Source organism: Psychrobacter sp. AH5, assembly GCF_040371085.1.
Lineage (GTDB): Bacteria > Pseudomonadota > Gammaproteobacteria > Pseudomonadales > Moraxellaceae > Psychrobacter.
This window is the reverse complement of record NZ_JAMBMT010000001.1, coordinates 1,153,430-1,268,772: the sequence shown is the minus strand read 5'-3', so window position 1 is coordinate 1,268,772 and position 115,343 is coordinate 1,153,430. Positions and strand designations below refer to the sequence as shown.

Here is a 115,343-nt window from a genome sequence, read left to right as displayed (position 1 = left end):
GGCCAACATAATGTAGGTTGAGCTGAGCGGCAAGACGCTCATAGGCAGCAGCAACTTCTATACTGCTGATTAGGCACTCTGAGTTACGCAGGGTTTGTTCAATCTCTTGGTTGCTGATTTGAGTCATAGTAGGTTGCGCCTTTGATAAAAGTGCCACATATTTTAGCAAGTTTTGATGAATTTGCCTAATTACAAAAGGCGATTAAATAAAGATTGTTCTAATAATAGTGACTAATCGGCTTTTTCTATTATAAAAGGACGGTAATAATTAGCCAAACGGTTCAATGAGTCGATAGGCAGATCTGGTAATAGCTTATTAAGTGCCATACTCATGCCTTTATCGATAGCCGCTTTGGCCACCGGCACTGACTTACGTTTGATAAGTCCTAGCTGTAGCGTTTCAGCATAACGAGTAATAAAATGCGTTAAGGTCTCCTCATTCATCGTCTCTAACGCTAATTTAAATTTACTCATATCGACGTCATCGGGAGTCACTGCCGCAAAACCTTCAACTATCTTTTGAGCGGCGTTCTCTGAGAGCTCAAAACCAACACGGCTTACCCCTTCATTATCAGTAAAAGTAGCTCTGTCTCGCAAAAAATGAAAGCTTGGTAGCACCTCTTCGTTATTCTCTTTCCCTAATAAAATATTGAGTAGCGTATCGGCAGAACGCTCAATAGTACCTACGATTTTACGCATGGAAGCTTGGCGCTCTGGATTGGGTATAATCTCAACCAAACCTACTAGTAGATTATCGATCAAGTCTCGAGCTGTCTTATGAGTAAGCGCGTCACGATAAGGATAATACTCAACATATTCGTCTGAAGCTACTGCTTCTGCAGCCTCCTTGATAAGCTTTTTCAATTCATCTGAGGGAACAAATCCAAAATAATATGCCATTTTTTTACCTTGATATTTTATTAATGAAGTATTTTGAACAGAGTATTTTAAATTAAATTTGTAGTCATACGAAATAAACTAATGACGTGACGTTCTTTTATGCGAATAAAGACTCAGTTGCTAGGTTGATAAGTTACTAGGTTAGTAAGTTATAGATCTGAAGATTGTAATTGACCAGCGCGATGATATAAGGCGATACTACAACACTTGTATGCTAAATAGTAGCGGTTACGCATAACCCTGCTAGCATTTTCATTTTTGAGAAGTATTATTTAATTTGAGAGCAGCCGTTTTAGGCTTAGGTAAGGAGAGAGGATATGCAAGGAGAAATGAAATGAACAGTGCTATTGTGTTAGCAATTGGTGTCGGCTTGATGCTATGTGGCTATGCTTTTTATTCAAAATTTATAGCTAGCAAAATCTTAGGATTAGATAATAGTCTACCGACGCCCGCGCATACCATGAAGGATGGCGTGGATTATGTACCTACCAATAAATACGTATTGTGGGGTCATCACTTTACATCAGTAGCTGGAGCCGCGCCTATTATCGGCCCTGCCATTGCGGTTATTTGGGGCTGGGTGCCTGCTGTTATTTGGGTGGTTTTTGGCACGATATTTATGGCAGGGGTGCATGACATGTCTGCTATTTGGGCTAGTATGCGTAACCGTGGTCAGTCTATCGGCTCAATCGCTGGGACAGTGATGGGCACACGGGTGCGTAGCTTGATGATGGTAGTGATTTTTTTACTACTGCTAATGGTTAACGCGGTATTCGGTGTCGCTATCGCCAATATGCTTATCAAAACACCATCTGCGGTATTGCCAGTCTGGGGCGCGTTAGTGGTCGCCTTTATTATCGGCCAATGTATCTACCGCTACAATATGAGCTTAGTTTGGGTATCTATCATTGGGGTGATTGCACTTTATGGGCTTATTTATCTAGGACCTATGTTCCCGGTAGTGTTGCCAGAGACTTTTTTAGGCTTGCCTGATAATGCGGTATGGATCCTTATCCTATTCGCTTATGCAGCAGTAGCATCGTTGTTACCGGTATGGATGTTATTACAGCCGCGTGATTACATTAACGGCTTACAGTTATTCGTTGGCCTGATATTGTTATACGCTGCTATTTTTATCTCAACCCCTAACATTGTCGCGCCCGCTATTAATACAGACTTACCGATGAGCGCGCCTTCTATTGTGCCACTACTATTTGTGACTATTGCTTGCGGGGCGATATCAGGATTCCATGGATTGGTGGCGACAGGGACCACCTCAAAGCAGATCGATAAAGAAGAAGATGCCCGTTTTGTAGGCTATTTTGGCGCATTAGGCGAGGGCATGCTCGCACTTGGCGCTATCTTGGCAGCGACTGCTGGTTTTGCGACATTAGGCGATTGGCAAGCGGTTTATCAAAACTTTGGTGATGGTTCTATCGGCGCCTTCATCGATGGCGGCGCTACCATCTTAAGTAATGGTGTTGGTATCGAGATGGTGTTATCACAAACGATGCTGACAGTTATGGCAGCGCTGTTCGCCGGTACCACTATGGATACGGGTGTGCGTTTGCAGCGTTATATCTTCCAAGAGTTTGGCGAGTTTTATAACTTGCCCACTCTAAATAAAGGCTGGGTGGCGACACTATTAGCGGTAGGAACCTGTCTAGTACTAGCGTTTGGTGCAGGCGGCATCGACGGTGCCGGTGGTATGATTATCTGGCCACTATTTGGTACCACTAACCAACTGATGGCCGCATTGACGTTGATGATTGTCACCGTCATTTTGCTACGTAATGGCAAAACCGTTTGGTACACTTTAGCGCCCTTATGTTTCTTATTAGTGATGACACTATTTGCCTTATTAATTCAGCTAAAAACCTTCTATGATGATGGTAACTGGCTATTGATTGTGATGGATTTAGTAATTTTGATTGCATCAGTGCTAGTGACTTTTGAGAGCTTTTCGGTACTACGCCGAGAGTGGGGCAAGCATAAAGGTAAAAACGTTTAGCAGAACATTGATATATAAAGAGAATAAAACGCTGGCAATTGCTGGCGTTTTTTATGCTTGAACAAAGCATAAATCAGCCCTTAATGATATGATCTAGTCATAGAGTATTAAACTTTTAAAGTCGGATTATGAATAATATGGAAAAAAATCAATCTTGGTGGCAGCGTTTTAGCGCCGGACTCAATGAGTTTTATCATGCGCCCTATCGACAAACCATGGCACGGGCGGCTCGTGATGAAGAAGATTTTTTTATGCTAATGATGTTTGCCGAGAGTTTGGGGATTGATAATCCAGCCAGCTTTTATACTTTGGAATTACAGCCACTATTTTTAGAAAACTTTCATGAATGGCATACGCGTATGGGCATGGATAAATGTCCCTTTGATCATGTTGGCTGCTGTTAATTATAGTCCGTTTGAAACAAATTATAGAGCCAAAAAACTAAGGTAGAATATGTCCTTGCACCCTTTAAATCATTTAATCTCTCAGCTAGCCAATCAACCCATTATCTTTGTCGGCGGTAAAGGCGGCGTAGGGAAGACCACTACGGCAGCCGCCCTTGCCAGCCAATATGCTAAGCAACAAAAAAAGACCTTGATAGTCTCAACCGATCCGGCTCATAGTTTAGGCGATGTATTAAATAGCAAGCTTAGTAATAAAAAGAGCGCTATAACCCCTTATCTTGATGCCATTGAGCTAGATCCTGATAGTATTATCGACGCGCACTTTGCGCAAGTTGAGCGTACCATCACAGCTTACGCCAACCCTGATATGATGCCCAAAATTCGTGAGCATTTTCGGTTATCGAAGTCAGCACCAGGCGCAGCGGAAGCGGCGATGTTAGAAGCTATGTGTCAGCATCTAGTGGCAGCCGCTAGTGAGGGTTATGAGCATATTATCTTTGACACTGCGCCAACTGGGCATACGTTAAGGTTGTTGGTGTTGCCTGAGATGATGGGCGCGTGGACGGATGGCTTACTCGCTCAGCAGCGACGCCAAGCCAAACTGCGTTCAGTGGCTACGCGCTTGGATAGTCATAGCAGTGATAAGATATCACTAAAAAACAACCCGTCCAAAAACGTCGCCAACCCTTTTGAGAAGCATAAACCAGATAAGTGGGAGCAAGCGGTCTTGGTACTAGAGAAGCGTAAAGCGTTATTTCGTCAGGCAGGAGCGCTGCTACATGACCCAGCTCAAACCGCTATCTTATTAGTGATGACGGCGGATGTATTACCTTTAGCTGAGACTAAGCGAGCCATTGAGCAATTAGAGGACAGTAAACTCAATCCTGCCGCAATCATCGTTAATCAACTGATTGATACCGATCAAAAAGATGCATTTTGGCAGCAGCGTGCTAATAGACAGCAGCAATTGATGCAGCAGATTGAGCAGAGCTTTAAAAAATATCCCATTTATCCGATTTATTTGCAGCAGACGGATGTTCGTGGTACTGAGGCATTGAGCGCGTTATTGACCTAAATATAGTTTTTAATTTAGCGCACCCTACGAATCATCTGATTTTTGAGTATGATATAAAATCACCTAATCATCCTAAAGCTGATTTGCCTGTAATTTATGAGCCAGCGACCACGCTGCATCCATCCGCAGGCTCTGCGCTTGTTCTGACTTACCGCTACTGAGGGACGACCACTGCGGCTTTCCGCGCGCTTTTTTGAGCTCGCTTGGTAGTTTATGGGCAGGCCAAAGCGTAATAGCCTGCTCCTCATTATTTGTCTCACTGCTTTTCTCAATGCCATCTTCAAGCGAAGGCTCGTCATTAGCACTGTTATTAACTTTATCACTTTGATACAACATCTGAGTGGCGTCAGTTGCTGCGTGACCACGATGGCGCAAGGCCTTTAATAAGTCAGTCGCGCGAGTGGCGAGCAAAGTCAAAGTAGCGGGATCTATATATAAGCGCTTAACGCCAGTTATTTTATCGGCAATACTACTAGTATTGGATAATAAGCCGCCACCGATAGCACCCAATGCTGCGCCCAAGCCTAAAGTCGTTCCTAGTGCTGCCGCATCGATACCTAGTCCTAATAATGCGCCCGCTGCCGCGCCAGAAGTGGTGCGAATGCCATAGCTTTTTAGCAGTTCAGGGTCAAAAGGATCTTGCTGATAAGCTTGCAGCTCAAGTGGCGTCGCTGCCACGGCATTATCATAAAACTTATAAAGATTTAGCAATTGCTGCTGCATGGCACGTTCAGTCTGTCTGACCGCTTCTTGCATATCATGCAATACCGGCATAGGATCGTCGTCTTCGTTGATCTCACGCACAAAGGCTGCCACATTTAACAAAAAATCAGCAATGATAAGGTGCGCATCATCGTACAGCTGCGCCCAATACTCCCTGCGGCGCTGCATCAGTTGCTCAAGCATCTCAGAGTGAGTCAGCATAGTCGCTAAGTTCTCCCAAAGCTGCATCTCATCTTCAAACTCAAAAGCGACCGAATCAAAGCGGGTAGAGATATGCAGATTGCGCCTTGCCAGCATCATCTGCCACGCGTCTATATTAGCGTCTTGACTGTCGGTGAAATTAAACACTGGCATCACCGGTATCGCCGCCCAAGACAAAATCGCCAGCTCATCTTTATACTTACCGAGCACCGGCTCACGCGCATCAACGACGTAGACCGCCATATCGCTCGCCAGCAGCTGACGAATTACCTTTGCTTCTTGACTATAGTCCTCCGCGCCGTGCGCACCAGTGGCAATATCAGCGGCCAAAAATTGCTGCAAGCGCTCGATACCATCACGGCGACTGGCGGTATTATCCTCAAGCCAATCCATTAGCCCCGAAGCATCCTCCAGTCCTGGGGTATCATATAGAGCGACTAGTACTTCTCCTGTCTGACTATCAGTCAGTTGCGCGCGCTCCACATGACGCGTAGTGGCCGCTTCATTTTTGACTTCTCCAAAATAAACATCACGTAGTAAAGTGCGCAAAACGGATGTCTTGCCCGTATTGGTATGACCGACAACGGCTAATTTTAATCGCTCGCCGCTAGCAAGCGTGGCTTTATGATTTGCTGCATAGTTGGCTTTGCTAATATCAGCTGTTTTTGAAGCGTCTGTTTGAGATACTTTTTCAATATTCACAGGTAAATTAGCTTCTGTATCGACAGTGCTGTCAGCTGTTGGATCGTCTACTAAGGCCTTGTCAGCGAATAACCCAACTGACTTATTGTTAGTTAAGTTGTTATCTAAATTATTATTGTTATTCATTCCACCAATCCTATTTGTCTTTCAGCTAAAGCCGTCTGCCACTGTTGGTAGCGCACATTTGCGGTTTGAGCGTCCGTATTAGCAGCATCATTATGCAGCAATTGTACAATCAATCCATGCTCGGCATGAGTAGCAATTTGGTCAAGCTTACGCAAAGTACCGCGATCAGGTAGCGCTTTATTGTGAATACCGAGCAACACTTGTACCGGATGCTTATCCAAATACTCGTGCAAACGCGCCATGTCCTCACGATCATCGACTATGCCAAAGTTCTCCACCTCTTCATCCGCTCTGATAGCCGATCCTGCCTGCCACCAGTGCTGCTGCTCGCTTGGGTACTCTAATAAGGCAACCAGCTTATTACCACTACTTACCGTTGCCTTTGGCGCTACAGGAGCAGGGGGTTGTTTAAAGTCGTCAGCATCAATCACTTGCCGTTGCCAAAAGTTGATGATTTTTTGATAATAAGGCAGCTTTAGATCCAAGCGCATTTTATTGTGACGAAACATCAGCGCGCAAAACCCCCAAGCCAGCGCACGCGGCACGATACCGTACATCAATAAACTACCTACTAACAAACTGGCCCATTGCCTAGCTACCGATAAAGGCAGTGCATCAATCACCAAACGGCTTTGGACAATAGCCTCATTATCTGGCACATCAAACCCCACCATACTAGGTAACCATCCCAAAAACTGCGTCAAGCTAATTAGCGCCTGATCCGAGAGTAAGGTTGACTCCCAGCTAAAGCTATACTGGCGCACCACTAATAAAAATATAATTGCCAGTAGCATACCGGTCAAAGTCGCTAGCCACAACTGATGGCTAAACTTGCCCAAATACCAGCGCATCCCGCTATGCTCTAATTGCTGCTCATAGAGCCGCACCGCTGCTTGAGTGATGTCATCTTTACCGCGTATCAGGTAGCTAGGACTGACAAAATTTGTAAACCAATTGCTAGAGTGCTCACCGCGTTTGACTAAGGTAAACCCTAGCCAACCGATTAGCATAACCGTATGAAAACCTAGCAAGCATACTAAGACATAAAAGAAATTAACCACATTAGCCTGTAGTAAGGTAAATAATCCCAAAAATCCAGAGAGACACCAAACCACGCTCATAATAGTCATGATGCCTCTGAGACGACCGTCTATCTTGCCAAGTACTCTTGCTAACGCACCATTACTATCGATACGCGCGGCACGGCGATGCAGCTTTTGAGTAGGGGTACCCTCTTCATGTTGTAATTTTTCAGTAACCAATAAAGGGTCAGTGGCAAAGACATGCTGCTCAGTTTCAAGCAGGCGCACCAGCTCGGTCAGTTGGTCTTGGGAAGATAACATGTAAATAATACCCTTATAAAAGCTTAAATCAGTCAAGCAGATAGTAAATGGTTTTTATAGTGAAAGGAATTAATCTTTTAATTTAAAAAGTTTGCTTTAATATTAGTAATATTTATTAATTAACTGATTGTTTTTATTGATAAAAAAATAATATATACAATAAAGCTGACCAAATGGTCAAAAAACACTGGCAGTTCTTTCAAATAGTCGTTATCCTAATTCAGCAATAATTTAAGATCAAAATAGATTAGGCTTAGGCATGGAGCATGACTACATATGGATATAACTACTAACCCAAAAATAGCAACCCGCCCAGAGGATGAGAATCTAGGTGTTGTTGCTAATATTGCTTACGGCTTTCAGCACGTACTGACTATGTATGGTGGCATTATCGCAGTGCCGCTAATTGTCGGTCAAGCGGCAGGCTTAGTACCGGCAGAGATTGGACTGCTGATTGCTGCCTCCTTGTTCATAGGGGGATTAGCCACACTGTTACAAACTATCGGCGTGCCCTTTTTTGGCTGCCAGCTACCACTAGTCCAAGGGGTATCCTTCGCTAGTGTCGCTACCATCGTCGCTATTGTTACTGCAGGAGGCGGACTACCTTCGGTGTTTGGTGCGGTCATTGCCGCCTCGATTATAGGGTTATTGATTACGCCTGTGTTTTCGATGATTATCAAGTTCTTCCCACCACTGGTGACAGGGGCGGTTATTACTACTATTGGTCTGACTTTGATGCCTGTCGCGGCGCGCTGGGCTATGGGCGGTAACAGTAACTTGCCAAGCTTTGGTAGTATGACCAATATCGGCTTAGCCGCTTTTACCTTAGCGTTAGTATTGTTACTAAGTAAGCTTGGTAATGCTGCTATCAGTCGCTTATCGATACTACTAGCGATGGTTATTGGAACGGTGGTGGCTTGGGCGCTTGGACTGGTAGATTTTTCCAATGTTATGACAGGGCCGATATTTGCTTTTCCAACGCCCATGCACTTTGGTGCTCCAACTTTTGAGCTTGCCGCTATCATCTCGATGTTCATCGTGGTGCTAGTCATCTTGGTTGAGACCTCAGCGGATATATTGGCAGTAGGCGATATCATTGATACCAAAATTGACTCAAGACGTTTAGGCGATGGCTTACGTGCCGATATGATATCGAGTGTTGTTGCGCCATTTTTTGGCTCATTTACTCAAAGTGCTTTTGCTCAAAACGTCGGTTTGGTAGCAGTAACCAATGTTAAGAGCCGATTTGTAGTGGCCTTTGCTGGTATTATCTTAGTAGTGTTAGGACTAATGCCGCTGATGGGCCGTGTTATCGCTACGGTTCCAACCGCCGTACTTGGTGGTGCTGGTATTGTATTATTTGGTACTGTTGCAGCCAGTGGGATACGTACTCTAGCGCAAGTCAACTACACCAATAATATGAATTTAATTATTGTAGCCACTTCCATCGGTTTTGGTATGTTGCCCATTGCCGCGCCTTCGTTCTATGATCAATTCCCCGACTGGTTTGCCACTATCTTCCATTCAGGTATTAGCTCTACAGCTATCATGGCTATTGCCCTAAACTTATTATTTAATCATCTAAAACTGGGTAATTCAGAAAATCAGTCTGTATTTGCCGCTGGTACTGAAGATCGCTCAGTACGCTCCGATGTCATTGTTGAGTTGACAGAAGGTGATTATTTTACTGAGGGTAAGCTGTACGATTGTGACCACAATGAGGTTCCAGTCGTGGTGGTAGAAAAATCGGCACATTAGCTATAAGTCTATTGTAGTAAAAGGCCTCCCTAAATAGGAGGCTTTTTTATGGCGTGTCCGCGGTAAACCGTATCAATTTATAGCGCTGTTTGCTATGGTTATAGTCAGAAGGTCTAAAGGAGGCAGTATGAATAATTTAAATAAAAAGACTTACCTTATCGTAGGCGGTACGGGCGGTATTGGCAAAGCCATGGTCGAGCAGCTAGTAGCCGCTACTGCTGATAATAATGATAAAGACCAAAGCATTCGCGTGTTTGCTACCTATTATAGTAGTGTGCCTGAAGTGGAGGCCGATAATTTGCATTGGCTAAAGATGGATATCTGTGATGAGGATAGTATTAAGCAAGGAGCGGACGCTATCAAACAGCACAGTAACCATCTTGATTGGGTGATTAACTGTGTAGGCCTGCTACATACTGCAGACACCCAACCTGAAAAAGCCCTACGCCAGATTGAGAGTGAGTTTTTTTTAAAAAACATGCAAGTCAATGCGCTAGCTAGCATGCTAATCGCTAAGCACATTAAGCCTTTGCTAAGCAAGGCGGAGAGAAATAACGACAGTCCAGCTATCTTTGCGACAATATCTGCGCGTGTAGGCAGTATCACGGATAATGAGCTTGGCGGTTGGTATAGCTACCGGATGAGTAAAGCGGCTCTCAATATGGGCATGAAAAATCTAAGTATTGAGTGGGCACGCTCCTTGAAAGATACTTGTGTCGTCGTCATGCAACCCGGTACCGTCAATACGCAGCTCTCAGCTCCCTTTCAAGCAAATGTTAAAGAGGGCCACTTGTTCTCGCCAGCCTACAGCGCTGAATCCTTGTTAGAAGTATTATCAAAAATGAGTAGTGAGCAAACCGGTAGCTTTGTCGATTGGGCAGGGGAGTCCATTCCTTGGTAATGAGTACACTAAGGTACAAAAATAAATTATAGAAATTAAAAGGGCTTGGCGTTATTCAATTAACGACAAGCCCTTTTACTTATTACACATTTAGCTCATAAAAACCAATTAGACATGATCTAATTTACCATAAACAAGTCCATAAATTCATTAACTGGCGTTTGCTCCAAGCGCTGCTGATCATCGCACAGCTCAATGATTTCTTGACAGCGACTTTCTATAAAGCGGGTACTCAAATTGGCGCGGAACTTAGCTTCTAGTATCGGAATACCCTCAGCGCGGCGACGTTTATGACCAATAGGATACTCAACGACTACTTTGCTTGTGCTAGTACCATCTTTGAAGAAAATCTGAATCGCATTGGCAATCGAGCGCTTACTAGGATCATGATAGTCCTTGGTATAGCTAGCATCTTCCTCGACGATCATCTTACGACGTAAGCCGTCAATCAAGATATGATGCTGAGCGTGGTAGTCATCCTCATAGTTCTCCGCCATCAAGTCGCCCGTTAGTAAAGGCACAGCGACCATATACTGTAGACAATGATCGCGATCAGCAGGATTGGCCAGCGTACCTTCTTTGGAGATAATACGAATAGCAGACTCATGAGTGGTCAGCACGATTTTCTCAATCTCATCAATCCTATCATCGATAAGTGGATGCAAGATAACAGCAGCTTCGCAAGCGGTCTGTGCATGGAATTCAGCGGGGAAGCTGAGCTTAAATAAGATGTTCTCCATCACGTAGCTGCCAAACTCACGCTGAAAGGTGAATTTGCGCTCGCTCTCAGGCTTGAGTGCCAAGTCTTTATTGGTATGGCTAAACAGCACATCATAAAAGCCCCACTGCGGCGCTGAGAGTGCGCCCGGGATACCCATTTCACCGCGGCGAGTAATATCTACTAGCCGTACTGCGCGGCTCGTGGCATCACCTGCTGCCCATGACTTTCGGCTGCCGGCGTTGGGGGCATGGCGATAGGTACGCAGCGCCTGCCCATCGACTAGCGCTTGCGATATCGCAGCCATAATACGTTCGCGTGGTAACTTATAGAGCTTAGCGACCACCGCAGTTGAGGCAAGTTTGACTAAAAATACATGGTCAAGGCCAACGCGATTAAAAGAGTTCTCTAAAGCCAACACCCCTTGAATCTCATGCGCCATAATCATCGCCTCAAGCACGTCGCGCATAACCAAGGGCTCACGATTACGGCTAATATTTTGCTGACTGATGTAATCGGCTACCGCGAGAATTGCGCCCAAATTATCAGAAGGATGCCCCCATTCAGCTGCCAGCCAAGTATCGTTATAATCCAGCCAGCGTACCATGCAACCGATATCAAAGGCAGCTTTGATAGGATCTAGTCGGTGGGTAGTGCCCGGAACTCGTGCGCCATTTGGGGTGAGCTGATCCTCGCAGTCTGGGCCTAAATGCTTGGTGCATTCTGGGAAACGCAGCGCTAGTAGACCACAGCCGAGTGTATCTATCAGACAATGACGCGCGGTATTCCAAGCGTCTTCGCTGTTGTTTGAGTCTTGATCTATCGAATAATGGAGCACATAATCGGCAATTTTTTGAATCTCATCGTCATACTCAGGACGCACATTGCTCTCGACCGTAGCATTTTGATTATCAGACATGGTTGTCTCCTCTTCCTTGAATTTGCTATCTATCTTAACTTATCAATCGATTTGGGGCTTAAACATAAGCTATAGTTAAAAGTAGCATAGGCGAGAGGCAACAACCAAACTGTATTGTGTTAAAAATTAAAACTTTGTTAGGAGCTTATAGATAACGCGAAAATCCTAAGTTGCCATTTTAGTTGACCTTTTAATATCTTTATTGGGCTTCTTTAAATCATTAGATACAGCAAACCTAAAATAAATAAGGCCACTAAGATAAACAACAGCGAGCTCAATACTTTGACAGTAGTGCTAGTATTATCATTACTGACTTTTTTGACTTTGGTTTTTTTGGCCACGCGTAGCACCATCTTCACATGCTCAATACCATCTATCTGATAAGCATCACCCTCAGGCACAAACCCCAACGATTGATAAAAACTGAGCAAATAGCTTTGTGCCGAGATAATAATAGGGCGCTTTTTGCCATATTTTTTGCGGCAATGTGCTATGGCTTGCATCATGATTTGTCTAGCGATACCTTGACCGCGATGCTCAGATAATACTAGCACCCGCCCAATAGCCGACATAGCAGTATTAAGCTGAGTATTATCAGAAACGCTTAGATTTGATCGAAGTCTATTGTACTCAGGTGGCACGATGCGGCAGTAGCCTACTAATGCTTCGTTTTGGTGCGCGACAAGGTGCAGGCAGTCAAAATCGAGCTCATCCATATCCTGATAGACGCAGTTTTGCTCGACCACAAACACTTGTGAGCGCGCTTTTAAGATGTGATAGATATCGACTGAGGTTAATTCGTCAAAGGTTTTTATAGAAAATTGGGTGGTCATAATTAAGCTGCTTATAGCAAAAAGTGGTTAAATAAGATAATAGGGATAGTAGCAAAATAAAAATTCGGCATATCAATAAAAGCGCATTATAACGATATAAGGACCTATCAACCATCGATAACTGAATGATGAATAAGTTATGTATCAACCGTATGATTAATCGTCTGGCTAATTTTATCTAAATTCAAACTATCCGACATGGCGCTAAAGATCTCATAATACTTACCGCCTTTGTCATACAGCTCTTCATGTGTACCTGTCTCAACCACTTGACCGTTTTCAATCACCACTAAATCATCAGCATCAATAATTTGGGCGATATTATGTGAGACCATAATCACCGTTCTATCTTGTTTAATCAGATCTAAGCTCTTTTTCACCTGTTGACTGGCGATAGCATCAAGACTCGCCGTTGGCTCATCTAAGAATACAATAGGCGGATCTTTTAGAAACATTCTTGCCAGCGCAATACGCTGCTGCTGACCGCCAGATAAGGATTTGGCCGTGCTCTCATAACCATCAGCGAGGCCTATAATTTGCTCATGAATCGAGGCTTTTTTTGCCGCCACAATAATCTCATCTAGCGTCGCATTCATATCGCCATAACGAATGTTTTCGCTGATGGTACCTGAGAAGATATGATTACTCTGCAAAACCAGACCGATATTTTGACGTAAGTCATGAGTATCACAGTCCGCCAAGTCATGTCCATCTAAGCAGATCATGCCCGCATCTGGCTCATAAAACTTAACTAATAAATTGATAATCGTACTCTTACCTGCACCGCTAAGACCCACAAGCGCGGTAATGCGATTTGGACGAATCTCAAAGCTAACGTCTTTTAGAGCTTGAGTGCCATTAGGATAACTGAAATCAACATTTTTAAGCTCGATATGACCCTTTAGGTTTTTACTACTAATGCCATCAATATTTTCAACTTGTTCGTCAGCTTCTAATATCTCAAAAAATCCTTCGGCATAGGTCAAGGCATTATTTATCTGATCATAAATACGGTGTAGCTGTCTAATAGGGGCGGCGACGTTTTGAAAGAGCAAAACATGAAATAAAATCATGCCAATAGTCATCTCACCTTGCAGGACAAAATAGGCAGTTAACAGAATAATAACGACGACGCCAATCTGCTCGATAAAGGTCTTAACCGCATCATAAATAAAGCCGATACTACGAATACGCAGCTGATTATCGGTCATCTCCTTTTGAATCTTGAGATGTTTTTTGGCTTCGATAGGTTCACGGACGAAGGATTTGACCACGCTAATGGAGTTAATTAGAGAGATGACTAGCCCGCTTTTGGCTTCACGAAAGCCGCGCATCTGTCGCCGAAAGCCTTGCAGACGTCTGGCTTGTTTTTGACTGATAAAAAAGTAAATTGGAATAATTATCAGCCCAACGAGACCAATCCAAAAATTGGTGGAGAACATAATAATCAAGGAAACAATGGCGCTGGCAAACAGCGGCAGCATATCGATAAAGAAGTTTTGCACTAGGCTAGTCAGGCTCATGACGCCATAATCGATACGGGTCTGCAATTTACCGCTATCATTCTCGCTACTGGTATAAAATGCCATACGGTAGGTGAGAATGCGCTCAATAATCTTTTGCGATAAATCCCGCGAGAGATTAATACGGATTTTCTCGCCATAAAAGCGCTGCCCAAAGCTAATAAATATCGACAGTATCTCTTTGGTTAGGAGTACGGCGCTAATGATGATTAGCATACGCACGCCTGCTTCCCAAGGCTCGGCAAGAGTAGCAATCTCAGTCAAAGTGTCGACAGCATAACGCAGTACAAAGGCATTGACCTGCGCAGTAAAAGAGCCTAGTACCGTCAATACCAAAGTAGCGACAATCAGTGTTTTATAAGGCGCAGCAAAGACCGCGAGCTTTTTTAGAATATTCCACAATAAAGCGCGCCGCTCAGTCTTTTTGACTGGCGGCTTTTTGTCGAATGGGGATTTACTGAGATTAGGAGTAGTTGTCATGGTTGTAGGGTAAAGTAATCAAAGATAAAAATCTATCTTCATAAGTTGGTGGTGTTTTAAAAAGTATGCTGGCGATAAAAGTCAATAAGAAATCTATGCTAAGTTCTCTGATTCTATAGGGCTTTCAAGGCTTCAAAAATTGTTCAAATTTTAATCAGCATACTTTTTGACACACCACCCATAAGTTTAATTATTGGACGTTTATTTCTTGGTGTCATCAAAATAATCGTAGGGTGCGCCCTGCGCACCTGAAAGTCGTGAAAATTAAGCGTTGCTTCATTAGACTTAGAAATAAAATCCCTTAAATAGAATTTTCTGTTATCAGCTTTTGTAGGGTGCTGTTCCACGCACCAATAATTAAGTTATGCTTGATAATCAGTGCGTGGAACGCACCCTACGCCTACTTCTAGGATCTTCATGATATCCTGGCATTAGACAGCTAGGTTTACGATAATTTTTGATAAAACTTAAAAAGCATCCGCAGACACAAACACTTCACCAACCATAATACGACGGGCTGAACGGCTCATGGAGACCTTTTTGGCTTGCCAGCGGCCATCGACTTGTTCGGTTTTGCCACCAACGAGCAGCGTACCCGACGGATGACCAAAGCGAACTTCTCCAAGACTACTACCACCAGCGGCTTCGTTCACTAGTGTGCCTTGAGTGGTTGCTGCGGCGGCAATCGCTACCGCTGCCGTACCCATCATCGCATGATGTAATTGTCCCATACTCATAGCGCGTACCACTAAGTCGATATCCTTAGCATCAACGGCTTTGCCACTAGATGAGGTGTAGCTCGCTGCTGGAGCAACCCAAGCGATTTTGGGAATGTGTTGACTGCTTTGCGCCTCGCTCTCATCTTTGAATAACCCCATAGCGACGCCACCACGGGCGCGAATCTTTTCAAGTTTAGCAAGTAGCTCACTATTACTATTGATATCGCCTTGGAGTTCAGTGCCCGTAAAACCTAAGTCCTCTGCCTTCATAAAGATAGTCGGGATACCTGCGCTAATAAAAGTGGCTTTGACGTTATCGGACTTAAGACCACAACCTGAGACATCAAAATCATCGACTAGATTATTGGTTGGGAACATATCGCTGGATGAGTCAACAGGGTCGATAAATTCAATTTTGACCTCAGCAGCAGGGAAGGTCACGCCGTCGAGTTCAAAGTCGCCCGTTTCTTGTACTTGCACCTTACCTTGTTCGTCTTGGTATACAGGCACATGCGCGATGATAGTTTTGCCGATGTTTTCTTGCCAAATACGCACTTCACAGATGCCAATATTAGCGCTATCCGCTACTTTGCTAGCTTCTACTAAGCCCATGTTTATCGCACAAGCGCCAACCGCAGCGGTCAAATTACCACAATTACCTGCCCAATCTATAATCGGTTTGGCGATATTCACTTGCCCAAATAGGTAGTTTACATCATGGTCTGCTTGCTTAGCTTCAGATAAAATAACCGTTTTGGAGGTACTAGAGCTACCATTACCTAAGCCGTCGATTTGCTTGCCATAAGGATCAGGGCTACCAATGACTCTTAATAAAAAATTATCACGCGCTTGACCTGCTGTTTGACAGCGCTCAGGTAAGTCGGATAATTTAAAGAAAGTGCCTTTTGAAGTACCGCCGCGCATGTAGGTGGCAGGAACTGGTATTTGTGGGGCGAAGGTTGGTTTTGGTTGGGTCATTGTTGGGCGTCCTTAATATAATTATGATTTGATTCTGTATTATTGATAATATAAATAGAAATAAAGTAGCTAAAGATAGAGATCATCATCGATAGAGATAAAAGGCTAAACGAAAACTCAGCTAAAATTAAGCAGATTATGCAAGACAATCCTGATTTGTCTTATGAGTTTGTGCGTCAGTTATTGATTGCTCATGCAGAGGTTGCTGTTGGTAAGGTTGAGCCTTTTGAGTTTAGATATATTTAAAAAGCTAATAATGATAACGACAAGAAATAATAGTCAGATAATTGTCATCAACCACATAGACTAAACGATTGGCATCATCAATACGCCTTGACCAAAACCCTGATAGATTTTCTTTTAAAGGTTCAGGCTTGCCAATACCTTCAAATGGATTTCGTTTGCACTCTATGATCAATTTATTGATACGTTTGAGCGTTTTTTTATCTTGCGTTTGCCAATACAGATAATCTTTCCAAGCAGCATCCGTCCATGCTAGTTGTTCACTCATATCTGTGTACTCACCATAGTATTAAGCGTCTTCAGCATCATTTTTACTGCCTAGATAAGTGTCAGCGTCGTCTATTAAATCATGCATTGCCACCTTTCCAGCTTTATACTGGGCAATTGACTTCACTAGATGAGTGGCATTAGCAGGGGACTTCAACAAATAGACCGTTTCCATAAGACTGTTATAGTAATCAAGTGACATGACGACAGCATCATCAGCATCACGGCGAGTCACAATAGTGGCATTGGCATCGTCATTGACGGTATCTAAAACCGACTTTAGATGCTTTCTTGCTTCTGAAAAACTAATCACTCTCATAGCTTACTCCTCTCACGACATACTCCAATACTTGTACAGTAAATAGTACATGTTACGCTATTTATGAAAGTATATCAATCAACATAAAAAACCGATGCCATATAAACTATACAACATCGGCTCTTTTATGACTTACAAGCTAAATATTAAAAGCTTAAGCCACTTCACCAGCTATGAACTCTTTGGCAAAACGCTGCAACATACCACCAGAGTTATACATCTTCACCTCATCAGCGGTATCTAAGCGGCAGATAACGGCGGCTTTATCGACACTGCCATCAGTACGATGAATGACTAACGTCATCTCGCCGCCCGCTGATACCTCACCTTCAAGATCAAATATTTCTGTACCATCGATATTTAGCGTGTTGCGATTAATGCCTTCTTTAAACTGTACAGGCAAAGCGCCCATACCCACTAAGTTTTGGCGGTGGATGCGCTCAAAGTCTTCAGCGACGACCACTTCCACGCCAGCTAGACGTACGCCTTTAGCTGCCCAGTCACGGCTTGAGCCTTGTCCATAGCCGTCTCCAGCGATAATGATAAGCGGCTGCTCACGATTCATGTAAGTCTCAATCGCCTCCCACATCCGCATGACTTGACCTTCAGGCTCCACACGAGCGAGTGAGCCCTGAATGACTTCGCCTTTCTCGTCACGTACCATCTCGTTCAATAACTTTGGATTGGCAAAAGTGGCACGCTGCGCGGTCAAATGATCACCGCGATGGGTAGCATAAGAGTTATAATCTTCCGCAGGCAGACCCATAGTATCGAGATACTCGCCGGCCGCTGAATCACCCATAATGGCGTTCGATGGTGACATATGATCGGTGGTGATATTATCGCCTAATACCGCTAGTGGACGCAAACCTTTTAGACGGTTCATAGCGGCCATTTTGCCTTCCCAGTACGGCGGACGACGGATATAAGTACTCAGCTCACGCCAGTCGTATTGTGGATCGATGACGGATGCTTCGTTACGACCTGCCTGCGCTTTGGCCTCATCGAACATTGGAATATAAACTTCGTTAAATTGCTGAGGTTTAACCGAGGCTTTAACGATAGCATCGACTTCTGCGTCATCGAACCAGATGTCTTTTAGATATACATCATTGCCATCTTGGTCTTTACCAAGTGAGTCTTTTTCGATATCGAAGCGGATATTACCGGCGATAGCGTAAGCGACAACCAGTGGCGGTGAAGCCAAGAACGCTTGCTTGGCATACGGATGAATACGGCCATCAAAGTTACGGTTGCCAGAGAGCACCGCAGTACTAAATAAATCACGATCGATGATTTCTTGCTGGATATCAGGGTCGAGCGCGCCACTCATACCGTTACAAGTGGTACAAGCAAAAGCGACCACATCAAAGCCAAGTTTTTGTAGCTCAGGTAATAATTCTGCTTCCTCTAAATACAGCTTAACGGTTTTTGAGCCGGGTGCTAGGGAAGACTTGACCCAAGGTTTGCGTACCAAGCCTTTTTCCACTGCATTACGAGCCACAATACCAGCAGCCACCATGTTACGTGGGTTTGAGGTATTGGTACAGCTGGTGATAGCAGCAATAATCACCGCACCATCTGGCATTAAACCATCTTTTGGTTCAGGCAATTTATTGCCTTCGCCATGTGCGATACCTTCAGCCACTAAATCAGTCGTTGAGACGCGAGCGTGCGGACGCGATGGCCCGGCGATATTACGCACCACTTTCGATAGATCAAAATGCAGTACGCGATCGTACTCAGCATCACTCATACCATCGGCCCAAAGGCCGGTTTGCTTAGCATAAGCTTCAACGGTTTTTATTTGCTGCTCGCTACGGCCCGTGAGACGCAGATAGTCAATCGTTTGCTCATCGATAGAGAACATCGCAGCAGTTGCACCATACTCTGGCGTCATATTGGAGATAGACGCGCGGTCGCCAACGGTCAGATTACGTGCGCCTTCGCCATAAAATTCTAGATAGGCTGATACCACGCCTTCATCACGTAAGAATTCGGTCATCGCAAGTACCAAATCGGTACCGGTAATGCCTTCTTGCAACTTGCCCGTCAGCTCAACGCCAACGATATTAGGCAGACGCATATAAGAGGGGTTGCCCAGCATCACGCTTTCGGCCTCAAGCCCGCCAACACCGATAGAGATGACGCCAAGCGCATCAACCATAGGTGTATGACTATCGGTTCCGACTAGCGTATCAGGGAAGGCTACTGCATCACCGTCTTGATCAGCAACCACTTGTACCACCGGTGACATTTTTTCTAGGTTGATCTGATGCATGATACCGTTGCCGGGCGGCACGACGTTGACGTTATCAAAGGCATACTGACACCAGTTGATAAAGTGAAAACGGTCTTCGTTACGGCGCTCTTCAATAGCGCGGTTTTTTTCAAAAGCGTTTTCTTCAAAGCCGGCGTGTTCAACCGCTAAAGAGTGATCGACAATGAGCTGTGTCGGTACAATAGGATTGACTTTGGACGGGTCGCCGCCTTCTGCCGCGATGGCATCACGTAGGCCTGCCAAATCAACAAACGCCGTTTGACCTAAGATATCATGACAGACGACGCGCGCCGGATACCAAGGAAAATCGACTTCTTGCTTACGGTAGATATGCTGGGATAAGGCTTCGGTCAAATCCTCTGGTGGACAACGGCGTACAAGATTTTCGCACAGTACCTTTGAGCTAAAAGGCAGCTTGGCATAAGCGCCCGGCTCAATCTCATTAACTGCTTGCTCGACATCGAAATAATACAGATCAGAATTGGGTAATGGCTTTTTATATTGCTCGTTCATGGTTTGCGGATTAACTTGCGTTAAAGGCTGCTTGCTATCGGTGCTCATGGCGGGCTTTCCTTTGTAGGTGAGTCGTAAGAGTTCAAAGAGGGGATAAAGGATAATTTACTTGGCAAAATTTATTAAGGCTAATAGGTTTTGCTAAATAAACAGGATTGTAATAAAGGGATGCAAAAAACATAGCTAGCTAGTAGGATGGGTTAGCGAAGTGTAACCCACCGCTGTGGTCAAGTAATCGATTGGTGGGTTACGTTTTACTAGCGCTTTTCAAAAAAGCTTTATAAAACTAACCCACCCTACAAGCTACGAAAAGCTCTTTTAGAAACGAATTAACGATCTGCAATAGCAGGTACATCTCTTGGCTCTTCACCGATATATTCCGCACTTGGGCGAATGATACGGTTGTTTGCGCGCTGCTCAAACACATGCGCCGCCCAACCCGTTAGACGCGAGCAGACAAAGATCGGGGTGAATAGCTTGGTTGGAATGCCCATGAAGTGATAGGCTGAAGCATGGAAAAAATCAGCATTACAGAATAGCTTCTTCTCGCGCCACATCACCTCTTCACAGCGTACTGATACTGGATAAAGCACGGTATCACCAACATCGTCGGCTAATTTTTCCGCCCATTCTTTGATGATGACGTTACGTGGATCAGATTCGCTATAGATGGCATGACCAAAGCCCATAATTTTGTCTTTACGCTCAAGCATCGCCATCATCTCTTTTTCGGCCTCATCAGGTGAGCTAAAGCCTTCGATCATATCCATCGCCGCCTCATTAGCGCCGCCATGCAAGTGACCGCGCAATGAGCCAATCGCACCGGTGATACAAGAGTGGATATCAGATAAGGTAGAGGCGCACACGCGTGCGGTAAAGGTTGAAGCGTTAAACTCATGCTCAGCATAGAGAATTAAGGATACGTTCATAACCTTAGTGTGTAGCTCGTTTGGCTTCTCACCTTTTAAGAGGTGCAAGAAGTGACCGCCGATAGTGTCATCATCGGTTTCGGTTTCGATGCGCACGTTATCGTGGCTGAATCGATACCAGTAATTGATAATTGATGGGAATACCGCGAGCATACGATCAGTTTTATCGTTTTCTTGCTCAAAGTCGGTTTCAGTCTCTAAGTTACCAAGCATAGAGCAGCCGGTACGCAGGACATCCATAGGGTGCGAATCTGCTGGGATACGCTCTAAGACATCTTTTAGCGGCTGCGGTAGGCCGCGCATAGTTTTGAGTTTGGCTTGATAAGCATCGAGCTCGCTTTGAGTCGGCAGATTGCCATAAAGGAGTAAGTAAGCCACTTCTTCAAAGACACAATGCTCAGCTAAGTCTTTGACATCATAACCGCGATAGGTCAGACCTGAGCCTGATTTACCAACGGTTGAGAGTGAGGTTTTGCCTGCGACTTGACCACGTAGTCCTGCGCCTGTTAATTGCTTGCCTGCTGCCATGATTAAATTCCTTTTGGTTTGTTGGTAGCTTGTGGTTAATAGCTTAGTTGCATAAGTCAGGTATTTAGGTATTAAAGGTAATACAATACATTTATACCTGACTCGTTTTTACTTAACGAGATTTTATCTAATTTAGTGCTTACTTATTATCAGCAAACAACTTATCTAGCGTTTGCTCAAACTCATGATAGTTTAAGAAGTCGTATAGCTCCATACGCGTTTGCATAGTATCAACGACGTTTTCTTGCGTGCCATCATCTAAAATATGCTGATAGACATTAAGAGCCGCTTTATTCATCGCCCGAAATGCAGATAGTGGATAGAGCACCATATCGACGCCAACGCTATGTAGCTGCTCGGTGGTATACAGATCAGTCTGACCAAACTCAGTCATGTTTGCTAGCACAGGAATATCTAATACGTCGGTAAACTTACGATACATCTCGATATCGGTTAAGGCTTCAGCAAAGATCATATCCGCGCCTGCCTCTTGAAAAGCAACGGCACGCTCAACGGCAGCATCAAGCCCTTCAACCGACAACGCATCCGTGCGCGCCATTACCACAAAATCAGCATCGGTTTTGGCGTCCATCGCCGCCTTTAAGCGATCAACCATCTCTGAGATGCTAACAATCTCTTTATTTGGGCGGTGACCACAGCGTTTTTGTGCTACTTGATCTTCGATATGGACTGCCGCAACGCCAGCTTTTTCCATTTTTTTGATGGTTTGCGAGATGTTGAACGCGCCGCCAAAACCAGTATCGATATCGACAAGCAGTGGCGTTTCAACAGCATCAGTAATACGGCGCGCGTCTTCTAGCACGTTATCAAGGCTCGTCATGCCTAAATCAGGCAAACCAAAAGAGGCATTGGCCACGCCAGCACCGGATAGATATAGAGCCTGATGACCCACTTGGGTTGCCATCATCGCCGTATAAGCGTTTATAGTACCGACGATTTGTAAAGGAAGGTTTTTAGCGTTCTGTTGTTGCATTGCACTGCGAAAGCGCGCGCCAGCTGATGTCATGTGAGAGTCCTTGCATAAAAGAGAGGTTTTACCGCTAGAGCAAGCTAAACGGTTAACTATTGAATTTATAATATGGACTAAGAGTACACTTAATCACTAAACTTTCAAAGCGACCTTAAAGCCATATAGATAATAATTTCTAATAAGTATGTATATTTTAATTAATACTATTTGCATAATGAATAATATTATCCATAAATTCATTGATTTAATCTTTCTATTATTCAAATCGGTTCATTTGCCTCAAATAATAGCCAAGCATTATTTACATTTAGTTACAATATATTTTGAATCATAGAATGAGTTAGTTGTTGTTGTGCCACAGGTAGCGGCTATTGATAATAATTTTTATATAAGAAAAAACCTCCATAGCTTAGCTATAGAGGTCTGCATCATTATCAAAAGAAAGGTTATAAAATCAAAAGAAAGACTATAAAAATAGCAGTGGTAACTTTAACCAAGCGCTTAACCTACGATACCAGCAAGATTGGCTAAAAATAATAAAGCAAAGCCGCCCAAAAATAATAGGCCAGCGATAGATAGAGCATTCATGCCAGCGGAGAGTTTTTGATGCTTGCTCACTAAAGAGTAATTTAACCAACCAAAGATGGGGGCGGAGACAAAAGCGGATATCATAGCGAATTTGAGCATAGCGCCGAGCTGTCCGGTAAAAAAGGTAATAATCACTAAGCCGCCACCGATAGCGTAAGTGGTCCAAAAGGCCACTTGTTTTTTGCTAATCTCAGCTTGGCCTTTGAGCAGTCGCCAGCATTCGGCATTGGCACGGCCATAACCATCAGCACAGGTAATCGTCGTGCCAAACATACACATAAAGGCGACGAAAGCGACCAATAGCCGCGACCAATCGCCGATAGTAGCGGTGTACATATTGATCAGCTGATTGATATAAGCGCCGCCAACCAGCTCAATCTCTTGGCCTGAGCCGTACTGTACAAAAACGCCAAGCGATAAGAAAAACAGCGCCAAAATAGCCGATACTGAATAACCCACATTAAAGTCTAATAAGCCTTGGCGATGAGTGGTGTTATCGGTTTTGCGCTTAGCTGATGTCCACATCGAGGTAATCGCAGCAAACTCAAGCGGCGCAGGCATCCAGCCCATTAGCGCAACGATGAACCCTAAAGTCGCAAGATTCCATGGGGAGGCGGCGACAAAATCAGCGGTCATCACCGTAGGTTTACCAGCCGCGATAAGCACTGCTGCCACAGTCGCTGCCGTCAGCGCAATCATAATCCACTTAGTGACGCCATCGAGCAATTTGTAATGACCCGCTACTAAGAAAAACCAAGAGACGGCGACAATAATCAACGACAAACTAATGGTTGAGAGGCCAATGGAGGCGGGGAGCATAAAGCCCAATATTACCGCAGCAATCAAAGAGACCGCGCCCGTACTAATCACTGCCGATAGGATAGAGAGAATGAAGTATACCCAAAGGTAGGCTTTTGAGCGCTTAGCGTAACCGGCAATCAAGCTCTCGCCAGTATCGTAAACATAGTCGGTGCCAAAGCGAAAAAACGGATACTTAAAGACGTTCGCAAGAATAATCATAATCGCTAGCTGCCAGCCATATATCGCGCCAGCTTGGGTTGATGAGATCAGATGCGAGCCGCCGATAGCTGCTGTCGCCATTAAGATACCGGGGCCAAAAATTCGCCAGCTAAAGCCTGGTTGCTGAGCGACACTCTCGTCAGCAGGAGTAGGGATGGATTGTGTGGTCATGCGTACCTCAGTTTGTATCAAGCGATAAGCTATCACTCATAAGTAATAGCCGATCAACGAGTCGAAAAATATAGGGATTGAAATATAAGAGCGTTAGAAGGTATCGCTGTAGATTGCTAGAATGCAGCGTTTTTTGGTGACTTTAGCATACCCCATAGCGATTGGAATAATAACTATTAGCTTACCTCAAACAAACTGTTGACGCCGGTAAGTGATACCGCGCTTCTCATAAATCTCATAAATAGCGCTTAATAAGTCAGGAACTTTGGGATGGATAAAGTCTTTTAGAGTATGTAGATAGATAGGAGAGGTGACGTTTTCGTGTATCAAGCGCTGATAGCTGATTTGCTTGGTACGCATAACCTGTAAGCTGGCAGGGACTAAAGTGATACCTTCACCGGCAGCCACAAGCCCAAGTGCTACTTGTAAGTCGCTCACTTTACTAGTTCTAAGCGGGGTAACACCATGTTGGGCAAATAAATAGAGCAAAGGTTCAGTCACTGAGTCGGCTATAGGCTCAACTCTCTGCTTTGTCTTTTTACTATTAGTGCTACTGATACTACTAGCAGTAATAGAGGCGGGCAGGTGGGTTTGATGATACAGAATCAGTCGACTACTAGCCAAATCAATCAAGCGCTGCTCTTTGACATTAGCCAAAGGATGCGCTTTGGGTAATGCCACTAGATAACGTTCGTGACGCAGTAATATTTGCTGTATCCAAGGGTCTTGATGGGCAAAGCGACCAAAGCCTACATCAATCTCGCCAGACTTTAGCGCCTCTATCTGCTGATAGGAGCTAATATCTTTTAGATTGACCTCTATATCAGGGTTTTGCCGTTTAAAAATAGCAATGACTTCAGGCAATAAACCATACAGTACTGATGGTACAAAGCCAATATTTAAGGCTTTGCTAGGTGCTGATAACCGCTGAGTCATATGGGTAATAGCATCAAGCTCTATTAATAAAGCGCTAATTTTGTCATAAAAAAACAAACCTGCCGCCGTTAATTGTAGAGGACGATGATAACGATCAACCAATACCACATTCATCTCAGTCTCTAGCTGCTTAAGCAATCGGCTAAGGCTAGGCTGCGAGATGCCCGTCATTTTTGCAGCAGCACTAAAGCTTTGTAGTTGAGCAATAGCAATAAAAGCTTTTAGCTGTTTTAAATCCATCAATACCTCTTTGCTATCTATTCATTTTTTTGACAAAAAGCCTTTCAAATTTACTGATTTTACCGCCTGTCTGTTAAAAGTCGCGCTTGTCTTAACGGTTGTTGCGTAACACTCAAAGACGTTTATTATATCGCCATTATGGTCATCCAGCCTAACATTAACTGATATTAGCAGGTCCAGTACAAATTTACGAAAAGCCAAAAAAATAATAATATCGTAGATAAAAATATAAAACAGCAGCTAGAAAACGAGCTAAAACTTAAAGTGAACAATCGTAGTTTGAGCGTTTACGAAAAATATGTACAAAAAATTAACTCTAATCTGCTAAACAATGAAGGCAGCTTTTCACCGACAACTAGCCAATATCCAATAGATTCTGAAGATAAGTCAAATGAGATGAGCGATACTCTCAACGTCGATACTCTTAGCTTAGAAAAAAAGCCCTCAAACCGCATCAAATTAGCCAGTATTTTTATCCTTTTATTGGTAGTATTTATAGGTTTGATGGTACTCAAAACCAATAGTACCCATACTCAGGCTAAGCCCTTTACTACTACTGATAAGCTGGCCTTTACAAACGAGGCGTCAAATAATTTTGTTGCTAATGCTGATAACCGTGCTAAGCAGTCATCAACTGCTATTACTAGCAGCAAAACACTAGATTCTGAATCTACAACGGCAGCTTTAGCGGTAACAGAAATAGTTACAGAAAAAACTTCTATAAACTTGAAGGTAGAGAATAATCGTGTTTTCGAGCCTCAGCGCCTAAAAGCTAATGCTAAGATCAGCTACAACGATTTTACTACAGAAGCAAAAAACACCTTATATCGCGATGACACTTATTAACTATAAGAGTAACCATGTTTTAAACCTAACCATCATCATAAACGTCATAAACTATTAGCTGAGAGTTGGTAGCACCTTAACTGAATACTTCTAATCTTTAATCCTCGTAAAAGGTAGAGCCAAGCCATCTAGATGATTTTAGCTATATAATTATTAGCGCTATGCTGTTGTTTGCCGTATTATTCACTTTATAGTGGTATGGCAACATAATAGTAATCGACTAATATTAGCAATGGCTTGGCTTATTATGCGTGACTCAGATAACAGTAGTAACGATGTTGGCAATACGGTCGCTAGCCCTAAAGCTCATCAAAATGAGTCAAAAATATATCACAATAAAACTAGCGCGGTACTAGCTAGCCAGGGTAGAGGCCTACAGATTCTTATTGCAAGTATTATTCTAGTTTTACTGTTGTTAGTGGCTATAATATTTGCGTTAAAAGCTACTGATAATCTAGCGACTAAAGATTTATCATCTGCTGATAATAAGTCTTTGGTAGATCCTGCAACTGATAAACAAAGCCTTTCAGCAAAAGAACCTATAGATTCTCACCTGAGCGATAATCAACAGTCAACCAGCGTAGAAGATGACTTCGATAGTAGCGCCAGTAGCATAAATGACAATGCTGCATTGAACGTTCCTGTAGCAAACCGCAAACAGCAAATTGATTCCGCAACTGAGCAGCCCGTAGTGAAGCCAACCTCTGAGCCAGAACCAATAGCTACAGAACAATCTACGTCGCAAAGTGATAAGCAAGCGGCGGTGAGTTATGAGGATTTTGCTAAAGAAGCGCAAATCACTATATATCGCGATAGCGATTATTAGTAGTTTGGAGCCGACATGTTGCTATAACTAAAGCCACATATCTACAGTAGTAAAATGAACAAGCATAATACGTAGCACCGTACTAAATAGAGTCTATTTAACTTATGGCTACCTAAAGTTGGGTTCGCGAGTTAAAATAGATAATTATCTAGTAAAAACAATGACCTATAGTCAATATAAAAATAAATGGTTCATGAACCTTAATATTCAACTTAGACTGAGTACGATAATCCTCATTTATTAATGTATGCAATTACTGTAAAGCTGACAATGCAGCAATGGCTAGAAAAGGCGGAGATGGTATCTGGTATCAGTAACTATTTCTGGATATTCAGGTAAAGAAGGCAAGGGAAATAAACCAGTTACGTATGATTGATAAGCCAAGTCAAACGCTTATTGTAGAGGGAAGATAACAATAGAAAATGAGCTCGCAGAAAAAGAGGTTGAACTGTTGAATCTAACTATCTATCTAGCAAATGGGAGATGTCTTTTAATACTGTTAGACTATGATAATTAAGGGAATTTAGATGTTAGAACAGCGTATAATCCAGACGCCTCCAAAGAGGATTGGGAGTATGTTAATGGAGAACTTCATAATTCCACAACGGTTATTAGCTATTTATAAGTAGTGAAACAATGCTTTTTAGAGTTCAATGCTACGGGCAACGTGTCTAAGAATATTTTAGATTGACTTAATCATTTAAGGTTATTGAACCGCCCCGAGTATATCAGTTAGTAATTATACTAGTGATGATTACAATGGTTATTTGAACAGGTAACGAGCCCATCTCAGATTCTGTGTAACTGCCATTTAGATTAAATGCCTGCTTATACGATCATCAAACATAATCATAAAGCGATTCAAAGCAGACGTCCAGTTACGAATGGGCATCGACCACTTTTTGGATACCTGCTGGGTGGCTAAGTACACCACTTTAAATGCTGACCCCTGCCGTCAATCCCGTAGACATAAACTTGGGAGATTTTAATTACGCAGCCTGACGATAATAATCAAACCACACCTGTCTTGGCGATTTATAGGCCAAACCCTTTTGAATCCTCGTTTGGTTGTAGTACAGCTCAATATAGCCAATGATATCGCTGATGGCTGCAAATCTTGTTTTATAGTCCTGGTGATATACTAGCTCATTCTTCAATATGCCCCAGAAGCTTTCTATGGGCGCGTTATCAAAGCAATTACCTTTAGCGCTCATTGAGCCTATAAACTGGTACTGTTTAATGATCTTATGATACGCATGGCTACAGTATTGACTACCTCTGTCTGAGTGTACAACTAGTCCTTTATTAGGTCGTTTGTGTTTGATGGCCATATTCAGTGCACGGCATACTAGATCAGCGGTCATGCGTTTGTTGATAGCGTAACCGACAAGCTCTTTAGTGTATAAGTCTTTAACGCCTGCTAAATACAGCCAGCCCTCATTTGTCCAGATGTAAGTAATATCACTAACCCAAGATTCATTGGGACGATTGGTATCAAACTTCTGATCGAGCACGTTGTCATAGACAAGTTTGTTGTGATCAGAGTCGGTTGTCACTTTAAAACGCTTGTGACGACGGCATTTGATGCTATGTTCTTCTTTGATGCTTCTGACCATGTATAGACTAATATTATGCCCTTGCTCGGTGAGCGTGGCATGCAGTCGATCAACACCATAGCGCTCACGAGCTTCACTATGAGCGGCTTTAACTAGTAGCTCGCACTGATTGCGGTGTATCTGCTGACAGCTGATTTCACGACTCAGCCAGTCGTAGTAGCTTGATGGTTTAACGCTGAGTACGCGGCACATTCTACTGATGCTAAAGACTTGCTGGTTGTCTTTGATAAAGGCGTACTTTACTAACTGTTTTTCGCAAAGTACGCCGTCGCCAACTCGAGCATAGCTCTCACCTTGCGTCGGGGCGAAGCAGTGCTTCGCTTTATCCCTCCTCATTTAGTATTTCGCGCTCCTCTTCGGCAACTTTAAGCTGCCGCTTGAGCTGCTTTATTTCCTGAATAGCTGCCATAAGCTCAGGATCATATTGTTCTGTGCCGATAAGTTTGCCTTGATTGGCTTTACTGTGCCAGTTTGATAAGGTCTGCATGGCGATGCCAAGCTGCTTTGCGGTCGCTGAAATATTGCCATTGTTGTCTGCTATCTTCTTAACAGCTTCGGCTTTAAATTCGTCACTGTAGGTTCTTACTTTCTTGGTCATGATAAACTCCGGTTAATACGCTTAGTTTACCAAGTTTATCTCTACGGTTTCTTCAGCATAGCTCAGTATCGCTATCTGGAATGTCACAGAAAAATATTAAATCAGCCACCCAAACAGGTGGCTTTTTTATATCTGATAAAACAGTTGGGTGTGAGGCCGCTTATAAAACTAGTGCTTTAGCAGTAGTAGGCTTCTTTGTCTTTTAGCGCGTCTTGCAAATAAGCAACCAATAATTTGAGCTTTTGATCGGGCTGTTTTGATTTGGGATACACCGCGTACATGCCCATGCGCTTACGGGTAAAGGGCTGCAAAATCTGCGTGAGGCGCTGCTCTTGTAACGCGTTATAGACCAAGGCTTGCGGCAAAAAGGCAATGCCCAAATCACTAAGCGCGGCGTGCTTGATGGCGCTTAAATGATTGCTATAAAAGCGCCCATATACAGGCAACAGCAGCTCCGCGCCGTCTTCAAATAACGGCCACAAGTCGCTGCTGGTATTGTCAAATTTATAAATCAGGCATTCGTGGTTTTGCAGTTGTTTTGGTGCCTTTGGCGTGCCGTACTGATTGAGGTAGTTTTGCGTGGCGCAAATCACCCATTGACTGTCTATCAGGCGTTTGACAATCAAGGAGGAGTCTTCAAGCTCCGCCGTTCGGATGGCCAAATCAAAGCCATCTTCGACCAAATCAATCAAACGGTTGGTGATGTATAGCTCTACGGTTATCTCAGGATATTTTTTACAAAATTCAGCGATAGCCGTGCTGAGTAGTAAGTCAGAAGAGACCACAGGGGCGGTGACGCGGATATAGCCTTTCATGTTTTCGCCATAGCCGATGACAGCATTTTCCGCTTCTTGAAAGGCAAGCTGAGCCAATTTGGCTTTTTGATACAGCGTTCGGCCGGCATCGGTCAAGCTGAGTTTTCGGGTGGTTCGGTAGAGCAATTGTGCATTTAAGTTGGCTTCTAGGCGCGCGATACGTTTGCTCACTACAGAATTGGTCAGCGCCAGTTTGTCAGCAACTTTGGAAAAAGAGCCTTCATCGACCACCAAAACAAACAAAACCATGTCATCAGCTTTGATCATACCGATTCTCTAATTAGGGTAATATATTTCGTATTATAGCAAAAAAGGAAAATAACCTTGTCTGATCATGCTGTTTATCTTTGCACTTGTAAAGCGTAAAGTTAGAGTGTGTGAATTCTACCCTAAGCACAATGAGGCTGTTAATCTGAGCGATTGAGTGGCTGTATGTAAGGACTGTGTTTAAGGGCGGCGTTTAAGAGTGGTGTTCAAGGATGCACAGACGATAACAGGGAGAGGGAATTTTGAATCAGACTGTCTATGGGCTACTTGCCCTATTGCCAATCATACTCAGTGGCGTATTTCTTATTGGTCTACAATGGTCGGCCAAAAAAACCATGCCGATCATTTTGGCGGTGACTGCCGCGCTCGCACTTTTTATTTGGGACATGACGTTTAACCGCGTGTCGTCCTCTATTCTTCAAGGGACCGTGATTACGATATCGGTATTGTGGATCGTATTTGGTGCCCTGTTCTTATTAAATACTCTAAAACACACGGGCGCTATTGCAGTGATTCGTGCAGGTTTTATCAACGTATCGCCTGACCGCCGAGTGCAAGCCATCATCATTGCATGGTGTTTTGGGACGTTTCTTGAAGGTGCGGCAGGCTTTGGCACACCGGCTGCAATTGCGGCACCGCTGCTGGTCGCGATAGGGTTCCCTGCATTGGGTGCGGTGCTTATGGGGATGATGATCCAAAGCACGCCCGTATCGTTCGGGGCGGTCGGTACGCCGATTGTCATTGGGGTGAATAAGGGTCTAGATACCGTGGCCATCAGTGCGCTGCTGGCGCAAGAAGGCATGCAATGGGAAGAATTTTTACAACTGATTACCACCCAAGTGGCGATCATTCACGGTGTGATTGGGACGTTTATGCCGCTGCTGATGGTGATGATGCTCACCCGCTTTTTTGGTAAAAATAAAAGCTGGAAAGAAGGCTTAGCCATTTGGCCCTTTGCCATCTTTGCAGGGTTAGCCTTCACTGTACCTTACGCTTTAACGGGTATTTTCTTGGGTCCTGAATTTCCATCGTTGGTTGGTGGACTGGTCAGTGTGGCGATTGTCATTCAGGCGGCTAAAAAAGGATTTTTGGTACCAAAGACCACGTGGGACTTTGAAGCCAAAAGCAGCTGGCCAAGCGATTGGATGGGTAAACTGGTGGTCAGCAAAGAAGATGTGGCCACCCCAGCAGGCAAGACCATGTCTACGCTGATGGCATGGTTTCCTTACTTGCTAGTGGCGCTGCTACTGGTGTGTTCGAGAATGTTTGCTGGCTTTAAGGACTTGCTCAGCAGCGCCACGCTAGATTTTAATACGATTTTGGGCGAGGCCGATATCAGTGCAGGTTTTAGTCCTTTATACTTGCCCGGCGGCCTGTTGTTAATCAGCGCCTTAATCGCAGCTTTTGTACAAACTAAAAATCCAACGCGTGCGCTGGGTGATGCTTTGAGCGAATCAAGCAAAACCGTCTTAAGCGCTGGGTTTGTGCTTATTTTTACCATCCCTATGGTTCGGATTTTTATCAACTCTGGGGTCAATCTATCCGATGTCGCGAGTATGCCAGTTGCCAGTGCTGAGTTGTTTACAGGTACTTTTGGCAACGCTTTTCCGTTAATTAGTTCTACCATTGGTGCACTAGGGGCCTTTATCGCGGGTTCTAATACCGTTTCTAACATGATGTTTAGTCAATTTCAGTATGAAGCGGCGGTGAGCCTACGTATTTCACCTTCTTTAATCATAGCGTCTCAAGCTGTTGGTGCCGCAGCGGGTAATATGATTGCCATACATAACGTGGTGGCTGCCTCTGCAACGGTGGGTTTACTTGGTATGGAGGGCGCGACGCTTCGGCGTACTATTTTACCTACTCTATATTATGTGTTGTTCTGTGGCATCATCGTCATGGCCGCCATTTATATTTTTAGTTACCAAGGTCCTCTAATATCATGAATGACACACCGTCACGAGATAAGGAGGATCGTATCTCTTCAGCAAACATTCCTTCTCAGGGGATACTCAGTCCTGATCAAGTCCTGGATAAGCTCACAGACGTACTGGGCACTCGCAATGTCCAGGCTGATCCAGAGAAAAACGAATACTATAGAATGGGATGGCGCTCTGGTGGCGGTAACGCTTTAGCGGTTTTGTTTCCGCAAACCTTGCTGGAAATTTGGCGTTGCCTAGAAGTGTGCGTTGAGGGTAACTGCATTATTATCATGCAAGCGGCAAAAACAGGCCTAACCGAGGGCTCAACGCCAAGCGGTAATGACTACGATAGACCTGTGGTGGTTATTAATACGCTGGCAATAGACCAATTGTATTTGATAAATGATAATGAGCAAGTAATCAGTTTGGCTGGGGCGACTCTACACCAACTACAAAGTCAGCTGAAAGCGGTGAATAGAGCGCCGCATTCGGTGATTGGTTCCTCGACTTTAGGGGCGTCTATTATTGGTGGGATTTCGAATAACTCGGGAGGGTCCTTGGTAAAAAGAGGCCCTGCTTACACTGAGTTGGCTTTGTTTGCGCAGATTAACACACAAGGTCAGTTGGTGTTGGTCAATCACTTAGATATAGGGCTAGGGGATACCCCGGAAGAAATACTGACGAGATTGCAAAATGGTGATTTTGATAAGAGGAAGCTACCTGACAGTGGCAAGATGGCATCAGACAAAGAATATATCGCCAGAGTAAAAGATATTGATGCAAGTACGCCAAGCCGCTTTAATGCTGATAAGCGCCGACTGTATGAAGCCAGTGGCTGTGCAGGCAAGTTGGCGGTATTTGCAGTACGCCTAGATACTTATCCAACCGCTACAAAAGAGAAAGCTTTCTATATAGGCAGTAATAGTGTCAGTGAGCTTGCCCAGTTAAGAAGGCAGATATTATCAACTTTCAAAAATACCCCCGAAGTTGGCGAATATATGCATCGCGATATATTTGATGTATCCGCTAAATACGGTAAAGACACTTTTTTAAGTATCAAGCATCTCGGCACAGATGCCTTACCAAGGTTATTCTCTATCAAAGGCGCTATTGACGCTAAATTTCATAAGTGGTCGTGGATGCCAAAGCATTTCACCGATAAAGTCATGCAGTTTATAGCTAACTTATTTCCAAAACATTTACCTGAGCGCATGCTAGCGTACCGTGATAAGTACGAGCATCATCTCATAATAAAAATGAGTGATGACGGGATAGTGGAAGCTCAAGAATTTTTGCAGTCGTTTTTTGCGGCATCAAAAACCGGTAGCTATTTTGATTGTAGTAAAGAAGAGTCAGAAAGTGCTTTTTTGAACCGTTTCGCAGCCGCCGGTGCAGCATTAAGATATGAGGTCATCCATGAAAAAGAAGTAGGCGAGATATTAGCGCTCGATATTGCTATACCACGTAATGAATTAGAGTGGCTTGAAACCCTACCTGAAGCAATTACACAGCATTTAGAAATGAAGTTATATTACGGACACTTCTTTTGTTATGTGTTTCATCAAGACTATATTTTGAAAAAGGGTAGTGATGCTCAATATGTGAAAACGATGATGCTAGAGCTGTTGAATCAACGCGGCGCAAAATATCCTGCTGAACATAATGTCGGACACTTATATGAAGCAGAACCTGATTTGCAGAACTTCTATAAAAGTTTAGACCCAACCAATACCTTTAATCCTGGCATTGGTAAAACATCAAAAAATAAACGTCACTGCTCATGCTGTTTGTGATAGCTAGATCACGAAGTAGATCGTTTAGCACTAAGCTATACACAATAATGCATTCAAAAATATTATATAGATATCTAACAGCATAAAAAGGGTAAGCATATGATTATTTCATCTCCAAACGATTACAGGGCTGCTGCCAAGCGCAGACTGCCACCATTTCTATTTCATTATATAGATGGCGGTGCTTATGAGGAATATACCTTAAAGCGTAATGTTGAAGATTTATCAAAAATTGCTCTTAGGCAACGTGTACTAAATGATATGTCACAGCTCAGTCTCGAGACGCAATTATTTAACGAAACCCTATCCATGCCTGTCGCATTGTCACCAGTCGGTCTCACAGGTATGTATGCACGTCGCGGCGAGGTACAAGCCGCTATGGCAGCCGATCAAAAAGGCATTCCGTTTACCATGTCGACGGTTTCGGTTTGTCCGATTGAAGAAGTGGCGCCTAAAATCATCCGTCCAATGTGGTTTCAGCTTTATGTATTAAAAGACCGAGGCTTTATGAAAAATGCCTTGGAGCGTGCGAAAGCGGCGGGGTGTTCGACCTTGGTTTTTACGGTGGATATGCCGGTACCAGGGGCACGCTACCGAGATATGCACTCTGGCATGAGCGGTAAAAATGCCGCTATGCGCCGTTACTTCCAGTCTATGACGCATCTGCAATGGGCATGGGATGTAGGGCTAAATGGCCGTCCGCACGATCTGGGCAATATCTCTACTTATTTAGGTAAGCCAACAGGATTGGAAGACTATATAGGCTGGCTAGGTAATAACTTTGACCCCTCTATTTCTTGGAAAGATTTAGATTGGATTCGCGAGTACTGGGATGGACCTATGGTCATCAAAGGTATTTTGGACTCAGAAGATGCCAAAGATGCGGTGCGTTTTGGAGCCGACGGCATAGTCGTATCCAATCATGGTGGACGACAACTAGACGGTGTTTTATCCAGTGCACGGGCGCTGCCTCCTATTGCCGATGCAGTTAAAGGGGAGATTAAAATTTTAGCCGACTCTGGTATACGTAATGGCTTAGATATTGTGCGTATGTTGGCTTTGGGCGCTGATATTTGCATGCTAGGGCGCGCCTTTATCTATGCTTTAGCAGCGAATGGCGGTGCAGGGGTAAGCAATTTGCTAGAACTGCTAGATAAAGAAATGCGCGTCGCGATGACCTTGACTGGCGCCAAAACGATTGCTGATATTAATTCTGACTGTTTAGTAAAACTGGATAATTAAACTTGAAGCCGTTAGTTTAGTCATCAATCGTAATAATGAAACTCATAATATTGTTGGCTGACTAGGGATAGACAGATATACCATTACAGGAATGGCTGACCCAGTATCACCAAAAAATAAATGATTAATACATAAAGCTGACAACGTCTTGGCTGATGAGAAGCGAGAGCTTCGAGATCCACATAAACAGGTTAAATGGCTTACACCATAGAAAACCTACATTTAAGACCGCACGACTATATTTGAATGAATTTGATCAGGAGATCAAGGATGACTATTGATAACGACGTACTACGTGAACGCATCAGCTTATTAGGCTCATTTCTAGGAGAGGCGATTTCTCGGCAAACGGGCGAACAAACACTCAACACGATTGAAACCCTACGCCAAGGTTTTATCCAGCAACGCCGGGCGCCTAACGCAGCGAACCAGCAACAACTCATCGACTTTATTGCCTCGTTAGACAACCAAACCTTAAAAAATGTCATCCGCAGCTTTTCTATCTATTTCTTCTTAGCCAATCTCAGTGAAGAAAATTACTTACGAGAACAACGTCAAGCCTTGCGTATGCAATCGGAACATAGCTGGGAAGGCTCGTTTCGGCGTACGCTGCTTGAATGTCGTGAGCGCAATATTGAACCCGCCCAAATGCAAGAGCTGATTGAGCAACTAAAATTTATCCCAGTATTCACCGCCCATCCGACTGAAGCGCGTCGCCGTACGACGATGAATCTATTGCAGAGTTTATTCAAGCATAGCGATGCTTTGAATAATCTTCCTGAAAACAGTTTCGCCTATGAGCAAGCGAAAGAACAAACGGCGCAAACCATTGATTTATTATGGTCATCTGATGAAGTACGGACGCGTAAACCTTTAGTCTATGACGAGATCAATAATGGCCTGCATTATTTCAATGCCAGTTTATTCAGCGCCATTCCCAAAGTTTACCGTAATATTAAAGACGCCATTGTTGATATCTATCCTGAGCTAACAGACTATCCCTTACCGGCGTTCATGAGCTTTGGTTCTTGGATCGGTGGTGACAGAGATGGCAATCCCTTTGTCACTCATGACACCACAGAAATGGCCGTATTGATGCATGCCAATACCGTCTTGCGTCACTATCAAGTGTTGATCAAAAAATTGCGTCGTGAACTGATTCACAGCGATACAATTGTCGCTATCGAACCTGACGTGTATACAAAAATTGAAAGTTATCGTGAGCTCGACAGACGAGTCTTTGATTACAATACTGACGATTACAACAATGAGCCGTACCGAAGACTGTTATCGATTATTCTTGCCAAAATAAAATCGACTAATAGCCATATTCAAAGCAAAGGTAGTGATAGCGAGGCTGAAAAAGATGCTTACACCAATCCGCAAGAATTGTTAGAAGATTTACGCATCATTCGGAAAAGTGTCAATACTCACGATACGGCACATGGCGAAGGCTTATTACTTGATATGATTCGTTTGGTCAAAACCTGTGGTTTTCATTTGGCAGCGCTCGATATTCGTCAAGAGTCCTCTTATCATAGCGAGGTGATAGCTGATATTTTTGCCAATGCCTCTAATCTGCCAGATTATCAAATGCTCACTGAAACTGAGCGCCAAGAATGGCTAACGCGCTTACTTGAAAAGCCCGGTACACCGCTCATTTATACCGATAACTTGAGTGATAAAACACGCGAACAATTGGCTTTGATGAACTCTGTGGCAACCTTACGTAAACTGGTCGGGCAAGATACTTTCGGCAGTTACGTCATATCAATGACCAATAACGCCAGTCAATTATTAGAAGTGTTACTACTCATGCGCTTTGCAGGCTTATGTGCAGTGAATGACGAAGGGCAACTGTCCGCTGACTTACCCGTCGCACCCTTGTTTGAAACCATCGAAGACCTTAAAAATATCGATAAGATTTTACCTGCCGTCTTGGATAATCCGCTTTATCGAGGGTTGCTGCAACACTTAGATAACACGCAAGAAATCATGCTGGGTTACTCAGATTCATCAAAAGATGGCGGTATTATCACCTCTGCATGGCAGCTGTATAGCGCGCAGCAAACCATTAACCGTATCGCTGAGGAATATGGTATCAAAACCCGCTTGTTTCATGGCCGTGGTGGCTCAGTCAGTCGTGGTGGAGGCTCAACCCATAAAGCAATTGCGGCGCAACCTGCCGGTACACTGCATGGGCAAATCAAAGTGACCGAACAAGGCGAAGTTCTTTATGCCAAATATGCCAACACTGATACTGCGGTATTTGAGCTGACCATGGGTATCACTGGCACGCTCAAAGCTTGCTCCTCAAAATTTGTAATACAACCGCCTGAGTTGCCACATTACGAAGCACTCTTTGCGCGTTTAGCAGACGCGGGTGAACAGCATTATCGTCAGCTGACTGACCATACCGAAGGCTTTTATCAATTCTACTCACAAGCGACGCCAGTGGCAGAAATATCTTTATTAAATATTGGTTCACGTCCGTCGCACCGTAATAAAGGCCTACCAAGTAAAACCACTTTGCGTGCCATTCCTTGGGTATTTGGTTGGTCATTAGCGCGCTTTACACTGCCAGCTTGGTATGGCGTTGGCAGTGCACTGCATAGCGTCATCGATGATGAAGCATTAATGAAGGAAATGATTGACTACTGGCCATTTTTTAACGTGTTTATTAGCAATATTGAAATGGCGTTTACTAAGTCTGATATGAGTATTGCTCATGCCTATAGCCAATTATGTGACGATGAGACTTTACGTGAACAGATTATGAAAGCGGTGACTGACGAGCATGAGCTGACTTATTCAGGTTTAAACTCCCTGCTTAATCAGACCTCATTATTGGCGCATCAGCAGAATCTTGCCGCTTCCCTTGAATGGCGAGATGCTTATTTAGATCCAATTAACTATATACAAATCGAGCTGTTAAAACGTGCCAGACAAAAAGATGCTACTGGTAATGACGGTGATCTTGCTGTTGAAGATACTTTAGTACGCAGTATCAATGCTTTAGCAGCAGGTTTGCGCAATACGGGATGATTGCTAGAGAAGTACATTCAGATACCTAAATACATTACTTTACTCTAAGCAACTTAGGAAGGTTGAAGAAGTGTAGGGTTAACTAATTTAGACATTCAGCTATACTAGTAGCTGAATGTCTGTATGAGGAACTTATCTTTATCTTTATAAGAAACGTTATGACAAATGATAATAGATGGAATAAGTCAGTTTTTAGTAGTTCCTTTGAGCTCTAGATTACGGATGCAGATGTGGGTGAGTTTCTATCGTCAGGCTGCCTAACTAAAATATATCAAGTTTGTTTATATAGATTTGACTATAGGGGTCAATAATTTTAGAGGCTAAAGATAAAGATAAAGATCAGAACATGACAATTGCTTTGATAATACTTCAATACAAAGCATGTGGGAATCACCGAATAGCAAGTTGGTGTACTGGCAAGATTTGAACGCATTATTGGTATTAATAAGTACATTGAGCTAAATCAAAAATACACTATAGTCCAAAAATATTTAGGCGTACAAAAACCCCAGGCAGATCGTAAGAACTGTTGAACTATAATAGATAGTGAAGTAGGTCAAAGTAAGAACCGAATAATAAGTTGTAGACTATGTGTTGCTATTGAGCTAGAAGGCATTAAACAGATATCATGAACTCAACACTACACAGCCATCATTTAACATAATATACATTATGCGAAAACAAACCAACGGCTTTTAGAGATTTATATGTAATGATTATTAGTGTCCTAAATTACTAACGCTCAAAGTATCAACGTTTAAGTTAACCTAAAGACAATTAGTGTTCAAAAAATCCTTAAGCGATTGGTTATCGCTAATTATCACATCAGCGACCTGACAAGTATCATCAGCGCACGTCAGCTTATAATAAATATCACTGCCTTGTGCCAAATGGACCTGCACCAAACCCTCAGCGTTTATAGAGATTTGCTTATCCTGCCCATAATCTGGATCTTGCGAGTCCCACATCACATCATGACCGGTACCACAAATCATCTCATGCTGATCAAAATAACTTTGTTCAAGTATCATGGCTTGTTGTAAGTCTTGATCGGCGTAGCTCATAAGTGTTGGAGTTTGCGCATATTGATTAGCAGCATCTTTAGTATACATCTCATTAATAGTTGTCATCTTAAGGCTATCCCATTTAGAGCTATCTGCTTCAATATTAGCAGCGGCAGCTGGAGCCATACGCACGGCCAAAATAGCTATCATCACAAATACAGCCAACACTATAAAGGCTAACACCGTCTCAGTAATGATTTGTTTTGTGGGATATGGCATGATGTTCTCAACAGTTATAGCTAACAATAATAGTTATATTTGATTAATCACAGAGTCTATATTTTAATGATTATATCTTTTTAATAGAATATTACAGCATAGTTGCGCGGTTAGTTTGCAGCTTATTGGTAACTTTTTGGACTCAGTATTGGTCTCCATACTAATTAATGTTAAGGATAGTATTATGAATAAGAGGTTTATGTACGTAGCTATGATAAGTGGTGTTGCCTTATCATTGACGATGACTGGCTGTCATGCTGTAAAAGATAATAATCAAGCCAGCCTAAGCCCTACTGTTGCCCCTCCTAATGTAAAGACAAGCCAGCAAACACTGACTCAGCAAGCGTTACATATCCAAAAAGCTCTAGCTGAGGGTGATTATGCAGCGATAACCGATGATATCCACCCTACTCGCGGTGTGCGTTTTTCGATGTATGCTTATATTCAGCCAAAAGCTGATAAAACCTTTAGCCGTGACCAATATGCCCAGTATCTAAGACAATCAAAAATTCGCTTCACTTGGGGCGAAAAAGACGGCACAGGCGATCTGCTAATTACAACCTTGCCCGACTATCTCCGCCATTGGGTCAATGCTAGCGTGTTCGGTGATAACCCAGCGATAAGCGTCAATAATAGTCAAGCGGTTGGCAATAGTATCAACAACTTAAATAAAATATATCAAAATTCAGATTATGTTGAGTTTTATAAAGATGGCAGCGTAGAATATAGCGGTATGGACTGGCGAGCTATGCGCCTAGTATTCGATGAGTATCAGGGTAAACGCTATCTTGTCGCTATTATCTCTGATCAATGGACGATTTAGATTATGGCTGCAATTTAGCAAAAATTAATAGCTGATAACGGCGGGTTACGCTGCCGCTAACCCACCTTATAACAACTACCCTTTTTGTCTACTAACCCTGTTTATTCATATTTAGTAATTTACTATAGCGGGGTCTGACGAAAGAACTTCACCATAATGTCGTATATATCTGGATAAGCATCAACTAGTTTTTGCGGCGTCTCAAAAAACACCTCGCTGAGTACCGCCAAAAACTCCGCCGGATTGGTGGCGCCGTAGCGATCTAGTCCTGATTTGCGGTGCTTTTGAAAGTCCTCAAAATCGCGGCTCATAATCTTGGTCCAGCGCTCAGGATCCATATCGGGTTGTAGCGGCGGGAACCCATTGGCTTTGCCGTTGAGCATATCGAGCTTATGCACAAACTCATGAATAACCACATTATGACCATCACGCTCGCCTGAATGCTTAGCATCTTTCCATGATAGTATCACCGGTCCGCGCTGCCATGCCTCCCCGCTTCGATGCTGTTGTCCTTCGTGGACAATACCAAATTCATCAACGCTTTTGGTCTCGCTTTTGTACGAGCCTTGATAAATAATAATTGATGACCAGCCAGCGTACCATTCAAGACTTAAATTTAAGATAGGCAAACAAGCTTGTAAGGCGATAGATTGTCTGACAGCGTCAGTAATCTCAAAACCTTGTGCACCTGTGATAGATTTACTGTCCAAAAACAAGGTTGCCAACTCAAATAAGCGTGTCAGCTCATCTTTATCCAACCGATCTAGTATGACAATACGCTCAGCGGCTCGCTGCCAATCCTCTGTGCTAAACTCGCTATTATCAAGCACTCGCTGCTCGCGCCATTCTTTTATTATATTGAACATTTTTTTATCCTTAATGCTGTTATGCAAACAGCAACGAAAACCACAACCGTTTGGCTAGATAGACACGGTTAATAAGTATAAAGCCCCTAAAGTTGTCACAAAGAAGACAATTAATAGCCAACTCACCTTATCAACTTTACCCGGAATCAGATACCAGCCTTCTTGCTTTTCTGGCAAGTTTTGCTCACGATACAGCTGTTTTTGACCTTTAATAGTATAGCGTGATAACTGACTTTGACGGCCATCTAATAGCAAGCTAGCAGCGAAGGCACACCGCTTGAGACTGCATAATTGCCCTCAGCGAAGCGCACATCGGTGACCACATCACGATCCGGAAAAGCCATCACAAAGTCATACTGATGCGCATTTTGAAAGCCTGCTATCCCGCGAGTAGTACCAATGCCACAAGGGCCATACCAATTCATATTTGGATGCCAAAAACGCTCAATCGCCATAGACTCAAGCGTCTTGCCATCGAACTCCATTAGCCCTGCTAGCATGTCGTTGACCAGCTTCAGTGTCGTCTGACCCGCCTCGGCTGCTTGAGGATCATAAAGTATACCGTCTTGCGTGGCAGGGCTTGGCACAAAAGCTTCGCTGCCCAAACTTGCCGGCAGTGGATTGACCCCTGCTTGTGTCATTAGCATCGGAATATCTATCAGTATCTGTGCCTCAACTAGCCCACAGTCATCAACGCGGTACACCTCGCCAAAGCGTAGCGTGGCACGCTTACCTGTCGCCGGAATATCAAGCCAAGGCTGAACAAAGCTCATCTCATAATGACCGGTGATTCCCACCCAAATAGCGCCCTCATCGATGCCTGTGACCATAATGTCATCGCGAAGCGCAATATCAGCGAAGCTATCAAACAGGGGCCGATAGTAGTTTTGAATAGCGCCTGCGCGATCTTGATTATCAAAAGGATACGCTATCTTAAAGCTGGCATCCGCTTGCCAGTATTTAGCCATAACGCTATTGATGTCAGCATTGGGCGCAAACAATGCTTGTCGCCACTCTTGTACTAATGCTTTAGCTTGTTGGATATTCATAGGTTTTCTCTTATATTTTATTAAAATCTAGTGATTATTAGAGAGTAAAGCACTCCCTTTTTATGGAACCTGTTATCTTTTTTTATCTATGGTCTATTTGACTATCTTTGACTATCATTGATTTGATAGTACCTTTGATAGCATCAGCGCTGATTTATAAAATTAGGCTCATTGCTGACATCGACATCTACAAGCTTTTTCACTCCCTTGTTTTTGTTATTATTCCAGACTACCGCTAGACCAAGATAAGTCATCAGCACCGATATTAGCGGACTCAAAAAGCTCATAAAGGCGTATGGCGCAAACTCAAAGCCGCTGATGCCTAATGTCGCTGCAGTAAAAGCGCCAAAAGTCGTCCATGGCATCAAGGGCGCCATCATAAGGCCACCTTCACTGACAATACGAGCTAGCATCGCCCGATTAAGCCCTACTTTATCAAACTGCTTCTTAAATAGCTCACCGTTTAAGATAAAGGATAAATAAGCCTCACCAAAGGCTGCGGTTGAAGCAATAGAGGATGACATCACCAATAAGGTTAGCGAGCCGACGGTTTTGGCTTTATCCACTAAGCCTAAGATCAGCGCTTCCATATAGCCGACTTTACTTAATACCCCTCCTAATGACAACGCCATAAAAGCCACTGAAAAGGTCCACATCATGCTTTGAATGCCGCCGCGATTGAGAATGGGATCGACATAACTAGAACCCGTTTCAATCTTAAATCCTGAATTTAAATACTCTAGTGCTACAGCAATACTGGCATCTTGAAATACCACTGCCACTATTAAACCTGCTATCACCGCAATAGTCATAGACGGTAGCGATGGGAATTTCATAACGTTCAAAGTCAATAAAATAACCATGGGCAGCATGACAATAGGATGTAGATTAAAGCTCTCTGCCAATACGCTGCGTGTCTCATCGATAACGCTCAGATTGGCATCCGCTGAGCCATACTGAATGCCTAAATAGATAAACAGCGCTAAAGTAATAAAAAACGCTGGGGTGATGGTCTGTATCATCGCTTTGATAGTCTCGTACAGATCAGCGCCTGCAGACATAGCCGTCAAGTTAGGCGTATCAGAGACCGGAGACATTTTATCCCCCGTCACCGCGCCTGAGATAATCATCCCAGCGGTGATAGGTAGCGGAATACCTAAGCCTTGACCGATCCCTACTAAGGCAATACCTACCGTGCCAACCGTACCCCAAGAAGTACCTGTTGACAGCGCAGTAATCGCACACAACACAAAGCCGGCTGGCAAAAACACTGTGGGCGAGATAACTCCCAAACCATAGTAAATGATAGCCGGCACCGTGCCTGCCGCCATCCAAGCGGCGATTATCGCGCCGATAGCAATAAAAAACCATAAGCCAAAAGTCGACTCACCAATGCTCTTTTGAATGAGCACCATCAAATCATTAAAGCGATAGCCGAGCCTTCTGGAGATAAGGGTGACAAAGACCATACCTAATAGCAAGCCGACTTGAATGGAGACCGTCTTTAGGATCATCAGACAAAATACCAGACTAAAAACCACGGACAATAAAGCGAGCGCGGCAAGCTTAGCAGAAGGTTTTTGAAACTTTTGCGCGGGTTTATCACTAGTCATCAGCAGCTCTCCTTCGCTATTTTATATGGCGTTTTGACAATAGTCTGACAACTAAGATCACTATGCTGGCATGACGAGCCTCTAATCGTAGCTTGGATAATAAGATGATTTGTATTGAGCATATAGTTTTCTTAGTAGCGTTAGTGAGATATAGGAGGCAGTGAGAAACGAGGTATTTTAACAATATAAAGCTGGCTATAACGGCACGAATTGATTTAAATTTAAAAATAAACGCTTGTTGTGTAATAGCACAAAGACGCGGTATAGTCGTAGTTAGCCTATGATATCGACTGAGTTTGTCTTTATTACTCTCAGTTTGTCGATGATAGCTCGTCTATTTATCATAATTGATCACTTTACCAAGGATGCGTGAGGTATTTATGACGAAACAAGCCCCTCAAAACCAAACTCAATCGCAAAGCCAAAGTCAAACAAAATCGGGCACTAAAGATAAGGCCAAAGCGCCCGCTGAGAAACGGTCTTGTTTTGATGAATTACAAGATGCTAAAGGCAACTATCGCCCCGCTGCGCAAGCCGTTGGCGACTGGCTAGACAACACTAGCATGGATGCGATTAATCATCTCAATGAGCAAGCCGAAAACATCTTTTATCGTAAAGGCGTCACCTTCACCGTTTATAGCGATGCCAAAAATATCGAGCGTATGATCCCCTTTGACATCGTACCGCGTATCATTGCCGCTAGTGAATGGCAAAAAATCGAAAAAGGCTGTCAGCAACGTATCACCGCGCTCAACGCTTTTCTTCATGATATTTATCACGAGCAAGCCATTATGAAATCGGGCATTGTACCTGCCAGCTACGTTTATGCTAGTGGCTGTTATGAGCCGTGGATGATGGGTATCAAGCTTGATAAACCCATCTATTCGCATATCAGCGGAATTGATCTGATCCGTGATGAGGACGGCCGCTTTTGTGTGTTAGAAGATAATTTGCGTACGCCATCAGGCGTCTCGTATATGCTTGAGAGCCGCACTATATCTGAGACCTTATTGTCTGATCTGTTTGCTCATACGCCGGTATTAGGGATTAGCGATTATCCTAAACGCCTAAAAAAATGCCTTGCCAGCTCAACGAGTAAATACGATCCGCAGATTGTCATCTTGACGCCAGGACGCTTTAATAGTGCTTATTATGAGCACGCCTTTTTGGCGCATGAGATGAATGTACCGCTAGTGCATGGCTATGATTTAGTGGTCGAAGATAGCAAAGTCTATATGCAAAGTATTCGCGGTAAAGTACAAGTCGATATTATTTATCGCCGTATTGACGACCCTTATCTCGATCCGCTCGCCTTTCAGTCTCACTCCATACTTGGCGTATCAGGCCTAATGAGCGCTTATCGCGCTGGTAACGTGGTTATCGTAAATGCGCCCGGTACTGGGGTCGCCGATGACAAGAGTCTTTATGCTTTTGTGCCCGATATGATTAAGTTCTATCTAGGCGAGGAGCCGCTACTCCCCAATATCGAGACTTATCAATGCCGTAAGCCTGAGCAATTATCTTATGTGTTAGATAATCTAGATAAGCTAGTGGTTAAAGAAACGCAAGGCTCAGGCGGCTATGGCATGCTGATTGGGCCGACCTCAACTAAGCAAGAGATTAGCGACTATCGCAAGCGCTTACTTGAAAATCCAGCAGGCTTTATCGCGCAGCCAACGATCTCGCTATCGACCAATCCCACAGCGGTCAGCGATGGTATTGCCCCGCGTCATATCGACTTGCGACCCTTTATCCTCAGTCATGGTGATGGCTCAGTGGATATCGTACCAGGCGGCCTGACGCGGGTGGCGATGGTTGAGGGCTCCTTAGTGGTGAACTCCTCACAAGGCGGCGGTATCAAAGACACTTGGGTCGTTGATGACAGTAATTTAGATAGCAACTTAAAAGCTCGTCAGACTGATCATTTAGAAACTTCGAGCACAGACAGTAAAAGCACAGAAAATAGAAATACAGACACTAGCGCCGCTAACCATGCCAGCTACTATAATCGCGTGCAGCCGACCGAAGCGGGTTTTGAGGATCTAGATGATGCGCCAATGATACTACTACTCTCAACCGGTAGCTATCTGATTTGGCTTGGTCGCTATAGTGAACGCCTCTTTTACTATGATGGCCTGATGAAACAGCTGATCAATGGCACTATCAAAAAATCCCAAGCGCAGCACTTAATCAATAATTTAGGCTTTGCCGCGGACCCTAGCGAAGCGCTAAAGGTGATGAAAGCGCAAATGCTCTATGAGCTTGAGCAAAAAGTCATTCCAAGCATCGTACAGTCCATCGAAACCAATGTGCAAGAGGCCAAAGGCGTGATCGGTAAAGACACCGCTGAGCTTTATAACTTGATTAAACGGCTATCCAATGCTGGTACTTATCGCGCGGCAGCTTTGCAGCTCTATGCTTGTAATGCAGCGATGCAGCAAGAGCATCCGACCGTGACTTGCTTTTGGCAGTTAGGCCGCTACTTTGAGCAGTTAGAGCGCGCGGTATTGCTCGATGAAGACACGAGCGAGATTAGTCTACAATTTAAATATTGGATCAATCAGCTCCCTGAAAATACGCGCTGGCGCGAATTGACGCGGCTGACCAATCAGATGATTAAGTCCAAGCAGTTTAGCGACTTTAAGCTTATTAGCCGCGAGTTCAATATTATTTTGCAGCAAGGCGTTTAAGCTAATAATAAACAAAAACTGCCAAATAAAAAGCTCGTATCAAAAAATAAGAGGACATTATGAAATTACAAATAAGTCATCAGACCAACTACTATTATGGCGAGCAAGCGCAGCGTAGTGTGCAGTATATCCGTATGACGCCGATGCAGCTGCCGCACCAAATCATTCACCGCTGGGATGTATTACTGCCTAAAGTCGCGGTCAGTCAAAAAGATGGTTTCGGCAATGATTGGCTGACCCTTAGCCGTAACGAGACTCATGATAATTTGCAAATGCAAGCCTCGGGCATTGTGGAGATTAATACTGATACCGAGCGGCTTGAGGATATGGATAACGTTCCCTACTTGCTGTTTACGGTACAAAGTCCGTTGACTAAGTGCTCAAAAGAGATGCGCGAATTTGCCGCTCCGTTTTTACAAGATGCTAGTTTAGAGAGTCTCAAAAAAATGGCCAATGCGCTGATTATGAAAATGCCATTTGTTAAAGATGTCACCCATGTCGGTACCACTGCGAGCGAGGCCTTTAAGATGGGCGGCGGTGTTTGCCAAGATCATACCCATGTGTTTATAAGCATGCTGCGCGACAGCCAAATTCCAGCGCGTTACGTCTCAGGCTATCTGTATGATGACACTGAAAATCATATGGCAAGCCACGCTTGGGCGGAAGCTTATATAGAGGGCTACTGGTACACTTTTGACATCTCCAACCAAGCCTTTACCCCAAACGCGCACGTCTATGTGGCAGTCGGTCGAGACTACTTGGATACCGCACCAGTACGCGGTGTACGCATGGGCGGCGGCTACGAGAATCTTTACAGTCAAGTGTTAGTCACGCGGTTATCATAACAGGCCAAGTTTCAAAGGTTTTTAGGATAAATTAAACAAGGATAATTTATGACTTATTGCGCCGCTATTCGTCTCAAAGACGGCTTAGTTTTTGCCAGTGACACTCGCACCAATGCCGGCGTCGATCACATCTCAACTTTTCGTAAGCTCTATCAATACGGCGTCGAAGGTGAGCGCTTTATGGTATTACAAACGGCTGGAAGCTTGGCCACCTCGCAAGCGGTATTTAACAAACTACAAACCGATATTGATCAGTGCGTTGAGAGTAATATTAATACGGTTGCGACACTGTTTGATGCCGCGCAAATGGTTGGCGAATGCATGCGTGATGTTATGACTCACGCGCAAAAAGTCGCTAATGATAATAATAGCGGCACTTTTACTAGCTCTTTTTTATTAGGCGGGCAAATAAAAGGACAAAAGCCTGAGCTTTACATGATTTATCCTGAAGGCAACTTTATCAAGGCCACCGCTGATACGCCGTTTTTTCAATTAGGCGAAATTAAATACGGCAAACCTATTCTTGATCGCTCGGTCAGTTATGATACTGATATTAATCATGCTACCCAAGCGCTAATGCTATCATTTGACTCAACCATTCACTCCAACCTGTCAGTGGGCATGCCAATCGACTTTTTGATCTATCAAAACGATAGCTTTACGATGCCAAAAGGCCGCCGTATCGAAGCTGATGATGAGCACTTTAATAAAATTAGCCGCTACTGGGCTAAGGCGCTACGCAATACTTTAGTAGAGCTGCCAAGCTGTCCTGATGATTATTGGGGCTAATTATATTATGAGTAAACTTATAATGCTAATGTAATAAAAAAGGCGCGGTGCGACTAGTCTTCGACTTAGCAACCTCTTTAGGAGCTCCTTGCGCCACTATCATACCGCCTTTATCTCCAGCACCAGGACCCATATCGATAATCCAGTCGCTATTACTAGCCACTTGCATATCGTGCACGACCATAATGACCGTATTGCCTGCATCCACTAAGCCGTTCAATTGCGTCATCAGCTTAGCAACATCTGCCGGGTGCAGACCAGTCGTCGGCTCATCGAGGATATAAAGGGTCTCACCGCGCTGCGTGCGCTGCAATTCAGTAGCAAGCTTAATACGTTGCGCCTCCCCGCCTGATAGCTCAGTCGCCGGTTGACCTAAACGCAGATAGCCTAACCCCACTTGCAATAATGCCTCCAATGCGCGTAGCACAGGCGGCTCATCACAAAAGAACTCGGCCGCTTTTTCAACGGTTAAATCTAATACTTCAGCGATATTTTTATCCTTATAAGTGATAGCAAGGGTCTCCTCATCATAACGCTGACCGTGACAGACTTGGCAGGGTGCGTAAACACTCGGTAAGAATAACAGCTCAACGCTAACAAAGCCTAAACCTTCACAATTAGGGCAACGGCCTTTTACTGTATTAAAGGAGAAGCGTCCAGCGTTAAAGCCTCGCTGTTTTGCCATTGGCGTTTGCGCAAAGAGTTTACGCACATGATCAAATAGTCCGGTATAAGTGGCTAAGTTTGAGCGCGGCGTGCGGCCGATGGCTTTTTGATCGATAGTCACAAGCCGTTTTATACTCTCCATACCAGAGGTAATCTGACCGCCAGTCACGTTCTCTAGCTCTTGCTCGAGTAAATCCGCCTCGCCCGTTGGCGCCTCAACTATTACCTTTTGTCCTAAAGCTTCTTGGACTAGCTCAACTAGTGCCTGACTGACTAAGCTTGACTTGCCAGAGCCTGAGACGCCCGTCACACAAGTCATTACCCCTAGCGGAAATTCGACATCTAGTCCCTCTACGTTATTACGCTGCACGTCTTTAAGCTTGAGCCAAGCCGCTGGCTGGCGAGTGCTTTTCTCATTACTGCTAGCTGTTTTATTCGCGAACAAATACTGCGCGGTGTACGACTGAGGAATATCACGCAGCCCCTCAGTAGGTCCACTATAAATAACTTCACCGCCATGCGTGCCCGCCTCTGGCCCGACATCGACTACCCAATCGGCATGACGGATCACGCTGACATCATGCTCGACCACAAACACTGAGTTACCCGCGGCTATCAGCTCATCTAGCGCACCGAGCAGCGCTTGGGTATCGGCAGGATGCAAGCCAGCAGACGGCTCATCTAGCACATAGACCACACCGAACAATTGCGAGCGAATTTGCGTGGCTAATCTAAGCCGCTGTAGCTCACCAGGAGATAAGGTTGGCGTGGTACGCTCCAATGATAAATAACCCAGACCTAAGCGCGTCAAAGCTTCGACGCGCGCTAATATATCGCTAGCAATCCGCTGCGCGACAATCGCTTTTTCACGATTAGCAGTGTCGCTAGTGGGTTTACTTTTCGCTGTGCTTTCAAGTTTGGATGCCAGCTCAGTTAAGGTTAACTGCGACAGCTCACCGATATCGAAACCTGCAAATTTGACCGATAACGATTCTTTTTTCAGCTTTTTACCATGACAGTCTGGGCACTCGGAGATTTGCATAAATTGTGAAACGCGTTTTTTAGTCAGCGCGCTTTGAGTATTGGCAAACGAGTGCAAGATGAAGTTTTTGGCACCCGTAAAAGTACCCATGTAATTGGGCTTCTCCCCTTTTTCAATCGCCGTGCGGGTTTGCTCGATATTATACTCAGGATACACCGGCACCGTTGGCGTCTCGTCCGTGTACAAAATCCAATCACGAGTTTTTTTGGGCAATTTATACCAAGGAACATCGATATCGTGGCCTAAAGTGGTCAATATCCGGCTCAAGTTTTGACCTTGCCAAGCGCCCGGCCATGAAGCAATCGCGCGCTCACGAATGCTCTTGGTAGCATCAGGCACCATCAAATCTTCAGTCACTTCAAACACTCGGCCTATCCCCGAGCAAGTCGGACAAGCGCCTTCTGGAGTATTGGGCGAAAAGGCATCGGCGTAAAGCATCTCTTGCCCGGCAGGATAGTCCCCTGCTCTTGAGTACAGCATACGCAAACCATTAGAGATGGTAGTGACGCTAGCGACTGAAGAGCGCACCGATGGCGTACCGCGCTGTTGTTGTAGCGCGACCGCTGGCGGCAAACCTTCAATACTATCGACATCAGGCTCATCGACTTGGTCAATCAGACGCCGTGCATAAGGCGACACTGAGTCCAAATAGCGGCGCTGCGACTCGGCAAATAAAGTCCCAAAAGCCAAGGATGATTTACCAGAGCCTGAGATACCCGTAAACACCACTAAGGCATTACGCGGTAGATCGACATCGAGGTTCTTTAGGTTATGAACGCGCGCACCTCTGACTTGGATTTGATTATTAGCATCGTTTAAATTATCACTATTTCTAGAGCTAGCTTTAAGGTACGTTTTATTATTATTAGCAGTCATAGCTTATCCTGTTGAGACTTTATTTTGCCAGTATTCTAACAGCTACTAAGAGTAGTTCGGTCTAGGCTTACGTATTACTTGCATAGAGAGACAAAACAATAACTTTGATAAGGTTCTATCCAAAAATGCTTAGTGGCACATAAATCTAAGGATAAGTCGTATTTATTGCTCAAATTATAAGCAGTTACTGACCGGTTTACCCTACTACCAGCCTTTTTTTGGCAAAAAATACGAACAGCATAAAAAATATCGAGATAGCACTAGAGAAAATAAAAAAGACTAAGTTAGTAGTTAGCCAGCCAAAATAGCTCAATATCGGTGCTGGCAAAAAAGCGCCTAAAGTTGCAAAAAGCGCAATCACGGTCTCATTAATTCCTTGATACTTTAGTCTTTGCACCCCTTGAATATTACTAAGTAGCGTCGAGCCGCCTGAATAAGTAAAATTCCAGCCGACGCCTAAGATAATCAGCCCCATATTAATAAAAATAGTATCAACAAAAAATATAGGCAATAAACAAGACAGGGATATCAGTAAAAAGCCAAAGATGATGGTATTGACGCTATTGATATAGCGGATTAGCCTTGCCACAAAAAAGGAGGGTAAAAACATCGCGAGCACGTGCATCTGAATCGCGTAGGAGGCGTAATCAAAGGACTGGCTTTGTTTCAAAAAAATAGACGAGGCAATCATCATCAGATTCATGATGTAGTAGCCAAAGCGCCGCCTAGTATAGCAATGACAATGATGTATTTTTTGACCGTTATCGTATCTAAAGTGACCGTTTTAGCTTGTTGTATGCGGCTGGCATGATGCGTGTTTGAGCGTTTCCAAAGGTAGATAATAACCAGCAAAATCATAGCTAAAGCGGACAGCGATAAGTAGATTAGCGAATAATCGGGCAGATCTGATATTTTGGCTAGGTTTATGGCTAGTAGCGGCGCGACGATAGCCGCAATAACTCCGCCTGAGATCACCATGGAAGTGGCTTTGGCAGTAAGCTCACTATCTAAAGTGTCGGTCGCGGCAAATCGGTAAAAGTTAGCGGTTGAGATAAACAGCCCTAATAAAAAGTGACTTAGACATAAATACCAAAAATTGTGTTGAGTCAGTGATAAAAATCCAACAATGCCCGATAAAAATAACAAGACAATACCGGCCTTAAAAATCCGGTAGCGACCAAATCTCTCCATTAGTTTTGAGAACCACACGGTACTTAGTAGCACCGCTAAAAACTGCAGGCCATAGGGAATGGTGGCGTAACTCACCGTCGGCGCTAAAGTAAGTCCGACTAAAGCGGCAACTGTCACCGATAACACCGCTGTGGTTAGGTTAATACTTTGTCCGACTAATAAAAAGTAAACGTGGCTTGGTAGTTTATTATTTTTTTGCATATAAAGGATGATTTTGGCAGTAATGAGAAGGAAGTTATAGACGTCTATAACGGTTAGCTCTGGGTAAAACAGACTTTCAATGTTAGTATAGGGACACCATAAAACAGACAATATAAAGCTATTGCTGATTAAAAAGTAGCCCTATAAATTAAAAAAGGAAAAATCATGTCAGATACCAATACTCTAAAGACAAACCCTGTCGATAAAAATAATAACTCAGATAAATTTATCAAATCTAAAGCCGCCGTCGCTTGGGGCCCTAATGAGCCGCTATCTATCGAAGAAGTCGATGTCATGCTACCGCGTAAAGGCGAAGTATTAGTAAAAATTCTCGCCAGTGGCGTCTGTCATACCGATGCCTTTACCTTATCGGGCGAAGATCCAGAAGGCGTATTCCCGACTATCTTAGGTCATGAAGGCGGCGGTATCGTTGAGCAAATCGGCGAAGGCGTCACCAGCGTGCAAGTTGGCGATCATGTTATTCCTTTATATACTGCTGAATGCGGCGTTTGTAAAATGTGCCGCTCTGGCAAAACCAACCTGTGCTCAGCGGTACGCGAGACCCAAGGTAAAGGCTTGATGCCAGATGGTACGACCCGTTTTTATAAAGACGGCAAGCCAATTTATCATTACATGGGCTGCTCGACCTTCTCTGAATATACCGTCCTGCCCGAGATCTCTTTAGCCAAAGTCGATAAAGAAGCGCCACTTGAAAAGGTATGCTTGCTCGGCTGCGGCGTCACTACCGGTATGGGCGCGGTGATGAATACCGCGAAAGTAGAAGAAGGCTCAACCGTCGCTATTTTTGGTCTGGGTGGTATTGGCCTTGCTGCTATCATCGGCGCAAAAATGGCCAAAGCCCGCCGTATTATCGGCGTTGATATTAATGAGGATAAGTTTGAGCTCGCCAAAAAGCTTGGTGCAACTGATTGTATCAACTCCAAAGACTACGACCAACCTATCCAAGATGTCATCGTGGAGATGACCGATGGCGGCGTCGATTATTCGTTTGAGTGTATCGGTAACGTCGATGTAATGCGCTCAGCACTTGAGTGCTGTCATAAAGGTTGGGGCGAGTCGGTTATCATCGGGGTCGCCGGCGCAGGTAAAGAGATCTCCACCCGTCCGTTCCAGCTTGTCACCGGTCGCGTCTGGAAAGGCTCAGCATTTGGCGGGGTCAAAGGCCGCACAGAATTGCCCGGCTACGTTGAGCGCTACTTACAAGGCGATATTCCTTTAGAGAGTTTTATCACTCATACCATGCCTCTTGAGGACATTAACCAAGCGTTTGAGCTGATGCATGAAGGTAAAAGCATTCGCTCCGTGGTGCATTTTGATGAATAAAACTTATATTTAGGGTAATAATTATTAACGTTAATAATCAGTACTCGTTAAATAAGTGACCCGTAAAAGGGCCGTATAATTTAATTATGCGGCCCTTTTTTATGAATGTTTATCTTAAATGTTCAGTCATAGAATGAGTTCACACATTTTAGGTGATCTAATTTTATTCATGTTTATTTAAACTATTGCCAAGCCAGTGCACTTTAGCGTAAATTCTATACAACTCTTATCGACTAAATTTGATTTTTATGTCCGTATTACTTTCAAGCTTAAACTCATTCACTTTTAAACCCACTATCATAACGCTACGCAAGCTCACTTTAGGTGCTTTGATGACCTCAGCGGTGTTTGCTATTGCCGCAATGGTTATTATGCCCGCAGCTTATGCAGAGTACTGTAACTGTAATGAGGGTAAGCCCTATAGCATCGAGATAACTGAGCTAAACGCGTCGCACCCCAAGCAGTTTGAGCTAAAATTAAGTCATGCTTATCATCAACTTATCGATAATACAGGTCAAGTGATTCAAGATAAGCTCTATGATATAGCTGCTTATGAAGATGGGCGCATTGTTGCCAAACGTAACGGCTACTATGGCGTGATTGATGCGACAGGAAAAGTCGTTGTAGCTTTTGAATACGATGAGATTGAATTATTAGCAAACGGCTTTTATCAGCTTACCCAATACTTTGGCAGTCAATCAGCAACCGCGATAGCCGATAACTCAGGTGATTGGCTCTACCCTGCCAGCGGCGCATTTGAAAAGAACACTCAAGTTAATTATTTATACAGCGACAAAACAAGCGGCGTTACTTACTTCAAAACTTTTCAAGATGGCAAGTACGGTCTAATCAATAGTCAAAAACAAGCCCTAATCCATCCGTTATATGACAAGTTAGAGCTGTTAAATACTTGCCCTAACGAGCGCTTATTTATCAAAGCCACATTAAACCAAAAAGTTGGCTTAATAGATCACTATCAAAAAGTCATCATTCCTTTTAGTCAAAATACGACTATTGAGAACTTTAACGAAGAGACGCTGTTATTTAGCGTTAAATCTTACGTACCCCAAGGTGAGGGCAATATAGGCCACTTAAACAGAGACACTGTGATCGCTGAGAGCTTGATAAACGCGGATGGCGAAACTTTAATAAAATCAGAGTCTAGTATTAGACTGCTTAACAGTGGGCTTTACGAATATAAAGATTCTGATAAGTACGGTATTATTGATAGTAACGCTGTGATCTTATTGCCAGCGCAGTTTGATCATCTATACAGTCAGTATAGTCAATACAATGCACCTATTTTGGCAGCTCAAGCGCAAAAAATAGGCATCGTTGTTAAGAACAATCAGCAAGAATTAGTCGTTGATACAGTTTATGATGGTTTAGAGCTAAGTTATGATACTTACACTTTAAGTGAGATCCAAGGTCAAACTTTAGATGACACCGATGCAGCATATAGCGAAGATAACACTATAGATTATACTACTAGTGAGCTAAAAGCCCCTCCTTATAATCCTGATAACAAGCATTACATTGCCCGTAAAGACCATAAATTTGGTATAGTCGATAGTCAAAGTCAGATAGTCATCCCTATTATTTATGATGAACTCAATTATTTTGAAAATTTTATCAAGGTAAAAAAAGAGGGTCAGTACGGCCTACTTACTAGCAATAACGAGATTATCAAACCCACTATATATGATGATATCGTATCACTTAGCGACTCAAATGGTACTAGAGATAATATCGGCCTTGTCTTTACTAAAGATAATCAGCAACAACTCACCGATAAGTTTGGAAGCATTTTGATGCCTTTTTCTAACTATCGATTTGTTGAAAATAAGCTGCAGTATCTAGACAATATGAGTGTTATTGAAAAGCACGGAAAATATGGTTTATTCAGCGTTGCCGATAAAAAAATAATCGTTGCGCCCCTCTATGAAGACTTTTTTGAGCGTATCTATAACGATAGTATTCTTGCTCAATTAGACGGCAAAAAAGTACTGATAGACACCTCAGGCAATATTCTTACTGATGACTTATCACAATATGCAGAGATTAGGCGCTCAAGTCATAATAATGAGATTTTAGTAAAGACATACGACGATAAATATGGAGTCATAGATTATAGAGGTAAAACGATCATACGGGCAGCCTACGACTCTTTAGAGTTACAAGAGCTATCGGATAGCTATAGTGCAATTTGGGGTGAAAATAAAGAGCCTATGGTGTTTTATGTTGCTCAAAAGGGTGGCAAATATGGTATTTTTGATGATAGCGGCAAAGCTATAGCACCACTATCATATAGTTATATACAATCTTTGACTTATCCTCCCTACTTTTTAGTCAGTAAAGAGCATAATGCTAGTAGTGACGGTAATGACGATAATCAAAATAGTAATCTAGGACTAATGGATTCAACAGGCAAGTTGGTCATTGCTATGGATAACCTGAGAATAATACGCAATCATTACGACCCTGAAGGTAAGCTATACGCTATTAATGATAAAAAAAATATCGTGAAAATTTATGACAACAGCGCAAAGTTAATAGACACTCAAGATCTAAAGATATTTAAAGCAACAAATGAATGGCATGAAGATTAATTGGAGTATTAGCTACAAATTATAAAATAATCATCATCCAACCACCAAGCGCATTAACTGCGTACTAATATAACCGCCAAAAGTGCCCATCGCATAGCCCAATATGCCCAAAAACACCCCAACTGGTGCTAGCGACGGGTGAAAAGCGGTGGCGACAATGGGCGCTGAGGAGGCACCACCGGTATTGGCATTAGATCCGACCGCCAAAAAGAAAAAAGGCGCGCGGATGACTCTAGCAAAGATAAATATCATAATGACATGAAGAGTCATCCAGACTAGGCCAATAAGTAGCAAGCGCCACTGCGAGACGATACCGGCAAGATTAATCTGCATACCAATAGCAGCAATAAGTACAAAGATAAATACCGTACCGATTTTTGAGGCACCGATGTGATCTAAGCGGCGAATTTTGGTGAAAGAGAACACTACCCCGATTAAAGTAATCATCACTACCATCCAAAAGAAGCTACTGGCAAAGCTATATTGTACTGCCCAGCTATAAGGGGCAAACATCGCCGATATTTTTTCGCCTAAAAAGTGTGCGACCCCTACCATCGCAAAACATAGCCCAAACATCACCATCAAGTCATTTAGAGTCGCTGGACGGGCATGATCGCGCTCGTAGCTCTCAACCGCTACTATTACCTTATCGATACTACTGCTATCAGCTTTTAACAGCCTATCTATCTTGTCACTGTGCTTAGCCAGTACTAAGATAACTAGCAGCCAAAGCGAGGCGTTAGTCGTATCAACTAGTATCATCATGCCAAATAGATCGTCGCTAACGCCAAACAGCTCTTTCATTGCCGCTTGATTCGCCGCGCCGCCGATCCAGCTGCCCGCTACCGCTGAAAAGCCGCGCCACAAGGTGTCATCGCTGAACATCTGCGGCGATACCCATTTTGCCAAGCCTAAGCTTATCGGTCCACTAATGACGATAGCGACGCTCGCTGCCATAAACATCGCAATAGCCTTCCAGCCTAGACCTAATATCTTGGGCACATCCATGGATAATGTCATTAGCAATAAGCTGGCAGGCAGAAGATAAGTGGCGGTAAAGCCATAAATCTGCGCGCCGATGCCCTCAGCAAACACCCCTAAACTATTTAGCGTGGCGGGTATAAAGCAGCACAGTACAATACCGGGCAACACTGCATAAAAACGCCGCCAAAACGTGCCTTTTAACCCTTGGGTATAAAAAACTAGCCCAATAATAGCCATGATAATGCCAAAAGCTAAGGGCAGACTATCTATCTTGATACTAGCAACAGCTAAAACGGAGGCGGCAAGCATGGCAGAGTCCTAGCGTAGTCCAGAGAATAAAACTTGGCAGTATAGTCAAGGCTATAGATTGGCGCAACAATAAATCCGAGCTTAATCTCTTACTTTAGCCAGGCTTTAACTTTGTTATCGCCAATCTACTCTAAAAAAACAGAAAAAAAAGCCAGATACTAGCTATTCACTAGTTATCTGGCTTTGTTAAAACTCTGCCACTCACCTAAGCGTCTAAGATTAATAAAAAATATTAATACTCAAACCGCTAACAGCTAGTTTGTTACCAGCTTATTACGAGTTACCGCCGCGATTGCCACGGTTACCGCTGGGACGACCTGCGCCGCCTGAACGATTGGCTGGGCGACCTTGGCTACCGCTTGGACGACCGCGACCTGTTGCGGCGCGATCACCACGTGGGGCGCTTGTGCCATCACCGCGGCTTGGGCCAGTACGCTTACCTTGATAAGGCTTGCCACCCGAGCGCTCGCTTGGCTTGCCGCCATAGCCGCTATCATTGCTAGCGCGTTGGCCAGTGCCCTTGCTGCTATCGCCCCCACGACCGCGATTAGGAACACCGCTACCTGATTTTGCCGCATAACCCCCGCCATTACCAGAGCGGCCACGACCACTGCCACCGCCGTTAGAACGACCACGGCCACGACCTTTAGGCTTATTCTCGCTAGGTACGTAAGATTTCTTAGGCTCCATACCTTCGATAACTGATACTTCCATTTTGCGATTGAGGTAGCGGTTAATGTTGTTCAGCTGTGGACGATCATCCATGCTACATAGGCTGATAGCCACGCCGGTACGACCTGCGCGACCACAACGACCGATACGATGCACATAATCTTCAGTTTGACGTGGCAAATCATAGTTGATCACGTGTGACAAGGCTGGCACGTCAAGACCACGCGCGGCTACGTCTGTTGCGACCAAGATTTTGCATTTACCGTTACGCAGATCTTGTACAATACGGTTACGCTTGCTTTGAGGTAAATCGCCGTGCAAGAAGCTCGCTTTATGACCGTCATCTTGTAATTGCTTAGCAAGCTTTTCAGTGCTGCGCTTAGTGGCGGCAAATATGATGATTTGCTCCATCTCAGGCTGGCAAACGATCTTGTCTAAGATTTTGTTTTTGTGATTAAAGTCATCACAGTAATAGACGGTCTCTTCGATATGAGCGGACTCAACTTTGATAGAAACGCGCTCTGGGTTTTTAGTGAAGCTAGCGGCAATTTTGCCAACCGGGCCATCCCAAGTCGCTGAGCACATAACCGTTTGACGGTTAGTAGGCGCCGCTTTTAAGATATCGCTGATGTCATCAGCAAAACCCATATCTAGCATACGATCCGCTTCGTCTAGCACCAGTACTTCTAAGTTTGATAAATCAACGCGGCCTGCTTTGATATGGTCAAGTAGACGACCAGGGGTTGCGACGATGACTTGTACGCCTTTATTTAGCGCGCGAATCTGACCGTTGTACGGTGCGCCGCCAACTAATGGCACACAAAATAGACCACGCATATCATGCGAATAAGTACGAACGCTATCATGAACCTGCTGAGCAAGTTCGCGCGTTGGCGTTAGAATAAGCGCTTTAGTTAGCTTATCAAAACTTGTAGCACGGCTTAAACGATCAAGTAATGGAATGACGAAAGCGGCGGTTTTACCACTACCGGTTTGCGCCGATAATAGAAGATCGCGGCCAGCTAGTGCAAAAGGGATAGCTTGTGCTTGAATAGGGGTAGGATTGGTATAGCCACTGCGATCAAGCGCGGTAAGAATCGGCTTGGCAATATCAAGATCAGCAAAGGTGACTTGGTTGTCGTCAGTCGTAGCCGCTTGCGTATCGACATTGGCAGTATCGGTAGTTGCAGTATCTTTTGTAGTAGTGTTGTTTTCGATGATGCCGTTTTCAGCAGCAATAGTAGATAAGATGTCAGTCATGAGTATCCTTGGTAGTTAAGCCGCTGTAAATTCAGCGTACTTGTTGCCTACCACTGATAACCGTTCATCAAACAGCCTATTTACCAATGAATTTGATAAAATATCTGTAAGATGTCTGACGTATTTTGGTGGTAGTGCCGAGTGTCTTATCCTTGCCTGTCGTAACCCGTTTATTGAGGCTTAATCCAAAGCCGATAAACGTAAACCACAACCAATCTAGTATCAATAAACTAGTAGATAAGATATGAGTCAAAAATAACGGTATTGCTAATCATTGTATTTAAAACAATGGAATAAAACGTTATTTAAGTACACAAAATCATCGGCAACAATTACTCATGGTCATCCTAGACCCAAAATCGCAGGCGATGTTATCAATCTCATAATACACGTAAGCAAAGCTTTCGTGGCGACGCAGTATAGCACAGCTATCTTATTAACCCTACCTATTTTTATAATTTAATAACAATGCCACCTTATAGCCGCTCATTTAGCTTTTGACGTTGGTGACATATGTAGGTAGATCCCAAGCACCGCCCGCTTCAATCATTCGGCAAAGCCCGGTAGTACTCTCGTAGCTCTTTTTAAAACTCTTACCAGTCCAGACCCAATCTGTTTTGACTAGACAGTCGCCAATACCGCGGCCCTTTTGTATGGAGCTGATCTTTCCATCATCATAACTGGTCGCACTGACCGTCACTAACTTTGGATTATAAGGCTTGGTATCATTAATAACCCACATGCCATGACCGACATTATAGGCGCTCACCCAGCATTTGTGCTGCACTAGTAACTGGCTGGCGTTTAGCCGGCTCACCCGCCAGCCTGAATTATCAGATGAGCTATCCATCAGGCTTGGGCAATCAGTATCAGCATCCTTTAATGTCTTAGCTATCATTGTTGTTAGCTGAGAGGAAGCCATTTTAAAAGGTTTATTACTTGATGAGCTTGCTTTGGCTTTGGGCGTTATTAGACGTAGCTGCGGCGCGGCTTTGGCTGCTAGTACTTGCGAGCTTGACTTACTGCCTTTATTGATCAGCGCGCTAGGCGTTCCTAGCCGGCCTTGGGCTTCATCCGCTTTTAGCATCACCGCAGAAGCACCTTTTCCTGAGAGCTCCCAGCGGGTATTACGCGATACAAATTCAATCTTACTGGTTTTGCTCAGAGCTTCTATTAGGGCGTTAACCTGAGCTTCAGTCAAACTAGCATCATTAGTCGTGCTTGAGTACGGCAGCGCTTCGCCATAATCTTTACCATCGATGATAAGCGAGATACGATGACGACTGCCTAATTGTAGCAGTGATTTTGCCGAGCCCTCTTTAGCGCCGCCAAGCTTTACTTTGCCATGAATACCGGCATTACTACCAGCGCGGCGTATCAACAATACCGATACTGGCATCTCGCTATTATTCTCGCTCTGATAACCCGCTAGCCTACAAGTGCGCGTATTATCGCAAGCCACTTGCCAATCCTTAGAGTCAAAAGCTACCGGTGTCGCCGCTGTCGTTAGGGTGCTAATGGTTGCCGTACTGATGGCCAATAGACTGAGCATTGCAGCATTGTAGATTGAATGCTGTTTTAAGAGAGAAATCCCAGCTTTATTATTACTATTTTCCATAATGAGTACTCTTAAGTCAGGCAAAGAAAACGCTTACCTTTATAAAGCCAACGTGTCGCTATACTAACTTAGTAATGTTACTATTTGTTATTCCAATATATCATTGTGTAAGTGTTAAAAGGGATAATTAAATAACAAAAACAGTAAAAAACTATCTTTTTTATACTAAGAATGAGCTGACTAAAAGTTATTCAACTATTAAGCACTAGTAAAAAGGCCAGTAATTATTTTTACCGGCCTTTGGCTTATTTTAGTGATTATTTATATAAGAGGAGAATTAACTTATTGGTTTTAAGGGTAAATCCACCGCCCTTTTTACCGCTGGACGTGCAGCGATAGCTTTTGCCCAGCGCTGCAAATGCTGGTAGCTATCGACCTGCAAAAACTGCGCTGAACCCTCATAAAGATTGCCAAGCGCTAGCTGACCATACCAAGCCCAAATAGCTATATCAGCGATAGTGTAACTCTCTTTACCGTTACCGCACATATAGTCACAGTTTTGCAAGTGAATATCGAGTACATCGAGCTGACGTTTGGTTTCCATAGTAAAGCGATTGATCGGATATTCCATCGGCTCTGGCGCGTAAGCATAAAAATGCCCAAAGCCGCCACCTAAGTACGGCGCGCTGCCCATCTGCCACATCAGCCAAGATAAGCATTCAGTACGAGCTCGGCCTTGCTGCATAGGCACAAATTGACCAAACTTTTCGGCTAAATACAGTAAGATAGCTCCGGACTCAAAAACCTTTATAGGCTCGCCATCATTGTCATTGTCTTGGATCACCGAATAGTCCACTAGCGCAGGAATTTTTGAATTTGGATTGATATCGACAAAGCCTGAGCCGAACTGATCATTCTCACCTATATCTATTTTGTAGGCGTCATAGGCTGCGCCCTGTACTCCAAGCTCCTTTAGCTCTTCTAACATAATATTGATTTTGACCCCGTTTGGAGTGTTCAATGAGTACAGCTGTAAGGGCGCTGCACCAACAGGTAGAGTTTGCTCATGACGCGCGCCGGCGGTTGGGCGGTTGGTACTGGCAAATTTGCCGCCGTTTTCTTTATCGTTTTTCCAAACTTTGGCAGGTTGATATTGGCTATTATTATTGGTGTCACTCATAAAGGTTCCCTAATTATTATTAAACTGTCTAAAAATTATTATTTTAAAAGTAGGCTACTATAACCACTATAACCACTATAACCATAGCATGATAAAAGAGCTCTAATGTAGCGATTGTTAAGCAAAATATGAGTCTGTTTAAGTTTGCGGCTAACCATCGGTTACTTGGCTTCTCTTTTATTCATAACGCTTTATTCTTATACTACGCGCTAGCTCATAGCGTTATGCTAAACAGTGACATAACAGCGCTCTTCCACCATGACAAAAATAAGAAAAGTGATGACATCAGTATGGTAACCCTAACCCCAACGCAAGATAAATATCTGCCTTATGTCTTGGCCGTTGCTTTATTTATGCAGATACTTGATGCCACTATTTTGAATACCTCGCTGCCACAGATGGCAGCAGCGCTTGGCGAGTCGCCGCTCAAGATGCAATGGGCGGTCATTAGTTATGCCTTAACGCTAGCGATTTTTATCCCGATAAGTGGCTTTTTGGCTGATAAATATGGTACACAGCGCGTCTTCTTATCCGCTATTGTCATCTTCTCTGTTGGCTCATTGATGTGCGCCGTCTCGCCAACTTTAGATATCTTGATCGGCTCACGCGTGGTCCAAGGCATTGGCGGGGCGATGATGACGCCGGTGGCTCGGCTGATTCTCGTCAAGTCCTATCCGCGCAATAAGCTATTGACGGTGATGAATTTTGCGGTGATACCCGCGCTGATTGCCCCTTTAGTAGGGCCAGTGCTTGGCGGCTATATCGTGCAGTACTTTAGTTGGCACTGGATATTTTTGATCAATATTCCTATGGGGCTACTCGGCTTTATTATGGGTAAAAAGCTAGTGCCGGCGCTGTTTGAGGAGACTCAGCGCTTGGACTGGACAGGTTTCGCCTTATTTGCTGCCGCCGCTTGCGGCTTTACCTTAGCGGTTGAGTTTAGCTCGCAAGCCGGGCGCGGACTATATGGTTTAATATTAGCGTTAGTAGCCTCGGTGCTCATGGGCGTCTATATTTGGCACGCCAAGCGCCGGCAAGCGCCGTTATTTCCGCTAAGCTTATTTAATATTCGCACCTTTCGCATCGGTATCGTCGGTAACTTATTTACCCGCTTAGGCATTAGCGCTGTGCCTTTTTTATTGCCATTATTGTTGCAGGTGGTGTTTAAATACTCGCCGTCACAAGCCGGCTGGCTACTCGCCCCTATCGCAGTCGGCGCTATTGGCATCAAGCCTTGGGTCAGTAAAATCATTCAACGTTTCAGCTACCGAAAAGTGCTGGTCTCCAATACTATTTTGCTAGGACTATTAATAATTGTGCTCGCGCAGTTTAACGACCCCTCTTATTGGATTTGGTTTATTCCGGTGCTGACGATTATGGGCGCCTGTAACTCTATGCAGTTCAGCGCGATGAACACGCTAACTATAGGTGATTTGGAGGGCGCGCAAACCAGCAGCGGCAATAGCCTTATGGCTGTTAATCAGCAGTTGGCTATCAGCTTTGGGATTGCTTTTGGGGCGGCTTTGCTAAACTTTTTACGTGAGCGCACGCAGCTTGATATGCTGATGGCTTTTCAAACCACTTACTGGGTATTAGGTATTTTGACTATTTTGTCCGGCCTACACTTTTTGCGTTTGGGAGCAAAAGATGGTGATGGCTTGTATTGATTGTATTTATTGTATCTGTTTTTTAATATTAAACTGAGCGGCCAAAAAAACCAGTATAGGCTTAAACTGTCCAATTGTTAGGGTCAGTTCAGTCTTGTACTGGTTTTATGAGTTAAAGCCTGTTATGAATAATTAAGGCGTATCGTCATCACAAATTTGCGATTGAATATAGTTATGGATACCAACATCGCGGATCAGATCCTGCTGAGTATCAAGCCAATCATCATACTCTTCATTACCATCTTTTAGCTCAACGAGTAGCTTACGTGAGACATAATCTTTGTGCTGCTCACAAAGCGTAATGGCGTCAGTAATGATATCAAACTTTTGCCGCTCCAAGCGTAAATTGCAATCGATCATCTCTGGCACGTCCTCTGCAATGAACATTTTGCCATAATCTTGCAAGTTTGGTAGGCCGCCTAATAGTAAGATGCGGCCAATCAGATCATCGGACCATTTCATCTCATAAATAGACTGCTTATAAAAATTCTCATTAAGCGCCTCAAGGCCCCAATGCCGCGCAATACGGGCGTGCAAAAAATACTGATTAATCGCAATCAATGACTGGCCTAACACTTTATTTAACGCTCGAATAACCTCTTTATCGCCTCTCATACTCTCTCTCCCCGCTCTTTAATACTAGTCAAAATCAATCACTTTACATCCAAATAGTGGTTACTACTAATTAGTTAACTCAGGTGGCACCTCAGCTATTTGGCTTTGTAAGTAATTGGGTAAAGTGACCATATCGATGAGACGCAATTGCTGCTCAAGCCAGTGAGCGTGGTCTTCTTCAGTGTCTTTTAGCTGCTCAACTAGCATATCGCGAGTCACATAATCATGCTCAGTCTCGCACAAAGCAATACCGTCTTTGAGATGTTGCTGAACCTCATATTCAAGATTGAGATCCAGTTGTAGCATCTCAGGCACGGTGCTGCCGATATGAATATCATTAACCGTCATTTTTGGTGTGCCGCTGAGCATTAAGATACGGCGAATAATAGCTTGCGCGTGCATGGTTTCATCTTCCATCTCATGATGAATACGCTCATAGAGCTTGCCATAATGCCACTCAGCGTACATCTCAGAATGAATAAAATACTGATCCCGCGCTGCCAGCTCTCCGCCTAATAAAAAGTTTAGATAATCGATAACTTTTTGGCTACCTTTCATGATATGTACTCCCTAATTTGTGGGTTTTTTATTGGCTTTTTTGATATTACTGCTTATCAGTGTTTACTGATAGCTATTTGCTAATAGAGTGAATAACGTAACATCATTAATATAAAGTGACTGAGTATAAAATCACTTGTTATAAAATCACTAATGATTATTAGGTAAATAGTCTAACATAAAGGCGCAGTATGACTTGTAATATTAGGAACTAAGAATAAGATGCCAATTGAGAATTATAATTAACTAATCTAAAAAGCCGCCCTACTGTCATCAGTAAAGCGGCTACAAAAAAAACAAAATAGAAAATTAACTGTATTTTAGTAAGGTTAGAACGTTAGACGGCGTAAGCCAATCCTTCAAGCTTAGCGTGATGCTCTTCGAGATAATCATTTACCATAGGCTCACAACAGCCGCAGCAAGTGGCGACATCCAAAGTATCTTTTAGACCATCAAGGGTATGAATGCCTGAAGCTATAGCGGCCTTGATTTGTTTTTCTTTGACGTCATTACAGATGCAAACGTACATATAACTACCCCTATCCTACTGTTTTAATGCTATTTTTTACTAGTTTGGCTCATTAGGATTTATTATAATGATAATTATTAGCATTTACAATAACTTTTATAGTTTCTAGTCGTTTTTCTCATTTTATTCTTATGACTCATAAAAACGCTTTGGTCGCAAAAAGAGTTTTGCTCGCTACTAGACGATAACTAAAAAATTAAGTCGCTTTTAATAGCTATATTTACTTATTTGCACATAATCGCTCTTAAAAAGTTGTTATGATAAACAGTACAGAACGTATAAAATGACCGATAAACGGTAGTTAGGCTAAAGATTGACTATTTACTGTTATTTTTGCTAGTCTTTCACTTGCTAGAATTTACTAACCCCTTATAACTCATCTCTCAGACTGGTTTGATAAACTGGTCATTGAATTTTGCTTTACGAGCAGATGCGCTATCCTTTATGAGAATTGATATGTCTATTACTAACGCTGATATTCAGCCAATCGAGCTGTTCAAAGTATTGTCTGATCCTACACGCCTAAAGCTGTTTCAGATTCTTTATAAAAAAGAAGCGCGCTGTGTAGGCGAATTAGTAGATATGCTCGATCAGCCGCAGCCTACTATCTCTCGGCATCTTAATCATCTAAAAAAGCTTGGTATCTTAAGCTGTGTCCGTGATGGCACTTGGATGTGGTATAAAGTCGCTAATGACATGCCAGAATGGTCGGCTGATATTTTGGCGATTACTTATCAAACGCTCAAAGAACAAAATAATGGCTTAGAAGTCATGAATGATGAGGCGACTGCAGAAAGCTGCTAAAAAGTAAGTGGTGTCGATGTGCTCAATTAATTTTCGGCTACCCTAAAAAAAGACCTGTAATAAATTACAGGTCTTTTTAGTTATACAATATCTACTACGCCAAATCCAAAAAGTCGCTAACAAAATTATTGGCTGGCCGATTGATTAGCTCCTCAGAAGTGCCGACTTGCTCGACGCGGCCATGGTTCATCACCACAATCTCATCAGATATCGCGCGCGCCTCTTCTTGGTCGTGAGTGACCATAATACTGGTAATCCCTAATTCATGATGAATATCCTTTAACCAAGTGCGCAGCTCTTTACGCACCTTGGCATCAAGCGCGCCAAATGGCTCATCTAGTAATAATAATTTAGGTTTTACCGCAAGGGCTCTTGCCAAAGCAATGCGTTGACGTTGACCGCCGGAGAGCTGATGCGGATAAGCGTTGGCCAATTGCGGTAATTGTACCAGCTCTAACAGCTCGGCCACGCGCGCATTAATATCGGCCTTACTCAGCCGTTCTGACTTAGGAACTAAGGTTAAACCAAACGCTATATTATCAGCGATATTTTTGTGCCGAAATAGCGCGTAGTGCTGAAACATAAAGCCGATATTGCGCTTTTGCACTGGCGTATTGGTAACGTCTAATTCATCAAAGAGTATTCGCCCAGAGTCAGCATACTCAAGACCTGCGATAATACGTAGTAGCGTGGTTTTACCGCAGCCTGAAGGGCCGAGCAAAGTGGTCAATTTGCCCGTTGGTACGGTGATATTGATATTATTTAGGGCAGTAAAGTCGCCAAATTTTTTATTTACTTCTCTTATCTCAATACTCATATCATTATCTCTTGTCTTTATCTGGTTATCGGCCTATGGCTTAGTAGTAGCGGTTTCATTGGCACTGACAGGTAGCTTTGGGGCGGCTATCAAACGCTCAGATTTGGCGAATTTACGCTCTTGCACTTTGGTCATGACTTGCTGCACCAGTAGCGTCACGAGCGCTAAGGCCGCCAAGATACTAGATAATGCAAAGGCGGCGGTAAAGTTATAATCATTATAAGCCACCTCAACTAGTAGCGGCATGGTGTTCGTCTCGCCGCGAATATGGCCCGATACCACGCTGACCGCTCCAAACTCGCCCATGGCGCGCGCGTTAGTCAAGATTAAACCATAAAGCAAAGCCCATTTAATATTAGGTAAAGTGATATGCCAAAAAGTCTGCCAACCGCTCGCGCCTAAGGTCAAAGCGGCTTGTTCCTCAGAGTCGCCTTGGGTTTGCATCAGCGGTATCAGCTCGCGCGCGACAAAAGGAAAGGTCACAAATAATGTCGCTAAGACAATACCCGGTACGGCGTAGATAATCTGAATACCCATACTCTCAAGCCAGCCGCCAATGGCAGAATTCAGTCCAAACAGCAATACAAACATCAAACCGGCTACTACAGGCGACACCGAAAACGGTAAATCGAGTAAGGTAGTAACCAATTGCTTACCTCTAAAATCATAACGGGTCACGAGCCAAGCGATGGCTATGCCTAGCACCATGTTAATAGGTAGCACGATAGCGGCGGTAATTAAGGTCAGCTTGATGGCTTGCAGCGCTTCAGGATCCACCAAAGAGGCGATGTATAACTGCCAGCCGTCTTTAAAAGCTTCATAAAACACCGCTAGTAGCGGTACCACTAGCATCACCACCATAAACAGTACCGCAATAGTGATAAAGGTGCGTCTGATCCAAGGCGAATCTTTGGTTGCCGGATTACTCTGGTAGTCGTAACTATTGGCGATTTGCATATCAGCGAGCTCCTACACGGCGCGACAGTTTCCACTGCACAATATTAATAGTCAATAAAATAACGAACGAGATCAGTAACATAAATAAAGCGACTGCCGACGCCCCTTGTACATCAAATTGCTCAAGCTTACTGATGATAATAAGCGGCAAGATCTCCGACTGCATAGGAATGTTGCCGGCGATAAAGATAACCGAGCCGTACTCGCCCGTAGCGCGCGCAAACATCATGCCTGCGCCCATGAGCATCGCGGGTAATAGCTCAGGCAAAATCACCTTGCGAAAAGTAGTTAAGCGATTAGCGCCTAATACCGCAGCGGCCTCTTCAAATTCGACCGATAGCTCAGCGAGGACTGGCTGCACTGCGCGGACAATAAAGGGAAAGCTGACCACGACTAAAGCCAGCCAAATACCAATAGGAGTAAAAGCCACTTGAATATCAAACTTCTCAAACCATTGCCCAATCAGACCATTAGGCGCATACAGCGTCGCCAACGAGATACCCGTTACCGCTGTTGGCAGCGCAAATGGCAGATCTACTAAAGCATTGATTAAGGATTTACCCCAAAACTCATAACGCACAAGCACCCAAGCGACTAAAGTGCCAAATACCAGGTTGGTAAGCATCGCTAGGAACGACATTCCTAAAGTTAGCTTAATAGCGGCGCTAACCTGCGGCTGCGAGATAGTTTGCCAAAACCCAGACCAACCCATTTGGGTAGTGGTATAAGCCATCATCGCAAATGGCAGTACCACCAGTAGCGATAAGCTAAAAACAGTAATGCCCATGCTCAGGCCAAATCCTGGTAGCACATTGCGCTGACGCAAACGCGTAAGCCAACCTTTTTTTACGGATCTATTAGGCTTGCTGACAGGAGGGGTCGATGCGCTCATAGTAATTCCTAATTATTGCTTAGCAGTGTGTGCTTATCGGTGGTTGCCTACCGATTGCCACTTATTATTATCGGCTTAGTTTTTATCAAGTGAATTTTGAGTAACTAGTTTTGCTTATATAGTTTTTAATACAATGGTGCTCAGATGACTTACGGTATAAAGGACATAGCGTACCTAGCCATGTCCTTTGAGTATGTCCTGCAAAATTAAAACTTGCCAAAAGCTTTGCTGAGGTTTTTTATAAAGCTCGATAAGCCCTCAAGCGCTCTTGATAACCAATCAATTATTGCGGGGCGTTTGTCGCTAATTGATCAAAGACGCCATTGTCACTAAAGAAATTACCCATGATCTCATCCCAAGTACCAAAAGTATCATTGGGGCGGAAAGTCTCAACCGGTGGTAATTTATCGCCGTTTTTATCTAGGACGCTTTTGACGCTAGGACGCAGGTATAAATCAGCGGCTAATTGCTGAGCCGGCTCGCTCCATAGATAATCTAGATAAGCTTTGGCAGCAGCAGTAGTGCCTTTTTTCTCAGTCACGGCGTTGACGATAGCGACTGGGCTCTCAGACTTAATAGAGTATTTTGGATAGACAATCTCTACTTGTCCTTTGCCAAAGTCAGTAGCGGCAAGATTGGCTTCGTTCTCAAAAGTTACCAGCACATCACCGATACCGCGCTGCACAAAAGTAGTGGTAGCCGCGCGTCCACCATTCTCATAAACTTTGACATTTTTTAGCATTTCACGAACGTAGCCTTTGGCCTTATCTTCGTTATTATCAAAGGCGTGCAAGCCATAACCATAAGCGCCTAAGAAAGCATAACGACCATTGCCTGTGACCTTTGGATTGGCCATCACAATCTCAACGCCAGGCTTAGTCAAATCTTCCCAATCGCTGATGCCTTTTGGATTGTCTTTACGTACCAAAAAGACGATGGTACTGGTAAATGGTACCGCATTATCAGGGAACTGCTGCTCCCAATCATTAGCGACCAAGCTCTCTTTTTGTAATAACTCAATATCAGAACCTTGGTTCATAGTCGCGACGTCAGCTTGCAGACCATTGGCTATCGATAATGCTTGCTTGCTTGAGCCGCCATGAGACTGTTTAACATTGATGTTAGCATTTGGATTTTCTGACTTATAATGCTCGATAAATAAAGGGTTGTAGCTTTTATAAAAGTCACGTGCCACATCATAAGAGACGTTTAATAGCTCGATATCTTGCGCCTCGCCAGTAGTTGCTCCGTCCGCTGCCACTGTCTCTGCGCTGTCGTTGCTGCTACAGCCTGCTAGCCCTAGAGTAACGGCTACGCCTGCAATGCTAAGCGCGCTAATGGCTTTATTTTTGCTGATAGATTTTTTGTCTAACGAGTAGTGGTTATTAAAAATAGTCATAAGTGCCTCGAATGTAGGAGTCATTGATAGTAGCTATCAAAAGTCAAAAGCTGGAATAGGTTATGGAATATGCAAGTATGCTAACAGCGTAAGCTTATTATCTTTAATGACGAATATGCGTATCTTTTTGCCAAAATGGAATAACTAGATTTTATCTGAACCCAAAAAAAACGAGCTTTGAGAGCTCGTATTAGAAAAGATAAGATTATCAACACTCTAGCGCTCTAGGCTATGAATTAATTGCTGTTAGTACTAAGCGCTAATTGATCAAATACACCGCCATCGACAAAGTAATGCGCCATAATCTGCTGCCATGAGCCAAATACCGCTGTCGGCTCAAAAGTCTCTATCTCGATTAAGGTGCCCTTATGAGCGGCTAGGACTTCAGTATCGCTAGGCCTTAGATACATCTGCGCCATTAACTGCTGCGCCGGTTTGTCCCACAGGGATTTTAAATAGCTAGTTGCCGCCTTGGTGCTGCCCTTCATATTGCCTTTTTTATCCGTCACTTTATTGACCACCGCCACCGGATTATTAATGGTAATGGAATAACTAGGATAGACAATCTGCACTTGTCCTTTAGCGAATTTATTTGCCACCAAGTGCGCCTCATTTTCAGTAGTAATTAACACATCCCCTAGCCCGCGCTGGGTAAAGCTAGTGGTAGCTGCCCTGGCGCCATTATCGTAAGTGACGACATTGGCGAGGAGTCGCTTCATAAAGCTATCGGTCTGAGGGGCGGCTTGCAAGCTTTCATTAAAATGATGAAGCCCATAACCATAAGCGCCTAAAAATGCATAGCGCGCGGTTCCGCTAGTCTTAGGATTGGGCATGACCACCTCGATATCATTGCGCGCTAAATCCTGCCAGTCTTGGATATTTTTAGGATTATCATGACGCACTAGCAGCACCATAGTACTAGTATAGGGCACCGCATTATTAGGAAAGGCTTGCTGCCACTCTTTAGCGACCAAGCCTTTTTCTACCAACAGCTCCATATCGCTTAACTGATTCAACGTGACCACGTCTGCTTGTAGACCATTAGCGACAGATAACGCTTGCTTACTTGAGCCGCCATGCGATTGATTGATTTTGACTTGACTGTCGGGGTGTTGCTGCTGGTAGCTTGAGGTAAATAAATCGTTATACTCCTTATAAAAATCGCGTGAGACATCATAGGAGACATTCAGCAGGCTAACCTCTTGCTCTGGGTTAGCTAGTTTTTTATCATTGGTATCCGCCTGAGTGTGATTACAACCACTTAATAAGCTGGCAGCTAGTAAAGTCACGGTTATGACAATTTTTGGGTTTATGATTAAAGAAAAGGTTGACATTGATATTCTCGTGTAGGAGCTTAGCAAAAGCTTTGAGGGCTCTATGGATGATGATAATTATGCTAGCAGCTTGTACAAAAATTTCTTAATGACAAAATCGCTTAGCGAATGATTAACTTGGCATAAGTGCTGTTATTAGCTATGCTTAAGCCACTATCTGATCCCCAGCTCCTGTTAAGGCCTTTATATGACTCTACTTCCCTCTCGTCACCCTCATTTATCAGTAGCTGTGTTAAGTACAGCTCTCATAATGACTGCTACACTTACCGGCTGTAACAACACTTCGAGTACTTCGCCTGTAGTTAATGATCCATCTAGCCTACCTAGTATTAATACCCCAAAAGCAGCTACCCTATCCCCAGCCGTAGCGAGCGTTATCGGTGATTATGTCTCAAGCGGTTATGCAAAAAGAGAAGAGGGTTATGATTGGGTAGCAGTGCTCATTACTGCAAACAAAAGTGCACACGGTACTGAGCAAATCAACATAAAGGTGCGTGCTCGTAGTGATATAAAAAAGCCCACTTGCCGTTTTGATGGACAGGCAACTTTGATGGGTCAAGATAATGCCCATGGCATCATTTTTGCGACCACAGCTAATGACAGTAAAGTCTTTTTGCAATTTAAAGGGGGTAAGCTAATTATAGATAGCGAAGATCAATATGCGCTAAATTATTATTGCTCTGGCGGCGGTAGTATCGTTGGTGATTATCAAAAGTTGGCAGGCAAGATCGAACTAAATTAAAATCACTTGATCTTGGTTTAGTTAAAAAGTTATATGAAAAAAAAGGTGTCAAACATTAAGTCTGCCACCTTTTTTTAATATTTAATAAGATTTTACTTATACCGCAGAAGCACCGGTCAGTTTGACCTCAGCGCGTTCTTCCTTGGCGATACCCGCATAATACTCACGCAAGATTGCCAACACCTCAGGGCGGCTAAAGTTCTCAGGAACCTCCTCATCTTCTGACAGTGCTTTACGCAGTTTAGTGCCGGAAACTTTGACGTGTTCACTCGCCTCATGCGGGCAAGTCTTATCAGAGGCCATGGCTTGACAAGCATTACACCAAAAGGTCCAGCCAATCTTTAGCGGCTGTGTGATCAAGTCGTCCTTGCCAACATAATCAAAGATAGTTTGCGCATCAAACGCGCCATAATAGTCGCCAACACCGGCATGATCGCGCCCAACAATCAAATGGCTACAGCCGTAGTTTTGGCGGAATACCGCATGCAATAGCGCTTCACGCGGACCAGCATAACGCATATCTAGTGGATAACCGGCTTGAATGACGGTATCAGCTCTAAAATAGTTATCAATCAAGGTCTTAATAGCATCCTGACGAACCTCAGCTGGAATGTCGCCGGGCTTAAGCGCGCCAAGTAAAGAGTGAATCAACACCCCGTCACAAATCTCAATGGCAATCTTCGCTAGATATTCGTGCGAGCGATGCATCGGATTACGGGTTTGAAAGGCGGCAACCGTTCTCCAGCCTTTATTACTTAATATCTCACGAGTCTCACTTGGAGTTTTATAAATCTCTGGATATAGCTCTGGGAATTCGCCTTCGCTTAGCACTTCAACGCGGCCTGCGACATTGACCTCGCCTTGGTTGAGCACTTGCTGCACGCCTGGATGCTCAGGATCGGTGGTGGTAAAGACTTGCTGACACTCATAGTCTTTATCGATGTCATAAGTTTCCTCCACAGTGAGGATGCCCATGATCTCGCCATCTTCTGCTACTAAGGCGACTTTATCACCTTGATTGAGATTGTCAGTCATGACTTTTGGCGCGGATAAAGTAATCGGAATTGGCCAAAATAATCCTGCATTAGCGCCCGATTTTAGGCGCATCTCTGCAACGACTCCTTGCCAATCTGCCTTATTCATAAAGCCATCAAGTGGCGTAAACCCACCAATACCTAGCATGATAAGATCGCCGCGCTCGCGTGAGCTTAAGGTAATAGCAGGTAAAGTTTTGGCAAGCTTAAGCGCTTCTTCACGCTTGTTTCCGGACAATAATAAGGGTTTGAGTGTATCACTACCATGTGGCGGTACGAGTTTTGAGGTGTCTTGATTGGCTATAGAAGTTGTCATTTTTAAGACCTTAAGGATGAGTTATTAAACAAAGAGGTATATGTATCAAGCTGACTTAAAACTTTCTCATTGCATCGAATAAGCATAGGCTACCTAACTTTGGTTATGAAAATTTATGCTGACTTTGGATATGGATATGACTTAAAGGAATTTATAATTTTTGCATTGAGCTTATATGATGTAACGCTATGCTGACACGAGCAGCTTATTACATCCGCAAATCATTACTGAGATTACGTCATGTATCAATATAACTACGCTGACCAAACGCTGGTTGAAGAGCGCGTTGAGCAATTTCGCGATCAGACCGAGCGGTTCTTAAAAGGAGAGCTTGCCGAGGAGCAGTTTTTGCCACTGCGTTTGCAAAACGGTTTATACATTCAGCGCTATGCGCCGATGCTGCGTATTGCTATTCCTTATGGTCTGCTCGCCAGCTACCAGCTGCGCAAATTGGCTGAGATTACCCGTAAATATGACAAAGGTTACGGGCACTTTACTACCCGTACTAACATTCAGCTTAATTGGCCAAAGCTTGAGGACGTGCCAGACATCTTAGCGGAGTTGGCCTCAGTACAGATGCATGCGATCCAAACCTCTGGTAACTGCATTCGCAATACCACAACCGATCCTTACGCCGGTATTCATGTCGATGAGATTGCCGATCCGCGTCCTTATTGCGAGATTATCCGTCAGTGGTCAACCTTTCATCCTGAGTTTGCTTTTTTGCCGCGTAAATTTAAGATTGCGGTTATCGGTACCGAAAAAGATCGGGCGGCGACGCAAGTCCATGACGTTGGCCTGCACCTAAAGAAAAATAATGAGGGCGAGCTTGGTTTTGAAGTGTTAGTCGGCGGTGGTCTAGGCCGTATTCCTGTATTAGGCAAAGTCATCAATGAGTTTTTACCACGCGCTCATTTGCTCAGCTATCTAGATGCTATTTTGCGGGTGTATAACTTGCAGGGTCGCCGTGATAAAGGCAGCAAATATAGATCGCGTATTAAGATTTTAGTCGATACTCTAGGCGGGCGTGAATTTGCCAAACTGGTTGATGCCGAATGGCAAGCGCATAGCAAAGACGGGCCATTAACTTTGAGCGATGCCAACTTTGAACATGCTACCAGTTTCTTTAGTGAGCCTGATTATCAGACATTTGACGCTCTACAAGTGCAGTCAGAATTGCAGCAGCAATTAGCGAATAATAAAGACTTTGCCAATTGGTATCAGCAAAACACTGTGGCGCATAAAGTGGCCGGTTATCGAGCGGTAGTTATCTCCCTAAAAGCAGGTCTGGTAAATGGTAAATACGTACCCTCAGGCGATGTCACCGATTCGCAAATGGACGCGCTTGCCGACTTAGCAGATAAGTATAGCTTTGGCGAGCTGCGCGGTACTTATCAGCAAAACTTAGTATTTGCTGATGTGCAAACTAATGAGCTGTTTGAGCTATGGCAGCAGTTAGTAGAGCTCAATTTAGCGCGTCCTAATATCAATACCTTGACCGATATGATCGTCTGTCCGGGCTGGGATTATTGCTCGCTGGCCAATGCCACGACTCATAACATCGCTGAGCAGATCGAAAAGCAATTTAGCGATTTAGATTATTTATATGATCTGGGTGATATTCGCCTCAATATGTCAGGCTGTATCAATGCCTGTGCGCACCATCATACTGGTGATATCGGTATATTAGGCGTCGATAAAAAGGGTGAGAACTGGTATCAGATTAGCCTTGGCGGTAATTCTACCAATGATGCCAAATTGGGCAAAATCTTAGGTCGCTCCGTCCCTACCGAAGCGGTTGCGGACACCATTCAACAGATCGTCGATGTCTATGTTGAGCTGCGCGCAACTACTGATAATGACGTTGAGAGCTTTGGCGAATTGGTCGAGCGCGTCGGTATTGATCCCTTTAAGGAGAAGGTCTATGGCTAATCATCATATCTTGGATAGCCGTGGCGTCGATGTTAGCGCGCAAGATCACTGGTTAGCGCTTAGCACAGATGCTTTGCCAGATGGTATCGCGCTCAGTGAGATTACTTTGCTGGAGCTACTACAAAGACAAGAAAAACCTGAGGTAGTTGTGCCGCTAGCAGACTTGCTTAATAGTGAAAATGCGCTAGCCGGTGGACTGATCAAAGAAGTTTATAACCTTATTGTGCAGCACAGTAGCCATGTTGGCGTTTGGATTACCGCTGATACCGACACTGCGGTGCTAACGGCGCTAAGTGAGCTATTGTTAGAGCAATCGCTAATCGTTATTGATGTTCCTAAGTTTGCTGATGGTCGCGGCTTTAGCTTTGCAAAAACCTTGCGTCAATTAGGCTATAGCAAAGAGATTCGAGTGGCAGGCGAGTTTGGCCGTGACCAGATTGCTTATTTATTGCGGGTAGGCGTTGATAGCTTTGTCATCAATGAGCATGATTTACACTCTGATTTTGATATCTCGCAAGCCTTTACTGCCCTAGCGAGTAGCTACAACGGTCAAGATGCCTCCAAACTGCCTATGTTTGCGGCATCTTAGTTTTATTATTTTATGTAAAAGAAATAGCTTTCTTTTATAGGCTGAGTTTTAACCCAGCCTACCACTTTAACCATCTTTAAGGAAAAACAATGAGCCAGTTACATCCTAATCTAGACATTGATCAAGCCAATAAAGACTTGCAAGGCAAATCGCCTGAGCAAATCGTAGAATGGGCACTAGCGCAAGCCAAAAACCCAATTATCACCACTAATTTTCGTCCTTACGAGTCAGCTATTTTGCATTTAGTGGCCAAACAGCGCCCTGATATCACCGTACTTTGGGTAGATTCTGGTTATAACACCGATGCCACTTATCGCTTTGCCAATAAAGTGATTAACGATTTAGATTTAAATGTCATTACCTATATTCCTAAGCAAACCGCTGCTCATCGTGACGCTACGATGAATGGCATTCCTGGTATTGATAATCCTCAGCATGATAAATTTACTGAACAAGTGAAATTGGAGCCATTTCGCCGCGCGCTAGATGAATTGAAGCCTGACGTTTGGTTCAATGCCATTCGTAAAGTTCAAACCGAGTTCCGTCAAGGCCTCGATGTGCTTAGCTTGTCAAAAGATGGGGTATTAAAAGTTGCGCCATTATTTGAGAAAACCGATAGCGACTTAGACAAGTATCTTGATGAGCATAACTTGCCGAACGAGCATGACTACTTTGATCCAACAAAAGTAGAAGAAAGCCGTGAGTGTGGTTTGCATACGCAGCTATAAGCTTAAGTGGTAAGCTGTAATATCGAAAAGCCCTCTCGTAATGAAAGGGTTTTTTTATTGTGCTTACGATTGATAAAAAGTCTGCGTGCTATTTACGACCCAATACCCAACCGCCATCCATAAACACATTAGCGCCGTGCATGTAGTTTGAATCATCGGACGCTAAAAATACGGCAAGAGCGGCAATCTCTTCTGGCTTGCCTGCACGTTGAGCGGGAATACGATCTAAACGATCATCTTCAATGCCGTCAGTCATGGGTGTCTCAATAAAGCCGGGTGACAAGATATTCACTTTGACGCCTTGACTGCCAAAATCAAAGGCTAGTTGTTTAGTAAATCCGAGAACTGCATGTTTGGAGGTGACATAAGCGGAACCGCCAGGCCCTGCCATTTGTGTCGCTTGCGAGCCAACATTAATGATGGCGCCACTGCCTTGCTTGATAAAATGTGGAATGACCATTTTAGCCGCTAGATAAGGCGCTTTGACGTTAATCGCCATCAATTTATCGTAAAAATCTTCATCCAGTTCAACCGCATTCTTATAAGCGTCATGGATGCCAGCGCCATTATATAAAATATCGATTTGACCATAAGTTTCTAAAGCTTTATCAACTACGGCCTCAATCTCAGCTTTACTAGTCACATCAGCTTTTACAAAAATAGCCTCTTGACCGTTATCTTTAATATCCTTAATAATGCGCTCGCCATCATCCTCGTCGCGACCCGTTACCACGACTTTAGCGCCCTCATTCGCAAACGCTTTTGCTGTGGCTTCTCCAAGACCTGAGGTGCCGCCAAATATGATAGCGACTCTATCTTGTAACTTTCCATTTTTTGATTTCATAGTCTTTATCCTTTTTAATTGTTGGGTATTAGGGTGAAGTCAGTCTTCAATATCCTAACATGATTAGAAAAATCATCCTGTTAGAGTGTGTTAGACGAATCTCTATCCTTAAGTATAAGCACCTTTAGCTATTCTCTTTTAGGACATAAATCTTCTTTGTTATGACATAAACGACTATATTAATGCCAATTCGCTAGAGGAGACGCCGCGCGCGATACTTCATAATGACGGCATATATAAATTTGCATAACAGTTGGTGCTATTATGAATACCTTTCCCCTATTCTTTAAGCTTGATAACCGCAAAGTATTGATCGTGGGCGGCGGTGATGTGGCGCTGCGAAAAGCGGATTTACTAAGCCGTGCCGGTGCAAATATCACTGTGGTCGCGCCTGATATTTGTGCTGAGCTACAGGCTTTATTGCAAGGTGACAAGCACCAGCTTATTTTTGCTAAGTATGACAAATCCTATATGACTGGCGCGCGAGTTATCATCGCTGGTACTGATGATGAGGCGCTAAATCAGCAAGTCCATAGCGACGCGACCGAGCTTAATATCCCCGTCAACGTTGTCGATACGCCGCCGCTTTGTGATTTTATTTTTCCCGCTATCGTTGATCGCAATCCAATTGTGATTGGTATCTCATCGAATGGCAAAGCACCAGTTCTAGCGCGTTTACTTCGCGCACGTCTTGAGACTTTGATCCCGCAAGGCTATGGTAAATTAGCTAAGCTGGCAGGGGATTTTCGAGCAGAAGTTAAAACCAAGATTCCAACGTTGACTGGTCGTCGTCAGTTTTGGGAGCGTGCTTTTGAAGGCAAGGTGAGCGAGCTCATCTTTGCTGGTAATGAGACTGAAGCAAACGTACAGTTGCAAAAAGACTTAGATGAAACCGCTGCTAAGATTGCCAATCAAGAGATTTTAGATGATAGAAACAGCGATAAGCAAACAGCAGCGGCACATTCTGAAAAAGCGAATACCGAAGAAGCGAGTCTATCAAGCAATGATAATCATGATAATATAAAGCCACCAGTTGGTGAGGTGTATATCGTTGGCGCAGGCCCGGGTGATCCAGAGCTATTAACTTTTAAAGCCTTAAGACTGATGCAACAAGCCGATATCGTCTTTTATGATGCGCTAGTGTCACCGCAAGTGCTCGATCTGTGCCGCCGTGATGCCGATAAAGTCTATGTCGGCAAAAAACGCAGCAATCACGCGGTCGCGCAATTAGGTATTAATGAGCTATTGATCAATGAGGCCAAAAAAGGTCGCCGAGTGGTGCGTCTAAAAGGCGGTGATCCGTTTATCTTTGGTCGCGGCGGCGAAGAGATTGAAAGCTTGCGCGCGCATCATATTCCTTACCAAGTGGTTCCGGGTATTACCGCTGCCAATGCCGCTGCTAGTTATGCAGGCATCCCGCTCACGCACCGCGATCATTCGCAGTCCGTGCGCTTTGTCACTGGATTTTTGAAAGCTGGCGCGCCGAATAACAACTTCAAAAGCTTTTTGAATACTGACGAGACGGTGGTGTTTTATATGGGCTTGCATTCGCTAGCGCGTTTGACCGAAGGCCTTGTTAAGGCCGGGCGTTCGTCTGAGACCCCTATCGCTATTGTTTCTAACGCAAGTATGCCAAACCAGCAAGTATTGACAGGTACACTTGCGACGATCACTGAGCTACAAGAGCAACACCAGCTACCGACTCCTGCCTTACTTATCATGGGTGACGTGGTCGCGCTGCATCATGATTTGGCTTGGTATAATCTACATAATCAATCAGTTAGTGATACGGCTGATAACTGGTTACGCGGTGGTACCTCGGCAACACCGAAGGATAAGTCTATTGATCAACAAGCGCACGCGCTATCGATGATTACGACGCTTGCTGAGTCGCAAGAGGATAGTTTAGAGCAGTTGGTTATTGGCTAGTTTTCATACAAAAATAACTGCCATGCTAATTTTTATTGGCATGGCTTTTTTGTATTTTAAATCCACCAATAAGCCGTCATTTAGGTCATACCGTTATTGAAGTAAAGCAAACCCTAAGCATATCCGCGCATTTCTTGCTAGAATAAACGCTATTCATCTCCTCTAAGTAAGCTCTCCCTATGTCCTCAGCTGCAAACTTAACACACTCTATCAAACCTTTAACTGTCCTGCATACCTCTGACTGGCATTTGGGCCGTAGGCTTTATGGCAGAATGCGCTATGCAGAATTTGAGGCGTTTTTGGTTTGGCTAAAAAAAACCATTAGCGCGCAACAGGTCGATGTGCTCATTGTCGCAGGCGACATCTTTGATACCATGACGCCGAGTAATCGCGCGCAGGCGCTGTATTATGAGTTTTTGGGTAACGTGTCGAGTTTATGCTGCCAGCATATTGTCATTGTCGCTGGCAACCACGACTCCCCGACTTTCCTCGATGCGCCCAGTCAAGTGCTCAAGTTTTTAAACGTTCACGTTATCGGTACTGCCTGTGAAGATTTGAGCGATGAAGTTTTGGTATTAGGCGATAGCGACGGCGATCCGCATTGTATTGTTGCTGCCGTGCCTTATTTGCGTGATCGTGATGTGCGTAGCAGTAGCGCAGGCGAGTCCGCCGATAATAAAGATGCTAATGTGGTCAAAGGTATTCAAAGCCATTATGATCGCGTGGCAAGCCTAGCCAAACAGCAACAAACATCGCTTAGTAAACAACATCAGCGCTATATTCCTATCATTGCCACCGGCCATCTATTCGCCGCAGGAAGCAAAACCACTGACGATGATGGCGTGCGCGATCTCTACGTCGGTAATCTCGGTAAAATATCGGCCGATATGTTCGATAACTGCTTTGATTATGTGGCACTTGGTCATCTGCACGTACCGCAGCGCGTCGGTGGACGCGAGCATATACGCTATTCCGGCTCGCCTATGCCGATGGGTTTTGGAGAAGCAAAACAGCAAAAACAAGTGCTACTCGTACAGTTTGGCGAAGTACATAATGGATCTATTGTAGAAAAATCAACTGATGTATTAGCGGATATCATCGTAAAGCCCGTCGAAAAACTAGCTAAAAAAACGCTTAATAACACCAGTGGTTTAATCGATGATTTGTTTGGCTTTGAAGAGCTAGAGAGTATTGATGATAAAAAAGACCATACTAGTCAGCTTCTAAATGATGAAGAGTTAAATAAAGCTAATGCTACCGATTCAGAAGTTCTATATTTTAATGAATCTAATAATATGCAAGTACTCTCACTGCCTATTCCTTGTTTTCAAAAGCTAGCGCAAATATCGGGCGACTTAACGACTATTGCAGATACAATCAGACTATTAGATCAGTCTGAGCCAATTTGGCTTGAAATCATTTATGACGGTGATGATATTGTTACTGAGCTACGTGAAGAAGTGGCTGCTATGGTAGCAGGTTTATCTTGTGAGGTATTAAAAATCAAAAATATTCGCACTTATAATAAAGTCCTTAATCAACAGCAAAGCACTGAGACCCTACAAGACTTAAATGAAAAGGATGTATTTGCGCGCTGCTTGAGTATTAATGAAGTACCAGACTCACAAAAACAGTCGTTGTTAGAAGCTTATGAGCAGATTCTGCATAATATTTATCATGATGATAGTAGGGTAGAATAGATAAACCACCTTAAAACTTAGTCAAAATTCTACTTCTACTTCTAATTCTAAAATCATTAAGACCCTACCATGCGCCTAATCGAACTCCGACTCAAAAATCTTAACTCCTTAAAAGGCGAATGGCACATCGATTTCGCTGATCCTGCTTTTATTAACGAAGGTATCTTTGCCATTACCGGGCAGACGGGTGCTGGCAAGACCACTATTTTGGATGCGATTTGCCTAGCGCTGTATGGTGAAACGCCGCGGATTAATAGTATTAGTAAGAGCAGCAATGAAGTCATGACCCGACAAACCGCAGAATGTTTTGCCGAAGTAGTGATTGATCTAAACGGTATTCAGTATCGCTGCCGTTGGGGTCAGCGCCGCGCTTATGGCAAGTCTGACGGTAATCTGCAGGATGCCACCCATGAGATAGCGTTAGTTAGGGCTATTAGTGATGACTCAGATGAGCAAACTGGCGATGAGATTTTAGAGAGTAAGCTATCGCGCACTAAAGAGAAAATCATTGAGCTGACACGCATGGACTTTAATCAATTCACCCGCTCCATTTTGCTCGCACAAGGGAGTTTTTCTGCCTTCTTAAAAGCTAAGGCCGATGAGCGAGCTGATATCTTAGAAAAGATTACGGGTACTGATATCTATGCAACGATTTCGACTCATGTTTTTGAGAAGAAACGAGCTGAGGAAGAGATTTTAGACAAATTGCAGTTTGGTTTGGATGGCTTGATATTAATGACTACTGATGAAGAGGCAGTCATTAATGAGGAATTAAAAGCGTCTCAAGCAGCACAAACCGAGCAGCAGAAAAAGTATCAGCAAGTATGTGAGCAAATTCAGTGGTTAGATGCGATTGACGAGTTGCAAAGCAAACTAGCCGCCTATCAAAGCGACTTATCCAAAGCTGAACAATCGAAACAAGACTTTATTCCCCATGCTAAGCGTTTAAATTCTGCGATAAAAGCCTTGGAGTTAGAGAGTCAATTTGGTCAGCTTAGTCGTAGTCGCGAGACCGTGAAGCGCTTGTTCAATGAGCAGCAAGCAATAGCGGTGAAATTACCCAAGCAAAAGGCTGACTTACAGCAATTGCTGACTCAGCTTAACAGCGCGGATCAAAACTATCAACAAGCGCAATTAGCACTACAAGACGCTGTACCTAAGATAGCTAAAACCCGCGAATTAGACGCGAGCATCAAGCAGCAAAATCATAGTCTAAATGATAGCCGCCAACGTCAAGAGACGCTCTCAGCTAGTGTACAGCGCTTAATGCAAGAAATAAAATCCAACCAAACCACAGCAGTGCAAAGCAAGTCGCAGCTGGCTAGTACGGTAGAGTATTTAGAGACTCATAGCAAGCTTAATGATATTGATACTGACATAGCGACTTTTGAGAGTAGCGGTCGCCGGCTCAAGACGCTATTGCAAGATAACACTACTTTAGCGGAGCAAAAAAAGGCTCTTGAGAAGCAAACCGAGCACTATCAGCTAGAAATGGCTAAGCTTATATCACAGCAACAAGAGCAAAAATTATCAATTGCCGCGACTCAAAAACAATTTAGCGAGTTACACCACCAGCAACAGCAGTTACTGGCGATGCAATCATTGGCAGATAACCGAGCTGAACAACAGCAAATTGAACAGATAATGAGTCAAATTGAGCCGCTTATATATAGCAGTCAGCAGCTGAACACGCTCACCACTCAAATAAAAAACCTTCAATTATCACAGCTTAGTATCAACGACAGCTTAGCGACTCTCAAAGCATCTATCGCTGACAGCGAAAAAAGTCTTAAAGCAGCCAAAGATAAGCGTCAAGAGAAGCAGACGCAATTGACTCTACTACAAAAAGTTGCGAGCCTTGAGTACTATATTGATGAGCTAAAAAATGGTCAGCCCTGCCCGCTTTGTGGCGCTTTAGAACATCCAAATGCTAATAAAAAAGCCTCTGATAAGCCTTCACAAATCTCAATCACAGAGCAACAGCTGACCGACAGTAACTCAGTTATAGAGATTTTAGAGAGTGAGCTGTCACAGTATAAAATTGCCTTCGCTACTACTACTAATCAGTCGGAGGAGGAGCAACGACAGTTAGCAGCCTTGATTGCTCAAGCCACTGAGCTTAGCCACAATATGCAAGAAATGAGCAATAGTGTAACTACTGACAATGAAAACTATAGTGAGACTATTTTAACTAACATCGAAGTGCTTAGAGAAATTAGCCCGCTTATTAAAAAACTTAAACAGAGTCTAAATTCTAAAACGGTAAACACTGAACTTATTAATCATATTACTGAGCTATTCAATCAAGCCAAACAGCAACTGCTTGTGCATAAGGACAAGGTGAAGACAGCTTTGGCTGATTACGAGACGTTGGCTGAATCGATAGCAAAGCTAGAAAAAGAATTAGCCTTGTTCGAGAAACAGCAATATCAGTTGGCAAGCGAAATCAGTTTTCTTGATAATAATAACCAGCTCAATCAGCAAAGACTTGATGGCCTACAAGATAACACTAAGGCTCATTTTATCGAGCTACAAACGCTTATCGCGGATGTGCTTAGTATTATCAATAAATACGCTGCTATTGATCCGCAATCTGAGCGAACATACCCAGAAATACAGCTTTTAAAATCGAGTATAGAGGAGCAAACCGTATTAAATAATACAGAAATCGAACAACAGCTAGTGTCTTTACGTCAGCATCGTAGTTATATTTTGCAGCTAAAACAGAGCTATAATCAAGAAAAGCAGCAACAGCAAACCCTAACCACTGAGCTTAGTCGTTTGACCACTCAAATTGAGAGCAAACAAGCGCAGCTCGATAAAGAGAGCACCGAGCTTGACGCCTTAAGCCAATCTATTGTAAAACAGACAAAAGCTGTCGCCGAATTACAACAAGATAGAGAGACTCTATTTGCTGATAAAAATGTCGATAAAGAGGAAGATCGGTTACGTTTAGACTTTGAACAAGCCAAAACCGAACAGTCCTGGATACAAAGACAGGTCGATAGTGCTGAGCAACTACTGCAAATAGCTCAGCAGCAGCAGGCACGACTTGCGAGTGAATTATTAGCTGCAAAGACTACTTTAGACAGTCAAGATGATATTTTTAAACAGGCGCTAGCGAGTTCTGACTTTGCTACTGAAGCTGATTTTGTCAGCGCGCGCCTATCGCAAAATGAACGCCATCATTTAAGCGAGCAGCAGCAGCAAATCGACTATCAATTAAAGCAAGCCAAATCTTTACTACAGCAGACTGAGCAAGCGCTTGCAGACAAACAAGCTCATCCTTTAACCTTAGAGAACAAAGAAAGTCTGTTAAATAAGCAGCAGCAAGTACAAAGCGAGTCTAATCGTTTAATAGAGTCCATCGGCGCGATGACGCAAAAGCTCAAAGATAACGAAGCCAAAAAAGGTAGTCAGCAGTCCCAGCTTAAAGCCATAGCTGAGCAAAAACAGAATCTACAAGTTTGGCAACAATTGTATAAGTTAATCGGCTCAAAAGATGGCAAAAAGTATCGCACCTTCGCGCAAGGCCTGACCTTTGATATTATGGTCAATCATGCCAATGCCAAGCTGCATAAGATGAGCGATCGCTATTTGCTGGCTCGTGATGATAATAATCCGCTTGAATTAAATGTAATAGATAACTATCAAGGCGGCGAGATTCGCAGTACCAAAAACCTCTCGGGCGGCGAAGGCTTTATTATCAGCCTAGCTTTAGCGCTTGGTCTCTCGCAGATGGCGAGCCAAAATATTCGGGTTGACTCATTGTTCTTGGATGAAGGGTTTGGTACGCTTGATGAAGAATCGCTTGATATTGCGTTAGATACGCTGACCAGCTTGCAACAAGAAGGTAAATTAATTGGCGTAATCTCCCATGTACAAGCGCTCAAGGAGAGGATATTGACGCAAATTCAGGTAAAAAAACTCTCAGGCGGCTTTAGTCAAATCAGCGGACAAGGCTGTTATCACATTGCTAATTAATCAAATAGCTAACTAATATAATAAGAAACAGAGGCTAATATGGCTATGGTCATTAAGAAAATCACTCAATCCACGTCTGCTAATGGATTAGCATTTATCGTATTTATAATAGCGTTCATAGCCTCAATGCTGATATCTATTTCTGGATAACTAAACATTATATTTTTAATCAAATAAAAAAAGCCGCCGCTAACTCATTAGCGGCGGCTTTTTGACTTCAAATCATTCCTTAACTATCTATGTTTTATTTTGTCACTAGAGCGCTTAGTTCGCTCATCAATACTGACAAAGTTGAGAGACTGATGACGCTCTCATCATTGTCATCGAGCTTGCTCATCTCTGTGGTTACCGCTTCAAGCGCTACTTGATGACGTGATTTCCATTCGTTAAACGCTTGAGTAGGATCAGACTCAGATAATATAGCATTCATCAGCAGACGCAGGCTACGCGTCAGCTCATTGACCAAAGCATGACGGGCGCGGCGATCCCAGTAGTCTTGCTGCGGTAGTGTCGCAATATTGTCCATCATCCAATCAAACTGCAATACTTGATAAGCCTCAAAGTATAAAGTGGCGATATCCTCTACTGAGCGCTCGTATTTTTCAGCCAGTAAGGCCGTATCCAAAGCATCGACATGATAAGGCAAGATAGCAAATAGCGCCGCGTCATTATCCTCGACGCCATCAGCAATTAGGCTAGCAGTATCGTCTTGTAGATACTGAGCAAACTGCTGCTCAATAAAGCCATTTGATTTGGTCAACTGCGCTACGCTATCACCGAAACGCTCAATCATATCAGCAACTTGCAGCTCTTGACCAAAGGCGTTGATGAACCAAACCACACCGCTTTCTAACGCATCACGCAAGCGCAGCTCAAGGTTCAATAATAGCTTGGCATCAACTTTATTATCGAGCGACTCAAGCAGTTGCCAAGTGTTTTTGACCTCGAACACTTCACGGGTAATCGCATAAGCCCGAATAATAGTCGCAAGCGTCTGTCCGGTCTCTTCATAGAGACGGAACAGCGCTTCGATACCGAGGCGATTGACCACGCTATTGGTTAGATAAGTACTAATGATTTCGCGATGTAATCGATGCTCTTTCATCTCTTCAAAAAAGCGGCCGACTAGCTCATCGGGGAAATACTTACGTAGCTCGTTGACGAAGTATGGCGCGTCAGGCAAATCTGATAATAATAGATTGTCATAGACCCACATCTTACCGTAAGCCATTACAATAGCTAGCTCAGGGTTGGTCAGACCAGTATTGGCTTTTTGCCGGCGAGCAATCTCTTCATCAGAGGGTAGATACTCAATCGCTCTATCTATGCGGCCCTCAGACTCTAATAACTGAATAAAGCGTTGATGATCACTTAAATTAGCCGCCGCACGCAGGTGACTTAGCTCAATGGCCTGCGGCTGTAGATAGTTTTGACGCAGCACTAAGTGGGCTACTGTATCGGTCATACTCTCAAGCAATTCATTACGCTGTTTGAGCGTCATATCGCCTTGCTCAACCACTTTACCCAGTAAGATTTTGATATTGACCTCATGATCTGAGCAGTTGACGCCGCCTGAGTTATCAATAGCATCGGTATAAATACGCCCACCTGTTTGCGCGTATTCAATACGTCCTTGCTGGGTAAAACCTAAGTTACCGCCCTCACCCACAATAGCAGCGCGTAACTCGCCACCATTGACCCGTACCGCATCATTGGCTCTGTCGCCAACATCGTCATGGCTCTCATTTGCACTTTTGACATAAGTACCGATACCGCCGTTCCAGATAAGATCGACCGGCGCTCGTAGTAAAGCACTAATAAGCTCATTTGGTGCGAGACTATCGGCTTCAATGGCAAAGAGCTCTTTCATCTCAGCGGTGATAGCAATCGACTTGTCCGTACGAGAAAATACCCCACCGCCAGCGCTAATTAAGGATTTATCGTAATCATCCCAAGTGGAGCGCGGCATATTAAATAACCGATCGCGCTCTGCGTATGATTTGTCTGTGTCAGGGTTTGGATCGATAAAGATATGCAGATGGTTGAATGCCGCCACTAATTTAGTATGGGTAGATCTAAGCATACCATTACCAAAGACATCACCGCTCATATCGCCGATACCGACTACGGTAAAGTCATCGCGGTTTTGTATGTCCATACCGCGCATACGAAAGTGTCGTTTTACCGACTCCCAGCCGCCGCGTGCAGTAATGCCCATGGCTTTGTGATCGTAACCGACTGAGCCGCCTGAGGCAAAAGCATCATCGAGCCAAAAGTTATACTCGCTTGAGATGGCATTAGCAATATCAGAAAAGCTTGCCGTACCTTTATCAGCGGCAACTACTAAGTACGGATCATCTTCGTCATGACGCACAGTATTGGCTGGCGGCACAATCTGACCATCAACGATATTGTCAGTGATATCCAACATACCGCGTAAAAAGGTTTGATAGCAAGCGATACCTTCGGCTTGAAACGCTTCGCGGCCATCCGCCATAGTTTTGGTTTTGACAATAAAGCCGCCTTTAGAGCCAACCGGCACAATAACCGCGTTCTTGACCATTTGCGCTTTGACCAGACCGAGCACTTCGGTACGAAAATCCTCCATCCGATCCGACCAGCGCAGTCCGCCCCGAGCCGCTTTGCCGCCGCGCATATGTACCGCCTCTACTCTTGGCGAGTAGACAAAGATCTCAAACATCAGCTTAGGTTTAGGCAAATTAGGAATATCTGCCGCTAGGAACTTAAACGACACTCTATCTTTGCGATGACCATCAGCGTCTACTTGATAGAAATTAGTGCGCACCATAGCGTTAATGAGATCTAAATACCAACGCAAAATACGATCTTCATCCAAGCTATCGACTTTTACTAGTGCTTCAGTGATTTTTTGGCGAATCTGTGCCGTCTTTTCTTCGCGACTCTCTTCACTGTATTTAGGATTCATACGCGCATCAAACAGATTAACCAAGGCGACACTAATAGCGCTATATTTAACCACGGTTTGCTGAATATAGCTGCTTGAGAATGGCGCTTTTGCTTGACGCATATAGCTAGATAAAGCACGGAGGATAACCACATCATAAGTGTCAAGATCGGTGATTAATACCAGCTCATTGAACGGATCGCTCTCAACTTTACCCATCCATATCTGCTGCAAACTCTCCTCAAACTGCTCACGAACCACTTGCATATCGACAGTATCAACATGTTCTAAAGTGAGCTCATACTCTTGCATCCAAATCGGCTGTTCAGGCAAATCAAACTCGTAGGATTGCGCGGAGATGACCGACACCCCAAAGTTCTCAAGCACAGGCAGTACTTTGGATAAAATAGCTGGCTGCTGACGACCATATAGCTTTAAGTGCAGCTGATTACTGGCATCGCCTGTCGATTGATACAAGTGCCAAATCATTGGCAGCTCATCTTTTAGGCTAGCTAGTCGCTTGAGGCGTTTAGTGTCTTCAACCGCTGTACGCGCATCAAAACGCTCTTGATAAGCGGCAGGGATATAAGGTGAAAACTGACGCATAATGCTATTTGCTTGTTGCTCGCCAACATTATCTAGTAGCATTTTTTGATAATGATCCAGCCACGATTGCATCAAAGTCGTTAGCTTCTCTTCCAAATCAGCAGTATTGACCTCATTGACTTGTCCTGGCACGGTTCGTACATGGATGTGCACGCGGGCATGATCGGACTCATTGAACTCAGTAGTAAATCCTGAGGAGGTGCCGCCATAAGCTTCTTTTAAGACATTTTGCACCTTAATACGTAGCTCAGTATTAAACTTATCTCTTGGAATATAGACTAGGCAAGAGACAAAGCGCTGATAATGATCGATGCGGCTAAACAGACGCAAGCTCTTTTTATCTTGCAACTGTGAGATACCCGTCACTATGGGATAAAGCTCTTCGACGCTGGCTTGAAACAGATCATCACGAGGCAAAGTGTTAATGATATGAGTCATCTTATGATAAGCATGCCCATCTTTTGGCAGTACGGTCATCGCCATGATTTTATTAGCTTTTTCGCGTAGTAGCGGTATGTTTTTGACAGTTAACTGATAAGCTTGAGAAGTTAGCAGACCAATAAAGCGGTATTCGCCAATAAGATTACCTTTATCATCAAACTTATGAATACCCAAAAAGTCCATGTACACCGATCGATGAATGGGCGAGACACGACTAGACTTTGAGAGCATCAGCACTCTAGGGCCGGTAAGCAATTTTTTTAGCTCTTTTGGCAATTGGCTAAAGCTCTCAGACAGGCTATCTTCGCTACCGCCTCGCAGCAGACCAAGGCCGCTATTACCGATTAAGTATAGATTGAGATCATCATTAGGGCGGTTAGCATCACTATCCACTGCGACAGAGTGACCATTTTCTAGACGATACTCTCTATATCCCAAAAATATAAAATTATCATCCAATATCCAATCAAGAAACGCTTGTATCTCTTCTTTAGAATAAAAAACTTCAGGTAAATTCTGTTTTGAGAGCTCGTTTTTTATTTCAGTTAAGCGCTCATGCATTTGTTGCCAGTCGCCTACTACCGTATCTAAAGTATCGACTTTTTCGAGCAGCCTTTGTTGTAGCTCAGCCAATTCACTACTATCTTGATAAGCGATTTCGCAATGAATCAGCGATAAATGCGAGGTTGCACTTTCAGCGGCGCTATCAATTTGCGTGATATTGCCCTCATCATCTCGCTCAACGCTAATAATAGTATTGTAAGTCCGGTGCACATTGATGCCTTTATCTTCAAGGCTCATCAAGATAGTATCTACCAAAAAAGGCCTATCATAAGCGACCATCTGAATAACAGTATGCGAGCTATGAAAATGCTGCTCCTCAGCGATAGGATTGAGTATTTTTAATTGCGGTTTACTGCCTTCATAGGCTTTTAATAAAATAAAATGGTGCAATGCCATGCCAGCTAGATCGATATCATCTATCTCATCAGCAATCTCATGGTGCAAAGTGCGATAATAACTTTGCATAAAATTTTCTAAAAGAGACTTATCTTTTTGTACATAACTAGTGGCTATATCACTGATTTGGCTGATATGCTCTTTGCTGATACTTAAAGAGTTTGGCATAACTTCTATCCTTGTTATGAGTTTTTATAGTTAATTAGAATTAGCAATTTTCTATAGTTGTAGAGAGTATTGAGGTTATAGTTTGTTATTTGACGCGATAAAAGCTATTTATAGCCCTTGTCTATGGAAGTGTAACGCACCTTAACTCATAGCTAAAGCATTCAATATTATTTCATGAATAAGGCTGAAGAGGATAACCTTTGCTAATGAGACAATTTTGTCGCAAACCCTTTAAGTGATAGCTCAATAGGCAAGCTTAGTGATACTCATGGCAATTGAGCAGCTTTATTTGCTAGAATACGCCATTATATTTTATCGTAACTCACTGAGTGATTCAGTGGCTGATTATACTTAATCGATAATGCTCAATAAAATTGACAACGTGAATAACAATAAGGGTTAGACGTATGATGAATATCTTAGTAATTGGTGCAGGCGGACGCGAACATGCACTGGCATGGCAATGTGCCAAAGATGACAAAGTTCAGCAAGTCTACGTTGCGCCCGGCAATGCGGGCACCGCCCTTGAGCCTAAATGCCAAAACGTCATTTTGACGGACAAAAAGGATGCCGATGAGCACAGCGCAGTGATAGAATTTTGTCAAAACAACGCTATAGATATGGTCATCGTTGGTCCTGAGGCGCCTTTAGTTACCGGTATTATCGATGCGTGCCGAGAGGCTGGCATCAAGGCTTGGGGCCCAAGCGCCTACTGTGCTCAATTAGAGGGCTCAAAAACATTTGCCAAAGAGTTTATGGCAGCAAACAACATCCCAACCGCCGCTTATCAAGGCTTTACCGATGCGGTAAGTGCAAAAGCTTATATCAATGAGCAAGGCGCTCCTATTGTCATCAAAGCCGATGGCCTTGCTGCCGGTAAAGGCGTCATCGTCGCTGAAACTATAGAGCAAGCCTATGACGCTATCGATGACATGCTAGCTGATAATAAGTTTGGTGATGCTGGTAGTCGCGTCGTTATTGAGCAGTTTTTGCAAGGTGAAGAAGCCAGCTTTATTTGTATGATTGATGGCGATAATGTTTTGCCGATGGCGACTAGCCAAGATCATAAACGCGCTTTTGAGGGTGACACCGGACCCAACACTGGCGGTATGGGCGCTTACTCGCCTGCGCCGGTAGTGACTAATGAGGTTCATGAAAAAGTCATGACACAAGTCATTCAGCCTGTCGTTGATGCCATGAAAGCCGCCGGACATCCTTATACTGGATTTTTATATGCAGGCCTTATGATTGATAAAGCGGGCGACCCTTACGTCATTGAATTTAACTGCCGTTTTGGTGATCCTGAAACTCAGCCTATCCTTATACGTCTGCAGTCCTCCATGGTGGATTTGGTCGCGCAAGGGTTGGCAGGTACGCTTCCTAGTCAAGCCGATTGGGATAAGCGCCCCGCTTTAGGTATTGTTGTAGCTTCAAAAGGTTATCCAGAAACCTCATCAAAGGGCGATGTGATCTCAGGTCTTCCTGAGCTTGATAATAAGGACTCAGCGGTAAAGGTGTTTCATGCCGGTACGGCTTTTGCACACGGTACGGCTACAGATAATCTTACTGCCGATACTCAGCATGACCAAGATAAAGAAATCATCACCAATGGCGGGCGCGTGCTGTGTGTTACCGCCCTTGCCGATAGTATCTTGGAGGCTCAGCAAGCCGCGCTAACCGTAACCGGCGCTATTAGTTTTGAGGGCGCGCATTATCGCCGTGATATCGGTTATCAAGCAATTGCACGTAATAGTTAATTTACGATAGCACTTTATAACAAAGCATTAGCAATACAGCTGCTTTGATAATAGCGTTTATAAAAATCCTCAGTCCTTAATATTAGAAAGGTAAGGCGCTTTGTATGGTACAATTTTGTACACTTGCAAGGCTTTTGACTTGCATTTATGACTATGCACCCACAAATCATTATCAACCTAGTGAATGATTATATTTATGGCAAATGATCTGTACAAACCTTCTAATAATAAGCAGTCAATTGACAACCTAAAAACCTCTGGTTTTGAGCGCCGGATGTCTATTGCTAAAACCTCTTTAAATATCGGACGCCGCTGGGCTGGAAATAGCGTGTCTGGGATGTTTTTGGGTAAAGAAGCACGTTCAGCGCGTAATCAGTTATTTATGGAAGCGCAGGCTAAGTATGTCGCAGAAGAGTTGGGCAAGCTCAAAGGCTCAGTGGTCAAAATAGGACAAATGCTAGCATTGTACGGTGAGCATATTTTACCTCCTGAAATCACTCGTGCTTTGCAAACTTTGAACGATGATACAGCAACTCTAGCTTGGCCAAAGATAGAGCAAACCCTGCGCCGTACTTTAGGTGAGAAATTTAATGAGCTTGATATTGAGCAAGTACCTATCGGAACGGCGTCCCTAGCCCAAGTTCACCGTGCTACCATAAAAGCTACTGGGGAGGATGTAGTACTAAAAATACAATATCCTGGAGTTGCTGATGCTATAGACTCTGATCTGGCTTTGTTTAAGCGCCTCCTAAAAGTCAGTAATGCCGTACCGCAAACGCGAGCCTTGGACGCCTGGTTTGAAGAGATTCGCGATCTGCTACATGTAGAGGTTGATTATAATATTGAGGCTGCTACTACTGAGCGCTTTTATGGACGCTTGCAAGATGATCCGCGCTATGTTGTACCCAAAATTTATCGTGATTTTTCTAGTAAGCGCTTATTATGCATGTCGTTTGAATCTGGCGTTTCTGTCACCTCTGACTCGCTAAAAGCCCTACCCTTTGAACGTCGAAACTCAATTGGTCAAGCGGCGATTGAGATTATGATGCAAGAGATATTTGTATGGGGCGAGATGCAGACCGATCCCAATTTTGGTAATTATTTGGTACGCATCAGCGAAAACGACAATGAGATCGACAAATTAGTATTACTAGACTTTGGCGCTATTCGTCAGTTTGATTATGAGCTATTAACCATAGCGCATGGGCTATTAAAAGCAGGCTACCATCATGATCATCAAGCGATGATAAAAGCGATGACCGGTTATGAATTCTTTGATAGCATGAGTGAAAAAGTCAGCTCTGATATTGCTAATATATTTCTTTTAGCTACCGAACCCTTTAGCGACTTTGCCAATAACCCAGATATCCCAGCTGAGGTTATCGATGAAAAACAGCGCTACATTTGGGCCAATAGCAAGCTGCATTCACGTATCTCAGCTGCCGCCTCCTCCGCCATGCAGTCTTTTGAGTTTAATTTACCACCGAAAGAGTTTATGTTTATTAGCCGAAAGTTCATTGGTGCTTATACCTTTTTGACGGTAATAGATGCTCATACTGATCCCGAGACGTTAGTTAAACCTTTTTTATAAGTTAATATTCAGCTCAATTTTTTGATCGTCCTCTAGTGGCGGTCTTTGATTATTTATTTTTATCTGCTTAGGCTATTTTATATCTATTGATATACTTTACGTCTCTTATAACTACATTTTCTTTTATACGATGGGTTACAGGCTAGATAGCGCTTGCCAGTCATCAAATCTAGTTTGATAACCTTCAGGCTTAGTCATAGTGATCTGCCAGCAAGTTTGTCCTCGAGCTAAATACTTTATCTCAAAATGAGTGCGCTGGCTGTCAATAGCCACTTCTTGGCGCACCGTAGGCAGACACCATAACTCTCTAGCCTGCTCTTCTGCATTATCAATATATCTCTCAATGTTAGTCGCTAATATTATCTTACCGCCTACTTGTAAGCGCGATAATAAAAACTCAAAAAATGGCATATTCAGCCACTGCTGATTGGGATTGTGCTGTTCAGGATTAGGGTATAAGAGATATATTTGCGTAATGCTATTTGGCGCTATCGCTTGTACTATCCATGCAATAGCATCAGCATGAATGGCGGTCAGGTTAGCTAGGTTTTGGACTTGTACTAATTTAGCAAAAGCTTCAAACTTATTACGGGTGCGCTCAATAGCAATCAGCTGCTTTTGAGGATTGGCTTTAGCAAAAAGTAAAGCATGCTTGCCCTTCCCTGCACCTATCTCAAGCACTAAAGACTGTCTATGAGCTTTAGCATTCTTTATCACTTCAGGTAGAATAAAGTCACGTGGTTTTGAGAGTTTTTCGGGCTGAAAAGCTCTGGTTTGTTTATGAGATAAATTCTGTTTTTTAGTCATAGGTCTGTTCTTAGCTTGCATTATATGTTACTTATTTTTAATGTTTTTTGCTTAGGCTATTTTATTACTTTCTAAATTTATTAATAATCGCTGTCGTCTTTATAAATACTCATATAGTGGCTTATTTATTTTGCGCCGCGTTTGTCTTTTATTAACTGCATGCTATTATAGCGGCTATCATTTATTGCAAATCTGAGAAACTGAGCCTTTCATTATGACCGAAGCCACCGATATGCCAGTACCAAAAACCTACCCTTGCCCGCGCTGTGGCAAACAAACTGCTTGGCAAGATAATAAATCTAAGCCGTTTTGTAGTGAGCGCTGTAAGCTGATAGATCTAGGTGCTTGGGCCAGTGAAGAATATACCTTACCAGCTGAAACTACGCCATTTTCTGATGAATTATAACGGATATTATCTCCTATTGTCAGCTACTGCCCGCTAATGGCGCTTATAACCTAAGCTTAGACCCCATAACATATAACTCTTAACACTTCTTTCAATACTTAAAGGATATCTGTATGTCAGCTACTTATCTGATGCCTACCTATAATCGTCAACCGATCAGCTTTACGCGCGGCTCAGGTAGCTGGCTTTATACGCACAATGATACTGCTTATTTAGATGCGCTAACCGGCATTGCCGTTTGTGGTTTGGGACATTGTCATCCACAGGTGACTGAGGCTATCCAGCAGCAGGCCGCTACCCTAGTACATACTAGCAATCTATTCGGTATTGACTGGCAGGAGCGCGCTGGTGAAGCACTATGTACAGCGGCGCAGATGGATAGTGTATTTTTTGCTAATAGCGGTGCTGAGGCTAATGAAGCAGCGCTAAAAATGGCGAGACTTTATGCTCATAATAAAGGCTTTAAGCGTCCTAAAGTTATCGTCATGGAGCAATCTTTTCATGGTCGTACTCTCCTATCCTTATCCGCGACTGCTAATCCCAAAGCCCGCGCCGGCTTTTTTACTTTAGATGATGATTTCATCCGTTTGCCTTTTGGTGATATCGAAGCTATCGAGCAAGCCGCTTGCGATAATGACGAGATTTGCGCTATTTTTGTAGAGCCTATCCAAGGTGAAGGCGGTCTTAATACTGCTGCCAACGGTTTTAGTTATTTAGAACAGCTACAGGCAATATGCGACGCTCATGACTGGTTATTTATGATAGATGAGGTGCAGACCGGTAATGGTCGTACGGGTAAATACTTTGCTTATCAGCACAGTAGCGCCCGTCCTGACGTGTTAACCACCGCCAAAGGCTTAGGTAACGGCTTTCCAGTAGGCGCTTGCCTAGCACGGGGACGTGCCAAAGACTTATTTGGCGCGGGTAGTCATGGCTCCACTTATGGCGGTACACCGCTAGCTAGCCGGGTTGTGCATAGCGTTTATGAAGTATTAAGCCATAGCGATATTATGCAGAACTCTATTAATGAGGGTCAGTTTATCCGGAATAATATCACTGCGCAATTAAAGCAGTACGGCGTCACCAGCCGCGGAGCTGGCACGATGATAGGTATTGTGTTGCCAGAGAATATGGATTGTAGCCAACTGGTTGATCTTGCTCGTGATGAGCAGCAGCTTATTATCAATGTGACTGGCGGTCATGTAATTCGTTTATTACCGCCGCTGAACATCAAGCGTGATGAGAGTGAGCAAGTGGTAGAGCGTCTTGTTAAAGTACTAAAACCACGCCTGTAGTTTTGGAGTTATAACTAAGTCCTAAAATAGTCCATAAAAAGGCCTTTAGCTGACCGATAAGCTAAAGGCCTTTTTATAAATACAAATGTTTTTTAAAAATTAGCTAGCATGAAAATATTTTTTCAATACCTCTAAACAGCGGGTAATCTTAGCCGGTTGTTGCTCACGATTCAAAGTAACGGCGTAGAGTACAAAACTTGGCAATTGATAACCGGTCAACACCTCTACCAAATTACCATTTTCAAGCTCCCGCTTAACATCCATCTCCATAATTCTAATAATGCCATGACCCTCTTTCGCCAAAGTCATCGCCATAAAGACATTATTGGTGTGGATACGTGAATCCATCTTAATACGCGTCTTTTTACTGGTTTCAGTTTTGGAGAGCTCAACGTAATTGGCATCTTTCATGATATCGATGACAATAAGTTGATGATCAGCCAAATCCTTAGGGCTCTCTATCTTCTTATGCTGACGCAAATACTGCGGAGAAGCGACGAGCACCTGACGCACATCAGATAAAGGATGACTGCTAAGAGCCGAATCATCAATACTTGGACTCATACGCACCGCAATATCGATACGCTCATCAATCATATCTATATAACGGTTGTCAGCAAAATAGGTAATGCTCAAATCATCATGAGCCGCCATCCAGCTTGATAACGCAGGCAAGATATGATGAACACCAAGCTCAGGCGTAGTAGCAATACGTAAGCTACCGGCCAGCTCATCACGTAATTGATTAACTTTTATGCGCCCTTGCTCAGCAGCACTAACCACATCTTTGGCTGCTTCATAAAAGCTCTCACCTGCTTCTGTTAAGCTAAGCTTACGAGTAGAGCGATGCAAAAGCACCACCCCAAGCTCGTTCTCTAATGAGCGGATCTGCTGGCTAACAGCACTAGTAGTAATGCCAAGCTCACGGGCCGAGCCACTAAAAGAGCCGTGTCCGACTACACTGGCGAACACGGCCATACCGCGTAAATTATCTAACATATTCTCACCTAAACTATTTTTAGTTTTTAATATAACTTAACCATTATAGCCAAATAAAATTATTTTACCTATTAAAAAAATATCCAAGGCGTACAATTTATAAGTCTTATACTCCAATATTGTTATTTATATCAATAAAATAGCTTTTAAATAAGACCTTTTATGGTTAAAAAAGCGATTATACTTCCTTGTATTACTGTGCTAAACAAATAGGGTTTTAAATTGCTTAGTTAGGTGAGCTTAACATTACCCATTTTTCCCTCACCGCGCTCTGTCAAATAGCGCATCACAGGTGAGTCTAGTAATAGCTTTTGCGCGGTTTGTGTTGCTTGCTCCATACGTAATTTTTGCCGTCTCTCAGGGGTTTTATCCTCAGCTTGAGCGACACTGTTATCGATCTTTAGCTGGATATCAGCCTGAGTAAACTGCTGCTTTATTTTGGCAGCTAATTGCTGAAAAGTACTTTGTAGATGTTTACTATCGATACCAGTTACAAAAGTAGCGTCGCCATTGCATAGACCAGTCATCATCCCTTGACGAGCAAGCGCCAATTCGTCCGAGGCCAAAATACTATCCTCACGCGCTGTTTGTAACCAATAATCCCACTTCTCAGCCGTCCACTCTCCTGTTAGCTGCTGCGGTGCACAGCGCAACAGAGTGCGTGGATCTAGCTCATTTGACAGCTGAGTTGATTGTTGCTCAGGCTCAGTAATGTTTTTTGGTTCTGGTTCTGGTTCTGGTTCTGGTTCTGCAATTAGCTCAGATTCAGTAGCTGATTCAAGGTCAACATAAGCCTCTGTTGCCGCTGCAGTCGCTTGCAATTCATTTATAACCTCAGCTTCACTTTGTATAGGCAGCTCAGATTTTTGAGTAAGCTTATCGTCGTACTGATTATCATTATCTACAAACTCATTATTCTCACTATTGAGGATTGTATGCTCTAAATCTTGATGCTCTAAATCTTGACTCTTAATACTTTTATTCTCAAGCTCTGCATTTATAACCACTTGTGGATCGTAGCTTTGCTCAAAGCCTTGCTCAGAAACTAGTGGCTGATAATCTACCTCATAAGTCGCTGAGTCAGTCGCAGCGGTGACTACATGATCTATCGAAGCGCTAGTATTCTCAACGCTATTACTATTAACCATACTAGGAGTCAATATCTCATCGGCAGGCAAGGGACGAAAAGCCAGTAGACGTAAAATACACATCTCTAGCGCCTGCATCGGCGTGCTAGCCAGCTTAATACTTTCACGAGCTTGTACCACAATCTCATAATACAGCTGTAATACATCAGGACTAATATGCTGCGCCAATGCAGTAATAGTTTGGGCTTGTGCTTCATTGACGTTTAGCGCTACCTCTGGCAATAGCTGAGTCAACGCTAGCTGATGAAGTAACTCAGCGAGACCATCAAACATACTAGAGGCATCGACCATTTGCGCGCGCATTTGCTCAATATGAGCGGCTACTGCTGATTTATCATGGTTATAGATATCGGTAATTAGATGAACCAGGTCTGCTGCATCAATCAGACCTAGCATCGCATTAACAGTGACATCATCCAGCGCTCCTTGCCCAAAAGCAATGGCTTGATCGGTCAGTGACATCGCATCACGTACCGAGCCTTTAGCAGCGCTCGCTAATTGCCAAAGCGCAGGCTGGGTGAACTCAATCTGCTCTTGGATTAAAACGTTAGCTAAATGCTCACTAAGCAAAGTTTGCGGCAAGGGACGTAACACAAACTGTAAGCAGCGCGAGATAATAGTAATCGGCAGCTTTTGTGGATCAGTAGTGGCTAATAAAAACTTAACATGCTCAGGCGGCTCTTCTAAAGTCTTGAGCAAAGCATTAAAGCTGTGCGTCGATAGCATGTGTACTTCATCAATCAAGTACACCTTATAACGCCCTTGGCTTGGCGCATAAGGCACATTGTCTAACAGCTCACGCGTGTCTTCAACTTTGGTACGGGAGGCGGCGTCAATCTCTATTAAATCAATAAAACGGCCTTGATCAATGGCCACGCAGTTATCACAAACGCCGCATGGGGTACTAGTGATACCAGTATCACAGTTTAGGCATTTAGACAAAATCCGCGCAATAGTGGTCTTACCAACGCCGCGAGTGCCGGTAAACAGATAAGCATGATGCAAACGATTATAGTCAATGGCGTTAATTAACGCTTGCGAAACATGGGTTTGCCCTACTAGCTCGTGGAAGTTTTTGGGCCGGTATTTACGGGCTAAGACTTGGTATTGTTGCGACATAGCTATCCAGTATTCAATAAGGTGCCAAGTAGAGTTAGGGTCTTTGGAGGATTAAAGCTTTCAAAAAATTAAAAGTTTTAAGCGTTTTAGTATAGCAAAAAGCCAGAGCAATCGTCTGGCTTGTTGTGATGATAATATTTAATGAGTTAACACTTATCAGGGCTATTAGTCGACTTTGCGGCGCATATGCGGGAACAAAATCACATCACGAATACTAGCAGAATTGGTGAATAACATTACCAAACGATCGATACCGATACCCTCGCCTGCTGTTGGCGGTAAGCCGTAAGACAAGGCTTCGATATACTCTTCATCAAAGTGCATGGCTTCATCATCGCCCGCATCTTTTTCGGCAACTTGCCCGCGAAAGCGCTCCGCCTGATCCGCCGGATCATTCAGTTCGCTAAAGCCATTGGCTAATTCACGACCACCGATGAACAGCTCAAAGCGATCGGTAATCTCTGGATTATCATCGCTGCGACGCGCAAGTGGCGAGGTTTCAGCAGGATATTCAGTGATAAAAGTCGGCTGACGAAGTTTATGCTCAGCGGTCTCTTCAAACACGATAGTCTTAAGCTTACCTACACCAAAGACGTCATTGATAGGCTGATGCAGAGTGTTTGTTACATAATCGGCTAGATAGTCGCGATCATCAATACGGCTCATGTCAAAACCTTCAGCATATTGCGCGATAGCATCCGACATAGATAAACGCGCGAAAGGCGCTTTTAGACTAATAGCTTCGCCTTGATAAGTCAGCTCAGTCGTACCTAATATGTCAATAGCTAGCTGATTAAACAGACGCTCAGTCAAATCCATCAAATCATGATAGTCAGCATAAGCTTGATAAAATTCAATCATAGTAAATTCAGGATTATGACGCGTCGATACGCCCTCATTACGAAAACTACGGTTGATCTCAAATACTTTCTCAAACCCGCCAATCACTAGGCGTTTCAAATACAGCTCTGGTGCAATACGTAGATACAGCGGCATATCAAGAGCGTTATGATGCGTCTCAAACGGACGTGCCACCGCGCCGCCTGGTATTGGATGCATCATCGGCGTCTCAACTTCCATAAAGCGCTCGCTAAGCATAAATTTACGGATACCACTAATCACCTGACTACGAATCACAAAAGTATCTCGCGTGGCCTCATTGGTCATCAAATCTAAATGACGGTTACGATAGCGCGCCTCGACATCGGCTAAACCATGGAATTTATTTGGCATTGGGCGTAACGCTTTGGTTAGTAGCGTGAACTCTTCGATATGTACATATAGATCACCTTTACCCGAGCGCCCAATATAACCTGATACCCCAACGATGTCGCCTAAATCTAGTGACTTAATGCTTGCTAGGGTATCCTCGTCTAATTCTTTACGCGCTACATATAATTGAATACGACCGGTCATATCTTGGATAACAATAAACGAGCCACGATTAAGCATCACGCGGCCTGCGACATGGACCTGAGTCTTCTCGCCATTTGCCACTTTTTCTTCAATCTCAGCTTTAGATACGCCTTCAAAAGCAGTCTGCAAATCTGCTGCATAATCGGTGCGTTTGAACTGATTAGGATAAGGCTGCTTACCAGAGGCACTAATGTCGTCAAGCTTAGCTTGTAATTGAGCAATAAGCTCGTTAGCTTCCTCGGCAGTGGGCGCTTGTTCTTCTGAGGCTTGATTATTTGCATTCTGCTTTGACATAAAATTCTCAAATTCAATGGGTTTATTTATATTTAACTCTAATTAAGGTTATAAACGAGCAAAGATTCAAATTAGATAATACTACTCACCACCAATACTAGCCATAAGATCGGCTTGATGCTCGCGTAGTAAGGCATCTAGCAGCTCATCCAAATCACCTTCCATAATCGCATCAAGCTTATACAAAGTTAAATTGATACGGTGATCGGTCATACGTCCTTGCGGAAAATTGTAAGTGCGAATACGCTCGCTACGATCGCCACTACCGACCAAATCACGGCGAATAGAATCAGCAACATCAACCTGCGCTTGTACTTTGGCTTGTTGAATTTTGGAGATCAGCATTTTCATTGCATGAGCTCGGTTTTTGTGTTGGCTACGCTCTTGCTGACACTCCACCACCGTGCCTGTCGGTATATGGGTTAAGCGCACCGCTGAATCAGTGGTGTTAACGTGCTGACCACCGGCGCCGCTAGAGCGAAAGGTATCCATCTTTATATCAGCAGGATTAAGCTCAACACTATCGTCAATCTCCACTTCCGGCATAACGGCTACCGTACAAGCTGAGGTATGGACGCGGCCTTGGCTCTCAGTCTCAGGCACCCGCTGCACTCGGTGCGCGCCCGATTCGAACTTTAAGCGCCCATAAACGCTATTGCCTGAGATGCGGCTGATGATCTCTTTATAGCCGCCATGCTCGCCTTCATTAGCAGATAGTATCTCAAGCGTCCAGCCTTGGGTTTGCGCGTATTTTTGATACATACGGAACAGATCGCCTGAAAAGATAGCGGCCTCATCACCGCCAGTGCCAGCACGTATCTCCAAAAACGCCGGAACTTTATCATTAGGATCTTTGGGCAGCATCATGACGTTAAGATCCTCTTCCATCTTAACTATAGCCTCACGAGCACTGTCAATCTCGTCCTGCATCATCTCCTTCATCTCAGGATCTGAGGCGTCTTCTAACATTGCTTCAGCGTCAGCTTGATCTTTTTCAGCGCGGCCATAATTCAACCACAAAGTGGTGATATCCATCAAATCGCTGTGCTCAACAGATAGCTCACGAAATTTATTATTATCGCTAATGACCCCAGGATCAGAGAGTAAGGCGGTGACCTCTTCATAACGATCTACCATTTGGTCTAAGCGCAGGCGTAAGGATTCTTTCATAAAAGGGCTTTTATTTGAATAATTAAATTAAGAGAGCGATTATAGCAAATTTTTGCACTGAAATTAAAACCACTAAGTAATCTTCTGTTTTAAACTCAAAACTTCTTTTTTCATTAATCGCTAAACAAAAAAATAGCCAAGAGTGCTCTTAGCTATTTTTTATGTAGAGATCATATCCAAGTCAAAGTAGATCTACACTTTGCGCACCAGTACTGAACCGATAGAGTAACCGGCACCAAATGAGCAAATCACCCCTAAATCGCCTGATTGCAAATCATCCTTATAGCGGTGGAAGACAATCATAGGGCTCGCTGAGCTGGTATTAGCAAACTCAGCAATGACGCTTGGGACAATAGCTTTATCCGCCTCTTTACCCACCACAGTGCGCAGGATCAGATCTAGCATATTGGCATTGGCCTGATGTAACCACATCATTTTGACATCTTTAGCTGTCAGATCATTTTCAGTTAAATGCTCGGTGATGACCTCAGAGACTTTTGGGCAAACTTCACGAAAGACTTTACGTCCGTTTTGTAAGAACAATTTATCAGTGACCGGAGCTTTGAGGTCTGGATACATCTCAGTCTCAGCGGCCAAAAACTCTGAGCGATCCATAAAGCCATATTCGTTTTTGATGTTGGTTGAGAACTGGGTAAATAGCTTACTATTTAGGATCTCATAGCCTTTTGGGGTATCAAGCTCTTCAACGATACTAGCGGTTGCGACATCACCGAAGATAAAGTGGCTGTCACGATTACGCCAGTTCAAATGCGCGGAGGTGATCTCAACGTTGACTACCGCAATGCGTTTTGCAAGCCCTGATAAGATTGAGCCATGCGCTTGTGACAATCCAAAGGTCGCCGCACTACACGCCACGTTCATATCATAAGCAAAACCGCCAACCATACCGATAGCGTTTTGAATCTCGATAGCAACCGCTGGATAAGTGCGCTGGAAGTTTGAGCAGGCAAGAATAATACCATCCAAATCATTAGCTTCTAGGCCAGCGTCTGCTAATGCATCTTGGAGCGCCGCTACACCCATCTCTGCCATCACTGACAGCTCTTCGCCAAGGTTACGATAAGCGATGACTGGTGCCATAATCTCAGGATCAAGAATACCGTCTTTTTCCATCACATAACGCGACTTAATACCAGAGACTTTTTCGATAAACTCAGCCGAGGAAGGTTGTAAGGCAGTAATAGTGCCATTATCAATCTCATCAGCGTGCTGCTCGTTATAATTTTCTACATATTGATTGAATGATTCGACTAGCTCTTCGTTGCTAATGCTGTAAGGAGGAATGTAAAGACCGGTGCCGGTGATACAAGTCGTCATGATAAGCTTCCTTGTCTACTACTATATTGCCTATAATAAGCATAAAATTTACGAAAATAAGGCTCAACCTTTTAGTGACCTTTTTTCAATGAGGTTGTTGATAAATATTCAGTGAATAACTGTAAACTTAAAACTAATGCCCTTATTATGCCTGAATAATAAAAATTTACTAATAGTTTGTTACAAATAACTATCAACCTTGTCGTAAACCATAGAGAATGATAGAAATTAATTATATTTACGCCATCTTTACTATCATCCATAAACCCGAGAGTCTATTGAGCCTATGATTTTGGCTATCCGCAGCGGCTTTTTATGACTATTTAACACGCTCTACTATAACTAGGAAGTTTCATGGCAGAGATTTTTAATTGGCTATTTGGTCAATATGCGGACTACTCCGCCTTATTTATCAGCTTAGAGTTGATTGCGGTGATTTGCGGGATAGCAAGCGTATTACTTGCCAGCCGTCTTAACGTTTTAGTTTTTCCTATTGGTCTGATTAGTACCGGCATCTTTGTCTATTTGCTTTGGCAATGGCAGCTATTTGGTGATATGTTTATCAACGCTTATTATAGCGTGATGAGCCTATATGGCTGGTTTAATTGGACTAAAAATAAGGTCGATCGCCAAAAACACAATGCGACAAACACACAAAATCTTGAGAAAAAGAGCGCTGAGAGCTCCTCTACTACTGAGATACAAGTTGAGCATATCAATAAACAAGATTTGCCTATCTTAGCACTACTAGCCGTACTGACTATGAGCTTTGTGGCACTGATTTATTACTTCCGGCCGGTTATTAATAATAACTTTAGCTTTGATGGAGCGGTATTAGGGCTACAGTTATTTACTTGGGTTGACTACACTGACATGCTAACCACCGCGCTGTTTTTGATGGCGATGTGGCTGATGGCTCGGCGCAAAATCGAGCATTGGCTATTATGGATAGTGGCTAACACCATCTCAGTACCGTTATATTTTTATAAAGGTTTTACCTTCACCGCGATACAATATGTGGTGTTCACTCTTATCGCTATTTGGGCATATTATGAATGGCAACAACGCTACCGCAGTCAGTCCTCGTTTGAAGCAACGTACGCCTAAATCGGTCATAACCGTAGCTATTTTGGGCGCAGAGAGTACCGGCAAAACTACGCTATGCCGCGATTTGGCTGCGCACTTTGATAGCCTGTGGGTGCCTGAATACATGCGTCTTTATTTGCAAGACAAGTGGAATACAAAGCAGCAGACCTGTACTTGGGAGGATTTATTACCTATCGCGCAAGGTCAGATTGAGCTTGAGAATAAATTAGCGCAGCAACTAGCAAATGGCACTACTGTAAAGCAAACCTCCCAAAACTATCTATTCTGCGATACCAGTCTGTTTGAGCTAATGATCTATGCCAATTGGTATTATGGCGACTGCCCAAATGAGCTGACGCAAGCGGCTCTAGCCCATCAGTATGATTTGATATTATTAACGGAGGTGGATATTCCTTGGGTTGCTGATGATCTGCGTGATGCTCCTTATGATCGTCAGGCTATCAGTACTCGCTTTGAGAATGAGCTTATTTATTATAATAAGTCGTTTCGGCGTATTGGCGGTAGTCGTGAATCGCGAGTACAGCAAGTGGTTCATTGGCTTAGTGAATTAAGTTAACAAAGCACCTAATAAGGAGTTTAATAAGTAATTTATAGCAATTGCTTAGGCTATTTTAGGACTTCATAAAACGACTTTTCATAAACTTTCCATCTTTATTGCACCGATTTTTAGTATGGCTCCTCTACGCTGCTTGTTAAGCTTATCGGCTTGTTACCAAGTCGATGTTTAACTCATCAGCCTGAGGATAATCGTATGCAAAGGACTCTATTTATCAAACTCTCTATCATCGTAAGCCTTTGTGCAATCTTTGCCATCGGCCTAACCATGTTTAGCGATGTCATCACTGAAAGGCAATATTATGCTGATTCAGTAGTCAAAGAAATCGCCGATCAACACGTCAATCCCCAAGAGATTATCACCCCATTTATTGCTATTCCTACTACCATAACGCCAGAATGCACTAGGGCGAACGCTGACAAAGCTAGCAAATGTGCTCCTGCTTATGCGTCAGTTGATACTATATTTGCCGCTCAAACCTCAACTGTGCAAGATCTAGCGGTTAGCACCGATACTTATCAACGCGGTATCTATCACGCCACAAGCTATAGCGGCGACATAACCTTTGAGCAAAGCTACGGGCTAGACAACAATCAAGCACCCCTAACCACTGGCGAGAGCATAGACTCAAGCGCGCCTGAGAGCTCAATAACTGGTGAAGGTATAACGGCAGAACAAACCATTAGACATTGGAATGAAGCCAAGCTCATTATTCCGATATCAGACTTGCGCGGCGTAGCGACACTACCGACTATTACTATTGATAAGCAGCCTATCAAAGCCACTTATCCACAAACCGTTATGCTTAATGGTTTAAGCTACGTTGAAGTAAGGCTGCCTACAAGCGTAATAGCTCAGCTACAATCAAGTATTACGACTGCTCAAAACCCTAATAACCCGCTTGCTAATACTCCAGACGTTATTAACACTTCAAACGTTACCCATACTTCGGCCACTAACAGCAGTGCTAAAAAGGCTGTGAATATGGTGATTGACTTGCCCTTATCTGGTATTAGTACGTTAAATACGGTACCGACCGGACAGAACTTTGAGCTCACCATGCGTAGCAACTGGCATGCGCCAAACTTCATCGGCAAAGCGCTCCCTAATGCCAAAAATCTCACGGCTGACGGCTTTGAAGCTCACTGGCAAAACCAGTATTTGACAGTCGCCAATAATCAATACTTATCACAGTGCCTTGCTATGCCAAATAATAGCTGCAAGATTGATAGTCAAGCTAGCTTGCAAAGTAGTCAGCAATCGACTAATTATGAAGCTGCCGCCTTTATAGTAGAGGATGCTACAGCAGCTGCCGACAATACTAATTATGTCAATCAAGGCCATCTCAATAGCATACGCTTAAATAGTTTTGGGGTAAGTTTTGCAGAGCCTAACGATGTCTATCTGCAAACCGAACGTACCATGAAATATGCCTTGTTACTGATATTAGTCTCGTTTGGCACTTTTTTCTTATTTGAGATCATAAAGTCAAATCGTATTCACCCTATCCAATATCTGCTAGTCGGCTGCGCGCTCCTGACCTTTTATGTATTATTGTTACCCTTAGCTGAGCAAACTGTCTTTTGGCAAGCTTACACTATCGCTGCTAGTGCCTGCGTTGGCCTTATCGGTTGGTACACTTATTATGTGCTCGGCGGCGTCAAACGCGCAGTTATCTTTACCGCTATACTGGCCGGACTCTACGCGGCGTTCTATGGCATATTGACTACTGAGGATTTAAATCTACTTTTAGGCGCGGTATTCTGCTTTATACTACTCGCCTGCGTTATGATAATGACCCGAAAAATAGACTGGTATAAAATAGCTTAACTTACACTCTCAAGAGACATAAATGCTAAAAAAATTTGAATATTACCTAGAAAAAACTATCTTTAATAGCCGCTGGATATTGACACCGTTTTATTTAGGCTTGGTAATAGGCATTGTTATACTATTTATCAAGTTTGTGCAAAAGCTTTTGGGGATGATGTCTCATGTTTTAAGCGACTCAGTATCAGATGTTATCGTCAATATTTTGGTGCTAGTCGATATCTCTTTGGTAGCAAGCTTACTGCTTATTATTATCTTTAGTGGCTATGAGATTTTTGTCTCCAAAATTGATACTGGTACTAGCGATGATCGGCCTAGCTGGATGGGCAAGGTGGACTTTTCAGGCCTCAAGCTAAAAGTCATTGGCGCTATTGTCGCTATCTCGGCAATCGATCTGTTAAAGTCTTTTATGGACATCTCAGGCAATATGAGCGAGCTTGATGCCGATAAACTGATGTGGAAAGTCATTATCCATATGGCTTTTGTGCTATCGGGATTATTATTTGCCTTTATGGATAAAATAGTTGGCGATACCAAAAAACATTAGTAATCCGCTCTTATTGTTGATTTTATAGTGAAAAATCCTGTTTTGAAGGATAACTTTGTTTGAAAGCCACTTTTTATACTATTCTTGCGTTAATCGCTTTTGCCGCCAACTCGCTACTGTGCAGGATGGCTTTGGCAGAGGGTTATATTGATCCTTGGAGTTTTACGATTTTGCGCTTAGTTAGCGGCGCGCTATGTCTTGGCGTTATCATGACTATCCATGCTAAGCGTTTGAGTAGTCATCACCTTAGCAAAGCTGATAATAAAGCTGCTATTAGCGATTACCAAATAGCCGTTTTGCAGGATAAAGGCAGCTGGCTTAGCAGCATAAGCTTAGTCATCTACGCGCTTTGTTTCTCCTTAGCTTATGTCTCATTAGATACTGGTACAGGCGCGCTGATACTTTTTGCCGCCGTGCAGTTTACTATGATCGGCTGGGGTATTTATCAAAAAGAGCGGTTAAGCTTAGTGCAGTGGTTAGCGCTTGGTGCGGCGCTAGTGGGTTTTATTTATCTTATGCTGCCCTCGGCTACCGTTCCTTCACTAGCAAGCGCTATAATTATGGCTATCAGCGGTATAGCGTGGGGCATTTATAGCATACGCGGAAAAGCCTGTATATCACCGCTTCGAGCGACTGGTTTTAATTTTATTCGCAGCTTAGTGGCTACTCCTTTGCTGCTGATTATGGCTATCAGCTATTTTGAAGTCATTAGCTTACAAGGCATCGTATTGGCAACGATATCAGGCGCTATCACCTCAGGACTAGGATATTGCCTATGGTATGTCGCTATGACATTATTAAAGAGCAGCCAAGCGGCAGTGGTGCAGTTTTGCGTGCCTGTGCTTGCTGCAATAGCTGGCGTTTTGTTTTTGTCAGAGCCTTTAACTTTGCGGTTTATTATCGCCACCGTCGTAATCCTAGGAGCGGTATTGGTGTTTGTACTCAATAAAAACCAACCTGCATTTTAGCTATTTTTTTAGCAATGAACTGTACTACCGCACTGAGTCCTTGATGGCGCTTGCCCTCCGATACTATTCGCCTTTTTTCTACCCCGACAACTTGCTCTAATTCTGCAAGCTCTGCCTGCAAGGTAGCTAGCGAGCCAAAACGCTCTTTTTCGCTAGCTGGCGGCCCGCCCACTGCCTCCATCTCCAGCTGCTGCTGGGTATAAGCTTCAAGAATAAACACCCCATTGGTCTTTAGCGCTGGAATAATTTGTGCATGGATATGCTGACGTATCGTCTTGGGAACATGCGCCCAAATAGAGACTATCGCATCCCACTTATCCTCTCCAAACTCGTACTCGGCCAGATCTGCCACCTCGGTGGTGATAGTCACGCCTCTATCTTTAGCTAATTGCTCAGCTTTACGTAGGCCTACCTCAGACAAATCCATAGCAGTCACTTGGTAGCCTTGCTCTGCTAAAAACACGGCGTTTCTACCCTCGCCTTCTGCTAAGCACAGTACGCGTCCGCCTGCGGGTATTCTCGTAAACTCTTCTCTCAAAAAATCATTAGGCTCAGTACCAAAGGCAAATTCTGCTCCACTATAGCGCTCATCCCACATACTATCTCCTTATTTTAGGATAAAAATTAATTGACTTAAGCTATATATTCGATATATAACATATAATATATTCATTATTTTACAACTAACGGATAGCTGTTTTTTACAGCCTTAACTAAAACGTTTTTTGTAAGCAAAGTTTTATAAATACAGCTTTTATAAACATCACTTTTATTTGTATAGTTAGGGAGAAACTAAGATGATTCGCTTAAGCTACACTCTTAAATGCTGGGCATTAGCCGCTAGTTTCTTTTTAGCTTTCTATTTTATCACCTTATCAAGTGACCTTAGTTTTAGTAAGTATGTCTATATATTGGCAGTCAGCTCTTTACTGTTTCCTATTGCTAAGCGGGCAGTCGGTGTAATGGTGGACGCTTTCGCCCCTAACACCGTACTCTTCGATGGATTATTATTATCGTTGTCCATCAATATAATCATTTGGATCGCCACTCCGTTCATCGTCTCGCTAATCATCATTGCCTTTATACTTTATAGCATGGGCGTTATGACCAGAAATATCAGTCATTAATCCCAAACAGCGCTTAAGTTTTGAGATAAGACTTAAGTTAGCAAATTTAGATAAATAAAGTGATAAAATAGTCTCTGTTAGGGCCAAGGTCAAATGTTCAATACGCCCTAATGATAACAAAAGATTTTTGTTCATTTATACATCATACAATAAATATTCATTATTAATTATTCTATAAAAAGCCTACTCTATAAGGTTGCTTATAACGATTCATCGATCTGCTATTCATACTAGTTATTATTATAAAGAGCAATATTTGAATCAGATACCTTATTAAAGGAGTTTTATCGAATGACTACTGCTACTCGCCAAGAGCATGATTTACTCGGCTATCGCGACGTTCCTGCTGATGCTTACTACGGTATCCAAACCCTACGCGCTTTTGAAAACTTTACGGTCAGTGGCGTACGCTTAAACCAGTTTTCTACCTTCATTCGTGCTTTTGCGACCGTCAAAAAAGCAGCGGCTATTGCCAATAATAAAGTAGGGGTGCTCAATGATACCGTCAAAGACGCCATTGCCGCCGCTTGTGATGATTTAATCGATAACAAATATCACGATCAATTTATCGTTGATATGTTCCAAGGCGGAGCTGGCACCTCGACCAATATGAACGCCAACGAAGTCATTGCCAATCGCGCGCTGGAGATATTAGGCTACGAAAAAGGCGATTATCAGCATGTGCATCCCAACAATGATGTCAATCTATCGCAGTCGACCAATGATGCCTATCCTACCTCGATGAATATCGCTTTGGACGATTATTGCACTCATTTATTAGATAAAATGGCAATATTGCATAAAAGTCTTAAGAAAAAAAGCGTTGAGCTTGCCGATCGATTAAAAATGGGCCGTACCCATCTACAAGACGCTGTACCTATGACTGCAGGTCAAGAGTTCAACGCCTTTGCCACGATGATAAAAAAAGAGATGGATCGTATCGAGTCTTCTCGTGCTTTGTTTCATGAGATCAATATGGGCGGTACAGCAATCGGTACTGGACTAAACGCGCCAGCTGGCTATTCTGAAGAGGTGGCCAAAACCCTATCTGATCTTACCGGTCGACCTTATTATGTCGCCGAAGACTTGATTGAAGCCACACAAGATACTAGCGCTTACGTTGCCCTATCAGGTAATTTACGCCTTTTTGCCGCGCGCTTATCCAAAATCGCTCATGATTTACGTTTGCAGTCCTCAGGCCCTCGTGCTGGCTTAGCCCAGTACCGTTTGCCCGAGATGCAGCCTGGCAGCTCTATTATGCCCGGAAAAGTCAATCCGGTCATTCCAGAGGTAGTCAATCAAGCTTGCTTTCATGTGATGGGAATCGACCATACAATCGCTATGGCGTCAGAAAACGGACAACTCCAGCTTAACGTCTTTGAGCCAGTTATTGCCTTTAATTTATTTACCGGTATGAGTATGCTAGCTAACATCTGTGAGATGTTTGCCACTCGCTGTATCGATGGTTTGATGATGAATGATAAAGCTTGTAATATCGAGGTGTTCAATAATATCGGCCTAGTCACTGCCCTAAATCCACATCTCGGCTATGACGCTTCCTCCTATGTCGCTAGAAAAGCGCAAGAAACAGGCGGCAGTGTCTATGATATTGTATTGGCAGAGAAGTTGATGGATAAAGAGACTTTAGACGATATTTTATCTCCGGCCAATATGGTCTATCCCAAGATTAAAGCACTCCTGTAGTCTTAAGTTAAATAAAAAGGCTAACTTAGCAATCGCTAAGCTAGCCTTTTTTGTAGTTTGATCTATAAATTTATTGTAGTGCTATAGTTAAAGCTATATTTAGCGCAGTAAAAGAATAGGCAAAGAGGTCTTGGCAATAAGCTTGGTGGTAGTGCTACCTAAAAATAGCTGTTGCCATTTAGAGCGCCCATAAGCCCCGATAACAATAAGCTCAATCTGGTTTTTTTGTTGAAAGTCCAAGAGAGCTTCTACCGCATCGGACTCAGGTAAGTGATGACTCTCAACTTTAAATCCTACTGATTGCAACTGCTCAGTCACCGTCAATAGACTTTGCTTAGAGGCTTCATTATGATGACCTACCATGACGATATGACCTAGCATATCTTTTAGTAGTGCGCTTTTTGCCATAAGATCTACAGCTTTTATAGCAGTCTCACTAGCATCAAAAGCAATCATATAAGAGCTTGGCGCCTTAAAGGACTGTGAACAAATAAGCATAGGCATACTGGTCGCACGTGCTATGGTTTCTATATGACTACCCACATTGATACGACCGTTTTTATAGTCTTCGCCGTGTCGTCCCATAACGATAGCAAGGTTTTGATCTTTAATATGCTCAATGACTGATAATAACTTACCACGGCGCCGATAAGTATCGACCTCGATATCATAATTAGCGGTAATATAGTTTTTTGCGTCTGCTACCAACGCTTGGCTATAATCATTTGCCAACTCCGATCTTTGAGCATCCAGTTGTGTCAGACGATCCGATAACTCTTGGCGATTATTCATACCAATCGTACCGGCTAAACTCTGCCTTGTTGACGCTGGAACCTCAATAACATTTAATAAAGTTACTGGTAACCCAAGCCGACTGGCATACCATGACGCATAGTCACAAACCGAATCTGTAATCGCTGAGCCATCAATACAAGCTAAAACATGCTTTTTATCTGTCATAAATCATCCTTAATTAATTAGCTGTTTTATTAGTTAAGGTCTGCTGAACACTCAACAAACCTTTGTTATCCTAAGTCTAGCATTAAAGGTAAACCCTTCATATTACTTACTTACAATGCTAAAATTGCAGTGCGATTTTTTAACGCGTCTCATCCCAAAGCTTTTTTAGGCGCTTTGGTGATACTGCCATACGCGTCTTCATCGGCTGCGCAAATAGCTGAATACGATACTCCTCCACCATCCAGCGATACTCACTAATAGCGGCGTCACTCGCACGATTTGCCAGTCGCTCCATGTGTACATCTAGCGCATAGACGCCCTCAAGATCTGAATCTAGATTATGCTCAAGCCTCTCAATTCTCACCTCTAGCGCTTCTAAATAACGCGGATACTGTTGCCAGTGGCTATAATCCATCCGGTAGACAAAGTCAGCTAAATGCAAATCTGCAAGCTGATCTTCGATATCATCGATGGACTCACCAAATATCTCTTGATCAAGCATCAATAGACGTTGGCGGATACGTTGCCAGCGGGTATAGACTTGTTTAAGCGTTTTGATAACGCTTTGACCAGTCAATAAAAAATTATTGACTACCACCTCTTCGGTTTGCTTATATTCCTCTAGCGTAAAAGGCAGCTCCTCGCTCAAACCAACCGCTATACTGTCCGCACTTTCAGGCAAGTCGCTACTGTGATCGAACAGCACGTAATGCTCTTCAAGAGCGGCATCAAGCGCTGCATCAATAACGATAGTCTTTAGCTTTTCCATATCACCAAGAGGCGCAAAGGCGAGTTTAAATATTTTATCAATCTGACCGGTTAGCTGTTTTTTCTTCGCACCAAGCTTGGCTTTAATCAGGGTCAATACCCCAATACGATGCGCCTGCAAAGCGGCATTGACATCTGTATATTGATGAATGGATACCGCCTCCCCTGCTTCATCTGCCACTAAGGCTGAGAACTGCTTCATCACCACACCAGCACTATGGCGATTTTTGCTAAAAGCAAAATGTTCTGGAAACTCAGTATGTACGCCTTGCTGCTCTGTCACCGCTTGACTAGTCTCAGAAGCATGACGAATTTGTAGCGTTTGCAGATCGCGACCTTTTTCAATCACTCGATTCTTATCATCAACGACTGAGATTTGCGGCTGTAAATAACGATCGATAGAGGAGGGATTAAACTTATCTGGCGTCACTGACATAATGCCGCGGCGATTCAAAGCGTGACAAAGCTGCTTAAGTAAGCCTTGTTCGCCTTCAGGCTTGAGCTCATCAAATAAGCTATCGGCAGTATCTGGGATAGGCACGATTTGGCGGCGAATCTCTTTGGGTAAAGATTTAAGCAGCTGCAATACTAGCTCATAGCGCCAGCCAGGTACGCCCCACAGCAGCTCAATAGCATCAAGCTGCGGAAGCGCCGCAAGTGGCACCCGAATGGTCACGCCATCGTCATCGCTTGCAGGATCAAAAACATAGCGAAGTGGCAGTCGCAAATCACCTAACTGCCAGACTTCTGGAAAATCACCAGTAGTCGGTGCTTGGCTATTAAGCACATCTTCATCCGTAAAGAATAGATACTGATTATCACTCTTCTCTACCTCCGCGCGCCAATCCTCAAAAGCTTTACGACTCGCGACATGCTCCGGAATTTTTTTGTCATAAAACTGATACAGCGCCTCTTCATCAACCAATAAATCACGGCGACGTAATTTATCTTCGATACGCTCCACGTGAGCAATCTTATCCATGTTGTGCTGCAAAAATGGCGCTTGTCGGCCAAGATTACCCGTCACCAAACCGTCACGAATAAAAATCTCGCGCGATTCACTTAAGTTGATTTGCTCATAGTTGGTCAGCTGCTTAGCGATGATAATCAGCCCAAATAAACTGATTTGTGCATATGCCTTGACGCGCCCAGTTTTCTTCGACCAGTGCGGCTCAAAATAGTGGTATTTGAGCAGATTACCCGCTTCTGCGATAATCCATTCGGGTTCAATCTTGGCAACCGTGCGCATAAATACTTGTGAGGTTTCTACTATCTCAAAAGCCATCACCCAAGGTGGTACTTGCTTAAATACAGTACTGGCTGGGAATATTTTGGCTTTTTGCTGACGCGCTGCTAAATACTCACCACGATTCTCTGTCTTGTGTGCGACAGTGGAGAGTAACCCGGTCAAAAGCGCTCGATGTAAATTAGCATACTTAACCGCTTTGACCTCTTTATCCTCGATAGCGGTTGGATCATTGATAACCTCTTTGACGTCCTTTTTGCCATTAACTTTGGCATTGCTAACATCGGTAAGCTTTAGATCGGTTACCATCTGCATCAACTGACGATGGGTCTGATTCCATTCACGTACGCGCGGAAAGCTAAGATAGTTCTTTTTAGTAAACTGCTTGCGCTGATTACCAGAGAGCTTATTACCATGCTCATCGCTCTCAAACAGCGCCTTCCAAAGACTTAGATAGAATAAAAAATCCGAGTCATCTTGACGAAACTCAGCATGCTTCTGATCGGCTTGTTGGCGCTTATTAGCCGGGCGCTCACGTGGATCTTGTACCGCTAGAGCC

Annotated in this window: 83 protein-coding genes and 3 pseudogenes (2 of these 86 running past the window's edge); 38 read left to right on the top strand and 48 right to left on the bottom strand. The window is 43.6% G+C overall.

All coding sequences use genetic code 11. The features are described from left to right. Together M0N77_RS05295 and M0N77_RS05290 are read right to left on the bottom strand one after the other, a co-directional pair. Positions 1-127: the 5' portion of a hypoxanthine-guanine phosphoribosyltransferase gene (locus tag M0N77_RS05295; protein ID WP_353104175.1), read on the bottom strand. It extends 437 nt beyond the left edge of the window; the window shows 127 of its 564 coding nt (coding positions 1-127); its start codon is at positions 125-127; its stop codon lies beyond the left edge, outside the window. A 104-nt stretch (positions 128-231) separates the two neighbouring features. Next, positions 232-900, bottom strand: coding sequence for a hypothetical protein (locus M0N77_RS05290; RefSeq protein WP_353104173.1), 669 nt, complete (start codon positions 898-900; stop codon positions 232-234). A 334-nt stretch (positions 901-1,234) separates the two neighbouring features. Between M0N77_RS05290 and M0N77_RS05285 the strand changes: the two genes are divergently transcribed. From M0N77_RS05285 to M0N77_RS05275, 3 genes are all read left to right on the top strand, one after another. Continuing rightward, a complete protein-coding gene (locus tag M0N77_RS05285; protein WP_353104172.1) occupies positions 1,235-2,911 on the top strand; it encodes a carbon starvation protein A in 1,677 nt (558 codons plus the stop codon). Between the two features lie 128 nt (positions 2,912-3,039). After that, the gene (locus M0N77_RS05280; protein ID WP_371834189.1) at positions 3,040-3,315 is read left to right on the top strand and encodes a cory-CC-star protein; all 276 of its coding nucleotides are present in this window, start codon (positions 3,040-3,042) and stop codon (positions 3,313-3,315) included. A gap of 49 nt (positions 3,316-3,364) precedes the next feature. Then, a complete protein-coding gene (locus M0N77_RS05275; RefSeq protein ID WP_353104170.1) occupies positions 3,365-4,390 on the top strand; it encodes an ArsA family ATPase in 1,026 nt (341 codons plus the stop codon). Positions 4,391-4,462: 72 nt separating this feature from the next. Here the strand turns inward: M0N77_RS05275 and M0N77_RS05270 are convergent, their stop codons facing one another. Together M0N77_RS05270 and M0N77_RS05265 are read right to left on the bottom strand one after the other, a co-directional pair. Continuing rightward, complete coding sequence (locus M0N77_RS05270) at positions 4,463-6,142, bottom strand: DUF3482 domain-containing protein (RefSeq protein ID WP_353104168.1); 1,680 nt, start codon at positions 6,140-6,142, stop codon at positions 4,463-4,465. Next, complete coding sequence (locus M0N77_RS05265) at positions 6,139-7,485, bottom strand: DUF2868 domain-containing protein (RefSeq protein ID WP_353104166.1); 1,347 nt, start codon at positions 7,483-7,485, stop codon at positions 6,139-6,141. Before M0N77_RS05265 ends, M0N77_RS05270 begins: the two co-directional genes overlap by 4 nt. Positions 7,486-7,761: 276 nt before the next feature. On the opposite strand from M0N77_RS05265, the gene M0N77_RS05260 reads away from it, so the two are divergent. Together M0N77_RS05260 and M0N77_RS05255 are read left to right on the top strand one after the other, a co-directional pair. Continuing rightward, positions 7,762-9,243 carry a nucleobase:cation symporter-2 family protein gene (locus M0N77_RS05260; RefSeq protein ID WP_353104165.1) on the top strand — a complete coding sequence of 494 codons (1,482 nt, stop codon included), beginning with the start codon at positions 7,762-7,764 and terminating at the stop codon, positions 9,241-9,243. A gap of 127 nt (positions 9,244-9,370) precedes the next feature. Continuing rightward, complete coding sequence (locus M0N77_RS05255; protein ID WP_353104163.1) at positions 9,371-10,144, top strand: SDR family oxidoreductase; 774 nt, start codon at positions 9,371-9,373, stop codon at positions 10,142-10,144. Between the two features lie 119 nt (positions 10,145-10,263). Here the strand turns inward: M0N77_RS05255 and M0N77_RS05250 are convergent, their stop codons facing one another. The 11 genes from M0N77_RS05250 to M0N77_RS05200 form a co-directional block, all read right to left on the bottom strand. Next, positions 10,264-11,781 carry a bifunctional 2-methylcitrate dehydratase/aconitate hydratase gene (locus tag M0N77_RS05250; protein WP_353104161.1) on the bottom strand — a complete coding sequence of 506 codons (1,518 nt, stop codon included), beginning with the start codon at positions 11,779-11,781 and terminating at the stop codon, positions 10,264-10,266. A gap of 212 nt (positions 11,782-11,993) precedes the next feature. Then, complete coding sequence (locus M0N77_RS05245; RefSeq protein WP_353104159.1) at positions 11,994-12,614, bottom strand: GNAT family N-acetyltransferase; 621 nt, start codon at positions 12,612-12,614, stop codon at positions 11,994-11,996. A gap of 137 nt (positions 12,615-12,751) precedes the next feature. Beyond that, a complete protein-coding gene (locus M0N77_RS05240; protein WP_353104157.1) occupies positions 12,752-14,617 on the bottom strand; it encodes an ABC transporter ATP-binding protein in 1,866 nt (621 codons plus the stop codon). Between the two features lie 467 nt (positions 14,618-15,084). Next, complete coding sequence (gene prpF / locus M0N77_RS05235; protein WP_353104155.1) at positions 15,085-16,314, bottom strand: 2-methylaconitate cis-trans isomerase PrpF; 1,230 nt, start codon at positions 16,312-16,314, stop codon at positions 15,085-15,087. A gap of 250 nt (positions 16,315-16,564) precedes the next feature. Beyond that, the gene (locus M0N77_RS05230; RefSeq protein WP_353104153.1) at positions 16,565-16,825 is read right to left on the bottom strand and encodes a Txe/YoeB family addiction module toxin; all 261 of its coding nucleotides are present in this window, start codon (positions 16,823-16,825) and stop codon (positions 16,565-16,567) included. A 21-nt stretch (positions 16,826-16,846) separates the two neighbouring features. Continuing rightward, positions 16,847-17,143 (bottom strand): type II toxin-antitoxin system prevent-host-death family antitoxin, encoded by a 297-nt coding sequence (locus M0N77_RS05225; protein WP_353104151.1) that lies wholly within the window; start codon positions 17,141-17,143, stop codon positions 16,847-16,849. A 154-nt stretch (positions 17,144-17,297) separates the two neighbouring features. Continuing rightward, positions 17,298-19,937 (bottom strand): Fe/S-dependent 2-methylisocitrate dehydratase AcnD, encoded by a 2,640-nt coding sequence (acnD, locus tag M0N77_RS05220; protein WP_353105576.1) that lies wholly within the window; start codon positions 19,935-19,937, stop codon positions 17,298-17,300. Positions 19,938-20,266: 329 nt separating this feature from the next. Then, positions 20,267-21,394, bottom strand: coding sequence for a 2-methylcitrate synthase (gene prpC / locus M0N77_RS05215; protein WP_353104149.1), 1,128 nt, complete (start codon positions 21,392-21,394; stop codon positions 20,267-20,269). A gap of 139 nt (positions 21,395-21,533) precedes the next feature. Continuing rightward, entirely contained in the window at positions 21,534-22,421 is an 888-nt protein-coding gene (gene prpB, locus M0N77_RS05210) for a methylisocitrate lyase (protein ID WP_353104148.1), read from the bottom strand. A gap of 465 nt (positions 22,422-22,886) precedes the next feature. Next, a complete protein-coding gene (locus M0N77_RS05205) occupies positions 22,887-24,164 on the bottom strand; it encodes a divalent metal cation transporter (protein WP_353104146.1) in 1,278 nt (425 codons plus the stop codon). A gap of 186 nt (positions 24,165-24,350) precedes the next feature. Then, on the bottom strand, positions 24,351-25,340 hold the full coding sequence (locus tag M0N77_RS05200; protein WP_353104144.1) for a LysR family transcriptional regulator: 990 nt from the start codon (positions 25,338-25,340) through the stop codon (positions 24,351-24,353). A 264-nt stretch (positions 25,341-25,604) separates the two neighbouring features. Between M0N77_RS05200 and M0N77_RS05195 the strand changes: the two genes are divergently transcribed. Then, complete coding sequence (locus M0N77_RS05195; RefSeq protein ID WP_353104143.1) at positions 25,605-26,186, top strand: hypothetical protein; 582 nt, start codon at positions 25,605-25,607, stop codon at positions 26,184-26,186. Between the two features lie 247 nt (positions 26,187-26,433). Continuing rightward, a complete protein-coding gene (locus M0N77_RS05190) occupies positions 26,434-27,012 on the top strand; it encodes a hypothetical protein (protein ID WP_353104141.1) in 579 nt (192 codons plus the stop codon). 989 nt (positions 27,013-28,001) lie between these two features. Here M0N77_RS05190 and M0N77_RS05180 read toward each other — a convergent pair. Beyond that, positions 28,002-29,226 (bottom strand): annotated as a pseudogene (locus M0N77_RS05180) (IS3 family transposase). Positions 29,227-29,402: 176 nt separating this feature from the next. After that, positions 29,403-30,308, bottom strand: a complete 906-nt coding sequence (locus M0N77_RS05175; RefSeq protein ID WP_353104140.1) for a LysR family transcriptional regulator — start codon at positions 30,306-30,308, stop codon at positions 29,403-29,405. 202 nt (positions 30,309-30,510) lie between these two features. On the opposite strand from M0N77_RS05175, the gene M0N77_RS05170 reads away from it, so the two are divergent. The 5 genes from M0N77_RS05170 (at position 30,511) to ppc (ending at position 38,310) form a co-directional block, all read left to right on the top strand. Then, complete coding sequence (locus M0N77_RS05170) at positions 30,511-30,705, top strand: hypothetical protein (RefSeq protein WP_353105647.1); 195 nt, start codon at positions 30,511-30,513, stop codon at positions 30,703-30,705. Beyond that, positions 30,614-32,254 (top strand): L-lactate permease, encoded by a 1,641-nt coding sequence (locus tag M0N77_RS05165; protein ID WP_353105575.1) that lies wholly within the window; start codon positions 30,614-30,616, stop codon positions 32,252-32,254. The genes M0N77_RS05170 and M0N77_RS05165 overlap by 92 nt, the downstream gene beginning before the upstream one ends. Continuing rightward, complete coding sequence (gene dld / locus M0N77_RS05160) at positions 32,251-34,023, top strand: D-lactate dehydrogenase (protein ID WP_353104138.1); 1,773 nt, start codon at positions 32,251-32,253, stop codon at positions 34,021-34,023. Before M0N77_RS05165 ends, dld begins: the two co-directional genes overlap by 4 nt. Positions 34,024-34,122: 99 nt before the next feature. After that, a complete protein-coding gene (gene lldD / locus M0N77_RS05155) occupies positions 34,123-35,265 on the top strand; it encodes an FMN-dependent L-lactate dehydrogenase LldD (RefSeq protein WP_353104136.1) in 1,143 nt (380 codons plus the stop codon). 270 nt (positions 35,266-35,535) lie between these two features. Further along, positions 35,536-38,310 (top strand): phosphoenolpyruvate carboxylase, encoded by a 2,775-nt coding sequence (gene ppc, locus M0N77_RS05150; RefSeq protein WP_353104134.1) that lies wholly within the window; start codon positions 35,536-35,538, stop codon positions 38,308-38,310. 767 nt (positions 38,311-39,077) lie between these two features. On the opposite strand, the gene M0N77_RS05145 is transcribed toward ppc, so the two are convergent. Beyond that, positions 39,078-39,593, bottom strand: coding sequence for a hypothetical protein (locus M0N77_RS05145; protein ID WP_353104132.1), 516 nt, complete (start codon positions 39,591-39,593; stop codon positions 39,078-39,080). Positions 39,594-39,777: 184 nt separating this feature from the next. Between M0N77_RS05145 and M0N77_RS05140 the strand changes: the two genes are divergently transcribed. Further along, entirely contained in the window at positions 39,778-40,416 is a 639-nt protein-coding gene (locus M0N77_RS05140; protein ID WP_353104130.1) for a hypothetical protein, read from the top strand. A gap of 122 nt (positions 40,417-40,538) precedes the next feature. Here M0N77_RS05140 and M0N77_RS05135 read toward each other — a convergent pair whose 3' ends face one another. From M0N77_RS05135 to nhaC, 4 genes are all read right to left on the bottom strand, one after another. After that, on the bottom strand, positions 40,539-41,282 hold the full coding sequence (locus M0N77_RS05135) for a M90 family metallopeptidase (RefSeq protein WP_353104128.1): 744 nt from the start codon (positions 41,280-41,282) through the stop codon (positions 40,539-40,541). A 54-nt stretch (positions 41,283-41,336) separates the two neighbouring features. Continuing rightward, positions 41,337-41,537, bottom strand: a complete 201-nt coding sequence (locus tag M0N77_RS05130; protein WP_353104126.1) for a hypothetical protein — start codon at positions 41,535-41,537, stop codon at positions 41,337-41,339. After that, complete coding sequence (locus M0N77_RS05125; RefSeq protein ID WP_353104124.1) at positions 41,528-42,331, bottom strand: hypothetical protein; 804 nt, start codon at positions 42,329-42,331, stop codon at positions 41,528-41,530. Before M0N77_RS05125 ends, M0N77_RS05130 begins: the two co-directional genes overlap by 10 nt. A 143-nt stretch (positions 42,332-42,474) precedes the next feature. Beyond that, on the bottom strand, positions 42,475-43,944 hold the full coding sequence (nhaC, locus tag M0N77_RS05120) for a Na+/H+ antiporter NhaC (RefSeq protein WP_353104122.1): 1,470 nt from the start codon (positions 43,942-43,944) through the stop codon (positions 42,475-42,477). 380 nt (positions 43,945-44,324) lie between these two features. On the opposite strand from nhaC, the gene M0N77_RS05115 reads away from it, so the two are divergent. From M0N77_RS05115 to M0N77_RS05105, 3 genes are read left to right on the top strand one after another with little or no spacing between them, the layout of a single operon-like run. Beyond that, a complete protein-coding gene (locus M0N77_RS05115; protein WP_353104120.1) occupies positions 44,325-46,634 on the top strand; it encodes a circularly permuted type 2 ATP-grasp protein in 2,310 nt (769 codons plus the stop codon). A gap of 59 nt (positions 46,635-46,693) precedes the next feature. Beyond that, a complete protein-coding gene (locus tag M0N77_RS05110; protein WP_353104118.1) occupies positions 46,694-47,479 on the top strand; it encodes a transglutaminase family protein in 786 nt (261 codons plus the stop codon). A 48-nt stretch (positions 47,480-47,527) separates the two neighbouring features. After that, a complete protein-coding gene (locus M0N77_RS05105) occupies positions 47,528-48,268 on the top strand; it encodes a peptidase (RefSeq protein WP_353104117.1) in 741 nt (246 codons plus the stop codon). 25 nt (positions 48,269-48,293) lie between these two features. On the opposite strand, the gene uvrA is transcribed toward M0N77_RS05105, so the two are convergent. Next, positions 48,294-50,852 (bottom strand): excinuclease ABC subunit UvrA, encoded by a 2,559-nt coding sequence (uvrA, locus tag M0N77_RS05100; RefSeq protein WP_353104115.1) that lies wholly within the window; start codon positions 50,850-50,852, stop codon positions 48,294-48,296. Positions 50,853-51,048: 196 nt separating this feature from the next. Further along, a pseudogene (locus M0N77_RS13190) lies at positions 51,049-52,244 on the bottom strand (MFS transporter). 228 nt (positions 52,245-52,472) lie between these two features. Between M0N77_RS13190 and M0N77_RS05085 the strand changes: the two are divergent. Together M0N77_RS05085 and M0N77_RS05080 are read left to right on the top strand one after the other, a co-directional pair. After that, entirely contained in the window at positions 52,473-53,588 is a 1,116-nt protein-coding gene (locus M0N77_RS05085) for an S-(hydroxymethyl)glutathione dehydrogenase/class III alcohol dehydrogenase (protein ID WP_353105574.1), read from the top strand. Between the two features lie 248 nt (positions 53,589-53,836). Then, complete coding sequence (locus tag M0N77_RS05080; RefSeq protein WP_353104109.1) at positions 53,837-56,197, top strand: WG repeat-containing protein; 2,361 nt, start codon at positions 53,837-53,839, stop codon at positions 56,195-56,197. Between the two features lie 33 nt (positions 56,198-56,230). Here the strand turns inward: M0N77_RS05080 and M0N77_RS05075 are convergent, their stop codons facing one another. From M0N77_RS05075 to yghU, 4 genes are all read right to left on the bottom strand, one after another. Further along, positions 56,231-57,490, bottom strand: a complete 1,260-nt coding sequence (locus M0N77_RS05075) for a DUF819 family protein (protein WP_353104107.1) — start codon at positions 57,488-57,490, stop codon at positions 56,231-56,233. Between the two features lie 273 nt (positions 57,491-57,763). Then, the gene (locus M0N77_RS05070) at positions 57,764-59,422 is read right to left on the bottom strand and encodes a DEAD/DEAH box helicase (protein WP_353104106.1); all 1,659 of its coding nucleotides are present in this window, start codon (positions 59,420-59,422) and stop codon (positions 57,764-57,766) included. Between the two features lie 490 nt (positions 59,423-59,912). Beyond that, positions 59,913-61,040: a DUF1176 domain-containing protein gene (locus M0N77_RS05065; protein ID WP_353104105.1), complete on the bottom strand. Its 1,128-nt coding sequence runs from the start codon at positions 61,038-61,040 to the stop codon at positions 59,913-59,915. A 277-nt stretch (positions 61,041-61,317) separates the two neighbouring features. Beyond that, positions 61,318-62,160 (bottom strand): glutathione-dependent disulfide-bond oxidoreductase, encoded by an 843-nt coding sequence (yghU, locus tag M0N77_RS05060; protein WP_353104103.1) that lies wholly within the window; start codon positions 62,158-62,160, stop codon positions 61,318-61,320. 290 nt (positions 62,161-62,450) lie between these two features. On the opposite strand from yghU, the gene M0N77_RS05055 reads away from it, so the two are divergent. After that, entirely contained in the window at positions 62,451-63,827 is a 1,377-nt protein-coding gene (locus M0N77_RS05055; protein ID WP_353105573.1) for a DHA2 family efflux MFS transporter permease subunit, read from the top strand. Between the two features lie 132 nt (positions 63,828-63,959). On the opposite strand, the gene bfr (M0N77_RS05050) is transcribed toward M0N77_RS05055, so the two are convergent. From bfr (M0N77_RS05050) to M0N77_RS05040, 3 genes are all read right to left on the bottom strand, one after another. Then, the gene (gene bfr, locus M0N77_RS05050; protein WP_353104102.1) at positions 63,960-64,442 is read right to left on the bottom strand and encodes a bacterioferritin; all 483 of its coding nucleotides are present in this window, start codon (positions 64,440-64,442) and stop codon (positions 63,960-63,962) included. 66 nt (positions 64,443-64,508) lie between these two features. After that, entirely contained in the window at positions 64,509-65,000 is a 492-nt protein-coding gene (bfr, locus tag M0N77_RS05045) for a bacterioferritin (RefSeq protein ID WP_353104100.1), read from the bottom strand. 337 nt (positions 65,001-65,337) lie between these two features. Further along, positions 65,338-65,529, bottom strand: coding sequence for a (2Fe-2S)-binding protein (locus tag M0N77_RS05040; protein ID WP_353104098.1), 192 nt, complete (start codon positions 65,527-65,529; stop codon positions 65,338-65,340). A gap of 456 nt (positions 65,530-65,985) precedes the next feature. Between M0N77_RS05040 and M0N77_RS05035 the strand changes: the two genes are divergently transcribed. Beyond that, positions 65,986-66,333, top strand: coding sequence for a metalloregulator ArsR/SmtB family transcription factor (locus tag M0N77_RS05035; protein WP_353104096.1), 348 nt, complete (start codon positions 65,986-65,988; stop codon positions 66,331-66,333). A gap of 97 nt (positions 66,334-66,430) precedes the next feature. Here M0N77_RS05035 and M0N77_RS05030 read toward each other — a convergent pair. The 5 genes and pseudogenes from M0N77_RS05030 to M0N77_RS05010 all read right to left on the bottom strand — a co-directional run. Continuing rightward, positions 66,431-67,150: pseudogene (locus M0N77_RS05030) on the bottom strand (sulfate/molybdate ABC transporter ATP-binding protein); the annotation flags it as partial. A 33-nt stretch (positions 67,151-67,183) separates the two neighbouring features. Further along, positions 67,184-68,107 carry a sulfate ABC transporter permease subunit CysW gene (gene cysW, locus M0N77_RS05025; RefSeq protein WP_353104092.1) on the bottom strand — a complete coding sequence of 308 codons (924 nt, stop codon included), beginning with the start codon at positions 68,105-68,107 and terminating at the stop codon, positions 67,184-67,186. A 1-nt stretch (position 68,108) separates the two neighbouring features. Continuing rightward, positions 68,109-68,999, bottom strand: coding sequence for a sulfate ABC transporter permease subunit CysT (gene cysT, locus M0N77_RS05020; RefSeq protein ID WP_353104090.1), 891 nt, complete (start codon positions 68,997-68,999; stop codon positions 68,109-68,111). Positions 69,000-69,282: 283 nt separating this feature from the next. Then, positions 69,283-70,398, bottom strand: a complete 1,116-nt coding sequence (locus tag M0N77_RS05015; protein ID WP_353104088.1) for a sulfate ABC transporter substrate-binding protein — start codon at positions 70,396-70,398, stop codon at positions 69,283-69,285. A 236-nt stretch (positions 70,399-70,634) separates the two neighbouring features. Beyond that, a complete protein-coding gene (locus tag M0N77_RS05010) occupies positions 70,635-71,732 on the bottom strand; it encodes a sulfate ABC transporter substrate-binding protein (RefSeq protein ID WP_353104085.1) in 1,098 nt (365 codons plus the stop codon). Between the two features lie 250 nt (positions 71,733-71,982). Here M0N77_RS05010 and M0N77_RS05005 point away from each other — a divergent pair, with 250 nt between their 5' ends. Continuing rightward, positions 71,983-72,474 (top strand): hypothetical protein, encoded by a 492-nt coding sequence (locus M0N77_RS05005; protein WP_353104083.1) that lies wholly within the window; start codon positions 71,983-71,985, stop codon positions 72,472-72,474. Between the two features lie 96 nt (positions 72,475-72,570). Here M0N77_RS05005 and sat read toward each other — a convergent pair whose 3' ends face one another. Then, the gene (gene sat, locus M0N77_RS05000) at positions 72,571-73,824 is read right to left on the bottom strand and encodes a sulfate adenylyltransferase (RefSeq protein WP_353104081.1); all 1,254 of its coding nucleotides are present in this window, start codon (positions 73,822-73,824) and stop codon (positions 72,571-72,573) included. Positions 73,825-74,064: 240 nt separating this feature from the next. On the opposite strand from sat, the gene M0N77_RS04995 reads away from it, so the two are divergent. From M0N77_RS04995 to M0N77_RS04985, 3 genes are all read left to right on the top strand, one after another. Beyond that, a complete protein-coding gene (locus M0N77_RS04995; RefSeq protein ID WP_353104079.1) occupies positions 74,065-75,756 on the top strand; it encodes a nitrite/sulfite reductase in 1,692 nt (563 codons plus the stop codon). Then, positions 75,749-76,345 (top strand): DUF934 domain-containing protein, encoded by a 597-nt coding sequence (locus M0N77_RS04990; protein ID WP_353104077.1) that lies wholly within the window; start codon positions 75,749-75,751, stop codon positions 76,343-76,345. Before M0N77_RS04995 ends, M0N77_RS04990 begins: the two co-directional genes overlap by 8 nt. 89 nt (positions 76,346-76,434) lie before the next feature. Beyond that, positions 76,435-77,073 (top strand): phosphoadenosine phosphosulfate reductase family protein, encoded by a 639-nt coding sequence (locus tag M0N77_RS04985; RefSeq protein WP_353104075.1) that lies wholly within the window; start codon positions 76,435-76,437, stop codon positions 77,071-77,073. A gap of 88 nt (positions 77,074-77,161) precedes the next feature. On the opposite strand, the gene M0N77_RS04980 is transcribed toward M0N77_RS04985, so the two are convergent. Continuing rightward, a complete protein-coding gene (locus tag M0N77_RS04980) occupies positions 77,162-77,917 on the bottom strand; it encodes an SDR family oxidoreductase (RefSeq protein WP_353104073.1) in 756 nt (251 codons plus the stop codon). A gap of 264 nt (positions 77,918-78,181) precedes the next feature. Here M0N77_RS04980 and cobA point away from each other — a divergent pair, with 264 nt between their 5' ends. The 3 genes from cobA (at position 78,182) to M0N77_RS04965 (ending at position 85,530) form a co-directional block, all read left to right on the top strand. After that, a complete protein-coding gene (cobA, locus tag M0N77_RS04975; RefSeq protein WP_353104071.1) occupies positions 78,182-79,846 on the top strand; it encodes a uroporphyrinogen-III C-methyltransferase in 1,665 nt (554 codons plus the stop codon). 179 nt (positions 79,847-80,025) lie between these two features. Then, positions 80,026-81,546, top strand: a complete 1,521-nt coding sequence (locus tag M0N77_RS04970; protein WP_353104069.1) for an exonuclease SbcCD subunit D C-terminal domain-containing protein — start codon at positions 80,026-80,028, stop codon at positions 81,544-81,546. A gap of 69 nt (positions 81,547-81,615) precedes the next feature. Beyond that, positions 81,616-85,530: an AAA family ATPase gene (locus M0N77_RS04965; protein WP_353104067.1), complete on the top strand. Its 3,915-nt coding sequence runs from the start codon at positions 81,616-81,618 to the stop codon at positions 85,528-85,530. A gap of 244 nt (positions 85,531-85,774) precedes the next feature. Here M0N77_RS04965 and M0N77_RS04960 read toward each other — a convergent pair whose 3' ends face one another. Next, positions 85,775-90,631, bottom strand: a complete 4,857-nt coding sequence (locus tag M0N77_RS04960) for an NAD-glutamate dehydrogenase (RefSeq protein WP_353104066.1) — start codon at positions 90,629-90,631, stop codon at positions 85,775-85,777. 410 nt (positions 90,632-91,041) lie between these two features. On the opposite strand from M0N77_RS04960, the gene purD reads away from it, so the two are divergent. Next, on the top strand, positions 91,042-92,388 hold the full coding sequence (gene purD, locus M0N77_RS04955) for a phosphoribosylamine--glycine ligase (RefSeq protein WP_353105572.1): 1,347 nt from the start codon (positions 91,042-91,044) through the stop codon (positions 92,386-92,388). A 196-nt stretch (positions 92,389-92,584) separates the two neighbouring features. Next, positions 92,585-93,979 (top strand): AarF/ABC1/UbiB kinase family protein, encoded by a 1,395-nt coding sequence (locus tag M0N77_RS04950; protein ID WP_353104064.1) that lies wholly within the window; start codon positions 92,585-92,587, stop codon positions 93,977-93,979. Between the two features lie 135 nt (positions 93,980-94,114). Here the strand turns inward: M0N77_RS04950 and M0N77_RS04945 are convergent, their stop codons facing one another. Beyond that, positions 94,115-94,786, bottom strand: coding sequence for a DUF938 domain-containing protein (locus M0N77_RS04945; RefSeq protein ID WP_353104063.1), 672 nt, complete (start codon positions 94,784-94,786; stop codon positions 94,115-94,117). A 214-nt stretch (positions 94,787-95,000) separates the two neighbouring features. Here M0N77_RS04945 and M0N77_RS04940 point away from each other — a divergent pair, with 214 nt between their 5' ends. Together M0N77_RS04940 and M0N77_RS04935 are read left to right on the top strand one after the other, a co-directional pair. Then, on the top strand, positions 95,001-95,192 hold the full coding sequence (locus M0N77_RS04940; RefSeq protein WP_353104061.1) for a DNA gyrase inhibitor YacG: 192 nt from the start codon (positions 95,001-95,003) through the stop codon (positions 95,190-95,192). 113 nt (positions 95,193-95,305) lie between these two features. Continuing rightward, positions 95,306-96,487 carry an aspartate aminotransferase family protein gene (locus M0N77_RS04935; protein WP_353104059.1) on the top strand — a complete coding sequence of 394 codons (1,182 nt, stop codon included), beginning with the start codon at positions 95,306-95,308 and terminating at the stop codon, positions 96,485-96,487. Between the two features lie 99 nt (positions 96,488-96,586). On the opposite strand, the gene M0N77_RS04930 is transcribed toward M0N77_RS04935, so the two are convergent. The 5 genes from M0N77_RS04930 to M0N77_RS04910 form a co-directional block, all read right to left on the bottom strand. After that, entirely contained in the window at positions 96,587-97,486 is a 900-nt protein-coding gene (locus M0N77_RS04930; protein WP_353104057.1) for a LysR family transcriptional regulator, read from the bottom strand. Positions 97,487-97,716: 230 nt separating this feature from the next. Then, positions 97,717-99,753: a DNA polymerase III subunit gamma/tau gene (gene dnaX, locus M0N77_RS04925; RefSeq protein ID WP_353104056.1), complete on the bottom strand. Its 2,037-nt coding sequence runs from the start codon at positions 99,751-99,753 to the stop codon at positions 97,717-97,719. 165 nt (positions 99,754-99,918) lie between these two features. Continuing rightward, positions 99,919-101,463, bottom strand: a complete 1,545-nt coding sequence (gene lysS / locus M0N77_RS04920) for a lysine--tRNA ligase (protein WP_353104054.1) — start codon at positions 101,461-101,463, stop codon at positions 99,919-99,921. Positions 101,464-101,544: 81 nt separating this feature from the next. After that, positions 101,545-102,633: a peptide chain release factor 1 gene (gene prfA, locus M0N77_RS04915; RefSeq protein ID WP_353104052.1), complete on the bottom strand. Its 1,089-nt coding sequence runs from the start codon at positions 102,631-102,633 to the stop codon at positions 101,545-101,547. Between the two features lie 192 nt (positions 102,634-102,825). Beyond that, the gene (locus M0N77_RS04910) at positions 102,826-103,971 is read right to left on the bottom strand and encodes a beta-ketoacyl-ACP synthase III (RefSeq protein ID WP_353104050.1); all 1,146 of its coding nucleotides are present in this window, start codon (positions 103,969-103,971) and stop codon (positions 102,826-102,828) included. Positions 103,972-104,325: 354 nt separating this feature from the next. Between M0N77_RS04910 and pnuC the strand changes: the two genes are divergently transcribed. The 5 genes from pnuC (at position 104,326) to M0N77_RS04885 (ending at position 108,979) form a co-directional block, all read left to right on the top strand. Further along, positions 104,326-105,078, top strand: coding sequence for a nicotinamide riboside transporter PnuC (gene pnuC / locus M0N77_RS04905; RefSeq protein ID WP_353104048.1), 753 nt, complete (start codon positions 104,326-104,328; stop codon positions 105,076-105,078). Beyond that, positions 105,023-105,634 (top strand): ATP-binding protein, encoded by a 612-nt coding sequence (locus M0N77_RS04900; protein WP_353104046.1) that lies wholly within the window; start codon positions 105,023-105,025, stop codon positions 105,632-105,634. The genes pnuC and M0N77_RS04900 overlap by 56 nt, the downstream gene beginning before the upstream one ends. A gap of 195 nt (positions 105,635-105,829) precedes the next feature. Next, positions 105,830-107,464, top strand: a complete 1,635-nt coding sequence (gene creD, locus M0N77_RS04895; RefSeq protein ID WP_353104045.1) for a cell envelope integrity protein CreD — start codon at positions 105,830-105,832, stop codon at positions 107,462-107,464. A 22-nt stretch (positions 107,465-107,486) separates the two neighbouring features. Then, positions 107,487-108,011: a TIGR00645 family protein gene (locus tag M0N77_RS04890; protein WP_353104043.1), complete on the top strand. Its 525-nt coding sequence runs from the start codon at positions 107,487-107,489 to the stop codon at positions 108,009-108,011. 59 nt (positions 108,012-108,070) lie between these two features. Beyond that, complete coding sequence (locus M0N77_RS04885) at positions 108,071-108,979, top strand: DMT family transporter (RefSeq protein ID WP_353104041.1); 909 nt, start codon at positions 108,071-108,073, stop codon at positions 108,977-108,979. On the opposite strand, the gene M0N77_RS04880 is transcribed toward M0N77_RS04885, so the two are convergent. After that, positions 108,954-109,577, bottom strand: a complete 624-nt coding sequence (locus M0N77_RS04880; RefSeq protein WP_353104039.1) for a class I SAM-dependent methyltransferase — start codon at positions 109,575-109,577, stop codon at positions 108,954-108,956. The genes M0N77_RS04885 and M0N77_RS04880 overlap by 26 nt on opposite strands. Before the next feature lie 199 nt (positions 109,578-109,776). Here M0N77_RS04880 and M0N77_RS04875 point away from each other — a divergent pair, with 199 nt between their 5' ends. Both M0N77_RS04875 and M0N77_RS04870 read left to right on the top strand, forming a co-directional pair. After that, positions 109,777-110,106, top strand: a complete 330-nt coding sequence (locus M0N77_RS04875; protein WP_353104037.1) for a hypothetical protein — start codon at positions 109,777-109,779, stop codon at positions 110,104-110,106. 291 nt (positions 110,107-110,397) lie between these two features. After that, positions 110,398-111,810 carry an aspartate ammonia-lyase gene (locus tag M0N77_RS04870; RefSeq protein ID WP_353104035.1) on the top strand — a complete coding sequence of 471 codons (1,413 nt, stop codon included), beginning with the start codon at positions 110,398-110,400 and terminating at the stop codon, positions 111,808-111,810. 99 nt (positions 111,811-111,909) lie between these two features. On the opposite strand, the gene M0N77_RS04865 is transcribed toward M0N77_RS04870, so the two are convergent. Together M0N77_RS04865 and hrpA are read right to left on the bottom strand one after the other, a co-directional pair. Beyond that, entirely contained in the window at positions 111,910-112,770 is an 861-nt protein-coding gene (locus M0N77_RS04865; RefSeq protein ID WP_353104033.1) for a universal stress protein, read from the bottom strand. 139 nt (positions 112,771-112,909) lie between these two features. After that, positions 112,910-115,343: the 3' portion of an ATP-dependent RNA helicase HrpA gene (hrpA, locus tag M0N77_RS04860; RefSeq protein ID WP_353104031.1), read on the bottom strand. The gene runs 1,805 nt beyond the window's last position; 2,434 of the gene's 4,239 nt are visible here — the last part of the coding sequence; its start codon lies off the right edge, out of view; its stop codon occupies positions 112,910-112,912.

Excerpts from the sequence above, each read along its gene's own strand:
- M0N77_RS05135 (WP_353104128.1), bottom strand. The coding sequence starts at position 41,282 with ATGTTCAATATAATAAAAGAATGGCGCGAGCAGCGAGTGCTTGATAAT.
- M0N77_RS05265 (WP_353104166.1), bottom strand. The coding sequence starts at position 7,485 with ATGTTATCTTCCCAAGACCAACTGACCGAGCTGGTGCGCCTGCTTGAA.
- M0N77_RS05190 (WP_353104141.1), top strand. The coding sequence starts at position 26,434 with ATGCGTGACTCAGATAACAGTAGTAACGATGTTGGCAATACGGTCGCT.
- M0N77_RS05250 (WP_353104161.1), bottom strand. The coding sequence starts at position 11,781 with ATGTCTGATAATCAAAATGCTACGGTCGAGAGCAATGTGCGTCCTGAG.
- M0N77_RS05285 (WP_353104172.1), top strand. The coding sequence starts at position 1,235 with ATGAACAGTGCTATTGTGTTAGCAATTGGTGTCGGCTTGATGCTATGT.
- prpF (WP_353104155.1), bottom strand. The coding sequence starts at position 16,314 with ATGACCCAACCAAAACCAACCTTCGCCCCACAAATACCAGTTCCTGCC.
- yghU (WP_353104103.1), bottom strand. The coding sequence starts at position 62,160 with ATGAGTGACACCAATAATAATAGCCAATATCAACCTGCCAAAGTTTGG.
- M0N77_RS04870 (WP_353104035.1), top strand. The coding sequence starts at position 110,398 with ATGACTACTGCTACTCGCCAAGAGCATGATTTACTCGGCTATCGCGAC.
- M0N77_RS04930 (WP_353104057.1), bottom strand. The coding sequence starts at position 97,486 with ATGTTAGATAATTTACGCGGTATGGCCGTGTTCGCCAGTGTAGTCGGA.
- M0N77_RS04880 (WP_353104039.1), bottom strand. The coding sequence starts at position 109,577 with ATGTGGGATGAGCGCTATAGTGGAGCAGAATTTGCCTTTGGTACTGAG.
- M0N77_RS05110 (WP_353104118.1), top strand. The coding sequence starts at position 46,694 with ATGAAATTACAAATAAGTCATCAGACCAACTACTATTATGGCGAGCAA.
- M0N77_RS05205 (WP_353104146.1), bottom strand. The coding sequence starts at position 24,164 with ATGACCACACAATCCATCCCTACTCCTGCTGACGAGAGTGTCGCTCAG.
- lldD (WP_353104136.1), top strand. The coding sequence starts at position 34,123 with ATGATTATTTCATCTCCAAACGATTACAGGGCTGCTGCCAAGCGCAGA.
- dnaX (WP_353104056.1), bottom strand. The coding sequence starts at position 99,753 with ATGTCGCAACAATACCAAGTCTTAGCCCGTAAATACCGGCCCAAAAAC.
- M0N77_RS05140 (WP_353104130.1), top strand. The coding sequence starts at position 39,778 with ATGAATAAGAGGTTTATGTACGTAGCTATGATAAGTGGTGTTGCCTTA.
- M0N77_RS05040 (WP_353104098.1), bottom strand. The coding sequence starts at position 65,529 with ATGTACGTTTGCATCTGTAATGACGTCAAAGAAAAACAAATCAAGGCC.
- prfA (WP_353104052.1), bottom strand. The coding sequence starts at position 102,633 with ATGAAAGAATCCTTACGCCTGCGCTTAGACCAAATGGTAGATCGTTAT.
- dld (WP_353104138.1), top strand. The coding sequence starts at position 32,251 with ATGAATGACACACCGTCACGAGATAAGGAGGATCGTATCTCTTCAGCA.
- nhaC (WP_353104122.1), bottom strand. The coding sequence starts at position 43,944 with ATGACTAGTGATAAACCCGCGCAAAAGTTTCAAAAACCTTCTGCTAAG.
- M0N77_RS05010 (WP_353104085.1), bottom strand. The coding sequence starts at position 71,732 with ATGTCAACCTTTTCTTTAATCATAAACCCAAAAATTGTCATAACCGTG.
- prpB (WP_353104148.1), bottom strand. The coding sequence starts at position 22,421 with ATGACATCAGCTGGCGCGCGCTTTCGCAGTGCAATGCAACAACAGAAC.
- M0N77_RS05125 (WP_353104124.1), bottom strand. The coding sequence starts at position 42,331 with ATGAATATCCAACAAGCTAAAGCATTAGTACAAGAGTGGCGACAAGCA.
- M0N77_RS04900 (WP_353104046.1), top strand. The coding sequence starts at position 105,023 with ATGAATGGCAACAACGCTACCGCAGTCAGTCCTCGTTTGAAGCAACGT.
- cysW (WP_353104092.1), bottom strand. The coding sequence starts at position 68,107 with ATGCAAATCGCCAATAGTTACGACTACCAGAGTAATCCGGCAACCAAA.
- M0N77_RS05070 (WP_353104106.1), bottom strand. The coding sequence starts at position 59,422 with ATGACTGACATCTTATCTACTATTGCTGCTGAAAACGGCATCATCGAA.
- M0N77_RS05260 (WP_353104165.1), top strand. The coding sequence starts at position 7,762 with ATGGATATAACTACTAACCCAAAAATAGCAACCCGCCCAGAGGATGAG.
- lysS (WP_353104054.1), bottom strand. The coding sequence starts at position 101,463 with ATGTCAAAGCAGAATGCAAATAATCAAGCCTCAGAAGAACAAGCGCCC.
- M0N77_RS04935 (WP_353104059.1), top strand. The coding sequence starts at position 95,306 with ATGTCAGCTACTTATCTGATGCCTACCTATAATCGTCAACCGATCAGC.
- M0N77_RS04980 (WP_353104073.1), bottom strand. The coding sequence starts at position 77,917 with ATGAAATCAAAAAATGGAAAGTTACAAGATAGAGTCGCTATCATATTT.
- M0N77_RS04875 (WP_353104037.1), top strand. The coding sequence starts at position 109,777 with ATGATTCGCTTAAGCTACACTCTTAAATGCTGGGCATTAGCCGCTAGT.
- M0N77_RS05280 (WP_371834189.1), top strand. The coding sequence starts at position 3,040 with ATGAATAATATGGAAAAAAATCAATCTTGGTGGCAGCGTTTTAGCGCC.
- M0N77_RS05080 (WP_353104109.1), top strand. The coding sequence starts at position 53,837 with ATGTCCGTATTACTTTCAAGCTTAAACTCATTCACTTTTAAACCCACT.
- M0N77_RS04910 (WP_353104050.1), bottom strand. The coding sequence starts at position 103,971 with ATGACGACTTGTATCACCGGCACCGGTCTTTACATTCCTCCTTACAGC.
- M0N77_RS04890 (WP_353104043.1), top strand. The coding sequence starts at position 107,487 with ATGCTAAAAAAATTTGAATATTACCTAGAAAAAACTATCTTTAATAGC.
- M0N77_RS05175 (WP_353104140.1), bottom strand. The coding sequence starts at position 30,308 with ATGATCAAAGCTGATGACATGGTTTTGTTTGTTTTGGTGGTCGATGAA.
- M0N77_RS04865 (WP_353104033.1), bottom strand. The coding sequence starts at position 112,770 with ATGACAGATAAAAAGCATGTTTTAGCTTGTATTGATGGCTCAGCGATT.
- bfr (WP_353104102.1), bottom strand. The coding sequence starts at position 64,442 with ATGAGAGGCGATAAAGAGGTTATTCGAGCGTTAAATAAAGTGTTAGGC.
- M0N77_RS04940 (WP_353104061.1), top strand. The coding sequence starts at position 95,001 with ATGACCGAAGCCACCGATATGCCAGTACCAAAAACCTACCCTTGCCCG.
- M0N77_RS05055 (WP_353105573.1), top strand. The coding sequence starts at position 62,451 with ATGGTAACCCTAACCCCAACGCAAGATAAATATCTGCCTTATGTCTTG.
- M0N77_RS05245 (WP_353104159.1), bottom strand. The coding sequence starts at position 12,614 with ATGACCACCCAATTTTCTATAAAAACCTTTGACGAATTAACCTCAGTC.
- prpC (WP_353104149.1), bottom strand. The coding sequence starts at position 21,394 with ATGGCAGCAGGCAAGCAATTAACAGGCGCAGGACTACGTGGTCAAGTC.
- ppc (WP_353104134.1), top strand. The coding sequence starts at position 35,536 with ATGACTATTGATAACGACGTACTACGTGAACGCATCAGCTTATTAGGC.
- M0N77_RS05075 (WP_353104107.1), bottom strand. The coding sequence starts at position 57,490 with ATGCTTGCCGCCTCCGTTTTAGCTGTTGCTAGTATCAAGATAGATAGT.
- M0N77_RS05115 (WP_353104120.1), top strand. The coding sequence starts at position 44,325 with ATGACGAAACAAGCCCCTCAAAACCAAACTCAATCGCAAAGCCAAAGT.
- M0N77_RS05145 (WP_353104132.1), bottom strand. The coding sequence starts at position 39,593 with ATGCCATATCCCACAAAACAAATCATTACTGAGACGGTGTTAGCCTTT.
- M0N77_RS05270 (WP_353104168.1), bottom strand. The coding sequence starts at position 6,142 with ATGAATAACAATAATAATTTAGATAACAACTTAACTAACAATAAGTCA.
- M0N77_RS05225 (WP_353104151.1), bottom strand. The coding sequence starts at position 17,143 with ATGAGAGTGATTAGTTTTTCAGAAGCAAGAAAGCATCTAAAGTCGGTT.
- M0N77_RS05105 (WP_353104117.1), top strand. The coding sequence starts at position 47,528 with ATGACTTATTGCGCCGCTATTCGTCTCAAAGACGGCTTAGTTTTTGCC.
- pnuC (WP_353104048.1), top strand. The coding sequence starts at position 104,326 with ATGGCAGAGATTTTTAATTGGCTATTTGGTCAATATGCGGACTACTCC.
- M0N77_RS05015 (WP_353104088.1), bottom strand. The coding sequence starts at position 70,398 with ATGACTATTTTTAATAACCACTACTCGTTAGACAAAAAATCTATCAGC.
- cysT (WP_353104090.1), bottom strand. The coding sequence starts at position 68,999 with ATGAGCGCATCGACCCCTCCTGTCAGCAAGCCTAATAGATCCGTAAAA.
- M0N77_RS05200 (WP_353104144.1), bottom strand. The coding sequence starts at position 25,340 with ATGGATTTAAAACAGCTAAAAGCTTTTATTGCTATTGCTCAACTACAA.
- acnD (WP_353105576.1), bottom strand. The coding sequence starts at position 19,937 with ATGAACGAGCAATATAAAAAGCCATTACCCAATTCTGATCTGTATTAT.
- M0N77_RS05065 (WP_353104105.1), bottom strand. The coding sequence starts at position 61,040 with ATGGAAAATAGTAATAATAAAGCTGGGATTTCTCTCTTAAAACAGCAT.
- M0N77_RS05240 (WP_353104157.1), bottom strand. The coding sequence starts at position 14,617 with ATGACAACTACTCCTAATCTCAGTAAATCCCCATTCGACAAAAAGCCG.
- M0N77_RS04965 (WP_353104067.1), top strand. The coding sequence starts at position 81,616 with ATGCGCCTAATCGAACTCCGACTCAAAAATCTTAACTCCTTAAAAGGC.
- M0N77_RS05230 (WP_353104153.1), bottom strand. The coding sequence starts at position 16,825 with ATGAGTGAACAACTAGCATGGACGGATGCTGCTTGGAAAGATTATCTG.
- sat (WP_353104081.1), bottom strand. The coding sequence starts at position 73,824 with ATGACAACTTCTATAGCCAATCAAGACACCTCAAAACTCGTACCGCCA.
- M0N77_RS04985 (WP_353104075.1), top strand. The coding sequence starts at position 76,435 with ATGAGCCAGTTACATCCTAATCTAGACATTGATCAAGCCAATAAAGAC.
- purD (WP_353105572.1), top strand. The coding sequence starts at position 91,042 with ATGAATATCTTAGTAATTGGTGCAGGCGGACGCGAACATGCACTGGCA.
- M0N77_RS05275 (WP_353104170.1), top strand. The coding sequence starts at position 3,365 with ATGTCCTTGCACCCTTTAAATCATTTAATCTCTCAGCTAGCCAATCAA.
- M0N77_RS05290 (WP_353104173.1), bottom strand. The coding sequence starts at position 900 with ATGGCATATTATTTTGGATTTGTTCCCTCAGATGAATTGAAAAAGCTT.
- bfr (WP_353104100.1), bottom strand. The coding sequence starts at position 65,000 with ATGAAAGGTAGCCAAAAAGTTATCGATTATCTAAACTTTTTATTAGGC.
- cobA (WP_353104071.1), top strand. The coding sequence starts at position 78,182 with ATGAATACCTTTCCCCTATTCTTTAAGCTTGATAACCGCAAAGTATTG.
- M0N77_RS05255 (WP_353104163.1), top strand. The coding sequence starts at position 9,371 with ATGAATAATTTAAATAAAAAGACTTACCTTATCGTAGGCGGTACGGGC.
- M0N77_RS04990 (WP_353104077.1), top strand. The coding sequence starts at position 75,749 with ATGGCTAATCATCATATCTTGGATAGCCGTGGCGTCGATGTTAGCGCG.
- M0N77_RS05005 (WP_353104083.1), top strand. The coding sequence starts at position 71,983 with ATGACTGCTACACTTACCGGCTGTAACAACACTTCGAGTACTTCGCCT.
- M0N77_RS04950 (WP_353104064.1), top strand. The coding sequence starts at position 92,585 with ATGGCAAATGATCTGTACAAACCTTCTAATAATAAGCAGTCAATTGAC.
- M0N77_RS04970 (WP_353104069.1), top strand. The coding sequence starts at position 80,026 with ATGTCCTCAGCTGCAAACTTAACACACTCTATCAAACCTTTAACTGTC.
- creD (WP_353104045.1), top strand. The coding sequence starts at position 105,830 with ATGCAAAGGACTCTATTTATCAAACTCTCTATCATCGTAAGCCTTTGT.
- M0N77_RS04995 (WP_353104079.1), top strand. The coding sequence starts at position 74,065 with ATGTATCAATATAACTACGCTGACCAAACGCTGGTTGAAGAGCGCGTT.
- M0N77_RS04960 (WP_353104066.1), bottom strand. The coding sequence starts at position 90,631 with ATGCCAAACTCTTTAAGTATCAGCAAAGAGCATATCAGCCAAATCAGT.
- uvrA (WP_353104115.1), bottom strand. The coding sequence starts at position 50,852 with ATGACTGCTAATAATAATAAAACGTACCTTAAAGCTAGCTCTAGAAAT.
- M0N77_RS04945 (WP_353104063.1), bottom strand. The coding sequence starts at position 94,786 with ATGACTAAAAAACAGAATTTATCTCATAAACAAACCAGAGCTTTTCAG.
- M0N77_RS05035 (WP_353104096.1), top strand. The coding sequence starts at position 65,986 with ATGTCTATTACTAACGCTGATATTCAGCCAATCGAGCTGTTCAAAGTA.